Here is a 111,680-nt window from a genome sequence, read left to right as displayed (position 1 = left end):
AACCGCCCCTTCGCCACCAAGGAAGGTGCGGCCGCCGAGGGTGATCGCGTCACCATTGATTTCACCGGCTATGTGGACGGCGAGAAGTTCCAGGGCGGCGAAGGCCAGGACATCGACGTCCTCATCGGCTCCAAGGGCTTCATCCCCGGCTTCGAGGAGCAGCTCGTCGGCGCCACCGCCGGTGAGAACCGCACCCTGAGCGTCACCTTCCCGGAGGCCTACGCGGCCAAGGAACTGGCCGGCAAGGCCGCGACCTTCGAGGTGACCGTGAAGTCCGTCGACGCGCCCGGCGCGGTCACCATCGACGACGCGTTCGCCGCGACCCTCGGCCAGGAGAGCCTCGAGAAGCTCAAGGAGACCGTGAAGGAGCGGATTTCCCAGGAATACGCCGGCGCCGCCCGCCAGAAGGTGAAGCGCGCCCTCCTGGACGGACTCGATGCGACCCACAAGTTCGAGGTGCCGGAAGGCCTCGTGGAGCAGGAATTCTACGGCGTGTGGAGCCGGGTGAACGAGGATCTCGCCGCCCAGGGCCGCACCTTCGCGGATGAAGGCACGACCGAGGAAGAGGCCCGCCAGGATTACCGCCGCATCGCCGAGCGCCGCGTGCGCCTCGGCCTGGTGCTTGCGGAAATCGGGGAGCGCAACAATATCCAGGTTTCCGACGACGAGGTGACGCGCGCGGTGGTCGAACGGGCCCGCCAGTTCCCCGGCCAGGAGCAGCAGGTGTGGGACTATTACCGCCGCACCCCTGAAGCTCTGGCGTCCGTGCGCGCCCCCCTGTTCGAGGAGAAGGTTGTCGACTTCCTCCTGGAGCTCGCCAACGTGACCGAGAAGACGGTCACCAAGGAAGAGCTCTTCAAGGATGACGAGGACGAGAAGGCGGCCTGAGGCTCGGGTCGCGATCCGTCCTGCGACGAAATCGCGCGGCACGCCGGTGGCGGCGTGCCCTTACCCGCGCCCTCCCATGCGCCCCCCGGGGGATTTAAGATGCGTGATCCTGTCGATACTTACATGAATTACCTGATCCCCATGGTGGTCGAGCAGACCAACCGTGGCGAGCGGTCCTACGACATCTTTTCCCGCCTCCTGAAGGAGCGCATCCTTTTCCTGACCGGCCCGGTTGAGGACGGCATGTCCACCCTCGCGGTGGCGCAGCTGCTGTTCCTCGAGGCGGACAATCCGAAGAAGGAAATCTCGATGTACATCAACTCCCCCGGCGGAGTGGTGACGTCGGGCCTCGCCATCTACGACACCATGCAGTTCATCAAGCCGGCGGTGTCGACGCTCTGCATCGGCCAGGCGGCCTCCATGGGCTCGCTGCTGCTGACCGCGGGTGAGAAGGGGATGCGATTCGCGCTGCCGAACGCCCGAATCATGGTCCATCAGCCGTCCGGCGGCTTCCAGGGCCAGGTGACGGACATCATGCTCCACGCCCAGGAAATCCTCAGCCTCAAGAAGCGGCTGAATGAAATCTACGTGAAGCATACCGGCCAGCCCTTCGAGGCGATCGAGAATGCCCTCGAGCGCGACAACTTCATGACCTCCGAAGCCGCCAAGGAGTTCGGGCTCATCGATTCCGTGATCGACAAGCGCCCGACTGATGAGGCCGCCAAGGCCGCCTGAGGTCGAGCACGAGCTTGGCCGCAAGGCGGGGTAGGGCAATTGCGATAGTTGGGCAACAGGCCCGGCGTTCTCGCATTGCCCCACTTGCGTGCGGTGCAAGATCGCGCTTGCATGTCGTTAAGCCGGCATCGGATGCCGCGTTGTCGGCCCCCGCCTGATGGTGGGGGCCTTCGCGTTTCGGGGCCATGAACCGTCGGGGGCCGGACTTCGTACAGAGTTCCGGGTTCAGACTTGCGAAAGGTCGTGGACAGACGATCGGCGGACGGCGCGACCCCAGGGTCGGCGGCGGTGCATCCCTTGGTCTGGGGAATGTCGCCCGCCTGCCTTGATCGCGTCGCCTCAAGGTGGTTGGCTTTTGAAAAGTCGATCACCACATTCGGGCTTGGCGAGGTTTTTGCTTCGTACAAACCCCATATGAGGCCCTGACGAAATGGCCGGTCATATGTCCGGTTCGTGAGGGCGTTAGGAGACGTAAGATGAGCAAGACCGGCGGCAGCGACAGCAAGAACACGCTTTACTGCTCGTTCTGCGGCAAGAGCCAGCATGAGGTCAGGAAGCTCATCGCCGGACCCACCGTGTTCATCTGCGACGAGTGCGTCGAGTTGTGCATGGACATCATCCGGGAAGAGTCGAAGTCCTCTCTGGTGAAGTCGCGGGATGGCATCCCGACCCCGAAGGAGATCCGCAAGGTCCTCGATGACTATGTCATCGGCCAGGACCACGCGAAGAAGGTTCTCTCCGTGGCGGTGCACAACCACTACAAGCGTCTCAACCACGCCACCAAGCACGGCGACGTGGAACTCGCGAAGTCCAACATCCTGCTGATCGGGCCCACCGGCTCCGGCAAGACGCTGCTCGCGCAGACGCTGGCGCGCATCCTTGATGTGCCCTTCACCATGGCCGACGCCACCACGCTGACCGAAGCCGGTTACGTGGGCGAGGACGTGGAGAACATCATCCTCAAGCTGCTCCAGGCGGCCGACTACAATGTCGAGCGGGCGCAGCGCGGTATCGTCTACATCGACGAGATCGACAAGATCAGTCGCAAATCCGACAATCCGTCCATCACCCGTGACGTCTCGGGCGAGGGCGTGCAGCAGGCCTTGCTGAAGATCATGGAAGGCACGGTGGCGTCCGTTCCTCCCCAGGGCGGCCGCAAGCATCCTCAGCAGGAATTCCTGCAGGTGGACACCACCAACATCCTGTTCATCTGCGGCGGCGCGTTCGCCGGCCTCGACAAGATCATCTCGTCCCGCTCCAAGGGCTCCACCTCCATCGGCTTCCAGGCCAAGGTGGCGCCGCCCGAGGATCGCCGGCCCGGCGAGGTGTTCCGCGAGGTCGAGCCAGAGGATCTGCTGAAGTACGGCCTCATCCCCGAGTTCATCGGCCGCCTGCCCGTGCTGGCGACGCTGGGTGACCTCGACGAGGAGGCGCTGAAGAAGATCCTCTCCGAGCCGAAGAACGCCCTGGTCAAGCAGTACCAGCGGCTGTTCGAGATGGAGAGCGTGGACCTCACCATCCACGAGGAGGCCCTTGGCGCCATCGCCCGCAAGGCGATCGAGCGCAAGACCGGCGCCCGTGGCCTCAGGTCCATCATGGAAGGCATCCTGCTGGACACCATGTTCGACCTCCCCGGTCTGGAAGGGGTCGAAGAGGTGGTCATCAGCCGGGAAGTCGTCGAGCAGAATGCGCGCCCGCTCTACATCTACGCCGATCGCGTCGGCGACGCGGGCGCCAGTGCGTGACGTGTCGGGCCCCGCGCCTCTCCCCAGACCTCGCGGTTTCGGGAGAGGGCGGGACACGACCGGAGTTCAGCCGGCCCGGATCCGTTCCGACCGGCGGATGGTCCCGGTTCGGGTCAGGGCCCGGGGCATGAGGCGGGAGATGACGACCGGGGCCGATGCGCCGGTTCGCCCTCTTCTCGGGGGGCTCGCCCGCAAGGGACGATCCTCCAAAGAGGTCAATGGTGTGCCCTTGAAACGGGCAGGTTGCGTGTCCATCTACTTTTCGAAAGTTCCGGTCTCGGGGGTCGGACCTCGTGCCTCCTGCGGCGCAAGCCGCTTCAGCATTGAAAATCCACGCCCGTCTCCGGCCGCGTGCACGCGCGGCAACGCAGTTCTGCGCCCAAATCCAGCGCGTGCACTTCTTGAAAGGATTGCGTCATGACGAGCCAGAAGCCGCGCCCGCCGCTCGTTGCCGGAGTGTCCCAGACCTTCCCGGTCCTCCCGCTTCGCGACATCGTGGTGTTTCCCCACATGATCGTCCCCCTGTTCGTGGGGCGCGAAAAGTCCATTCGCGCCCTCGAAGAGGTCATGCGCGGCGATACCTATATCCTGCTCGCCACCCAGGAAAATGCGTCGGATGACGATCCCGCCCCCGAGGCCATTTTCCCGGTGGGCACGCTCGCGACCGTGCTGCAACTGCTGAAGCTGCCCGACGGCACCGTGAAGGTGCTGGTCGAAGGCGTCAGCCGCGCCCAGGTGACACGCTATACCGACCGGACCGACCTCTACGAGGCCGAGGCCATCACGCTCGACGACGAGGTCGGTGACCGCGTCGAGGGTGAGGCCCTCGCGCGCTCGGTGGTCACCGAGTTCGAGAACTATGTGAAGCTGAACAAGAAGGTGTCGCCCGAGGTGGTCGGCGTCGTCAGCCAGATCGACGACCACTCCAAGCTCGCCGACACCGTCGCCTCGCATCTCGCGGTGAAGATTCCCGAGAAGCAGGGCGTGCTGGAGACCCTGAAGGTGTCCGACCGCCTGGAGAAGGTGCTCGGCCTGATGGAGAGCGAGATCTCCGTGCTCCAGGTGGAAAAGCGCATCCGGACCCGCGTGAAGCGGCAGATGGAGAAGACCCAGCGCGAGTACTACCTGAACGAGCAGATGAAGGCGATCCAGAAGGAGCTGGGCGACGAGGACGGCAAGGACGACCTGCAGGAGCTGGAGGACCGCATCAAGCGGACCAAGCTCACCAAGGAAGCCCGCGAAAAGGCGACGCACGAGCTGAAGAAGCTCCGCCAGATGTCGCCCATGTCGGCCGAAGCCACAGTGGTGCGCAACTATCTGGACTGGCTGCTCTCCATCCCGTGGGGCGTGAAGAGCAAGGTCAAGAAGGATCTGAACTACGCGCAGGAGATCCTCGACAGCGATCACTACGGCCTCGACAAGGTCAAGGAGCGCATCGTCGAGTACCTGGCCGTGCAGAGCCGCGCCAACAAGCTCACCGGGCCCATCCTGTGCCTCGTCGGTCCTCCCGGCGTCGGCAAGACCTCGCTCGGCAAGTCCATCGCCAAGGCGACGGGCCGTGAGTTCGTGCGTGTCGCCCTCGGCGGTGTGCGCGACGAGGCGGAGATCCGTGGTCACCGGCGGACCTATATCGGCTCCATGCCGGGCAAGGTCATCCAGTCCATGCGCAAGGCGAAGAAGTCGAACCCGCTCTTCCTCCTGGACGAGATCGACAAGATGGGCGCCGATTTCCGCGGCGATCCGTCTTCGGCCCTGCTCGAGGTGCTGGACCCCGAGCAGAACCACACCTTCAACGACCACTATCTGGAGGTGGACTACGACCTCTCGAACGTCATGTTCGTGACCACGGCGAACACGCTGAACATCCCGCCGGCCCTTCTGGACCGCATGGAGGTGATTCGCATCGCCGGCTACACGGAAGACGAGAAGGTGGAGATCGCGCGCAAGCACCTGATCCCCAACTCGCTCCAGAAGCACGGCATGACCGAGAAGGAGTGGACCATCGACAACGAGGCCCTGCTCACCCTCATTCGCCGCTACACGCGGGAAGCGGGCGTGCGCAACCTCGAGCGTGAGATCTCCACCCTCGCCCGCAAGGCGGTGAAGGAGCTCATGCTCTCCAAGAAGAAGTCGGTGAAGGTCACGGGCAAGAATCTCGAGGACTTCCTCGGTGCCCCGCGCTTCCGCTACGGCGAGGTGGAGACCGAGGACCAGGTGGGCGTCGTCACCGGCCTCGCCTGGACCGAGGTGGGCGGCGAGTTGCTGACCATCGAAGGCCTCATGATGCCCGGCAAGGGCAAGATGACGGTCACGGGCAACCTGCGTGACGTGATGAAGGAGAGCATCTCCGCGGCGGCGTCCTACGTCCGCTCGCGGGCGGTGGACTTCGGCATCGAGCCGCCCCTGTTCGAGCGGCGCGACATCCACGTCCACGTTCCCGAGGGGGCGACCCCGAAGGACGGCCCGTCCGCCGGCGTCGCCATGGCCACGGCCATCGTGTCGGTCATCACCGGCATCCCCGTCCGTCGCGACGTGGCGATGACCGGCGAGATCACCCTGCGCGGCCGGGTGCTGCCCATCGGCGGCCTCAAGGAAAAGCTCCTTGCAGCGCTCCGCGGCGGCATCAAGAAGGTGCTGATCCCCGAGGAGAACGCCAAGGATCTGGCGGACATCCCGGCCAATGTGAAGAACGCGCTGGAGATCGTGCCGGTGTCGCGCATGGACGAGGTGCTGGCCAACGCGTTGGTTCGCCCGCCCGAGCCCATCACCTGGGAAGAGCGCCCGGTGAACAACCCGCCGGTCGCCGACGAGGACAACGCGGGCGTGGTCGCCCACTGACGCGAAAAACAGGCCGGATTGTCCGCAACCCGGCCTGTATCAACAGTTTCTGAACATTTCTTCGAGGGCGTGTCGCCGCCATCTCCGGGCTACCGGGGTGTGCAGGGCACGCCCTCAGTCTTTTCAAGAACTTAACGCCGCCTGTGCCGCTGCGCTGCGCATCCTCCGCGCCGCTCCCCTTCGCAGGCGCAAGGCGCAAAATCGTGCATTGGTGCGGGTTTGGCGCCAATCGCGCTTGCAAAAGCCTTATTTTCCGTGATGCTCGCGCCGTTCGTCAGGGCACGCCCTGCACGATTCGCGTTCTGACAACGGAAGGAAAGGTCAGATGACCACCAAGAACGAACTGATCGCCGCCGTGGCCGAAGAGGCGAAGCTGACGAAGACCGCTGCGGCTGCGGCTGTGGACGCGACCTTCGACATCATCGCCAAGGCGCTCAAGGATGGCGAGGAAGTCAAGCTGATCGGTTTCGGCAGCTTCTCCGTGGTGACGCGCGCTGCCCGTGAAGGCCGCAACCCGCGCACCGGCAAGCCGGTGAAGATCAAGGCTTCCAAGGCGCCGAAGTTCACCCCCGGCAAGGGCCTCAAGGAAGCCGTCAACGACTGATCCGGCCTGCGGCCCGGGCGCACGCTGCGCCGGCCGCTGTTGCCGTGTCATGTGCCTCTCCGGAATGCTTTCCGGGGGGCTATCCGGACGCTCCCGGCCCGGCCGTACCGGGCGGAGCGTCCCCGATCCGACTAAGCCCCCAGCGCCGCGTCGCATGACGCCTCAAGCGCTATGCGCGGAGCACGATGCCCGGGGCGATGACGTTCCCGCGCCCACCACAATTTCCTGATATTTTTCGATCTGGCGGGATGGACCAGCACGGAGTTCGCCTGTGTGCGCTCGCCGTTCCATCGGCGTTGACGCGCGCGCGCTCTTGCCGCTGCGGCCCGGGCGGACTATAGCGCCGAAAGGTCCTGCGACGACCGGGCGGTTAGCTCAGTTGGTAGAGCATCTCGTTTACACCGAGAGGGTCGGCGGTTCGAGCCCGTCACCGCCCACCATGTCCGGTTCCTGCGTTCCCCGCTTTGGCATCCGCGATTCCGCCCATGGCTCTCTTGCGCCGCTGGTGTCGCGCAGTGCCCGACGAAACCTCCCATTTCACGCCAGGGGCGCGACACGCGAGCTGCGCAGCAAGCCTCTGAAATCATTTGGTTTTGTCTGGGCTGTGGACAACTTCCTGGCAAAAAATGCGCGGCTTGCTTGACTTGGGCGGAGGGGTGCCGTACCACGCCGCTCTCCTCGGCGGTCGGCAAGACCTTCCGCCGGTCCGGGGGTGTAGCTCAGTTGGTTAGAGCGCCGGCCTGTCACGCCGGAGGTCGCGGGTTCGAGCCCCGTCACTCCCGCCATTTCAATATCCTCCCAAATATCGCCGAAGGACGTCCCGCGACTTGATCGTCGGGTTTCCCGCGCGTTGCGATGACAGGGGCGCGCAACCGCCCTATGGTCCGCCGTGTACTCATGTGGAGCGGCGATGTCGGACGTCAGGGTTCTGCTTCTTTATCCGCGGTTCGCCCAGGAGAGCTTCTGGCGCAATCTTGACCTTGCGCGGCTCAAGGGGGCCCGCTGCATGGCGCCGCCGCTCGGCCTCATCACCGTCGCCGCGCTGTTGCCGGCCCGATGGGAGGCGCGGCTCTGCGATCTGAACGCCCGCGCGCTGGACCCCGCCGATCTGGAATGGGCGGATGTGGTCTTCGTCAGCGGAATGCTGCCCCAGCGCCAGGAGGCGCTGGCCGCCGTCGCCGCCGTGCAGGCCGCCGGCAAGGTGGTGGTGGTCGGCGGGCCGGATGTGTCCTCCAGCCCCGAGGCCTATGCGGCTGCTGATTTCCGTGTCCTCGGCGAGGCCGAGGCGACCCTCGACGCGTTCGTCGCAGCCTGGGAGGGCGGTGCCCGGTCCGGCCTCATCACGGCTCCCGAGGAGCGGCCGGACGTGACCCGAACGCCGGTGCCGCGCTTCGATTTGCTCAACCTGCCGGATTATCTGTTCGTGGGCGTGCAGTTTTCCCGCGGCTGCCCCTTCACCTGCGAATTCTGCGACATCATCGAGCTTTACGGGCGGGTGCCACGCACCAAGACGACGGCGCAGATGCTGGCCGAACTGGAGGCCCTGTATGCGCTCGGCTACCGCGGCCATGTGGATTTCGTCGACGACAATCTCATCGGCAACAAGAAGGCGGTCAAAGCCTTCCTGCCGCACCTGATCGAATGGCAGCGGGCGCACGGTCACCCCTTCCATTTCTCCACTGAGGCGTCGCTCAACCTCGCCGATGATTCCGCGTTGCTCGATCTGATGGCGCAGGCCGGGTTCTATCTGGTGTTCGTGGGCATTGAGAGCCCCGATCCCGAGGTGCTGCGCTCGACCCAGAAGAAACAGAACACGAGGCGGGACATCGCAGCCAGCGTGCATCGGATCTATGCGGCCGGAATCGTGGTGATCGCCGGCTTCATCGTAGGCTTCGACAATGAGTCGCCCGACGCGGCGGACGCCATGGCGGAGCTGATCGAGGAGGCGGCCATCCCGGTGGTCTCGCTGGGCCTGCTCTATGCGCTCCCCGACACCCAGCTCTCCCGCAGGCTGGAGCGGGAAGGGCGCATGTTCCCGCTCAAGGAAGAGGACTTCCGCCACGGGGACCAGACCGGCGCGGGCCTCAATTTCGCGACCCTGGAGCCGCGCATCGACGTGCTGCGGCGCTACCGCGAGGTCTATGCCCGGGTCTATGCGCCGGGCGCCTTCTTCGGCCGCATCCGCCGGCTCTCGGAGCTGGTCGGGCGGCAGGCGGGGGACGCCGCCTCGAGCGAGCCGCCGGCCCCGCCAGCGCCCGTCGATGTCCGGCAGCTGGTTGCAGATCTCGCGCGGCTGTTCGGCGTGCTCGCCACCGTAGCGTGGCGCCATCCGCGCGTGGCGGTCCACATCTGGCTGGTGGCGCTGCGGGGGCTGAAGCGGCTGGACAGGCTGGAGCAGCTGCTTTCGCTGGCGCTGTTCTACATGCACCTCGGCCCCTTTTCCCGAAAGGTGGTGCGCGATGTCTCGCGGCAGATCGCCGAGATCGAGGCGGGCCGGTGGGTCGATCCTCGCCCTGAGGTCGCCGGGCCGGCGCAAGGCGGGGCATCGCCGTTGCGCGCGGCGGAGTGAGGCGCGGTCGCGCAGGGCGCCCGGCAGAGCTTTGCAGTTGACGCCGCGGACACCTTGGGTTCAATCCGGCCCGGTGCCCGCCGGCGGGCGCCGTCTCATCCGGATCGGTCCTTCCCCATGCGCTGCCTTCGCTTCCTTGCCATCCCGCTGCTCGCCGTTCTGGGCGGCGCCCTTGTCGCCGGCACGCCGAGCGCTGTCCTTGCCGCGGGCTGCACGGCGCGGCCCTCGCCGGCGTTGTCGATGCCTGCGGGGGCGCGGGCGCTCAGGGAGGGCCAGCCTCTGCGCATCCTCGCCATCGGCTCCTCCACCACGGCCGGCGTGGGCGCATCGAGTGGCGACACCAACTATCCGAGCCAGCTCGCCCGCCGCCTTACGGCTGCCCTGGGCGAGGGGCGGGTGGTCATGGTGAATGCCGGCGTCTCCGGCGAGACCGGGCCGTCCACGCTGGCGCGCCTGCAGTCGCTCGTGCAGACCCAGCCGGCGCCGCATCTGGTGCTGTGGCAGGTGGGGACGAACGACGTGATCTTCGGCGGCGATCCGGCCCGGCTGCGCGCGACTGTCGCCGATGGCCTCGCCGCCATCGCGGCGTCCGGCGCGGCGGTGGTGGTCATCGACCAGCAGTATTTCCCCGGCATCAACGATCTCGGCCGCTACGAGGCGTTCGTCGCGGCGGTGAATGCGGCGGCCTCGGCGCGCGGCGTGCCGCTGCTGCGCCGCTACGCGATGATGAAGCAGTGGGCCGCGGAAGACCCCAAGGGGTTCCGCGGCACCCTGTCGTGGGACAGCTTCCACATGAACGACGCCGGCTACACCTGCCTGGCCGATGCCCTGGCGCCGGCCATCATTGCGGCCGCGAAGCAGGGCGGTGGCGGCACGGCCTCGGCCAAGCCGGCGCGCTGAGCCTCAGGCCGCCGCGGCGCCCGTGCGCGCGAGAAAGTCGCGCATGGCCGTTATGTCGGTGGGCGTGAGGCCGTGGCCACCCGGCAGCACGCGGTGCTCCACGCGGGCGCCGCGCTCATTGAGCTGGGCGGCGAGGCGTGCCGCATTGGCGGCGGGCACGATGGGATCGGCGGCTCCCGAGAGCATCAGCACCGGCGTTCCCGGAAGCGTGCCTGTCGGCGGGTTCGCCATCGGCACCATGGCCCGCAGCAGGGCCGCGCCGGAGAGCACGTCCGGACGCAGCATCAGCATGGCCGCGGCGATGTTCGCGCCGTTGGAGAATCCCACCGCCACCGGGGCGGCAAGGCCATAGGCGCTGCGCGCTTCGCCGATGAAATCGGCCAGCTCGTGGGCGCGCCGCACCACATCCTCTTCATCGAAGATGCCTTCCGCCAGCCGGCGAAAGAAGCGCGGCATGCCGCCTTCACTGATCTTGCCACGGGGCGAAAGCAGGGCTGCGCCGGGCGAGAGCATCCGCCCGAGGGGGATGAGGTCGTTCTCGTCACCCCCGGTGCCGTGGAGCAGCAGCAGAGGCGCGGCGGCCGGATCGGTCGCCGGCACGAAGCGATGGGTGAAGGAGAGGGCGCCCTGCGCGGGGGCGGCAAGCGCATCAGGAACGGTGGTCATTGGGGCAGTTCCTTTCCGGCCCGGCCGCTGGCGCGGCCGGGCGATGATGGGGGTGTCGGGCCTGTCCGATCAGGCGACCTGCGGCAGGACCCGCTCGATCTCGGCGCGATGCGCCTCGTACTGGGCCGGCAGCTTCAGCGCCTCGCCGAGATGCTCGGGCGCCTCGTCCACAGCGAAGCCGGGATCGTCGGTGGCGATCTCGAACAGGACGCCGCCGGGCTCGCGGAAGTAGACGGAGCGGAAGTAGTTCCGGTCCCGCTGCTCGGTGACGTGGCGGCCGTGGCGTGCCGTCAGCTTCTCCACCATCTCGGCCTGGGCCGCGTCGTCGGCGGCGCGGAAGGCGATGTGGTGGACGCTGCCGCGCCCCTGCCGGCCGGAGAGGAAGCCGCCGGCCTCGCGGATGTCCACGATGCCGCCGACCGCAACACCCGGCGCCCGGTAGCGGATGCGGGTGCCCTCGCGGCCGGCCTCCTCGAAGCGGAACACGTCGGTGAGAATGTCCGCGGTGGCGCCGGCTTCCTTCAGAAGGAGGGTCACCGAGTGCATGCCGCGGATGGCGTGCGCCTCGGGCACCTCGCCGCCGGCCCAGGCCGGCTCGGCCTCGATGCCGGGGACGCCGACGAGGGCGATGCGCATCCCGTCCGGATCCTTGAAGGCGATAACGGTCTCACCGAAACGCTTCTCCGGCAGGTCAGGAGACAGGCCGGCGGTGACGAGGCGTTCGGTCCAGTAGCTCACCGCTGCCTCGGGGATGCGGAACGCAGTTTCCTGCGTCTCGCCTACGCCCGCCCGGCCGGTGCCGGCGGCTTCCCAGGGGAAGAAGGTGAGGATGGAGCCGGGCGAGCCGGCGGCGTCGCCGAAATAGAAATGATAGGTGCCGGGATCGTCGAAATTGACGGTCTTCTTCACCAGCCGCAGCCCGAGGGTGCAGGTGTAAAAGTCGAGATTGCGACGGGCCGGGCCGGCGATGGCGGTCACGTGGTGAAGTCCGATGCTGCGCATGGTCTGCTCCTTGATCCTCTGGGCGGCACCGCGGCCGCCGTTGGACATCAATCTATGCAAGCAATTTCGGATTGAAAGCTGGATTGAATTGCATGCATGCAATCCGAGAATGCGCGGGCGTCCGTCGCGTCCATCGCGTCTTCCGCAAATCGCGAGAGCAGCGATTGGCGGCGGTATGATCGTGGCGCGAGTCCTATGCGCCTGTGGCAAAAATGCTTTTGCCCTCCGGAAATGCGCATGAATCCTTAGCTTGGCGGGTGACGTGGAATCCCCTTCCGTCACACGCAATGGTAAGGATCGCTTCACGGGCAAGGGGCGGGGCCTTGCCAGCAAGAGCCGGATGGTCAGGCATGCTGGTAAAGCGGTACAATACTCGGGGTGCGGACCCGAGCCGGGATGGCTTGGGCGCGCGGGCGACCGTGCGCGGCGCGGTGCTGGCTGCAACTCTGTGCGCGATGATGGGGCCGGCGCTGGCGGCGCAACAGACCGCACTGGCGGACGCGGACCCGGAATTCAACGCCCTGTTCGATCAGTCGCTAAAGCGTCCGGCGGACGTGGATCTCGCTTTCCGCCTCGCCCGGCGCGCGGTGGAAGTCGGCGACTACGAAGCGGCCATCGGCGTCTACGAACGCATCCTTTTCTACAATCCCAAGCTGGTGCGCGTGCGCCTCGAACTGGCGCGGCTCTATTACCGGCTGGGCGCCTACGAATCCGCGCGGGCCTATTTCGAGCCCATCGCCCAGTCGCCGGAACTGACCGGCCAGGAGCGGGACAACATCGCCGCCTATCTGGTGGAGATCGACCGCCGTCTTTCCACCAATCAGTGGAGCGTCTACGGGCAGGTGGGCGTGCGCTACCAGTCCAACGCCAATTATGGCCCCTCCAGCCGCCTCGTGATCGGCCAGGACGTGGGCGCGCTGCTGCCGCCGAGCGCGGCCGCGCAGGCGGACGGCAACGCCTTCGCCCTCGCCTCCATCCGCCACGTCTACGACTTCGGCAACCAGCGCGGCGATGTCTGGGAAACCAACCTCAATCTCTATTATTCGCAGCAGTTCCAGCTGCAGCAGCTGAACCTCGGCTTCGCCGAGTTCAACACCGGCCCGCGCTTCGCGCTGGCGCCGGATGCGCTGCCGGGCTCGTCCATCCGCGCCTATGTGCTCGCCGGTGGTGTGGCGCTGGGCGGCTCGGGCTATCTCGGCACCTACGGCGCGGGCGTCTCGCTCTATCTGCCCTTCAGCGCCTGGTTCGGGCTGGAGCCCTTCGCAGAGATCCGCCAGCGCGACTACCAGTCGTCGCAGGACTATCCCACCGCCTCCTTCCAGAGCGGCGAGATGTGGACGGTGGGCGGCAACGCCTTCGGCCGCATCACCGACGACTGGCGCTGGCGCGCGCGGCTGTCCTACAACGACGCCTCGGGCGACCTGCCCTGGTATTCCTACAACACCTTCGCCGTTGACCTGGCGCTGCCCTACGAGTTCCAGGGGCCGTGGGGCGTGAAGCGCTGGATCGTCATCCCGAGCGTCGGCTACACGCGCTACAATTACGACGCGCCCAACCCGTTCATCACCAAATTCATCACCGAGCAGGACAACCAGTACCGGGTGGGCCTTGCGCTCGACATGCCGGTCTACGAGCAGTGGGGGCTGCTGACGCAGGTCCAGTACAGCTGGTCCACCTCGACCTTGCCGAACTATGCGTTCGACAATTTCAGCGTTTCCATCGGCCCGAACGTGCGGTTCTGAGGAGCAACGCATCATGCCCATCAGCACCCCCGCCCGTCTCCTGGCCCGTCTCCTGGCGTCCGTCGCCTCCCTCGCCATCGTGGCCGCCACCGGACCGGCCCTCGCGCAGAACAGCGTCGGCACGGCCGCCGCGGTCAATCCCCGCTCCACCGGCAATGCCGGCTCGGGCGTGCGGACGCTGGAACTCGGCTCCAGCATCATCCACCGCGAGCGCATTGAGACCAGTTCCGCCGGCAGCGTGCAGGTCCTGTTCGTGGACAAGACCACGCTGAACATCGGCCCCAACTCGAACCTCGTCATCGACGAGTTCGTCTACGATCCCAACGCCAAGGCCGGCTCCATGGCGCTCACCCTCACCAAGGGCGCGGCGCGGTTCGTGGGCGGCAATGCCAGCCACACCGGCGGGGCCGAGGTGAAGACGCCGGTGGCGACCATCGGCATCCGCGGCGGGGTGGCGGCCATCATCCACCGCGACGGCGAGACCCAGGCGATCCTGCAGTTCGGCACGCTCACCGTGGTGGGGCCGGGCGGGGAGACCATCGTCGTCCGCCGTCCGGGCTTCATGGTGACGGTGGGGCGGGGCGGCATGACGGGGCCGGTGCGCGTCTCGCAGGCGCAGATCGACGCGGTCATCGCCCAGACCCGTAGCCAGAGCGGCCAGACGGGCGGGCGGCGCGGCCCGGTCGCCGATATTACCGGCCTCGACCGGGGCTCGAGCCATCCGTGCGGCGTGCCGGTCCAGGGCCAGACCACCATGGACCTCGCGGCGGCCACCTGCCGGTCGGTGAACACCCAGCTCCAGGGCGAGGCGGACACCATCGCCCAGCAGGCCTCCCAGCAGAACCAGGGCAACCTCGTCATCCCCGTCACCCCGCCGCCCTATGGCTACGGTGGAGGTGGCGGCTTCCCCGGCGGCTATGGCGGCGGTGGCGGCTTCCCGAACTTCCCCAACCTCCCGACCTTCCCGAACATTCCCGGTTTCCCGGGCGGCGGGCCCATCGGCGGCGGTGGCGGCGGCGGGCCGATCGGCTACTGAGCGCTCCTAGAGGAGCGCGCGGCAGCGCTCCGTCAGCACGTCCAGCGGATCGCGGGCGGCGAGTTCCGCCCGGTGCATCCGGCCGGCCGCCGCCGCGATCATGGCCATGTCCCTGTCCTCCAGCGCGGCCAGAACCGGCTCCGTCGCCACCCGCGCATCGGGATGGAACAGGGGGAAGTTGCGGCTGAGTCCTGCGGCGGCGAGCGCTTCGCCGTTCAGCCAGTGTTCCACATGCACCGAGAAGGTGATCTGCGGCACGCCCGCCGCCAGCGCATCCGCCGCCACCCCGGCGCTGCCCTGATGGATCAGCAGGCGGCTGCGGGCCATGGCCTCGTCCATGGACACCGGCCGTCCATGGACGGTGGCCCCGGCGGCCGAGAGCGGCGCGAGCCACGCGGGATCGACGCCGGGCACGAAGATCTCCAGCCGTGGCGCCAGCGCCATCAGCACGGCGGCCACGTCCGGGCGCGAGGCCACGTCGGTGTGGATATAGGCAAAGACGGTGCGGGCGCCGGGCGATGCCTCGCGCATGGTCTCGGCCATCACCGGCCCTTCCGCCTGCCGGCTGCGCAGGTCGGCGTAAGGGTCGAGCAACTGGAAGCTGCGCACGAAGGCATCGTCGCCCGTGAAGAGGGCGCCGATGCGGTCGATGGGGGCAAGGCTGTTGTCCGCCAGTGCGGCATTCACCGCCGCCACCACCTCCGCATCGGTGTGCAGCGGCGGCACGAAATCGTGGAACACCGGCATGGTCTCTAGCTCGGCCGGTGGCAGGCAATAGGCCGTGCTCACCTGCATCACCGGGCAGCGACCGCGGGCCACAAGGCCAGCGAGGGGGGCATAGTCGCAGACCATCAGGTCCGGCCGCTCGGCATCGAGCAGATCCACCCACGCCTTCATCACAGGGCGCACGCTATCGGGGTCGCGCAGGCCGACGCGGGCGAGGCTGTCGGTCAGTGTCGCGGAGGCGGGGATGTGGTCGTTGGGGCGCGGGGCAGGGGCGGGCCATGGCGGCGCCTGGAGGAGGCGGATTCCCGCTTCGGCCAGCGGCCCGGCATTCTGAAAGTGGCGCACCGCGGCCACCACCTCAACGCCGGCATCAGCGAGCCGCCGGCCGAGGCGCGCCAGCTGGATGGTATGGCCGAAGCCTGCCCCCTGCTCCCAGGTGAGCAGCACCCGCCGCGTCATTGCCGCTCCTTCTGAAGGTCACCGATGGATGGCCCAAGCCGCCACGCCTGTCCAGCCGCGCGCGATGCTCACTGTCTAAGCAATCTGCCGATATTGAGGGCAGGCGCTGTCTGCCTCATCGTGCGGCAGTCGCCGATCCCCGCTGCTGCCGGCGCGCCCCGCCTGCCGCTACGGCGTGATGGGCCGCTGGCATGGCGGTTGCAGTCGTCGCAGCGAAACCGAGGAGCCTTTTCATGAGCCTGATGCGTTCCGTTTTCGCCGCGGTCCTCGCCACCCTGGCGGCGGCGCCGGCCTTGGCCGAGACCGACGTGAAATTCGCGCTCGACTGGAAGTTCGAGGGGCCGTCCGCGCCTTATTTCGTGGCGCTGGACAAGGGCTACTACAAGGCCGAGGGCCTCAACGTCACCATCGACAGCGGGCCCGGCTCGGTGGCCGGCATCGCGCGGGTGGCGGCGGGCACCTATCCCATCGGCTTCTTCGACATCAACTCGCTGATGAAGTTCCGCGACCAGAACCCCGACAAGGCGGTGAAGGGCGTGCTCATGGTCTATGACGAGCCGCCCTTCGCCATCGTCAGCCTGAAGAAGACCGGCATCACCAAGCCGAAGGACCTCGAAAGCAAGATCCTCGGCGCCCCCGCGCCGGACGGAGCCTTCGCCCAGTGGAAGGCCTTCGTGAAGGAGAACGGTATCGACGCTGAGAAGGTGAAGATCGAGAACATCGGCTTCCCCGTGCGCGAGCCCATGCTGGCCGACGGCAAGGTGGACGCCATCACCGGCTTCTCCTTCTCCTCCTTCTTCAACCTGCGCCAGAAGGGCGTGCCGGCGGACGACATCGTGGTGATGCTCATGTCCAAGTACGGCCTCGTGCTCTACGGCAACGCCATCATGGTCAATCCCGACTTCGCCAAGGCCCACCCCGAGGTGGTGAAGGGCTTCGTGAAGGCGACCATCAAGGGCATCATCGACACGGCCAAGGATCCCAAGGGCGCCATCAAGTCTGTCATGAAGCGCAATGAGACGGCCGACGAGGCCATCGAGCTGGCCCGCCTCGAAATGGCGCTGAAGGACAACATCATCACCGACTGGGTAAAGGCCAACGGAATCGGGGACGTGGACCCGGCGCGGCTGGCGAAGTCCATCGACCAGGTGGGCATCACCTACGACTTCAAGGCCAAGCCCACCGCCGCGGACATCTTCACCAGCGAATATCTGCCGCCGGCGAGCGACCGGAAGATGTGAGGTCATCTCGTACCCCGGACGCATGCAGCGCGAGCGGAATGCGAGCCGGGGTCCAGCGCAAGGGTGCGCCGGAGGCGACCTGACCTCAGGTTGCCGGGGCGATCGCCGGCTTCACCGACCTTTCTCCTGGACCCCGGATCAGCGCTCCACCTGCGGTGTCGCTTGTCCGGGGAACGGCCGACGCCGAACCGAAAGGCCTCCCGTGATCGTCCTCGACAACGTGACCCTCACCTATCCCGGCCGCACCGGGCCCGTGACGGCGCTCGCCGGCACCACGCTTCACGTGCGCAAGGGCGAGTTCGCGGCGGTGGTGGGACCGTCAGGCTGCGGCAAGTCCACTCTGATGAAGCTCGTCACCGGCCTCATCCGCCCCACGTCCGGCACCGTCTCCATCGATGGCAAGGAGGTGAAGGGGCCGGTGAAGGTGGCGGGCATGGCCTTCCAGCACGCCAACCTCCTGCCGTGGCGTACCGTGCTGCAGAACGTGATGCTGCCGCTGGAGATCGTCGAGCCCTACCGCCGCCGCTTCTCCCGCGACAAGGCCGAGTTCCAGGACAAGGCCATGGCGCTGCTCAATGTGGTGGGCCTCGGCGCCTTCGCCGACCGCTTTCCTTGGGAGATGTCCGGCGGCATGCAGCAGCGCGCCTCGCTCTGCCGCTCGCTCATCCACCAGCCGGCCTTGCTGATGCTGGACGAGCCTTTTGCCGCGCTCGACGCCTTCACCCGGGAAGAGCTGTGGTGCGTGCTGCGCGACCTCTGGCAGGAGTTCGGCTTCACCGTCATCCTCGTCACCCACGATCTGCGGGAGGCGGCCTTCCTTGCAGACACGATCCACGTCATGAGCGCGCGCCCCGGCCGCATCGTGGAGACGCGGCAAGTGCCCTTCCTGCGCCCGCGCGATCTCGATGTCTGCTACCGGCCCCAGTTCACCGAACTGGTCCACGAGCTGCGCAACAAGATCGCCGAAGTGCGGCAGGCGGCGTGACTTCGCGGCACCGCGCACGGCTCTCCCAATTGGCGCGCTTGGCCTGTGGCCAAGCTGTTGCCGATCGCTGCCAGTCGTCGTTTCATGGGCCTGCGCCGGGCTCGAGGAGGCCGCTGGGACGGCCTCTTTCGGCAGGGTTCCCGCGGCGGTTTCTCCCATCCATCCGGATGCAAGGGGGACCAATGAGCGAGCTTTCCCTCACCGACTATTTCAGCCGCATCGGCTACACCAGCACTCCGCGCGCAGACCTCGCAACCCTCGCCGAGCTTCAGGCCAGGCATGTGCGCGCCATACCCTTCGAAGGGCTCGACCCGTTGGTGGGGAGCCCGGTGAAGCTGGACCTTCCCGCCATCGAGGCGAAGCTGGTCGGCAGCCGGCGCGGGGGCTACTGCTTCGAGCACGGGGTGCTGTTCAAGGCCGTGCTCGAACGGATCGGTTTCCCGGTGACCGGCCTGACGGGGCGGGTCCGCTGGATGTCGTCTCCGGACAGCCCGCTCAGCCCGCGCGAGCATATGCTCCTGCGCGTGGAGGCAGACGGCGCGCCACGTCTGGTGGATGTGGGCTTCGGCGCCTGTCTCGTCGACGAGCCGCTCGGCTTCGTGACGGATATCGAGCAGCCGACGGCCATGGGCACGTTCCGCCTCACCGTGGCCGATGGCCTGTTCACCCTGGAGGCGCGCCAGCCGGCAGGGTGGCGGACCATGTATGTGTTCGACCTGGTGCCACAGATCCATGCCGATTACGAACTCGGCAACTGGTACACCTCCACAAGCCCGAATGTGCCGTTCGTCAACATCCTGATCCTTGAGCGCCTGTCGGCCGACCGTCGGCACAAGATCATCGCGGACCGCTACATCGTTGAAGGTCGTGAAGGCGCGCGGCTGGAAGAGCGGCCCATCGAGGACGCCGATCAACTGGCGCGGTTGCTAGACAACATCTTCGGCATTTCTCCGCCTGTGCCGGCGGCCGACCTGCTGGCCCGCGTCTCGCGCGCGACGCGCGGCTGACGGACATCAAGGAGCGAGGTGAAACCCCATGAAGCTTTCCCTTGAAGACCTCGCCCCGGTCTATTTCACCATCGCCTTGTTCGTGATCTGGGAGGCGGCGTGCCGCCTGTTCAGGATCGATACGTTCATCCTGCCGGCCCCCACCGAGATCTTCGCCGCCATGGCAAAATACTGGTGGCCGCTTTTGAAGAATTCCTTCGTCACGCTCTGGACCACCATGGCCGGCTTTGCCATCGCGGTGGTGTTCGGCATTGCGCTGGGGGTGGTGGTGGGCTGGTCGCGCACCATCTACCGCGGGCTCTATCCGGTGATGATCGGCTTCAATTCGGTGCCCAAGGTGGCCGTGGTGCCGATCCTCATCATGTGGTTCGGCATCGGCGAAGTGCCGGCCATCCTCACCGCCTTCCTCATCTCCTTCTTCCCCATCGTGGTGAATGTTGCCACCGGCCTTGCCACCACCGAGCCGGAGCTGGAGGACGTGCTGCGCGCGCTCGGCGCCTCCAAGCTCGACATCATGCGCAAGGTTGGCATTCCCCGCACCGGGCCCTATCTCTTCGGGGCGTTGAAGGTGGGCATCACGCTCGCCTTCGTGGGCGCGGTGGTGTCCGAGACCATCGGCGCCAATGCGGGGGTGGGCCATCTCATGGTGCAGGCGGGCTCCAACTTCCAGATGCCGCTGGTGTTCGCCGGCCTTATCTCCCTCGCGATCCAGGGCATCCTCATGTACGCGATCTTCGCCGTGTTCGAGCGGCGGATGGTCGCCTGGGCCTTCCGCTCGTCCCAGAGCGCGGGAGGCTGAGGGCGTGGCCATCGCCTTCCTCCTGAACGGCGAGCGGATCGAGGTGGCGGACGCCGCCCCCTCCATGACGGTGCTGGACTTCCTGCGCACGCGCCAGCGCCTCACCGGGACGAAGGAGGGCTGCGCGGAAGGCGATTGCGGCGCCTGCACCATTGCCATCGGCCGTCAGGAAAGCGAGGCGGCGCGCTGGCAGGTTGCCAATTCCTGCATCCTGCTTCTGTCCCAGATCGACGGCAGCGAGGTGAAGACGGTGGAGGGGCTCGCCGACGCGTCAGGCCTCCATCCCGTTCAGACGGTCCTGGCCGAGAGCGACGGCACCCAGTGCGGCTTCTGCACCCCAGGCATCGTCATGTCCCTGTACGCGCTCACGCATGGCCGTGCGGACGGTGGGCCGGTGAGCGATAGCGACATCCACGAGGCGCTGGCCGGCAACCTCTGCCGCTGCACCGGCTATCGCCCCATCGTCGATGCCGCCCGCGCGCTCTGCGCCGCACCGCCGGTCGCGGAGCCCGATCGTGTCCCCCCGGTTGCCGGCACCCGTATCGCGGGGCAGGGGGAGCTGCACCTCGTGCCGCAGACGCTCTCGGAATTGGTGGCGCTGCGCATCGCCTATCCCACCGCGACGCTGATCGCCGGCGCCACCGACCTTGGCCTCATCCCCGCGAAGAAGCGGCAGGGCTTCCCCCTCGCCATCTCCACCCGCCGCGTCGCCGAGCTGAAGCGGATTGGCTGGGAGGACGATGGGCTCGTCCTCGGCGCCGCCGTCACTTATGCGGAGGGGCGGGAGTCGGTCGAGGCGGCGTTTCCCGCCTTCGGCGTCCTCATCCGCCGCATCGGCTCGCGGCAGATCCGCACCATGGGCACCTTCGGTGGCAATCTCGGTACCGCCTCGCCGGTGGGCGACACGCTGCCGGTCCTGCTGGCGCTGGATGCGGAGGTGGACCTTGCCGGGCCATCGGGGATGCGGCGCATGAGGATCGCGGATTTCCTCACCGGCTATCGGAAGACCGCGCTCGCGCCCGACGAGGTGATCGCCGCGATCCGTCTGCCGCGCCTTGCGGAAGGAGAGCAACTCTTCGCGTGGAAGCTCTCGCGCCGCTTCGATCAGGACATCTCCACCTTGCTCGGCGCCTTTCGCGTGCGAGTGGAGGGCGGACGCCTTGCTGATCTGGCCGCAGCCTTCGGCGGCATGGCGGAGCGGGCGAAGCGCGCGCCGGCTCTGGAAGCGCTCCTTACGGGCGCGCCATCGACCGACGTTCCGCCCGAAGGCATCGAAGCGGCCCTGGCCGCTGACTTCTCTCCCCTCTCCGACCACCGCGCCAGCGCCGCCTACCGGCGTGCCGCCGCCGCCAACCTCGTGCGGCGCCTCCATTTCGCCACCACGCACCCCGGCGTGCCGCTGGAGCTGGAAGCGCTATGACCCGCGCCGTCCATGTCCCCGCCCGGCACGAGAGCGCCAACGCCCATGTGAGCGGCCGCGCCATCTATCTGGACGACATGCCGGAGCCGCCCGGCCTGCTCCATGCCGCGTTGGTGCTCAGCCCCCATGCCCGCGCCCGCATCGTCTCCATCGACCTTTCGGCCGCCCGCGCTCTGCCGGGCGTGGTGGCGGTGGCGGCGGGCGACATTCCCGGGGTCAACGACATCGCCCCCATCCGCACCAACGAGCCGCTGCTGGCGGCGGGCGAGGTGGACTATGTGGGCCACCCTGTCGCCGCCGTGGCCGCGCCGACCCTCGATGCCGCCCGCGCCGCCGCCGCTCTGGTGCGGGTGGAGTATGAGGCGCTGCCAGCGCTGCTCGATCTCGATGCTGCCTATGAGGCCGGCGCCCGCGTCGCGCCGGACCAGCAGGTGGGGCGGGGGGATGTGGCGTCTGCGCTGGCCACGGCGCCCTTGCACCTCTCCGGCGAGGTGCGCTGCGGCGGACAGGACCATTTCTATCTGGAAGGGCAGATCGCCATCGCCGTCCCCGGCGAGGACCGGGACATGCAGGTTTATTCCTCCACCCAGCACCCCACCGAGGCCCAGCACGGCGTCGCGCATGTGCTCGGCCTGCCGTTCGCGGCGGTGACGGTGGAGGTGCGCCGCATGGGTGGGGCGTTCGGGGGCAAGGAGAGCCAGGCCACCATCATCGCCGCTATCGCCGCGCTGCTCGCCTATCACGCCGGCAAGCCGGTGAAGCTGCGCCTGCCGCGCGAGGTGGACATGGAAGCCACCGGCAAGCGCCATCCCTTCCGCGTGCGCTGGGAGGCGGGGTTCGACGCGGAAGGCCGCATGGCCGGGCTCGACATGGAATTCGCCGCCGATTGCGGCAATGTGGCCGACCTGTCGCCCGCAGTTGTCTCCCGCGCCCTATGCCACGCGGACAATTGCTATTTCATTCCGGCCACGCGCTTCCGCGGCGTGCTGGTGAAGACCAACACCGTCTCCAACACCGCCTTCCGCGGCTTCGGCGCGCCGCAGGGTATGCTCGCCATCGAGACGGTGATGGACGAGATCGCTCGTCACCTCGGTAAGCCGATCGAGGTCGTGCGCGCCGCCAATCATTATGGCGACACCCCGCGCAACATCACGCCTTACGGGCAGGAGGTGGAGGACAGCCTCATCGAGGAGGCCATGGCCCTCCTCGACGCCAAGGCGAACCTCGCCGCCTGGCGCGCCGGGATCGACGCCTTCAATGCGCAGAGCCCGGTGATCCGCAAGGGCCTCGCCACCATGCCCATCAAGTTCGGCGTCTCCTTCAACCTGACGACGCTGAACCAGGCGGGGGCGCTGGTGCATGTCTATACGGATGGCTCCGTCCACCTGAACCACGGCGGCACGGAGATGGGGCAGGGGCTGTTCGTGAAGGTGGCGCAGGTGGTGGCCGACGCCTTCGGCATTCCGCTCGACCATGTGCGTGTCTCAGCCACCAGCACCGCCAAGGTGCCGAACACCTCGCCCACCGCCGCCTCGTCCGGCTCCGACCTCAACGGCATGGCGGCGCTGATCGCGGCGAAGGAGATCCGGGGCCGCATGGCGGGCGTGGTTGCGGCGCATTTCGATGCGACTGCCGAGGATGTGTTGTTTGCCGAGGGCCGCGTGGGCATCGGCAACCGCAGCCTCTCCTTCGGCGAGGCTGCGCACATGGCGTGGCAGCAGCGGGTGCCACTCTCCGCCACCGGCTTCTACAAGACGCCGAAGATCCACTTCGATATGGCGAAGTCGGAAGGGCGGCCCTTTTACTATTACACCTATGGCGCGGCTGCGGCCGAGGTGGCGGTGGATACGCTCTCCGGCGCGGTGCGAGTGCTGCGGGCCGAGATCGTGGGGGATTGCGGGCGCTCGCTGAACCCGGCCATCGACATCGGCCAGATCGAAGGCGCCTTCGTGCAGGGTATGGGCTGGCTTACCTGCGAGGAGCTGAGGTGGGACGCCGCCGGCCGCCTCGCCACGCGCGGCCCGTCGACCTACAAGATCCCCGGCTCGCGCGATGTGCCGCCGGTGCTCAACGTCCATCTCCTCGACAAGCCCAATGGGGAGGAAACGGTGCTGCGCTCCAAGGCGGTGGGCGAGCCGCCGCTGATGCTCGCCATTTCCGTATGGCTCGCCATCCGTGATGCCATCGCCGGCCTTCCGGGAGAGGGGCCGGTGCATCTGGATGCCCCTGCGACACCGGAGCGCGTGCTCGCCGCCGTCGTGGCGCGGCGAGAGGGCACCGCATCCGCGTGAACGCGCGGCCGGAGAATGGCATCTGGACACCGTGATCGTCCGCCTGTCCCCTTGCGAAGGGTACTGCGCGCGCCGTCTTCCCCAGTGTCAGCGTCGGCGGCCACCGCAATTTGCGTTGCCTGACGGGCCCGCTGTCGGATATGTCCCGCCAATGGCACCGCTGCGGGGCGCGGGTGCGATTGAGAGGACGTAAATGATGGCGCTTATCGGTCTCATCCCTTCCTTCCGTCTCTCGCTCCTGTCCGCTGTCTTTGCCGCCTCGGCCTTCGCCCTTCCCGCCGTCGCCCAGACGGCTGCCGCGCCGGCTCCGGCCGCTGCTCCTGCTGCTGTTGATCCCACCGAAACGCATTCGGTGCACGACGACTGGACCGTCCGCTGCAAGGGCAAGGACGACAAGCGCGGCTGCGAGGCGGTGCAGACCCTGCAGACGCCCGATCTCGCGCACATCCTCGCCCATGTGGCGGTGCGGGCCGAGAAGAGCGGCCCGGTGCGCCTCATCGTCCTCACCCCGCCCGGCGTGTGGCTGCCGTCCAACGTGTCTCTCAAGGTGCCCGGCGTCGCCGATGTGGTGTTGACCTTCAAGCGCTGCGGCCAGCATTGCGTGGCCTCCACCGAGCTGACGCAGGATCAGCTCGCGGCGCTCAAGGCCAGCTCCGGCAAGGGCGATATCGTGTTCGAGAACGGTTCGCGCCAGCCGGTCATCCTGCCGCTCTCGTTCAAGGGCCTCGGCGCCGCCATGCAGGCCAGCCTCAAGGGCTGATCCGTTAGGGACCGCACAGACATCAAAAGGCCGGCGCCAACGCGCCGGCCTTTTGATGTCTGCTGCCTGTCTCGGCTTCCTGGGAGGCGTTCAGTTCGCCGGAGGCTGCTGGGGGTCGGCCGCTGACGCGCCGCCATCCATCGCCCGCTCGGCTGCGGGCGCGTTGAGGCGGCCCTTCACTGCCTCCAGCAGCGGCAGGGCTGCGCCCGAGCGTTCGATGAGGCTGAGCGGATCGGCCATGATGCTTGGCTCGTCCCATGGCCCGCGGACGCTGAACGGCAGGTCGATCGCGCCCGTCTTCGCGCCCTTGGTCGCCGGCAGCGCGGCGTGGCCGGCGAGATCCAGCGCGCGCTGGGCGATGGAGAGCGAGCCGGTCATCTCGATCTGCGCGCGCGGCCCGCGCATGGCCAATTCCTCGATGGTGCCAACGCCGTCGTTGATGGCGATGCGGCCGTTGAGATCGGCGAAGGCGGTGCGGCCACCGCGCCAGTCGCTGGCGGCGGAGAGCGGCCGGCGCTCGATCCGCTGCAGCAACTGCGCAACGTCGAAGCCGTTGAGATAGCCGTTGGATGCCGTAAGAGCCGCGCTGCCCTGAAGGTTCGCGGCGATGTCCTGGATGCTGCGTCCCGCCCCCGTCACGTCGAGCTGGAGGGTGCCGGTGCCGTCGATACGGCGAAAGCCGCCGATGTCGTCGAGCGCGCGGGCGAGTTCCACGTCGGTCGCTTCCGCCTCGAGCCGCAGTTCCGCGCCCGGCCGTCGCGTGCGGGTGCCGGAAGCGTCCGCAGCCGCGGGTGCCAGCGTGAGGGAGGCGCGCAGCAGTCCGCCCCAGCCATGGGCCTCGCCGATGGCGAGCACGAGCCGGCCGGCCGAAAGGACGGCGCTGGCGGCGACGGTGGACAGCGCGGTGTCGCCCACGTCCACCCGCGCCGCGGAGAGTCTGAGATCGAGGTCGCAGGCGCCGAGGGCGGAGAGATCGACCGGCCCCCGGTCCCAGCCCTGCCGCTCGCCGCCGGTCAGGCGCATGGCGCCGTATGGAGCAAACGTGATGTGATCGGCGGCAAACGTGCCCTGGATGAGCGGGCGCGGGCCGGAGACCTTCACCAGAAGGCCGCCATCGCCGCGGTTGCCGTCAAGATCGACGCTTGCCTCGGTCAGGGCCACCTCGCCCTTCTCCAGCTTCAGGCGGGAGGAGAGGGAGAACGGCCCGAAGCCGCTGCGGGTCGGCGCTTCCATGCCGGCCCAGTCGAACAGGTCGCGCAGCGAATCGGCATCCGCCGTCACCGCGCCGTCCATGGTGGGCGCCTTGCCGAGCGCGGCGCGGCCGTGGAAGCGGGCCTTGGCGCCGTCCGTCGCGACGGAGGCGCGCATGGGCGCCGGGGTGCCGGCCATGAAGGCGGTGATGTCGTCGATGAACAGCGTCACATTCACCGGCTGCTCGCGCCAGTCGAACTGGATGGCGACGGCGACGCCTGCGCGGTCGAGCACCCGGTCGAGGCTGGCGGTGATGCCGCTCACCAGCTCGCGGGTCAGGCCGCTGCCGCTGCGCCACGCGATGGTGCCGTCGATGATGCGCAGCTCTGGCCGGTCGGTGGCGGCGAGCACCGGCGCGATGCCGAGCGCGGGCGCCATGCCTTCGCCGGTGAGGACGAGGGTGGGGTGCTCGACGATCACGTCGTTCACCGCCACCCGTCCGGCCGCGAGTTCGAGCAGGTCGAGCCGGGTTACCACGTTCTCGGCGTCGAGCGACTGGCCGGCGGGGAGCGGGAAGCTGACCTTTCCGAGCACGACGCGGGGCGAGGGGAAGAGGCGGATCGACGGCTCGCCGAGAATCTCCACCTTCTGGCCGGTCGAGCCGGCGAGCGCCTGCGCCGCGACCCGCCGCAGCTCCGCGGCGGGCACCAGGAAAGGCAGCACCGCCATGGCGACGAGCAGCAGCGCAGCGCCCGCGCCCAGCGCGGATGCAGCGATGAGCCCGGCCCGGCGGGTGTTCTGGCCGACACGCAGCATGAAGATACAGAGGTCTCCGAGGGAGCAGGCGGGGCGATGCGCGCGACGCCTGAGGCCACGTTGGATCGTGGCCGCACCTTTAGCGGGCTCTGTGTCGCTTTGATGGCTGGGGGGCGGACGGGACGGCCGGCTAGTCGCGGGGCGAAGCGCCGCTGCGTGCGCCGTCGGAAGAGGCCGCGAGGGCGGACGAGGTCATGCGGGCGAGGAGCATCACCGGCCCGAGTCCGATGAGCAGAATCACCAGCGCCGCCAGCGCCCCGTCCTCATAGGTGCCGCGCGCCGCCTCGCCATAGACGTGGGTCGCCAGCGTCTCGAGGCCGAGGGGGCGCAGCAGGAGGGTGGCCGGCAACTCCTTCATGGCATCGACGAAGACCAGTAGGGCGGCAGTGGCGAGGGCCGGCCGCAGCAGCGGCAGCAGCACCCGTCGCACGGTGCGCGGCTGCGACGAGCCGAGGCTTCGGGCCGCCATGTCGAGATGCGGGGAGAGCTTGGCGAAACCCGCTTCGATGCCGCCGACGGGAATGGCGAGGAAACGGATGGCGAGCGCCATCACCAGCGCCGCCCCCGAGCCCGACAGCAGGAGGCCGGTGGAGATGCCGAACGCCTGCCTCATCGCTCCATCCAGCATGTTGTCGAAGCCGGCGAGAGGGCTGAGCAGGCCCACGGCGAGCACCGTGCCCGGCACCGCATAGCCGAGGCTCGCCACCCGGGCGAAGCCGGAGGCGAGCGGCGCGCGCGTCAGCCGCTGCCCCAGCGCCACCACGAGGCCGAGGCCGAGGGCGAGGGTCACGGTGCCAGCGGCGAGGGCGGCGGTGGTCGCGGCTTCCCCAACGATTCGGGTGGGAAAGCCGGTCTCCGCCATCCGCCGCGCGGCCGAGATGGAGAGGTGCAGCAACGGCACGAGAAAGCCGAGCGTCACCGGCAGGGCGCAGAAGGCCGCGGCGGCGAAGCTCTGGAGCCCGGTCAGCCGCAGCGGTGCCTGCGGGCGGGCCGAACCGGTGGCGACGAACCGCCGGGCGCGCCGTGCCCATCGCTCCAGAAGAATCAGGCCCAGCACGAGGGCCAGCATCACGAGGGCGATCTGCGCCGCGCCGGGCAGGTTCGAGCGGTTCACCCAGGTGGAATAGATGGAGACGGTGAGGGTGCGCACGCCGAGGAATTCCGAGGCGCCGATATCGCCCAGCACCTCCAGCAGCACCAGCGTCAGCCCCGCCACGATGGCCGGGCGGGCCAGCGGCAGGCCGATGCGCAGGAAGGCACGCCAGCGGCTGGCACCCAGCGTGCGCGCCACTTCCAGCGCCGCCGCCGATTGCAGCACAAAGCTCGCCCGCGCGGAGAGGTAGACATAAGGGTAGAGCACCGCCGAGAGCACGAGAATGCAGCCGCCGGTGGAGCGCACATCCGGCAGGCGCAGGCCGCGCGGGCTGGCGATGCCGAGCATTGCGCGCAGCGCCTCCTGCACCGGCCCGAGGGGGTGCAACACATCGAGATAGGAGAAGGCGACGATGTAGCCCGGCACGGCCAGCGGCAGCAGCAGCGCCCATTCCAGCACCGAGCGGCCGGGAAAGGTGCAGGTGGCCACCAGCCACGCGCACGGCACGGCCACCACCAGCGTCACCACACCGACGCCGAGTACCAGCAGCCCGGTCTCGGCCAGCGCATCGGGTAGCACGGTGGCGATGAGGTGGGGCCACATGTCGCCGGACCCGCGCGCGGCGATGCCGGCGAGGGCGAGAAGCGGCAGCAGAACGAAAAGCGCCACCACTCCCGACGCCAAAAGGAGCGGGGAGAGGTGGCGGGGGAGGCGGAGCCGCGTCGCGCGCGGCTCGCCGGTCAGTGTGGTCTCAGCCATCGGCCGTCAGTTGTCGAAGCCCACCTTGTCGATGAGCTCGCTCGCGCGCTTGCGGTTCTTGGCGATGTCCACCAGCGGGATGGGATCGACCTTGAGCGGGCCCAGAGCCCCGATGATGGGATCGACCTCAGCGGAGGTGATGACGGGATATTCCATGTTCTGCTTGGCGTAGACCGCCTGCATCTCGGGCGAGATGGCGAATTCCAGCAGCTTCACGGCCGCGTCCTTGTGGGGCGCGTTCTTGGCCACGGCGGCGCCGGAGACGTTCACATGGGTACCGCCGCCCTGGAAGGTGGGGAGCAGCACGTTGATGCCGTCGCCCCACTTCTTCTGGTCCGCACCGCCCTTGCCCGAGCGCATCAGGCCCACATAATAGGAATTGCCCACGGCCAGATCGCAGATGCCGCCGAGGATGTCACGGGCGCCCTCGCGGTCGCCTCCGGCGGGCTTGCGGGCGAGGTTGGCCTTAAGGCTGCGCAGCCAGGCCTCGGCCTTCTCCTCACCGTGATGGACGATGTAGGCCGCCACCAGCCCCACGTTGTAGGGGTGCTGGCCGGAGCGGATGCAGACCTTGCCCTTCCATTTGGGGTCGGCCAGATCCTCGTAGGTGATGGCCGAGAGCTTCACCTCGTCCTTCGCCGTGTAGACGAGGCGGGCGCGCAGGGAGAGGGCGTACCAGTTGCCGGCCGGATCGCGCAGGTTGGCGGGGATGGCGGAGAGGGCAGGCGATGTCACTGGCTGGGTGACGCCGGCATCCACCACGTCGAGCAGGTTGCCCACGTCCACGGTCATCAGCACGTCCGCGGGGGAGGCGGCGCCCTCGGCCTTCACGCGCTCGGCGAGGCCGTCCTTGATGAAGACGCTCTTCACCTCGATGCCCGTCGCCTTGGTGAAGGCCTCGAACAGGGGGGCGGCAAGGCCGGGCTCGCGGGTGGTGTAGACGTTGACGACCTGCTGCGCGCTGGCGGCCTGCGCCGCGACAAGCAGTGCGCCACCGGCGAGAAGGCTGCGCAAGAGATGAAGGCGACCCATTGAAATCCCCACACGCGGGCTCGGAACGAGCACGACAAGACTGCGGAGAATTGGCTAGCCCGAGGCGTTACGAAGGGTCAATGAAGAAGGGTGTGAGGCCGGGAACATTGGAAATTATCTAATTCCGAAATGCTTTGGGGCTCGATCATCCAGTTTATACTTTCTCCAATCTAGTCGGAGATCGAAACAAAAAGCCCGGCACAAGGGCCGGGCTTCGTGTCTGTATCGGGCAGACGGACGAGGGATCAGTCCTCGTCCAGCTCTCCGATGTGATGCTGGGCGTAGAGCTGCAGGCCGAGCTTGGACACGAGGTCCAGCTGGGTCTCGAGGAAGTCGATGTGACCTTCCTCGTCCGCCATCAGCTCCTCGAAGAGGTCGCGGCTCGGATAGTCCTTCACCGAGTGGCAGTAGGTGGCCGCTTCCTGGTAGAGCGCGCGGGCGTCCAGCTCGGCGGCGAGATCGCAGTCGAGGATTTCCTTCACGTCCTGGCCGATTCGCAGGGGGTCGAGCACCTGCATGTTCGGGAAGCCGTCGAGGAACAGGATGCGGTCGGTGAACTTGTCGGCGTGCACCATCTCCTCGATGGACTCGGCCCGCCACTTCTTGGCCAGCGCCTTGTAGCCCCAATTGTCGAGCATCCGGTAATGCAGCCAATACTGATTGATGGCGGTCAGCTCAGAGCGCAGGCCCCGATTGAGGTATTCAATAACCTTCGGATCGCCCTTCATTATCAGCTCCTGGTACCGTAAGGACAGTTAGTTTGGATTAAGCGTTAGACTAATTCTAATGTGGTGGCAAGGTACCCAGCAGCAACGCCCGGCTGGTCACCGGGTGATTGGCCGTGCTCTTAGGAAGCTTATTCGGCCGCGACCATTCCGGTAAGTCCCGCGACGGGACATTCGTCGGCGCAGGCGCCGCAGTCGTGAGCCTGAACCTGATCCATCAGGGTGCGGATGGTCCGGGCGCAGCGTCCGCACTGGGGCGAACAGCCGAGGCAGCGATAAACTTCGCTGGGGGAGCGCAAAGGCGTGCCGGCAAGCGCATCAAGCACTTGGCGGTCTGAAAAGACGTTGCATGAACAAACGATCATGGCGCGGCTCGAAGCTAACTTGGAAGGCTTCTAAAAACTTGTTTCTATTACGTTTTTCGCAGAAGCTCGCCGGTTTCGTCAACTACGTACATATGCGACATGGTGCGTCGCATGCCGCCTGGACAGGCTTTTTCCTGCACAATGGAGTTGTTCCATTGTGCCGATACCACCCAATTGGTGGCCCAGCACCTTCAATGGGGTGGGTTCAGGCGGGCAATGTGAGCCGGGCGATCATTCCCCGGCGCCGGCCAAGGTCTTCGCCGGCCTGATTCATCCCGACCGGGTCGATCTTCAGCGCGCCTCCGAGGCTGCGCGCGGCCTCCGCCATGCGGGCAAGACGCAGGGGACGTCCCTCGGCGGCGAAGCGGTCGTCCGCCGTAAGCCCCGATAGCGGATCAAGTGCCGCCGCCGCTGCCGCAGCGTCGAGCCCCGCGCCGGCGTCGCTCAACTGCACGACGGCCCGCGGTCCCATGTCCCCATCGTCCACGGCGAAGACCGAGACCGCCACCGCCCCGCCCGCCGGCGTGGCCGCCACGGCCTCTTCCACCAGCATCGCCAAGAGTTCGGTAAGCGATTTTTCGGTGGCTTTGGCCGTGACGCCTCCAGCATCGTCGAGGCGCAGCGCAAGCCGTCGCCGCCGGGCGGTCGGAACGAGCGTGGCCACCGCGGCGCGCACCGCCGCCGACACGTCGCAGATAACCGCTTCCGCCGTCGATGGCTCGGACAGCGCGGTGAGGTCGTCGAGGGTGGCACTCAGCGACTTGAGGGCCTCCCGCAAAGGATCGCTTAGGCCCTCGGCCGGCGCCTCCCGCAGGATCGCCATGGGGCCTTCGATGCCCGCGCGCAGGCGGCCGGCGAGCCGTGGCAGGAGGTTCACATCGGGAACGGCTTCGGGCGGGGGCTCGGAGCGGGACGGCTCCGGGGCCGGTCCGATGACGACGCACAGAAGCTGGTCCTCGGCGCCGGCGCGGGTCACGGCCGCGAGCCCCGGCAGCACCTCGCCCTCGCGGTTGCGCAGCGCCAGCACCACCTGCGCGGAGGCGCCCTCGTCCCGCACGTGGTCCAGGGTTGCGACGGCCTCCGCACGATCGGTCGGGGCGATGGCGGTGGTGAAGGGCTCGCCGGCGAGGTCATGGGCCGGGAAGCCCAGCCGCTGCGCTGCCGCCAGGTTGGCGAGGCGGATGGTGCCGTCCATCTCCAGAAGGAAGACGGGCCAGGGCACCATATCGAGCGCCGCACGACGGGCACTCGCCCGGGCCTCGCGGTCGTCGCCGGCCTTATCGAGCGGGCGGATGACATGGATCAGCGCCGGCCGGCCGAGGAACGGCGCGGCGACGAGGCGAACCTCGATCGGCAGGCGCGTGCCTTCGGGCGTCAGCACATGAAGGGCACCGGATTCCCGGGTGAGGATCCGCTCCAGTCCGCCGGCCTCCGTGAGGGCGTCGAGCCCGGCCCAGCCGGTCAGCGCGAGAAAGGCGCGGTTGGCATGGACCAGCGCGCCCTCCTGCTGCACCAGAAGGCTCACCGGAAGCTTGTCCAGCAACTCCGCCTCGTCGCCGGAGGCGGACTGCGGCTGCGGCTCAGCCTGCGCCGCATCGAGATCGGCGGATGGTTCGGTGTCCGGCGGAATCCTCGGCCAGTCTTCGATGGCGGCGGCAAGGGTGCGGGCGATCTCGCGGAAGGCGGAGCTTTCCTGTGGCGACAGGCTGCCCTGTCTGAGCGGGACCACGTTCCGGCCGAAGGAGACCGCGGGTTCGGGCGCGCGGGGGACAGGATGGGGTGCGTGCGCGGACAGCGGAAGCGGCGCCTCTGCCGCCGTGACGATGCCGAAGCCGCGCACGCCCTTGAACCGACGCTCCGCATCGAACAGCGGGGCACCGCCGAGGCTGAGGTCGAGCGGGGATTCGACGCCCATCGCCGGAACCGTCGCCGTGCGCTCGGTGAAGCTTTCGCCGGAGGCCATGGCTTCCACCAGGGCGTCGGCGTCGACGACGTCGCCGGCGCGCTCCAGCTCTGCGAAGCTGGCGCCGAGGAAGGTGGCGGCGCGGCCGCCGAGTGCCGCCGCGAACAGGGGAGAGAGGGCGCGCAGCCTGCCGTCGGCATCGCTTTCCCACGTCACCCGCAGGGGCTGGGCGAGCAGGGGGCGCAGCGCCGCCGGCACGGCCGGCGCCGTGTCTGGGCGGCCGGCGGGGGACGCGGCAAGAGAAGGGGCGAACGCGGCCGGGTCCGCGAACAGGAGCGCCGGACCGGAGGGCAAAGCGAGCGCCGCGAAGCGCAGGGTGCGGGGCGAAAGATCGCCGGGCAGGCGCAGGCGGGCGATTCCGAAACCGGCGGCGGTGCGTCGCGCCAGGCGAGGGGCCGCCGCCATCACGGGCTCGGGTGCGGGTTTGCCCGGCTCGATGGCGATCCGCGCGGCGGCGGACGTTGCGGCCAGGACGCGGCCGGAGCCGGTGTCGAGGAGGAAGGAGACGAAGTCCTGCCGTGCCAGGGGCGCCAGCACCGCGTCGGCGCCGGGCAGCGTGGACGTGATGGCGTCCACGCCTTTCTCCGAGGCGGGAGGCGGGTCGTCCGGGCTGCCGTTGTGCTGCGTCATATTCTGCAGGATCGCACCTTGCGGTGGAGGAGTGAACCGTGGCGGGCTCAATCCCGCCGGCTCATATTCTCGTCCCTATTGATTAACGTCAGTGCAACTTCGCAGCGTTGGCCGCCATTCATATTGGCGAAGCGGCAGTACCGTAGACTAAGATCGGTCGCTTCGCGGTGGCTTGCGCCGCCCGACACCGGAGGAGAGACGGTCATGACGACAAAGTTCGGTCCGGAGCTGGAACTGCCCCCCGAAATGCGGGCCATTGCCGAGAAGAACGTGGCGCAGGCCCGGCAGGCGTTCGAAACCCTGTTTCAGAACGCGCGGGAAACGGTCGGCGAGAGCGAAGGTCATATCGAGGAAGTCCGCTCCAATATCAAGGACTTCCGCCAGAAGGCCATCGGCCTGATGGAAGCCAATGTCGAGGCGAGCTTCGATTTCCTGCACAAGCTGGTCGCGGCCAAGAGCCCGCAGGAAATGATGGGCCTGCAGGCCGAGTTCCTCACCAATCAGCTCAAGAATGTCTCCGAACAGGCGAAGGCCTTCGGCGACGACGCCAAGGCGCTGGGCGAGAACGCCGTGCGCACCATGGATGAGCACGCCCGCACCCTTGCCGAGCGGCTCAAGACCCTCGCCGCCTCCGCCGCCCAGAGCGCGCAGGCCGTGGCGCAGGATCTCAAGACGGTGGGCGAGACCGCGGTGCGCGAGGCCCAGGCCGCCGCGGCCAAGGCCACGGATCCCAACCAGCAGGGCTGACGGGATTACTCTACCAGTCCGGGCCGTACCGCTGTACGCACGGAAGCTTGACTTGTGCAGCGCAGAATTTCATTTTGCGCTGCACGTTTACTGCTGTATAACCCTAGCGTCGGGGTTAACACAGCTCATCTTTGAACGTCCAAAACGCAAGTCGTTGCACGGCGCTGCGCCTTGCGTCTCGTCAAAGGTGGCACTGCAGCAATGCACCTCGGCACGGATCGCCATGCCCCGTTTCCGAGGATGACATGAACGACACCTTCATCAAGGCTTATCAGGACCAGATCGAGGCGGCGAAAAAGGCGTTCTCGACCCATTCCGTGCCCGGCGTCGAAGTGCCGCCGGCGGTGCGTGAGATCGCCGAAAAGGGCCTCGCCGCCTATCGCGAGAACTACGGCAAGCTTAAGGCCGCGGCCGAGCAGGTGAATGCCGCCCTCGAAGACAGCGCCACCACCGCCTCCAAGGGCGTGGCCCAGTACAATGCGAAGGTGCTCGAGGCGGTTCAATCGAACGTGAACTCGGCGTTCGACTATTTCAATTCGCTGCTGACCGCCAAGACTGTCGCCGAAGCCGTGGAGCTTTCCACCGGCCACGCCCGCAAGCAGTTCGAGGCGCTGACCGGCCAGGCCAAGGATCTCTCCGCGCTCGCGCAGAAGGTCGCCGCCGACTCGTCCGAGCCGATCAAGTCGTCGGTCGAGAAGACGATCCGTCCGGCCGCCTGAGCTTCCGCTCCTCAACGACCGCCGCGTCCGGGCCAGCGTGCTTGACGCGGCGGGTCCGCCTTGTCATGACGCGGGGCGTTCCACCCCGCGAGTTTTCGCATGCGTGCCCTAGGTTCCGTTTCGCCGCTTCTGCTCGTCGGCCCGTCCTGGGTCGGCGACATGGTCATGGCGGCGAGCCTTGTGGACGTGCTGCGGCTGCGTGAGCCGGGCCGCCCCATCGATGTGCTGGCGCCGCCCGCCGCTCTTCCCGTCGCCCGCATGATCCCCGGCGTCCGCCGCACCATTCCGTTGGGGCTGGGCCATGGCGAACTCGGCCTCCTTGCCCGCTGGAAGGCGGGTCGTGCCCTGCGCAGCGAGGGCTACGGCAAGGCCATCATCCTGCCGCGGGCATTCAAGGCCGCCATCGTTCCGCTCGCCGCGGAAATTCCCGAGCGCGTGGGCTACCGCGCCGAGCTGCGTAGCGCGCTCCTCACCGATGCCCGCCCCGATCCCGACCGCAAGACCGCCCGCACGCTGGACCGCTTCGTCGCCCTTGGCCTGCCGCCCGGCTCCATCGCCCGCGCGCCGCGCCCGCGCCTGATGCTGCCGGACGGCGCCGTGGACGTGGCTGCCGCCAAATACCCGCTTGCGGGTGAGGGCCCGGTGATGGTGCTGTGCCCCGGGGCCGAATACGGACCCGCGAAGCGCTGGCCGGCCGCCAAATTCGCAGCCCTTGCCGCGCTGGCGGTGAAGGACGGCTACCGCATCCGCATCCTCGGCTCGCCCAAGGATGCCGAGGCGGCGAGCGCCATCGAGGCCTCGGCCGGCGTGCCGGTCGACAATCTGGTCGGCCGCACGACGCTCATCGAGGCCGCCGCCATCCTCGCCGGCGCGGACGTGGTGATCTCCAACGATTCCGGCCTCATGCATATCGCCGGCGCCTTCGACCGCCGGCTGGTGGTGATCTATGGCGCGTCGTCCGAAAAGATGACGCCTCCGGCCTCGCCCTTCGCCCGCGTGGTCTCGCGCGATCTGCCGTGCCGGCCCTGCCACAAGCGGGAATGCCCGCTCAAGACGCTGGCGTGCCTCGAAGGCATCGCCGCAGAGGAAGTCCTCGCCGCGGCCGAGCAAATGCGCCGATGAAGCTGCTGCTGGTGAAGCTGTCGTCGCTGGGGGATGTGGTCCACACTTTCCCCGCGCTGACGGATGCCGCCGCCCGCGTGCCCGGCCTCACGGTGGATTGGGCGGTGGAGGAGGCCTTCGCGCCGGTGGCCCGGCTCCATCCCGCCGTCCGCCGCACCATCACCGTTCCGCTCCGCCGCATGCTGCGCCGGCCGATGGCCGCGCTTTCCAATGGGGAGGCCGGACGGGTGAGGGCGGCGCTGGCGGCAGAGCCCTATGATCTCGTCATCGACGGGCAGGGGCTGATGAAGAGCGCGGCTGTGGCAGCCCTTGCCCGTGGCCCCCGCCACGGATTCGACCGGGCGAGCGCGCGGGAGGGGCTGGCCAGCCTGCTGTACGGCGCGCGTCACCATGTGCCCGAGGTGGAGCACATGGCCGTGCGCATCCGCAAGCTGTTCGCGGCATCGCTCGGCTACGGGCTTGAGGGCCTGTCCGCTGATACGGGGCTGCGTCCGGCGCCCGGCGGCGCGCCCTTTCTCGTCTTCCTGCATGGCACGACATGGCCGACGAAGACCTGGACCCTCGACGGCTGGCGCGCCCTGGCCGCGCTGGCGGGGGAAGCGGGCATGGAGGTGCGCCTGTTCGCCCACGGCGGCGAGGAACGTGCCCGCGCCGAAGCCATCGCTGAAGGGCAGGGGAATGTGCGCCTGCTGCCGCCGCAGGGGCTGGAGGGTCTTGCGCCCCAGATCGCCGGCGCCGCAGGCGTGGTGACGGTGGACACTGGCCTCGGTCATCTGGCTGCGGCCTATGGCGTGCCGACTGTCGGTCTTTACGGGCCGACCAACCCGGTCCTTACCGGCCTGTTCGGAGCCCGCGTCCGCGAACTGAAGGCGCGGCGGGAGTGCGCCCCCTGCGAGAAGGCCAGCTGCCGCATCGCCCCGGAGGTGCGGGAAGGGCCGCCCTGCCTCGCCGACATCTCCGCTGCCGACGTATGGCAAGCCTTGCAGAGGCTGAGCGCGGCGGCCTGAGCCGTCCGGTTGCGGGTGGGAGGGCAAGTCTTGCCCTGCGTCATGCCAACAATTGCGCCGGCTGATCCACGACACGGGTTTGATGCCTAGGCGAGCAAGCAGGTTGCGCGGCTTATGCGGCCAGTGAACCTTTTCCCCGGCGTAAGACCCTGCTCCGGGGAGACTCATGAGAGCGGAGAGGCGGCGCGCATTTCAAGTAGGGGAGGGGCAGAGAAGCCCGAAGCTGAAAGCAATAAGCCCGCCCGAGATTAGGACCTTAATCCTAACATTAAATTATCTATGTAAATCATATAGTTATATAAAATACATAAAGTCTTAATGCAGCACTTTAAGTGTGGTCGGTCCCGGAACCTGTGATGGGATACCGTGGTAATATTTTGGAAAATATAGCATTTCTGTCTTCCGAAATGGCGTCCTCCAAATTGCGCGTACCTCTTAAAGTTAAATATTAACCATAAGACATTGATAAACATATTGAATCATTCGTTTGTTAAAGCGGTTTGCCGCTCGTCGTCTTTGCCATGAGGTCGGTCGCAGCCTCCCTCGCCAGCAGACGAAACACCGAGTCGGCCGGAGCTGGGAGGTACCCCGCGCTCCTAGCCATGGTCGGCCCTGCCTTGCGGGCAGGAGGGCGGCCCCTATAGTCGCGCCTGGTCCGCTGCGCTGGGGTTGAGGGGAAACGGGATGAGGATGTGCCGGATCGGCCCCGCAGGCCGCCCCAGGTCCAGGGCGCTACGTACGCCGCCCGGTCCCCGCTCGGGAGCGTGCGTCTGATGGCGCTGGCGCCCCGCGGCGGTCTTCCCGACGCAAATTTCGTGCTGGTGCTCGGCGGTGCGCGCTCGGGCAAGAGCCGGTTCGCGGAAGGCGAGACCGTGCGGCACCCAGGTCCATGGATCTATGTCGCCACCGCCCAGCTCGGCTATGGCGGCCAGCCGGACCCGGAGATGGAGGCGCGCGTCGCCCTTCATCTCGCCCGTCGCGGTGCGGGGTGGGAGACGGTGGAGGCGCCATTCGATCTCGCCGCCGCCCTCGGCGCGCTCCCGCCGGATCGGCCGGTGCTGGTGGATTGCCTCACCCTCTGGCTCACCAACCACCTCCTCGCCGAGCATGACCTCGACGCCGAGGCGGCGGCGCTGGAGGCCGCCCTCGCCGCCCGGCCGGGGCCGACCTTCTGCGTCGCCAACGAGGTCGGCTTCGGCATCGTGCCCGACAATGCGCTGGCCCGCCGTTTCCGTGACGCCGCCGGCCTCCTCAACCAGCGCCTCGCCGCCCGCGCCCGCAAGGTGGTGCTGGTGGTGGCCGGGCTGCCCCTGACCGTGAAGGACGTAACCCCGTGAGCGATCCCGTCGCCCCGCCCCCCGTCGATGACGATGCCGCCGCCCGCCATCGCGCCAAGATGGAGAAGCGCAAGGCGGTGCAGGACAAGGAGGTGGCCGAAAAGACCATCGAGAAGGGCCTGCTGGTGGTCCACACCGGCCCCGGGAAGGGCAAAAGCACGGCAGCCTTCGGCCTCGCTTTGCGGATGCTGGGGCGTGGCGGACGCGTCGGCGTGGTGCAGTTCATCAAGGGGGCTTGGCAAACCGGCGAGCAGGAGGCCTTCCAGGCCTTCGGCGATCGCGTGAGCTGGCACACCATGGGCGAGGGCTTCACCTGGGAGACGCAGGACCTCGCCCGTGACAAGGCCGCTGCCGCCCGGGCCTTCGGCAAGGCGCGCGAGCTGATGGCGGACGAGACCATCGCCCTCCTCATCCTCGACGAATTGAACATCGCCCTGCGCTACGACTATCTCGACCTCGCCGACGTGGTCGCCACCCTCAAGGCACGGCGCCCTGGCCTGCATGTTGTCGTCACCGGGCGCAATGCGAAGCCCGAGCTTCTTGCCGCCGCCGATCTCGTGACGGAGATGGGACTGGTGAAGCACCATTTCGCCGCCGGAGTGAAAGCGCAGCCGGGCATCGAGTTCTGATGGCGCGCACGCTCATGTTCCAGGGCACCGGCTCTGATGTGGGCAAGTCCCTCATCGTCGCCGGCCTCGCCCGTGCCTTCACCCTGCGCGGCCTCGCGGTACGGCCATTCAAGCCGCAGAACATGTCCAACAATGCCGCCGTGACGGCGGACGGCGGTGAGATTGGTCGCGCGCAGGCGCTTCAGGCGCGGGCCGCGCGGGTGCGCGCGAGCGTGCACATGAATCCGGTGCTGCTAAAGCCGCAGGGCGAGACGGGCGCGCAGGTGGTGGTGCAGGGACAGGTCCACGGCACGGCCAAAGCCGCTGCCTACCAGTCCCTCAAGCCGACCCTCATGCCCGCCGTGCTAAACAGCTTCGCGCGCCTGAAGGCCGAGGCCGACCTCGTGCTGGTGGAGGGGGCGGGCAGCGCCTCCGAGGTCAATCTGCGCGCCGCCGACATCGCGAACATGGGCTTCGCGCGGGCGGCGGACGTGCCCGTAGTGCTCATCGGCGACATCGATCGCGGCGGTGTCATCGCCAGCCTCGCCGGGACGAAGGCGGTGATCGATCCGGCCGATGCGGCCATGATCCGGGGCTTCATCGTCAACCGCTTCCGCGGCGACCCGGCGCTGTTCGCCTCCGGCATGGACCTGATCGCGCGCCTCACCGGCTGGGACGCCTTCGGCCTCGTGCCGCACTTTCCCGGTGCGGCCCGCCTGCCGGCGGAGGATGCCCTTGCCCTGTCTGCACCGCCGCCGCCGAAGGCCGGGGCGCGGCTGCGCATCGCCGTGCCGATCCTGCCCCACGTCTCCAATTTCGACGATCTCGATCCACTCGACGCCGAGCCGGCCGTCGAGGTGCGGCGCATCCGTCCGCATGAGACCTTGCCACTCGATACCGATCTCGTGCTGCTGATCGGCTCCAAGGCGACCATCGCGGACCTTACGGCGCTGAGGTCCGGCGGCCTCCATCACGACATCCTCGCCTTCGCCCGGCGCGGCGGCGCGGTCCTTGGCCTGTGCGGCGGCTACCAGATGCTGGGCCAGACCATCGCCGATCCCCAGGGCGTGGAGGGCGAGGCGACAATCGCCCGCGGCCTCGGCCTGCTCGATGTCCATACGGTGCTGACCGGCGAAAAGCGGCTGGAGGAGGTGAGCGGGACCGCCGAGGGGGCACAATTCCACGGCTACGAGATGCACATGGGCGCGACCCACGGTGCCGATTGCGGCCGGCCCTACGGGCACCTCTCCGATGGGCGGCCGGAAGGCGCGCGCTCGGCTTCGGGCCGAGCCGCCGGCACTTATGTCCATGGGCTGTTCGCCTCCGATGCCTTCCGCGCGGCCGTGCTCGGCCGGCTGGGCGGGGAGGGAGGCGGCATCGCTTATGAGGACGGCGTGGAGGCGACGCTGGATGCTCTCGCGGCCCACCTCGCCGCGCACCTCGACCTCGACCGTCTGCTGGCGCTGGCGCGCTGAGCCATCAGATGAGCAGCGTCAAGCCCGCGCCGGCCAGCACCAGCAGGACCATCAGGGCGTCCGCGCGGCGGTAGACCTTGAGTGCCATGCGCACGTCCTGCGCCGTGGCCTCGCGCCGGCCGTCACCCATGTAGGCGTCCTGCGTGAGCACGCCCGCATAGACCTTCGGCCCGTTGAGCTGCAGTCCGAGCGCCCCCGCCATGGCCGCCTCCGGCCAGCCCGCATTGGGCGAACGGTGGCGCGGCGCGTCGCGCAGCATGGCCCGGTGGGCATGGCGCGGACGGGCGCCGGGCGTCAGCGCCGCTCCGGCAATGATGAGCATGCCCGCGAGGCGCGACGCGGGCAGGTTCACGTAATCGTCCGCCCGCGCTGCCGCCCAGCCGAAGGCGGCGTGACGCTCGGTGAGATGCCCGATCATGCTGTCGGCGGTGTTGAGCGCCTTGTAGGCCGCGCCCCCCGCAAGGCCGGCCACACTGAGCCAGAGGGTCGGCGCGACGATGCCATCGGAGAAATTCTCCGCAAGGCTCTCGATGGCGGCGCGGGCGACGCCCGAGGCGTCCAGCGTCTCAGGGTCGCGGCCGACGATATGGCCAACGGCTTCGCGCGCCGCAGTGAGGCTGCCGCCCTCCAGCGCCTCGGCCACCCGCGCCACGTGCCAGTGCAGCGAGCGCTGGGCGATGAGGCTCGACCCCGCGAGGCCGAGAATGATGATGCTGAAGGGCAGGGGGCGCAGAAGGACTTCCAGCGCGAGGGCCGGCAGGGCAGCCGCCGCGAGCACCAGCGCAACGGTCACGGCACCCATCAGGCGCCGCCGGCCGGGGGCAAATCCCGGCCTGTTGAGCCGGTGGTCCAGCACAAGGATGAGTCGGCCAATCCAGATCACGGGATGACCGATCCGCCGCACGAGGCCGGCCGGATAGCCAAGCAGGGCCTCAAAAAGGACCGACAGGGCCGCGACATCAAACGCCATTCTCTCCCCCGCTACCGCATTGCGGTAGAATGCTGCGCCGCTCACGCTTGTGTGTGTTGTTATTGTTGCGCTGCAACTAAAAGATCGCCAGAATCGAACTCGTGCGTTATATTAGGGACTTGCCAGTGGTTCGTGCGGGGGCATTGACACCAGCAGGGATGTTGCGGACATGACGATGCTGAAAATCCGCCCGAACAGCACCGTGACAGAACACTTCCACGATCCGGCCATCCCGCTCGTCCCGGACCACATGCGCATCTATGCCGTTGGGGACGTCCACGGCCGTCTCGACCTGCTCACGTCCCTCCAGGCCGCCATCGACGAGGACATGGCCGCTCATCCCGGTCCCGACTGCGTCGAGGTTTACCTCGGCGACTATGTGGACCGGGGCGCGCAATCGTCCGGCGTGCTGGATGCCCTGCTGCAGCGGAAGAACGACCACAAGGCGATCTGCATTTCCGGCAATCATGAAGCGGTGATGCTGGACTCCCTGTTGTCTCAGGACTCCTTCTCGCGCTGGCTGCGCATGGGCGGGCTCGAGACCGTCTATTCCTATATCCGTCCGGCGCCGGGCGCCGACGAGGCGCGGCTGTGGAATGAGTGGCGTGCCGCCGTTCCCGCCGAGCACATCTCGTTCCTGCGCCAGCTCTCCAGCTACTTCGTGTGTGGCGACTACGCTTTCGTCCACGCCGGCCTGCGCCCGGGCATTCCCCTGGAAGAGCAGAGCCGCGAAGACATGATGTGGATCCGGCGGGAGTTCCTTGACCATCCGGACTGGTTCGGCCACTGCGTCGTTCACGGCCATACGCCGATGAAGGATCCGGAGGTTCTCAGCAACCGGATCAACATCGATACCGGCGCCTATGCCACGGGGCATCTGACCTGCCTCGTGCTGGAAGGCGCGGACCGGTTCCTCATCGCAACCTGAATCGCTGCCGCACCGGCAGGCCGCCGCGGACCCTGAGTCGCGGCCTCGGCAAAGCTCGCAAAAAGCGAGACTATCGCTCCTCCGGCACCATTAACCTTTACCTCCGATCGCGGCGTTACCGAGGTACGGTTTTTCCTGTTGCCATTGAGCCACATGGGGTGTGAAACGGCGTCGTTGAGCCATTTCTGTGCTGCTCTGCAATATGCCCTCCCGGCCCATCGTGTTAGGTAGAAGCACGTATCCCACGGGGGTTCTGGCAGTGCTTTTTGCCACCGAAAATTGGCTTGGACGGTTCCGTCGCGCGACGGGGATGGCCGTATCGGTCGCCGTATCCGTCGCATTGGCCGGCTGCAATCTCCTTCCCGCATCCGGTCCGTATTCGGTCGAGGTGACCAATCCGGCGACGCAGGACACCGACGGCCTGAGCTACAAGCTCGTGCCGCTGACCGCCCAGGTGGTCAGCGTGCTCGCCACCATGGACTCCCAGGGCCTGATCGGCACCTTCCGCAACGATCGCCGCCCGGTCCCGGACATCAAGATCGGCGTCGGCGACATCGTCGGCGTGTCGATCTTCGAAGCCTCCTCGGGCGGTCTGTTCATCCCCGCCGAGGCCGCCTCGCGCGCCGGTAACTTCGTCGACATCCCCACCCAGACGGTGGACGTGAACGGCAACATCTCCGTGCCCTACGCCGGGCAGGTGCGGGCGGCCGGCCTGCAGCCCTCGCAGGTGGAGAAGGAAATCGTCGAGCGCCTGCGCAATCGCGCCATCGAGCCCCAGGCGGTGGTCTCGGTGAAGTCCCAGCGTTCCAACTCTGTCACGGTCATCGGCGAAGTCAGCGCGCCGGTGCGCTTCCCGCTCACCCCCACCGGAGAGCGCGTGCTCGATGCCGTCAGCCGTGGCGGCGCCACCTCCAGCAAGGGCTACGACCTGTTCGTGACCCTGCAGCGTGGCGGTCGCGAGGCGACGATCAGCTTCAACCGACTGGTGCGCGAACCCGCCAACAACATCTATCTGCAGCCGGAAGACACCATCTACATCTTCAGCCGCCCGCGGACCTTCCTGGCCTTCGGCGCGACCGGCAAGCAGGGCCAGTTCAACTTCGACAACGACGCGATCAGCCTCAGCGAGGCGGTGGCCAAGGCGTCGGGCCTGGTGGATGCGCAGGCGGACCCGCAGTCGGCCTTCCTGTTCCGCATCGAGAACCGCACCACGCTGGAGCGGATGGGCGTCGATGTCTCGCAGCTTCCGGAGAAGCGGATCGCCACCATCTATCAGGTGAACTTCCGCGAGCCGACGGGCTACCTTCTCTCGACGAAGGTTCCCATGCGGGACAAGGATATCCTCTACATCGGCAATGCCGGTTCGGTGGAACTCACCAAGTTCCTGAACCTCGTGCTCCTCGGCGCCTTGACCGTGGAAAGCATGACGAGCAGCAACAACAACCTCTTCGGCTACAACTGAGCACTTCCGCCGCCATCAGGGCGGCGGACCTCACCCGATCAGAAATGCCCCGGCCGGTGCCGGGGCATTTTCTTTTGGGCAGGCCGCCGCGGCAGGAGGCGCGTTTTGCGTCGGAGGGACCGGGCGCGCTATGCTTGCGATCCGTTCCCGGTTCGCCGGAGACACATGGCGTTGGAAGGACGAGGGCGGATGTTCATTGCCTTCTTCGAGGCGCTCAAGGCCGCGGGCGTGCCGGTCTCGGTGCGGGAATATCTCACCCTCATGGAGGCCATGGACCGCGACGTGGCCGGCCGGCAGGTGGACGCCTTCTATTATCTCGCCCGCGCGAGCCTCGTGAAGGACGAGCGCCACCTCGACCGTTTCGATCAGGTCTTCGGCCGCTGCTTCAAGGGGCTGGAGCAGGCGCTGGGGGAGGAGGGCCATTCCATCCCCGAGGAGTGGCTGCGCAAGCTGGCCGAGAAACACCTCACCGACGACGAGAAGGCCCAGATCGAGGCCATGGGCGGCCTCGACAAGCTCATGGAGACGCTCAAGAAGCGGCTCGAGGAGCAGAAGGGGCGGCACCAGGGCGGCTCCAAGTGGATCGGCACCGCCGGCACCTCGCCCTTCGGCGCCTATGGCTACAATCCCGAAGGCGTGCGCATCGGCCAGGACGGGAACCGCAACTTCCGCGCGGTGAAGGTCTGGGACAAGCGCGAGTTCAAGGACCTGGACGACGGGGTGGAACTCGGCACCCGCAACATAAAGGTGGCGCTGCGTCGCCTGCGCAAGTTCGCCCGCGTCGGCGCTCCGGACGAACTGGACCTCGACGGCACCATCCGGGAGACCGCTCGCCAGGGCTATCTCGACGTAAGGCTGCGGCCGGAGCGGCGCAATGCGGTGAAGGTGCTGCTATTCCTCGACGTGGGCGGCTCCATGGACTGGCATGTGGAGCAGGTGGAGGAGCTGTTCTCCGCCGCGCGCATGGAGTTCAAGCACCTCGAGCACTTCTATTTCCATAACTGCGTGTATGAGAGCGTGTGGAAATCCAATGCCCGCCGGGCTTCCGAGCGCATTCCGCTGTTCGACGTGCTGCACACCTATGGCCACGACTACAAGCTGATCTTCGTGGGCGATGCCTCCATGAGCCCTTACGAGATCACCTTCGCCAACGGCTCCGTGGAGCACAACAATGCAGAGCCGGGGAAACTGTGGCTCGAACGCCTGCTAACCACTTATCCCAAGGCCGTCTGGCTGAACCCGGTGCCGGAGCCCCACTGGGGCTATACGGAATCCATCCGCCTGATGCGCCACATTCTGGAAGGGCGCATGTTCCCCCTCACCGTGCAGGGCATCGACGCCGCCATGCGGGAGCTGACGTGACGGCCGCTTATCCTCCGGGAACGATCGCCTACTCCCATCTCCCCCGCCTCGGCGGCGCAGGCGTGCGGCTGGAACTGGTGCCCGAGGCGCTGCTCTGGAGCATCGGCCCACGCGAGGGGCGACTGGCGCTGGCGGATATCACAACTGTGCAATTGCGCTTCCAGCCGGCGAAGTTCGCCGCGCCGAGCTTCGAGATGGAGATTGCCGGGCGCGATGGCACGCGGCTCAAGGCGGGGTCCGCCTCGCGCATCTCCCTCACCGGCGTACGCGACCAAAGGGAGGATTACGCAGCCTTCGTGCGGGCGCTGCACCGGGCGCTCGCCGCTTCGGCCGTGGCACCCCGCTGCCGGGGCGGCTATGCCCCGCTGCGCTTCTGGATGATGGTCGCGGCCGGCCTCGCGGCGCTGGCGGGGCTGCTCGCGGTCTTCGGCTTCGCCATCCTCCAGCGGGAATGGGCCTTCGCCCTGTTCCTGGGCGCGCTGGGCGCCTTCGTGGTCTGGCCCACGGCCGAGATGATCTGGCGCAACCGTCCCGTCGCCTACACGCCCGACGCGCTGCCGCGGCACCTTCTACCGGCGTGAGGCGGCCGCTTCCTCTTCCTCCACCTTGCGCATCAGGCCGGTTGCCACGTCGGCGAGGCGCGGGGCGGGGAGGGCGGTGAAGGGCAGGGGCCGCGTCACCGCGATGGCGGCAAGGCCGAGCCGGGCGGTGAGCAGGCCGTTCACCACGCCTTCGCCCAGCCGGGCGGAGAGCCGCGCGGCAAGGCCCTGGCCGACGAGCTGCTGCACCAGCGTATCCCCCGCCGCCATGCCGCCGGTGACGGCGAGGTGCCCGAGCACATGGCGCACCAGCCGGAAGGTGCCGAGCGCGCCCGGACGTCCGCCGTAGAGATAGGCGAGGCGGCGCATCAGCGTCACGGCGCTGTAGAGCACGAAGGCGAGGTCCACCACCGCGCGCGGCGACACGGCGGTGACCACGGAAACGTTGCGGGCGGCATCCGACACCATCTGCCGCGCCTGCGCGTCGAGCGACGGCAGCAGCGTGCGCTCGGCGAGGCGCACAAGGTCGGCGCCGTCGATGATGCCGGAGAGATGGCCTTCCAGATCCATGCGCGCCCGCGCGAGGGTCGGTGCGTGGGAAGACAACTTCAGCACATCCCTGACCACGCCTTCGGCAAGCGGCCGGTCATCTTCGGCCAGCGCGCGCTCGGCGCGGTCGCGGATGTCGTCGAGGCGCGCCAGCCGCGACAGGCCGGCCACCTCGCGCGCCACGATCAGCACGGCGGCAATGACAAGCAGGGCGGTGACGCCGATGCCCACCCAGCCGAGCCACGGCGCGCGGGCATAGAGGTCTTCGATCAGCTTGCTCAGCCCCACATAGGCGGCAAGGCTCAGGACGCCGCCGAGGGCAGACCAGAACAGGCCCGCGAGCGACATGCCCCAGCCGCGCTTCGGCTTTGCCGGTACAGGGACGGGCAAGGCGGCTTCCACCTCCGCCATCTCGGGCGGAGCCAAAGTGATGTTCGCCTCGTCGAGGCGGAACACCTGCGGCCGCCGGGGGGAAGTGCGCTCGTCGCTCATGGTGCTGAAATGTCCTTCAATTGCGGCGTCCGCAAGGGCCGGCGCTGCGGGCCATGGGCGCAGGGCGCCGCTCACAAGCCGGCGAGCGCGGCGATGTGTGGCTTGCTCCGGCAGGCTGGGGGCGCCAATAGGAGCGCAAAGAGGGGCGTTCCCGTCCACCAGAAGAGAGCCGCGACCCAAGAATGGCCGACGTGACCCTGCCTGCCGCCTTCCTCGCCGGCCTTGCGAGCTTCGTTTCCCCCTGCGTCCTGCCCCTGGTGCCGCCCTACCTGTGCTTTCTCGGCGGCAGCACGCTGGAAGACCTCGCCGGTGCCGAGCCGGTGAAGGAGGTGGAGCGGCGCGCGCTGGTCGGGGCGGGGCTCTTCGTCTCGGGCTTCACGGTGGTGTTCGTGGCGCTGGGGGCGGGGGCATCGGCCATCGGCGACCTTCTGCGCGCCCATCTCGATGTGCTGTCCATCATCGCCGGGCTCGCCATCATCGTCATGGGGCTGAACTTCCTCGGCGTGTTCCGCATCCACCTCCTGCATCGCACCGCGCGGGCGCATGTGCATGAGCCGACGGGGCTGTGGGGCGCGTTCGTGATGGGCCTCGCCTTCGCCTTCGGCTGGACGCCGTGCCTCGGCCCGGTGCTCGGTGCCATCCTCGCGGTGGCGGGCTCGGAAGCGACGGTCTCCAAGGGGGCGGGGCTGCTGGCCATCTATTCGCTGGGCCTCGGCGTGCCCTTCCTCGCGGCGGCGTTCGCCGTGCGGCCGTTCCTGCGCAGCCTCGTCCACATGCGCAAGATGCTGCCGATGGTGGAGAAAGCCATGGGCGCGCTGCTGGTGCTCACCGGCATCGCCTTCATGTCCGGCTGGATCGCCCATGTGAGCTACTGGCTGATCGAGACGTTCCCCTCGCTGTCCACCATCGGCTGAGGAGATTGCGCGTTCGCGGGGCTTCCGGGATACTCCGCGCCCCGAACCCTTCCCCGCGCGCCGGCGCAACGCCGGACCGTCCCGCGCACGCATGAAGCCACCAGAGGCAATCCCATGAAGATCACCTGGTACGGCCACGCCGCCTTCCGGCTCGATTTCGCCGACAAGGCCGTCCTCATCGATCCCTTCTTCACCGGCAACCCCAGCTTCTGCTCCACCGTGGAGGAAGCCGCGCGCGGGGTGACGCACATCCTGCTCACCCACGGCCACGGCGACCATATCGGCGACACGCTCTCGTTGGTGGAGGATGCCGCCGATGCCAGCCAGACGCTCCCAGTCGTCGCCAATCCCGAGCTGTGCGCCTACCTCTCGGCCAAGGGCGCGGGCAATGCGCCGCAGATGATGAACACCGGCGGCAAGCTCGATCTCGGCGGCTTCACCGTCACCATGGTGCGGGCGGACCATTCCTCGGGCGGCCCTGCGGCGCCCTCCGAATATCTCGGCAACCCCACCGGCCTCATCGTGAAGGCGCCGGGCGAGCCGACCGTCTGGCATATGGCGGACACGGACATTTTCTCCGACATGGCGCTGCTGTGCGAGATCCATGCACCGAAGGTGGTGTTCATCCCCATCGGCGACCGCTTCACCATGGGGCCGGAAGTGGCTGCGCTGGCGGTGAAGCGCTTCCTGCCGGGCGTGGAGATCGTGGTGCCAATCCACTACGGCACCTTTCCCATCCTGGTGCCGGACGCCTCCGCCTTTGTCGAGGCGCTGAAGGGCCACCCGGTGAAGGTGGTCGTCCCCGAGAGCGGCGGTTCGTTCGAAGTCTGAGCGGGGAGGGGGCTTCCCCAGAGGAGGCTCGGCGGCCCCGCCCATTGCGTCCCGGCGCCCGCAAGGCTAGGCCTTGCGGGACGAGAACAGGCTGAAGACAGGCCGCATGAGCGAACATACCCTGCGCACCGCCATCTATGGCGGCTCCTTCGATCCGCTCACCAACGGCCATCTGGACGTGGTGCGCTCCGCCTGCCGCCTCGCCGACCGGCTGGTACTGGCGGTGGGCATCCATCCCGGCAAGGCGCCGCTGTTCACCGCCGAGGAGCGCCTCGCCATGCTGCGCGAGGTGTGCGGGCCGGTGGCGGCGGAGGAGCATGCGACGCTCGAGGCCGTCACGTTCGACAACCTCATCATCACGACCGCCCAGCAGCTCGGCGCCACGCTGCTCATCCGCGGCCTGCGCGACGGCACGGACCTCGATTACGAGATGCAGATGGCCGGCATGAACGGCACGCTGGCGCCCGGCATCCAGACGGTGTTCCTGCCGGCTTCGCCCCGCGTGCGCCCCATCACCGCCACTCTCGTGCGCCAGATCGCGTCCATGGGCGGGGACGTCTCCGCCTTCGTGCCGCCCGAAGTGCTGGCGCGGCTCGATGCCAAGTTCAAGCGATAGCGCCCTCATTCGCCGCCGCGCCCATGCGGCCAAACCGCCCCGAGGCCGGGGCTTTCCGGGAGAGACCCATATGACGCGCCTTCTCGGCCGTTTCCTCGCCGCAGCGTTCGTCGTGCTCGCCTTCGCGCTGCCGGCGGCGGCCCAGACCAAGCCCGACCCGCAGAACACGCTCTATCTCGATACGCCCTATGGCCGCGTCGTGATCGCGTTGCGCCCCGACCTCGCCCCGCAGCATGTGGAGCGGCTCAAGCTCCTGACCCGCGAGGGTTATTACAACAACGTGCCCTTCCACCGCGTCATCGACGGCTTCATGGCCCAGACCGGCGACGGCCAGTATGGCAACGGCACCGGCGGTTCCAAGTATCCCAACCTGCCGGCGGAATTTTCCAACGTGCCGTTCAAGCGCGGCATCGTCGGCATGGCCCGCGCCTCCTCGCCCAACAGCGCCAATTCCCAGTTCTTCATCATGTTCGACGAGACCCCGAGCCTGAACGGCCAGTACACGGTCGTCGGCCAGGTGGTGTCGGGCATGGAGTTCGTGGACAAGATCAAGAAGGGCTCCGGTGCCGGCGGCTCGGTGTCCAATCCCGACAAGATCGTGAAGATGCAGGTCGCCGCCGACGCCAAGTGAGCGCCGGCCAGAAGATGCCCCGCCGCGGCCGGCTCAGCCGCCGCAGCAAATTCCCCGATCGGCGCCGATGCGCTGCAAGTGAAGGAAGAGATTGATGAGCGATGAAGTCCTGATCCTCGAAACCACCAAGGGCCCGGTGACCATTGCGTTCCGCCCCGACCTCGCCCCCGGCCACGTCGCCCGCATCAAGGAGCTGGTCTCCCAGGGCTTCTACAACGGCGTGCCGTTCCACCGCGTGATCGAGGGCTTCATGGCTCAGACCGGCGATCCGACCGGCACCGGCATGGGCGGCTCGGGCAAGAAGCTGAAGGCGGAGTTCAACGCCCAGCCCCACGTCCGCGGCACCGTTTCCATGGCGCGCGCGCAGAACCCGGACTCGGGCGACAGCCAGTTCTTCATCTGCTTCACCGACGCCCGCTTCCTCGACCGCCAGTACACGGTGTGGGGCGAGGTGATCGACGGCATGGACAACATCGACCAGATCAAGCGCGGCGAGCCCGTGAAGGATCCGGACAAGATCGTCACCGCCAAGCTCGCCCCCAAGGCGGCCTGATCTGCGGTCTTTGGGTCCGTTGAAAACGAGAAGGGCGCCCGCTGGGGCGCCCTTTTTCGTTCCGCCGGGAAAGGCTTGAGCCTCAGACCTCGTTGACCACCCGCGGGCGACCGTTCTTGAGATAGGGCGGCTTGGGGATCGAGGCATGGGCGGAGCGCAGCGCGGCCGACCAGCGCTCGCGCAGATCGTGGAAATAGGGCTCGCCCGGCTCGATGCGATAGATCAGCTCGGACCGGAGCGCATCGGGCGTGACCACCATCACGTCGATGGGCAGGCCGACGCCGAGATTGGAGCGCATGGTCGAATCCATGGAGATGAGGCTGGATTTCAGCGCCTCGGAAATCTCCATGTCGTAGTTCACCGCGCGGTCCAGCACCGGCTTGCCGTACTTGTGCTCGCCGATCTGCAGGAAGGGCGTATCCTGCGTGCATTCGATGAAATTGCCGGCGGAATAGACCATGTAGAGCCGCAGGCTGTCGCCCGCGATCTGGCCGCCAAGCAGGAAGGACACGTCGAAGCTGACGTTCGACTGCTCCATGAAGGCGCCGTTGACCTTGTGGACCTGACGGATGGCGGTGCCCACGAGCTGGGCGGCCTGGAACATGGTCCGGCAGTCGCGCAACTGCCTGCGCTCCCCGATCTCGTGGTCCTCGACGCCCTCGTGCAGCATGCTGACGACAGATTGGGAGACGGAGAGATTGCCCGCGGTCGCAAGGCCGAGCACGTGGTGGCCCGGCTCCTCAAAGATGTGGAGCTTGCGGAAGGTGGAAATGTTGTCGAGGCCCGCATTGGTCCGGGTGTCGGCGATCAGCACCAGACCATCCCGAACCAGAACCCCACAGCAATACGTCATCGCCTGTCCCCAGATTGGCGGGGGGACTATAGCGACCCGCCCGTGAGCCGGGCAACCGGCGGATGATGTCGCTTGGGGAACCGATTGGACGAAAGCGGGATGCTGTCTGGGAGGCGCTTCAGTCCTGCTCGTCCTCGACACAGCGCCGGAAGGGGCCGAGCTCGGTCAGCACTGCCGAATCCTCCTCCACGTGGGTGCGCTCGCGCTCCAGATATTGCGCGACGGCACCGGCAAGGCCCTGGTGCACGATGTAGTGAGCGGAATAGGTGGCCTTGGGCAGATAGCCCCGCGCCAGCTTGTGCTCGCCTTGCGCTCCGGCCTCCACCACCTTGAGCCCGGTGGCGATCGCATAGTCGATGGCCTGGTGGTAGCAGACCTCGAAATGCAGGAAGGGGTGGTGCTCCACCGCGCCCCAGTAGCGGCCATAGAGCGTCTCGGCGCCGATGAAATTCAGGGCGCCGGCGATGTAGCGGCCGTCCCGGCGGGCCATCACCAGCAGGATCTGGTCGGCCATGCGCTCGGCGGCGCGCTGGAAGAACTGGCGGTTGAGATAGGGCGTGCCCCATTTGCGGCCGCCGGTGTCGAGATAGAACATGAAGAAGGCGTCGAAGGCTTCTTCCGTCAGGCTCTTGCCGGTGAGCCATTCGATGGAGATACCCTCCGAAATGGCTTCCCGCCGTTCCTTCTTCAGCGCCTTGCGCTTGCGCGAGGCGAGTTCGGCGAGGAAATCGTCGTAGGTGGCGTAGCCCGCATTGGTCCAGTGGAACTGCCGGTCAGTGCGCTTGAGGAAGCCGAGGGACGCCAGTTCCTCCCATTCCTCCTCGGTGGAAAAGGTCACATGGGCCGAGGAGGCGCCACGCAGCCGCACCAGCTGCTTGATGCCCGCGCCCAGCGCCAGCCGGCCCACCGGATCGGCCGGATCCTTCAGCAGCAGGCGCCGGCCGGTGACGGGGGTGAAGGGCACCGCCACCTGCACCTTGGGGTAATATTCGCCGCCGGCCCGCATATAGGCGTCGGCCCAGCCCTGGTCGAAGACATATTCCCCGCGCGAATGGGACTTCAGATAGGCGGGGCAAACCGCGGCGGCCTTGCCGTCCGGCCCGTCGAGCACGAGGTGCTGCGGGAGCCAGCCGGTGCGCGCGGCGGCGCAGCCGGATTCCTCCAAAGCGGAGAGGAAAGCGTGGCTCACAAACGGTTCGGGGCGGGTCGCCCCGCCCGCCGCGCAGGCGTCCCAGTCGGCCGCCTTGATCTCGGACAGGTTGGGCAGGATGCGGATGTGAGCGTCGGGCATCGAGCTTAAGTGTGCATTGCGGCAGAGGCTGACCACCGCGACAGGACGCCGCAGATTTACGCCCCTATCCCTGCGGCGTGAACCCCTCGAACACGATCTGGTCTGCCCCCGCCAGTGCGCGGGCGGCATCATTCGGGCTGCGGACCGTCCAGGCGGTGACGGGCACGCCGCGCCCGCGTGCCGCGATCAGCGCGGGATAGTCCAGATCGGTGAAGTGATAGGTGATGAAATCGTAGCCGCTGGAGGCGTGGTGATCCATGTCCGCCAGCATCCGCGCGCGCTCGGGGGTCATGCCTGGCCAATGGGCACCGTCATAGCGAGCCTGGGCGATGATGCCGCGCGGAATGCCCGGCGCCCGGGCCCTGGCCTCGGCCAGCATGGCCGGATCGAAGGAGATCAGCGCGACCTTGCCGCCGTAGCCTGCGAGCGCGTCCACCGCCCGCGCCGCGAGCCGCGTATCGCCGGAAAACGCGCTCTTTATCTCGATGAAGAGCGGCACCCGGCCGCCGACGCGGGCGAGGAAGTCGGCGAGGGCGGGGATCGTGTCCGGCGTGCCCGCCAGCCTCGTGCGCCCCAGCTCCGCCGCGCTCAGCGCCGAGACCGCGCCCTTGGCTGCCGTGAGGCGATCGAGGGTGAAATCGTGGAACACCATGGCCTCGCCATCGGCGCTGATCTGGATGTCCAGCTCGATGGGATAGCCCGCGACGGCCGCTGCCTCGGCGGCCGATAGGGAGTTCTCGATGCGGCCGCGCGCCTTGTCGTGCAGGCCGCGATGGGCGACCGGGCGGGCAGTGATCCAGCTCAGGTCGCCCATGGTCCTCTCCGCTCAGGCAATCTCGACGATGGCTTCCACCTCAACCGAGGCATCGAAGGGCAGGCCGGAAACGCCCACGGCGGAGCGGGCATGGCGGCCCTTGTCGCCCAGGGCCTCGACGAAGAAGTCCGAGCAGCCGTTGACGACCTTGGGGTGGTCGGTGAAGTCGCCGGTGGCATTGACGAAGCCCACGAGCTTCACGATCCGCACCACCTTGTCGAGATCGCCGATGGCCGCCTTTATCTGGGCGAGGATGTTGATGGCGCAGAGCTTTGCTGCAGCCTGGCCGGCCTCGATGCTGACCCCGGCACCGAGCTTGCCGGTGGCGATCTTGCCTTCACCGTCGATGGAAACCTGACCGGAAATAAACAGCAGGTTGCCGGTGCGCACCGCCGGCACATAATTGGCGATGGGCGGCTTGGGGCTCGGCAGGGTGATTCCGAGTTCGGCGAGCTTCTTTTCGACGGATGAAGTCATGATGGCCTCCTGCCATATGCAGCGCGCAATTAGGCCATCCTCTTCGCCGAAGAGCCGCGCCGGCGCAAGCAAGGCTCTTGGCGGGCGGCACGTATGGTTCTCTGGCGCCGGATGGCCGGAAGGAGTTGAGAGATGACGAAGCATTTGCGCCTCGCCGCGGCGACGGTGGCCGGCCTGTGGTGCTTCTCCGCGCTGCCGGCCGGCGCGGTGAGCCTGCTGCCGCACAAGGCGACCTACCGCCTTTCCCTCGACGGGTCCAAGCCCTCTGGCCAGCTTGAGGAGATGAACGGAGAGATTCGCTACGAGATCACCGGCGACGTCTGCGCCGGCTACACCACTGTCACCAGCCAGCAGAGCGCGGCCTCCACAGGGGGCGAACCGCTGCGCCAGACTGTCACCTCCAAGGCGTGGGAGGACGGCACCGGCAAGTCCTACCGTTTCCTCTCCACCACCACGGGTGGCGACGACGACGGCCTGGAGCTTGAGGCCAATGTCGAGCGGCAGGACCCGCCGGCCTTGAGGGTGATCGTCACCAAGCCCGAGTCGGCCACCTTCACGCTCAAGGGCGATATCCTGATGCCCACCGAGCATGTGAAGAAGGTGCTGGCCGCGGCCGCCGCAGGGGAAAGCGTCTATCAGGCCAAGGTGTACGACGGCGCGAGCGACCCCCAGAAGGTGTTTGACACGCTGGCCGTGATCGGCCGCCCGAGCACCGATGACAGCCGCATCGCTGCCCCGGCCAAGGCCGCGCTGGCCGGCCGGACCTTCTATCCCGTCACGATCAGCTATTTCGACGAGGGCGGGGTGGACCGCACGCCCGCCTATGTCATGAGCTTCGCGCTCTATGACAATGGCGTCGTGAACAGCCTCAAGATCGACTATGGCCGCTTCGCCCTGGTCGGCGCCATGGCGTCGTTCGAGGCGCTGACGCCGCCCGGCGCCTGCACGGAATAGGTGCCCATGCGCTATGTCCACGTGATGCTGCGCGGCCGGGTTCAGGGCGTCGGCTATCGCGCCTGGTGCGCGCGGGAGGCGGAGGGGCGCGGTCTCCTCGGCTTCGCGCGCAACCGCCGTTCCGGCGCGGTGGAAGCGGTTTTCGCTGGCCCGGCGGAGGTGGTGGAAGCCATGCTCACGGCCTGCCGCGCGGGCCCTCCAGGGAGCCGCGTCGACGAGATGCTGGTGCACGAGGTGTCCGACGCGGCGCTGGCTGCCGGCGGGCGCGACCGCTTCACCGTGCTCGAAACGCTCTAGTTTCGCTGATCGTTTCCGGCCGTTCCGGCATCGCTCGGCGCCGGAGCCCCGCGCCGCGCGCGGTGGCGCCGCGCCGTCGGCGCCGGTATAGAGGCGCGGATGAGGAGTGCCCCGTGACCGACACTTATCTCGACAGGGATGCGCCCGCGCCCGCCGCGACAGGCGCGCAGGGGGCCGTCCCCTTCTGGGCCCGGCCGGAAGGCGTCGCCTTCATCGTCGGCCTCTGGATGGTCCTGCATGCGGTGATCGCGGTGATGTTCGAGATCGCGGTGAACGCGGACGACGCCATCGAAAGCTACATGGTCCAGTCGCTGGAGCTGTCCTACGTTCCGCGCAATCCGCCGCTGTTCGACTGGCTGCTCTGGGGCCTGCAGCGGGTGCTCGGCGTCGGCACGCTGTCCTTCGCGGTGCTGCGCTACACGCTGCTGTTCGGCTGCGCCATGCTGGTCTACCGGGTGGCCCGTCGGGTGATCGCCGATCCCCGGCTGCAGGCGCTCGCCACGTTCTCGCTCTCGTTCATCTGGGTGATCGGCTATCACAGCCACCGAATCCTCACCCATTCAAACGTGATGATCGTCGCCATCGCCGGCGCCTTCCTCACGGTGATGGCGCTGAGCCGCCATCGCAGCCTCGGCCTCTACGCCGGGCTCGGCCTGTGGATCGCTGCCGGCGTGCTCGGCAAGTTCGGCTTTGTCGCATTCCTCGGCGTGCTGGTGGTGGCCTGCCTGCTGGAGCCGTCCTACCGGAAGGTGATCCTCGACCCGCGCCTTCTCGTCACGCTCGCGGTGGCGGGCGTGCCGCTCGGCATCTACGGCTTCGCGCTCTGGCGCTATGGCCAGAACGTGGCCGAGGCAACGGCCCAGACCATCGGTGCCACCGGTGCGGGATGGGACGCGGTGGTCTCCACCACGATCGGCGCCCTGTTCGGCTATGTGCTGCCTTTGGTGCTGGTCGTTGCGCTGGTGTTTCTCCCCTACAACCGGGGTGAGGGGGCCGTTCCCGACGACGCCGAGCGCGGGGCGCCGCGGCGCGTGCTCAGGTCCATCATTCTCATCGGCATCATCGCGACCCTGGCGGCGACGCTGGCCATGGGCACGTCCAGCCTGCGCGACCGCTATTTCCACGTCTTCCTGCTGCTGCTGCCGGTCTATCTGTTCGCGGAGCTGGAACGGCTCGGCGGCTGGCGCCAGAGGGTTTGGATCTATCTCACCCTGCTGGCGGTGGTCAGCGGCGGCATCATGCTCTCGCGCATGGTGGTGCCACTGTGGCCCGACCCGCGGCTGTGCGGGCGCTGCATCGCCGCCGAGCCGCTCTACAAGCTTCAGGTCGCCATCGCGAACAAGCTCGGCCCTGCACCAACCCTGGTCGCGGACGACCGCACGTCCGCCGGCCGTCTCAGGGCTGCGATTCCCGGCGCCCGGGTCGTGATCGTGCGCGAGAACCAGTACCGTCCGCCGTCGCGCCCCGCCACCGGCTGCGCCCGCGTCACCGGGATCTTCAACGGCCTGCCCAAGCTGCTCCTGCCGCCGGCCGATCAGAGCACCATCGAAGTGTCGGTGAAATGGTGGTCGCCCTGGATGAATCCCCACCGCTGGAGCGACTGGCAGATGACCATCCTCCCGCCCGACGATCCGCTGTGCCGGTGACGCCCGAGCCCGCGCCGCCTGCCGATCTCCTGATCCGCGAGGCCCGCCCCGGCGATCTTCCCGCACTGGTCGCGCTGTTTGCCGCCGACGCGCTCGGCGGTCATGGCGACACCACGGCGCCGGAGGCGGCCGACCGCTATCGCACCGCCTTCGCAGCCATCGCCGCCGATCCGCGGGCGCAGCTCTACGTTGCCGAGAAGGACCGGCGCGTGGTGGGCACTTTCCAGCTGGTGTTCGTGACCAGCCTGCCGGGCCGCGGGGCAAAGCGGGCGCTCATCGAGGCGGTGCAGGTGCATGAAAGCCTGCGCGGACAGCGCATCGGCGAGGCCATGGTGCGCTTCGCCATGGAGACGGCCGCTGCCGAAGGCGCAGCCACGCTCGCGCTCACCTCCAGCAAGCTGCGCGGTGATGCCCATCGATTCTATCGCCGGCTCGGGTTCTCGAACTCCCATGAGGGCTTCAAGATCGCCTTGGCCTAAAGGGGCCGGCGCCTTCGACGCCTCCCCCCTTGCCCCGGCACCGAGCGGTGTCTACGTCTTACCGAAGCGGCGGCACAGGCCGCAGGGAGGGCATGATGGCCGCAGTCGAAACGTCGCCGATCGAGCTTTATTATTGGCCCACGCCGAACGGCTACAAGATCAGCATCATGCTCGAGGAGTGCGGGCTTCCCTACACGGTGAAGCTCGTGAACATCGGCAAGGGCGACCAGTTCCAGCCCGACTTCCTCGCCATCTCCCCCAACAACAAGATGCCCGCCATCGTCGATCCCGACGGCCCCGGCGGGGCGCCGATCTCGGTGTTCGAGTCGGGCGCCATTCTCCAGTATCTCGGCCGTAAGACCGGGCAGTTCTATCCCTCCGACGAGCGCAAGCGGGTGGAGGTGGAGCAGTGGCTGTTCTGGCAGATGGGTGGCCTCGGCCCCATGGCGGGGCAGGCGCACCATTTCCGCATCTACGCGCCGGAAAAGATCCCCTACGCGGTCGAGCGCTACACCAACGAGGTCCATCGGCTCTACGGCGTCATGAACACGCGCCTGAAGGATCGCGAGTACCTGGCCGGCGACTATTCCATCGCCGACATCGCCTGCATCGGGTGGGCCAAGCTGTGGGAGCGGCAGGGCCAGCACATCGAGGAATTCCCGCACTTCAAGGCCTGGCTGGAGCGCGTGCTCGCCCGCCCGGCGGTGCAGCGGGGCCTTGCCGTGAACCAGGAGGAGCGCGCCAAGCACGATCTCTCCAAGGACAAGGAAGCCCAGAGCATCCTGTTCGGCCAGCGCGCCCGCACCTGACGGCAGTCCATATCCCGCGACCTCGCAGACCGACCACGCACGCCATTTGGGGGGCGCGATGCAGAAGGATTTTCGGGCCGATCTTGCCCGCGCCGGTGCACTGCATCGGGAGGGGCGCCTCGATCAGGCGATCCCCATCTATCGGGCAATCTTGCGCGAGGCCCCGAATTCCTTCGAGGTCGCCCGGCTGCTGACACTGGCGCTGCTCCAGTCCGGCCGGCCGAAGGAAGCCCACGCCGTCGCGCGCAAGGCGCGGGACGGCCACAAGACCAACCCACACGCCCAGCTCATCATGGGCGCGGTCTATCAGGCCGAGGAGAAGTGGGACCGCGCCCTCGCCGCATTCGAGAAGTCGGCGGAGCTCGACCCGGGCCTTGCCGAGGCCCAATACCTCGCCGCCAACACACTGGCGCGGCTGAACCGGCTGGAAGAGGCCGTGGCGCGCTATGACCGTGTGCTTGAAATCGATGGCAAGTCCGTCGAGGCGCGGGCGAACCGCTCGACGGCCTTGCTCCAGCTCGGCCGTCTGCAGGCTGCGCTTAGCGATATCGAATTGCTCATCACCCAGCGGCCGGGTGAAACGCGATTCTGGGCGGCCAAGGCGACCACGCTCTACGAGCTCAATCGTCCGGGTGAAGCCGTGAATGCGGCAGCTCAGGCGATCCGCCTCGCACCGCGATCAGCGGAGGGGTACATCATCAAGGGCCGAAGCCTCATGGCGAGCGGTCAACTCAAGGAGGCCCGAGACTGCTTCTTGGCCGGCCTTGAGCGCGACCCCGCGGACCTGAAGGCGCGCGAGGTGCTCATCATCGTGTTGCGGCATCTGGAGGAGTTCCCAGCCGCGCTTGCACAGTGCAACCTCGCTCTGGCCCAAGCCCCTGGTGCAGCCCTCTTCCTGCAGCATCGCGCCGAAGTCCGCCGGGCGGAGGGGGATTTCTCGGGGGCGCTGGCCGATGTGGAGGCCTGCCTCGCCGCCGATCCGGGGCTTGCCTCTGGCCATGTCACCCGTGCCCGCCTTCTCGGAGACCTCGGCCGCCCGGATGAGATGCGCCCGGCCCTGGATACGGCTCTTCGGTTTGACCCCCATGAGCCTAACGGCCGTTTCATGTCTGCCGCCGACGATCTGGCGCGGGCGCGCTGGGAGGTGGGATGGGCGGCCTACGAATCGCGCGATGGCCTTCTTCCGCCGCCCTTTCGACCGCTGGATTTCATCCGGTGGGATGGGCGCGAAAGGCCGGAACTGCTCGTGGTGGTTGGCGAGCAGGGAATTGGCGACGAGCTGTTGTTCTTCCGTCTGGCCCGGTCGCTCGCCGACGACGGCATCCGCACGGTGCTTCTGACGCGGCCTGGGCTCTTGCCGCTGCTGAAGAACCTCGATGCGCGCGTTGCTGTCACCGGGGACCTGTCCACCATCGACACCACACAGCCGGGTCTGCGCTGGGTTCCCGCTGGCAGCCTGCCGCTCCTGCTGCAGCCTGATCCGGCGAAATGGCCCGCCGCGCCCTATCTCACAGCCCCGCCGGAGCGCATCGCGAAGTGGCGCTGGGTGCGTGACGAGGGGAGCTTCAACGTCGGCATCAACTGGCAGGGCAACCCGTCCCGGAACGTCGATGTCGGCCGCTCCATTCCCTTGGCGGCATTCGCGCCGCTCGCGAACCTTCCCGGCGTCCGTCTCGTCAGCCTTCAGCATGGGCCGGGGACGGAGCAGCTCCGCGAGGTGGCATTCGCCAATTCCATCATCGAGCTTGGGGATGATTTCAATGCCGACGGCATCTTCATCGATACCGTCGGCATTCTCCATCACCTGGATCTCGTCGTATCGAGTGACACGGCACTGACGCACTTGTGTGGTGCACGGGCGCACCCGACGTTGGCGGCTCTGCGAGCGGTGCCGGACTGGCGCTGGGGATATTCCGGCGACCGAAGCATATTCTTTCCCAGCGTGCGTCTCTTCCGGCAGTCCGAACCGGGAGACTGGGGCGGGGTTTTCAACGAAATCGCCGCGGAAATCCGTGCCATGTCGGCAGCGCGCTGAGCTGGCCCGCGGCTGATTGGCGGTGTGAATTTCGATGCCGCAGAGCCGTTTGGCGGGGAGAAGCCGTCCACAGTACGGCTATCGCGCCTTGCAAAGGGCGCAGCGGTCCGGCATAGGAGGGAGCGTTGGAGACGTGGCCGAGAGGCTGAAGGCACTCGTTTGCTAAATGAGCAGACCCCCAAAAGGGTCTCGAGGGTTCGAATCCCTCCGTCTCCGCCACTCTTGTCCATCCGCATGGCGATTATCTTCGGCGCGGTGGCTACCGCAGCGCCGCCTTCAGGGCCGTAAGAACGCGCGGATCGCTCATTTGCGCCACGTTGAAGCGCAGGAAGGCCCCGGCGGTCTTGGCCACGCTGAACACATTGCCGGGGGCGAGGATCACCCCTTCTTCCCGGCAGCGTGCCGCGATCATTGCGGACTCAAGCCCCTCCGGCAGGCGGCACCACAGATAGAAGCCGCCCCGCGGCATCAGCCAGGGGACGATGCCGAGCCGGCCGAGCTGTTCGGCGGCCGCCAGCCGGGCGCGGGTCAGGCGATGGCGCACCTCCTCCATGTGCTTGCGATAGCCGCCACCGGTGAGGATGCCCGCAATCAATTCGCCCGCCACGGGACTGACGGCGCCGAAGCTGGTGGCGATCTGCAGGTCGCTCAACGCCTCGATCCACTCCGGCCGTGCCGCGATGTAGCCGCAGCGGATGGCCGAGGAGAGGGTCTTGGAGAAGCTGCCGATGCGGATCACCCGGCTCAGGCCATCGAGGATGGCGAGGCGGGGGGAGGGGGCCGGTTCGAAGTCGGCGAAGATGTCGTCCTCGACGATGGTGAGCCCATGCGCGTGTGCGAGCATGAGGACACGATGGGCCATCTGGGGGGAAATCGTCGCTCCGGTCGGATTCTGGAGCGCGGAATTGGTGATGTAGAGGCGCGGCGATTCCTGCGCGAGCACTTCCTCGAAGATGGCCGGATCCGGCCCTGACGGCGTCATCGGCACGCCGACGATGCGGACGGGATGGGCGCGCAACAGCGCCTGGAAATTGAAGTAGCAGGGGTCGTCGACCAGCACCGCATCGCCCGGACGCAGCAGCAGCCGGCAGATGAGATCGATGGCCTGGGTGCCCGAGCCGGTGAGCATCACCTGGTCGAGTGTTGCGCCGATGCCCTCTTCGGCGAACCGCCCCAGCAGCAGCCGGCGCAGCGCCACCGGGCCGCGTGTGCCGCCGTATTCCGTGAGCAGCGCGCCGTCTGCGCGGGCGAGCGTCCGCAGGCCCTTGCGCAGGGCGGCGACGGGCATCCAGTCGTCCGGGAGCCAGCCGCACCCGGGCTTGGGCACGGATGGCTCGGCATCGAGCGACTGCTTCGACACCCAGAAGGGGTCAATGTCCGGCGTGCGCGCCGCGCCTGCCTCGGCAAGCGCCATCCGCGGTGGATCGTGGGGCGAGAGGCCGGCGTTCGTCACGTAGAAGCCGGAGCCCCGCCGCCCCCGGATAACCCCTTCCGCCTCCAGCCGGTCATAGGCCTCCACCACCGTGGAAGGCGAGACGCCCATTGCCGCGGCGAAGCGGCGGACCGAGGGCAGCCGATCGCCGGGCGGCAGCGCTCCGCCTGCGATACGGCTCCGGATCTCCGCCATCAGGGCCTCGGTGCGTGTGGTGCCGGGCTTTGGCAATGCCACTGTGTGGCTCCGTGATCTAATACAGTTTGGCAGAATTGTATGTGAGTGTGGCTGTCTCCGCCACCAGCGCGGGCGTATCGCGGGCCGCGAAAGCGAGGCACCATGGAACGCAGTGCAGCTGGCTGGGGCAGTGGATTTCTGGGCGTGGTCATCTTCAGCGGGTCGTTGCCGGCGACGCGGCTTGCCGTCGTCGATTTCTCTCCGCTGTTTCTCACCTCGGCACGGGCGGTGATTGCCGCGCTCATCGCCGGGCTGTTCCTGGCGGCGCATCGGCAGGTGAGGCCGGCCGCGGGTGATCTCTTCTCGCTGGTGATCGTCGCCGTCGGCGTGGTGGTCGGGTTTCCGCTGCTCACCGGACTTGCGCTCCAACACATCACGGCGGCGCATTCCATCGTCTTCATCGGCCTGCTGCCCCTTTCGACCGCCATCTTCGGCGTGGTGCGTGGTGGCGAACGGCCGAAGCCGGCGTTCTGGCTGTTCTCCTGCCTTGGGGCGGCGACGGTGGCCGGGTTTGCGCTGGCGCGAAGTGCAGAGGGCGCGATCTCGGGAGATCTCCTGATGATCGGTGCGGTCGTGCTGTGCGGGCTCGGCTATGCGGAAGGGGCGACGCTCTCACGGCGCCTCGGCGGCTGGCAGGTCATCTCCTGGGCGCTGCTGCTGGCGCTGCCGTTCATGGCGGCCATCGCCCTGGCCGTTCGCCCCGACCACTGGACGGGAATCGGCCTGCCGGCCTGGGTGAGCCTCGGCTACGTCTCGGTGTTCAGCATGCTGGTGGGTTTCGTCTTCTGGTATCGCGGCCTTGCGTTGGGAGGAATCGCGGGCGTCGGCCAGTTGCAGCTGCTCCAGCCATTCCTTGGGCTGATGCTCGCCGCCGTCGTGCTCGGCGAGACCATCGCCTGGCCGATGCTCGCCGCCACCGGGGTGGTGGTGCTCTGCGTGGCCGGCGCACGGCATTTTGCCCGTCGCTGAGCCGCGGTGTCTCCGATTCGACGTGGCCCAGATGGGGAAACCCTTATGCCGTATGGTCGGGCGCGGAAAAATTGCCGTATTCGCGTCTGGCGCCGACTTCTCGTCCCGCCCTGGCAGATGGGAACGCAGGGGAAGGAAACCCCTGAGCCGGGCCAACAGCGGTATCCAGGTCGAGCCCTCATTTAAGGACGCTCGGTGCCCCCGAAAGTCGCGCTCCAGTCCGCATGAAAAGCCGGGTGTTGCAGAAATACACTATTTTTATCAGTCGCTTAACCATAGTCGGCCCAAATATGGCCCGAACATCCTCGTGGTACCAAGGTAGGCGATGACCCAGCGTGCCATTCCTGCAACACCTGCTGGAAAAGCAGCCTCTCGGGGCCGTGAACAGCGTGGTTTGGATTGAACACAGGTTGGCCTTTTGTATGTTGGCTTTGCGACGAAGGGGGGCAGTCCCCGGTCGACCGGTCCGCGCTCGGGGGGTCTGAGGGCGGAATGGGAATCGGGGCAAGAACCCTCTCGGGGTGCAGCCGCACCGGCGAAGCGGAACTCGCTCCCTCGGAACCAACTTGGAGGTCACGATGAAGATGGTGAAGAGCCTTCTCCTCGGCAGCGCGGCGGGTCTCGTCGCGGTCGCTGGAGCCCAGGCCGCCGACCTGCCTGTCAAGGCAAAGCCGGTTGAATACGTGAAGGTCTGCTCTGCCTACGGCGCGGGCTACTTCTACATCCCCGGCACCGACACCTGCATCAAGATCGGCGGCTATGCCCGCTTCGATACTTATGTGAACGCGGTCGGCACCTTTAACCCGGCCATCTCGTCGACCACCGGCACCTACTTCAACGGTCCCGGCGTTGGCGTGTTCGCCTATCCCTTCAAGGATGGTGACGATCCGGACTACCTGACCCGCGTCCGCGGCGTCATTGACATGGACGCCCGCACCCAGACCGATTACGGCACCCTCCGCTCCTACGTCCGCTTCGGCGCCGAGTGGAACTCGTCTTCGGGCGCTGGCGTCGGTCCGGCGAACAACCTGTACTTCGAGCGCGCGTTCATTCAGTTCTCGGGCTTCACCTTCGGTTACACCCAGTCGTTCTTCGACCCGGGCGTCGGCTACATGCTGACCACCCCGTATGCGGGTTCGAACCAGTGGAACACCGTGCTGGCCTACACGGCGCAGTTCGGCAACGGCTTCTCGGCGACGATCTCGCTTGAAGACGCGGCCAACCGCACCACCGGCACCCAGATGACCGGCTCCACCGCGCAGCCCGTCTTCAACGTGACCACGGGTGCTACCGGCCTGACCTACACCAACTACCAGGGTGGTCAGCAGGCTCCCGATATCGTCGCCAACCTGCGCTATGAAGGCGCTTGGGGCGCGGTGCAGCTGTCTGGTGCCCTGCATCAGGTCGTGACCACCCTCGCTCTGTACAACGGCTTCTACCCGGGCATGGGCACCACGAGCCAGTGGGGCTGGGCCATCGGCGGTAGCGCCGAGTTCAAGCTCCCGATGCTCGCCGCCGGCGACAGCCTGTTTATCCAGGCTGGCTACGAGCAGGGCGCGGTGTCCTACATCGGCCTGTCCGGTACCTCGCAGGGCCGCGCCAACTCGGTGGGTTCTGTCGATCTGACGCAGGTCGGCGGTTCGCTCATCGCGACGGGCGCCTTCTACACCGTGGCTGACGCCGTGGCCGACCTCTTCGGTCAGCCTTCGCTCACCACCGGCTGGGCCATCCAGGGTCAGTTCCGTCACTACTGGACCCCCGGCCTGCGCTCGGCGATCTACGCCGGCTACCTGTCCTACTCGGTGCCGACCAACATCGTCGCCGCCCAGGACTTCAACATGTGGCAGCTGGGCTTCAACACCATCTGGTCGCCGGTTAAGAACCTCGATATCGGCGCTGAAGTTCTTTACACCAAGGTTGACGGCTCTGTGCCGCTCGGCCAGTACGCTGCGGTCAACGCTGCGGGCGGCACGATCGGCTCGCTCGTGGGCGGCTCCACCGACATCTGGTCGGGCGGCATCCGCGTGCAGCGCAACTTCTGATCTTCGTGATCTGACGAGAAACCCCGGTGGGCAACCACCGGGGTTTTTCTTTGTCTGCGACCCTGGAACGGGTCAGGCTGTGGGCTCCGGTCCGTATGCGGGCAAGCCCGACCTCGGCGCCCGGCGGATCTTGGCATCGGGTCTTTCGGCGTCTTGCGTGCCGGCAGAAGCGGCGGATACTGGCGCTGCGCAGAGGTGCGGAGCGCGCCTCGGAAACGTCGGCGATCGAGGGGCCAATGCTGGTTTCGTCGGCAATCGGTATGTTTCGCCGGCGCTGTCTCACCCTGGCGCGGACAGCGGCATGTTTCGCGCCTTTTCTGGCTTCGGCCGCTATCGCCGCAGACCTTCCTTCGGCGGCGCCCGGCGATGGCCGCTTGCGAGCCTGCACCGCCCAAGGCCCTGGATTCATCTTCATCCCGGGAACGGATACATGCCTGCGGATCGGCGGATACCTTTGGGTTGAAGGCTATTACAATAGCTATACCGCCTACCCGCCGCAGAACGACAAAACCTATTCCATCGCCACCGGTGCGCTGATCGTCGACGCGCGCACTGACACCGATTACGGCACCGTTCGCAGCTATTTCGAAACGCGCTATCGGTGGCGCACGTCCGATCCGTGGTCGGATGGACCGAACACCCCGACCGGCTCGAAGCCTGCGCAGTTCGACCCGCACGACATCTTCGTGCAGTTCGCGGGCTTCACCGTCGGCCACACCCAGTCCTTCTTCGATTTCTACGGCAACGCCAACGTGCTCGGCACCGACCCCGCCACCGTCGGCGACGATACGCGGCTGAATCTCGTCGCCTACACCTACGAATTCTCCAGAAATCTCAGCACCACGCTGTCCCTCGAGGACTCGGCCGATCGCCAGAGCGGCATTCTCGCGCGCGATCCCGGCCTGTTTGGCGCGGCCGACTTCCAATCCGGAGTGAGGGCTCCGGACATGGTGGCGAACCTGAAGTATCAGGCCGCCTGGGGCACGCTCCAGTTGTCCGGCGCGCTGCATCAGGTCAACGCCACGGCGCTCGAGACGCCGCTCGCCACGGTCGGCGGCGGCTGGGGGTATTCGCTGCAGGCGGGCGTGATGTTCAATCTTTCGGCGCTCGGCGAGGGGGATACGCTCTATCTCCAGTCGGCCTGGACGGACGGAGCTACGTCTTATCTCGGCCTGCAGGACCCCTCCGGAGCCTATGATCCGCCGGATGCTTTCGTCGGTGGCGTCGGCGGCATCCGCAAGGTGTCAGGCTGGAACGTCACCGCCTCGCTCCTGCACAATTGGAACGAGCGATGGAGCTCTGCCCTGTTCGGCGGATATGCAGCGTATGACTTCAACAATACAGGTATTCAGGCGGCCTACGGTGCTTCCGGGGGCACGAACGTCAACGTCGGCGGCTATGTGGCCTTTGCGCCGGTGAAACAATTCACCATCGCCCTGCAATATGACTACAACAGCAACGCCGCGACGAACTACCGGCCTACGGCCTTCTCGCCGCAACTGGCTTCGGTGGGAGCGCAGCAGGTTCTGCTGTTCATTTCCCGCGATTTCTGAACGTCCGGGGACGGACCTCCGCGCCCCTCTGCCGCCGTCTTCTCTCGCGAGGCTTCCGGAGCGGCGGCGAATTATGCTCAAGTCCCTTTCGGCTGCCTGGGAGCGGGGCGGACAGCGGGGTGTGCGTGGTGCGGCAAGTCGAGGCAAATCGGGCGAGCGAGGGTGGCCTGAAGGTGGCCGGCCCACGCCGGGGCAAGGGCTGGCGGCGCCTGTGGCCGCTGCTCCTCGGCCTTGCAGCCCTCGGCGTGCTCACGGTCTTCGCCGTCCTTGGCGGTCGCGGCCCGATCGAGGCCGATCTCGATTCGGCCGCACGGGACGTTCTCGCCCGCACTGGCGAGTCCTGGGCTTCCGCGCATTTCAAGGGTCGCGATGCCACCATGGAGGGCGAGGCCCTGGCTGAGGAGGCCCGCGCCAAGGTGCGCGCCTCGTTGGAAGGTCTGTTTGGGGTTCGTGCGGTTCACGACGCAACCACCCTGCTGCCGGAACGGCATCCGTTCACCTTCAGCGCGGTCAAGGACGGCCGCACCATCGCCCTCGACGGATATGTACCCTCCGCCGACGCGCTCACGCGGATCGTGGCTGCGGCCCGCAGCGGCGGCGACCAGGTGACGGGCCAGAACCGGCTGGTGCGGGCGCGCGGCGCGCCGCCCGGCGATTTCGCATCCCTGGTCATTTTCGGTCTCGGGCAGCTGAAGCGCCTGCCCTCCGGCCGGCTCACGCTGTCCGACGGTGCGATCGCTCTGGAAGGGCGGGCCCGGGACCTCGCGAGCTATGACGAACTCGCCCAGACCCTGCACGGCCCGCTGCCCGGCGGCATGGTGCTGGCGCGGTTCGAGGTGCGCCCGCCGGTCGCCGCGCCGTTCCTGTGGTCGGCTGTGCGCGATGGCACGGTGCTGCGGCTCAGCGGCTACGTTCCCTCCGCCGACGCGCGGTCCGAGGTGGCAAAGGCCCTGTCCTCGACCGTGCCGGGCATCGGCATCAAGGACGACACGCTCCTTGCCGAGGGGGCGCCCAGCACCGAACTCTGGATGCGGGCGGTGCGGTTCGCCGGCGCGGCGCTGGCCCAGCTTCCGGAGGGGCGGGTGACGCTCTCCGATGCGACCATCTCGGTCGAGGGTGTGGCGCCGAGTTTCACCGCCTTCGATATCCTCCTCACGCTGCGGCGGCAGCCGCCGGAGGGCTTCCAGATCGTTCGCTTCGCGGTCGAGCCGCCCCGCGCGTCGCCGTTTACGTGGCAGATCGAGCGCAGCCCGGACCAGGTTCGCCTGTCCGGCTTCGCTCCGTCCGAGGATGCCCGCCGGCTGCTTCTGGATGCGGCACGCTCGGGCTTCCAGGGGATGCAGGTGGCGGACGACCTGCAACTCGCCTCCGGTGGGCCGGCGCCCGAGGTGTGGGCAAGCGCCGCCAGCTTCGCGGTCGTCCAGCTCGCCCGCATGCACGCCGGTTCGGCCGAGGTAACGGGCACGCAGATGGTGCTGTCCGGGGAGGCGGCCGATTCCGCCGGCTTCCTCGCCGTGATGCAGGCGGTGCGCGCGCCCCCGGCCGGCGTCAGGGTCGATGCCACGGGCGTGCGGCCGCCGTCCATCTCGCCCTATGTCTTCTCGGTGCGGCGGGAGGCGGGGGAACTTACGGTCTCCGGCTTCTACCCGGACGAGGCCGCGCACGGCGCGATCAAGGGGGCTCTGGAGCGCGACTTCCTGCGCGAAAAGGTCAACGACGTGTCGGCGGTCGGCGGCGGTGCGCCGCCCGGCTTCCGCGACGCGGTGCTTGCCGGGCTCGCGCAACTGTCCCGGCTGTCGTCGGGCGAACTCAGCATCGCGGACGCGCAGATGCGCCTGTCCGGAACTGTGCTGGACGCGAGCGTGGCAGGGGAGGTGGAGGCGGCACTGAAGCGTGCGGTCCGCGCGCCGTTCTCGGTCGAGGCCGCGCTTCAGATCGCCCCGCCGGCGCCACCGGTCAACGTGGCCGAGTGCGGCCGCCAGATTGGCGACCTGCTCTCGCGCGGCACCGTCCGCTTCGTCGGAGCCACGGCCGAAATCGATCCCCTGAGCCGCGGGCTGGTGGACCGGATTGCCGCGGTGCTGAAGCAGTGCCCGGGCGGGCTTGTCCGGGTGTCCGGCCATACGGACGGTGTCGGCGACCCAGCGGCCAACCTGCGCCTTTCCGAGGCGCGGGCGAAGACCGTGGCGGCGGCCCTGGTCACGGAGGGCATCGCCGCGGACCGGCTCGCTGCGGCCGGGCTCGGCTCCGGCCAGCCGGTTGCCCCGAACGACACCGAGGCGGGCAGGGCGCTCAACCGGCGCATCGAGATCGAGGTGAAGGAGCGCGCGCCATGATCTATCTCGCCATCGCTCTTTGGCCTTACGTCATCGGCGCGGCGGTGATCGGCCTCGCCACCGGCTATGCGCTCGGCCGGAACGCAGGGAGCCGGCCATGACTGCCTTTGCCGTCGAGGTGTCGCTGCTCCTGGCAATCGTCTTCGCGCTTGCGCTTGCGGTCGGCTACCGCATCGGACGCAATCGCCGTCCGCCGGAGCCAGTCCAGGCCGAGGCTCTGCCGCCTCCGGCCGCGTTGGAGCGGCAACCGGTCCCGGCGCCCCCGGTCCCGGAGCCGGAACCACCAATTCTGGTGGAGCCCGCGCCGACGCCTCAGCAGGACCTGTTCGCGCGGCTCGGCATCACCGACATGAATGCGGTCCCCCCTCTCGATGAAGAGGAGGAAGACGAGCCACCACCGCGGGCGGCGCCGGCATCGACGCGCCCCGCCCCACGCGCGCGGCGTCGTCCGCCGGAGAGCCTGCCCGGCATGCGCCCGCCCGCCCTCGATGCGCCGGAGGGGGAAGGGGCGGACGATCTCAAGCAATTGAAAGGCATCGGGCCGCAGAACGAGCTGCGGCTCAACGAGATCGGCATCTTCCATCTTCGGCAGATCGCCGCATGGACGCCGGAAGAAGCCGCCTGGGTCGGCAGCTATCTTGCCTTCCCCGGCCGCATCGAGCGCGAGGACTGGATGGGCCAGGCGAAGGCCATCATCGAGGGCGGAGCACCGCCGCCGCGCCGGCGGCGGTGAGAGCAATCAGCGTCCGCCGCGCAGGTCGGCTTCCATCTGCAGCTTGCTCGGGATGTTGAAGCGCACCTTGTAGACTTGGTAGTTCTCCATCACCCGCTGCACGTAATTGCGTGTCTCGGAGAAGGGGATGCACTCCACCCAGTCCACCACATCCACGTCCGGGTCGCGCGGGTCGCCATAGCGGGCGATCCACTTGGCGACGCTGCCGCGGCCGGCATTGTAGGCGGCGAAGGCCAGCACGTAGTTGCCGCCATATTGCGCCACCAGCTCGCCCAGCTCGGCGGCGCCGAACTGCACATTGTAGGACTGGTCGCTCATCAGCCGGCGTTCGTCATAGGCGACACCGGTGACCTTGGCGACCTGCCGTCCCGCCTCGGGCGTCACCTGCATCAGGCCCATGGCCTTGGCGCTGGAGACGATGGCGGGGTTGAACTGGCTTTCCTGACGGGCGATGGCATAGACCGCCGCCTTGTCCACGGGATCGCCGATGGGGCTGTAATTGGGCAGGCCGAAGGTCGGGAAAGCCTCGGCCTCCAGCGGGTGGCCCTCGGCCAGCCCCTCCTTGCCCACCACGAGCGCGCCGCGCGGATCGTTGTTGGATTCGGCGAGGGTCGCGAGCATGGCGAGCTGGCTCGAATCCTCCATCCGCCAGGCGAGGTCGTAATAGATAGTCAGCGGGATGTCGCGGGCGCCCACGGCATAGAGCAACCGGATTGCCTTCACCGGCTCCAGGCGGGCGAAGGTGTCGCGCGCGCCGAAGGACGGGGAGGGCGTGCCGCGCAGGACGACGGGCGCCATCCCGAGCTTGGTGCGCGAGAGCTGGCCGTAATATGTCGCCGGGAATTTCGCCGCCGCCTGATAGGCGGCATTCGCCCGACCGCGGTCGCCCATGGCCTCGGCCGCGCGCGCCTGCCAGTAGTAGGCGCGCGACAGCGTGATGGGGTGCTTCTGGTCGTCATCGACCTTGGCGAAATGCTGGGCCGCCCGGCTCGGATCCTTCAGGAAGCGTAGGGCGATCCAGCCGGAGGTCCATTGCTGCTCCGCCCGGTAATTGTCGGCCTGCGGCGGCACGCCAGTGGCCGCGACCTTGTAGGCGGTCTGGAAATCGCCGGCATCGAGCAACTCGCGCGCGACGAGGCGGCGCTCGATCCACCATTCGTCCGGGTCCGCCAGCACCTGATCGGAACTGGAGCCGGCGAGCAGGGCACGTGCTGCCTCCTGCGGCTTGTCGGCCCGGCGCAACAACTGCGACTTGGCGAAGAGATAGGCAGGATCGCTGGACAGGGTGAACGGCACGAGGCCGAGCAGCTTTTCGCCGTTCGCCTCCTTGCGCGCGATGGCCATGCGGGCCTTGGTGAGCGCGACGATGTCGCTGCCGGCGCGCGCGGCCGCCCGCAGGGCGCGGTCGGTATCCGGCTTGTAGCTGAAGTGGTCGGCGCGCAGCTTGTGATCGGCCCGGGTGAGGAAGCCCGAGAATTCGTCGATGATCTTGCTCTCGAACAGCTCGTTCAGCTCGTCATTGCGCCAGGCATCGCGCACCCATTCGGCCGCGTCCTGCCGCTTGCCGATGGAGACGAGATAGCGGGCGAGCGCCACCTTGCCCTCGCCGGAGAGCGGCGGTTGCTCGGCGAAGAAGGCCTGCGCCTTGGCCGGGTCCTTGTTCTCCTGGAACAGCACACGCTCGGCGCGACGGCGCAGGGTGGACTGGGTCGGCCAGCCGGGCTTCTCCTGGATGAATTCGTTGATGGCGTTGAAGCCCAGATCGTTCGGCGCATGGCGAATGACGAGCCACGTCACCAGCGTGCGCGCCACCGGATCGTCAAGCTGCTGGGCCGCCCCCATGGCCTCGGCGGCGCGCCCGTTGCGTGCGGCATTCACCGCCACCTTCAGCGCGGCGAGATCCCCGCCGGCAATGCTGGACGAGGTACCAACGGTCGGCGCGGCCTGGTGGACGGTGGGTGCGACGCGTGCTGCAGCGGGCTTGCCGGCTGCCGGCTTGGTGGTCGCGCTCTTGCTCGCCGCGGGCTTTGCGGCAGCGGCGGGCTTCGCCGGCGTGGACGCCTTCGCATCCTTGGACTTCGTATCCTTGGCCTTCGTGTCCTTGGCCTTGGCGTCCTTCGACTTGGAATCGGCCGTCTTGCTGTCCTTGGATTTCGCATCCTTCGACTTGGCTTCGGTCGACTTCGAATCCTTGGAGGCGGACGCGGACGGCTTGGCCGGGGGTGTCGGCGCGGATTCCGCGACCGCCGGCATCGCCCCGCTCCAGGCGAGGGCGAGCGCAAGCGCGCTCACGGACATCAGGCTCGAGACAGACGACATGAAGCTTCCTCGCGGGCGCGGACAATTGCGGCGTGTTCCCCCACCCGCATGTTCGGCCACCGGCGTTGACGAAACCCTAACCTCAATGAAGTCCAAAAACCGGGCGAAACCGCGGCTTTCGGGATCGCGGCGGTTGTGCCGGGGCAAATCTGCCGCAGGCTACCCCCGTGCGGCAGTTCGCTACCATTCCCGAAGGGCATTTTGCCAAGACGGAAAGGGTCGTGCGGCGCATCCCCCTTTCCGGCCGGGCGGCAAAAGGATAAGGGTCAAGGTCCGCACCCGCCGCTCTCCCGAGCCGGCGCGGCGCCGGGCCGGCCGTTCGCGGCCGGTCCCGGCCAACCACAAGCTCCCAGGAACCCAAGGCGTTCGCCATGTCGCCCATCCCGTCTGCGTCCCGTTTCCGCGGCTCGTTCACCGCCCTCGTCACCCCGTTCCGCGACGGCGCGCTGGACGAGAAGGCGTTCCGTGCCTTCGTGGATTGGCAGATATCCGAGGGCACGCACGGCCTCGTCCCGGTCGGCACCACCGGCGAGAGCCCCACCGTCTCCCATGACGAGCACAACCGCGTGGTGGAATGGACTGTGGAGCAGGCTGCCGGCCGCGTTCCGGTCATGGCCGGCGCCGGCTCCAACAACACGGCGGAGGCAGTCGCGCTGGCCGAGCACGCCCAGAAGGTCGGCGCCGACGCGCTCCTCGTGGTGACGCCCTATTACAACAAGCCCACGCAGGAAGGCCTCTATCGCCACTTCAAGGCGATCGCGGACGCCGTGGATCTGCCGATCTTCATCTACAACATCCCGAGCCGCTCGGTGATCGACATGTCGGTCGAGACCATGGCCCGGCTGTTCGAGATCAAGAACATCGCCGGCGTGAAGGATGCCACCGCGTCCATGACCCGCGTGTCGCTGCAGCGGCAGGTGCTGGGGCCGGACTTCATCCAGCTCTCGGGCGAGGATGCGACCGCCCTCGGCTTCATGGCCCATGGCGGCCATGGCTGCATCTCGGTTGCGTCCAACGTCGCGCCGCGCCTCTGCTCGGAGTTCCAGACCGCCTGCCTCGCCGGCGACTTCAAGGCGGCACTGGCGATCCAGGACAAGCTGATGCCGCTGCATACAGCGCTGTTCGTGGAGACCAACCCCGCGCCCACCAAGTATGCCCTCTCGCTCCTCGGCAAGATGAGCGAAGAGGCGCGCCTGCCCATGGTGCCGGTCTCCGAGACCACCCGCGCCGTGGTGCGCAGCGCCATGGTGCATGCCGGCCTCATCAACTGAGGCCGACGGATCGTGGGATCAGGCGACCCGCCGTCGCCTGGTGGTCCCTTCTCCTGCGCGCCGACCGACCTGACCCCTGGCGGCTTGCTTCGGCGGTGCGCTGCGACCACATTCCCCCATCATGACATCCAAGAAGACCGAAGCCCCCCGCAAGATCGCCGCCGACAACCGGCGCGCCCGCTTCGATTTCGAGCTGGGCGAGACGTTCGAGGCGGGCATCTCCCTCACCGGCACCGAGGTGAAGAGCCTGCGCAACGGCAAGGCGACCATCGGCGAGAGCTACGCCGCCCAGAAGGAGGGCGAGATGTGGCTCTACAACGCCTATATCCCGGAATATCTGGAAGCCAACCGCTTCAACCACGAAACCCGTCGGCCGCGGAAGCTGCTGCTGCACAAGCGGCAGATCGCCAAGCTCGGGCAGGCCGTGGAGCGCGAGGGCATGACGGTTGTGGCGACCAAGATCTATTTCAACGATCGCGGTCGCGCCAAGGTGGAGCTGGCGCTGGCCAAGGGCCGCAAGGCCCACGACAAGCGCGAGGCCTCCAAGGAGCGCGACTGGGCGCGCGACAAGGCGCGCCTGATGCGTGAGCGCGGGTGAGGGAGGGCGCTCCATGCCGGGCAAGATCGCCTTCGACCATTGCGTGGTGCATGTGAGCGATTTCGCCCGCTCCAACGCCTTTTATGCGTCGGTGCTCGGCGCCGAGGTGGTGGCGGCGGGCACTGGCTTCGCCTACCGTTTCGGTGACCGCCAATTGAACCTGCACGGGCCGGGCGTGGACCCGGTGCCGGTGGCGCGCCTGCCGGTGCAGCCGGGCAATTCCGATCTGTGCTTCCGCTGGGATGGACCTATTTCCGAGGCGATCGCTCACCTCGCCGCCCATGGAATCACACCCGAACTCGGCCCGGTGCGGCGCTTCGGTGCCCGCGGCCACGGGACCAGTGTCTATTTCCGCGATCCTGACGGGTCGCTGCTCGAATTCATCTCGTACGACACCTCTCAGGGGGACGCGTCATGAGCACTTCCGGCTACACAAGCCTGCCCGACGACCTTCCGTCGCCGGAAGACGACGGCCTCGCCGCGCACCTGCCGGGGCTGGAACTGCCCATCATCCGCCTTCCCGCCACTGACGGCCGGCACATCGATCTCTCGGGACTCGCGGGCCTGACGGTTGTCTATGCCTATCCGCGCACGGGCGTGCCCGGCCAGCCGCTGCCGGACGGCTGGAACGACATTCCAGGCGCGCGGGGCTGCACGCCCCAGTCCTGTGCCTTCCGCGACCATTTCGCCGACCTGCGGGCCGCTGGCGTGGAGCATGTGTTCGGCCTGTCGCTGCAGGACAGCGAGTATCAGCGGGAGGCGGCAGAACGTCTGCACCTGCCGTTTCCGCTCCTGTCCGATCACCAGCACGAGCTGACCCATGCCATCCGGCTGCCCACCTTCGAGGTGGAGGGCACGAAGCTGCTGAAGCGCATCACCCTCATCATCGAGGGCGGCGCCATCAGCCATGTGTTCTACCCGGTGTTCCCGCCGGACCGGAACGCGGCGGACGTGCTGGCGCACGTGCTTCGGCGGCAGGAGGACTGACCTCAGCCGAGGCTGGCGCGGACGGCTGAGAAAACCGAGCGGAACATATCGGGCGTCAGCACGCCGGTGTTCGTGTTGTAGCGCGAGCAATGGTAACTCGCGAACAGCCGCACGCTTCCCACCTCGTCCGAAACGCCGTGGCCGAACTTGAGCCGCGAGGCCTTCTGGCCGAGCGCGGCAAGGGTCGAATCGTGGGCGATCTTGCCCAGCGTGACGATGGCCTTCAGCGCCGGCATCTCGGCAATGGCGGCAGCGAGAAAGCGCCGGCAGGTGCGGATTTCCTCGGGCGTCGGCTTGTTCTGGGGCGGCACGCAGCGCACCGCGTTGACGATGCGCGCGCCGGTGAGGGTCAGGCCGTCTTCCGGGTGCGCCGCATAGGGACCGCGGGCGAAGCCGTATTCGATCAGAGTCGCGTAGAGCAGGTCGCCGGCATAGTCGCCCGTGAAGGGTCGCCCGGTGCGATTGGCGCCGCGCAGCCCCGGCGCGAGGCCGACGATGAGCAGTGGCGCATTGAGCGGCCCGAAGGCGGGCACGGGGGCGTTGTGCCACGCGGGTTCATTCGTGCGCCACTCCTCGCGGAATTCCACGAGGCGCGGGCACAGGGAGCAGTCGCGCCCCGGCTCGGATGCGGCGGTGGATGAAGCTTCAGGCCGGGCGGAAGCCGCCCCGGCAACGGTCCTTGGAGGCACGGGCGGCCGTCAGTCGTTGCCGTCGCCGGCCGCGGTCGTGGCGCCGCGCCGCTCCAGAAAGCGGGGCGTTTCCTGCATCCGCCCCTGCCGCTCGGACGGGTCGCGGCCGATCTTGGGCTGGAGGTCCACCAGATCGATGAAGACGTCGGCCTGGCGGCGCAGGTCGTCGGCGATGAGCGGGGGCTGAGTCGAGATAGTGGACACCACCGACACCCGCACGCCCTTGCGCTGCAACGCTTCCACCAGCGAGCGGAAGTCCCCGTCGCCGGAGAACAGCACGATGTGATCCACGTGCTCGGCCAGCTCCATGGCGTCCACGGCGATCTCGATGTCCATGTTGCCGCGCACGCGACGCCTGCCCTGCGCGTCCGTGAACTCGCGGGCGAGCTTGGTGACGACCGAGTAGCCGTTGTAGTCCAGCCAGTCGAGCAGGGGCCGGATGGAGGAATATTCCTGGTCCTCGATCAGCGTCGTGTAATAGAACGCGCGAAGGAGGTATCCACGGCTCTGGAACTCCTTGAGGAGCCGCTTGTAGTCGATGTCGAAGCCCAACGCCTTGGTCGCGGAATAAAGGTTGGCGCCATCAATCAGAAGAGCGATCTTTTCCTGGCCCTGCATACAAAGGTCCGCCGGTGGAATGGGAAGGGCAGAACGGGGAACGGCTGCAAACCACGTCGTCCTGTCGCCTTTCTCCGACGAAGAACCGTTCAAGGCAAGCGAAAAAGGCGCGACGCTTGGTCGGTGGGGTTGCCCCTTCGGCGGAATTGCTGTATCGACGCCCTCTTCTCAAGGCCTGTATTCTGTGCGCATCGCGCATAAGGGAGTGACGAGCCCATGGCCCGTGTCACCGTAGAAGACTGCATCGACAAGGTGGACAACCGGTTCGAGCTGGTTCTGCTCGCCGCCCACCGCGCGCGCATGATCTCGTCCGGCCAGCAGATCACCATCGACCGGGACAACGACAAGAACCCCGTCGTTGCCCTGCGCGAGATCGCCGACGAGACCGTGAGCCCCGAGGATCTCAAGGAAGACCTCATCCACTCGCTGCAGAAGTACACCGAGGTGGACGAGCCCGAGCCCGAGGCCGTCCCGCTCATCGCGTCCAGCGACAGCTCGGGCGGCGAGGACAGCGACGTCATGCTCGATCGCATGACCGAGGAAGAGCTGCTTGCCGGCCTCCAGGGCCTCGTGCCCCCCGAGCACAACGACGACGACGAGGGCTGATCGCCGCTTCGGCTTCGCCTCTGCGTTCTCGGCCGGGCTCTGCCCGGCCGTTTGCGTTCAGGCGCCGGGCACCGGCTTCTCGCGGCTAAAACGATTTGTCCCTCTGTTGACGCCTCTGTCCACGGAGCCTAACGTCCGCGCCATGCATTGTTCCGGATGCCATATGCCGGCCCCCCTTCCGGCCCTGCGGCGAATTCCTCGCCCGGTCGACGTTGTCGGCCGGGTAGAACTGCGCGCCTGAGGCCGAGAGGGCCGCGGCGCGATCCCTCGCCGGGGCAGGCCCTCGTCGTCCTTGCCCAGAGAATTGCGCGGCAGAGCCCGCATCAGTCCGGATCATCCCCCATGTCCAGCCGTGAAGCCGCCGTCCATTGCGACGGCTCGTCCCGCGTTCAGCCGCACCACGCCCTCCACCACCTCGCTGTTGTGGCCGGGCCGGAAACCAACCTTCTCCTGCGCCTGCTGGAGCCGTTCGTGATCCACGACGTTCTGCCCGGCCGGGTCGATTGCCGGACGGACGATGAAACGCTCACCGTCACGATCGAGTTCGCCGCGGAGGATGCCGTCGCCGTGCGCCTGGCGCAGCGGCTCGGTGTCATGGTCGGCGTCCGCAGGGCAGACCTGACGACCGCCGCCGCACAGATGCGGGCAGCCTGACGGAAACGACGATGCTGAACACGCTCGCCGACATATCCGTCATCGTCCTGCCGGTGTTCGGCATGGTGCTGGTGGGCTACATCTCCGCCCGGATCGGCCTCGTCAGCGAACGGGCGACGGATGGGCTGGCCGAGTTCGTGTTCAGCTTGTCGGTGCCTGTCCTCATCTTCAAGACGCTCAGCGAATCGAAGCTGCCGGAGGCGCAGCCCTGGGGCTATTGGATCGCCTATTTCGCCGGAGCCTTCTTCGTGTTCGCCATCGCCATGGTGGCGGCTGAGCGACTGTTTGGCAGGGGGCGGCAGGAGGCGGTCATCCACGGCTTCGCCGCCGGTCAGGCCAACACTGTGTTCGTCGGCGTGCCGTTGATCCTGAAGGCCTATGGCGAAGCGGGCGCGGTGCCTCTGTTTTTGCTCATCGCCATCCACCTCCCGGTGATGCTGGTGGCGGCCACCGTTCTGCTGGAGGGCAGCAACGGCTTCTCCCGCGCGACTATGATGCGGCTCGGCAAGGCGCTGGCCTTCAATCCCATCCTGCTCGGCATCTATGCCGGGGCGCTGGCCAAGGTGGTGGGCATCCAGGCCGTGGGCGTGCCGAAGCAGATGATCGACCTTCTCTCGGCCGCAGCGACGCCCTGCGCGCTCATCTCCCTCGGCTTGTCGCTGAAGCGCTACGGCATGGCAGGGGGCGATCTCCTGCCCTCGACGCTCATCAGCGTGCTGAAGCTCATCGTCCATCCGGCGGCGGTGTTCGCGCTCACCATGGTCTTCAGCATGCCGCCGGTGTGGGCCGGCGTGGCGGTGCTGTTCGCGGCGATGCCGAGCGGCGTCAACGGCTATCTGCTGGCGCAGCGCTATGGCGTGGGGGTGGCTACCTCGACCAGCGCGGTGTCGCTCTCCACCGGGCTGGCGGTCGTCACCGTGGCGTTCTGGCTCTACATCCTCGGGGTCGGCTGAGGCGGGGCGAGCCCCAGCCGCGCGCGGACGTCCTCCAGCGTCGCGCCGCATGTCCTGAGCGCGAGAAGGCTGGTGGCCGAATTGCTCTTCGAGAGCTTGTGGCCGCTGGTGTCCAGGATCAGCCGGTGGTGGTGATAGACGGGCGTCACAAGGCCCAGAAGTCGTTGCAGCAGCACATGGACCGAAGTGGCGTGGAACAGGTCCATGCCACGAATGACGCGGGTGATGCCCTGGAGAGCATCATCCACCACCACCGAGAGATGATAGGACGTCGGCACGTCCCGCCGCGCCAGGACCACGTCGCCCCATCGTGCCGGATCGGCCGTAACGGGCACCGCTGGCCCTTCCGGCAAGCCCTCGGCCTCCGGCCAGAAGAGCGGTCCGCTGCCGACGGCCTCCTGCGCCGTTGCCATGTCCAGCCGCAGCACATAAGGCTCGCCCGCCGCCCGCCGTTGCGCCCGCTCCGCGTCTGACAATGCCGAGCGCTGGAAGGGATAGAGCGGCGCGCCATCCGGATCGCGCGGCGCCGGGCGTCCCTGCTTCGCCTCGCTTTCGATCACTGCGCGCGCGATGTCGGAGCGGCTCTCGAAGGCGGGATAGACGAGGCCCATGCCCTCCAGCAGCGCCAGCGCTTCCGCATAATCCGCGAAGTGCTCGGACTGGCGCCGCGGCGGCGCGGCGGGCACGATGCCGAGCCAGGCGAGGTCGTCGAGGATCCCCCGTTCGAATTCGGGTCGACAGCGGGTGGTGTCGATGTCCTCCATGCGCAGCAGGAATGTGCCGCCCGTGCGGGCCGCCGCCTCGGCATTCACCAGCGCCGAGAAGGCGTGCCCGAGATGCAGCCTTCCGTTGGGGCTGGGCGCGAAGCGACAGACGAAGGGAAGGGGAGGCTCAGGCATGGCGTCGGCTATTAGAGCGATATCCCGTTGCGACAGACAAGCCTTCGGATTGGCGCCATGAAGGAGCCGCTGCTGACCGACCAGGGCGTGTTCGACCGTGCCTTCGCGCAATTGCTGGAGCTTGATGATCGCCTCGTTCCGGTGGCGGACGTGGCCGGTCGCCCCGCCCTGCGCCGTCGCCCGCCGGGATTCGCCGGCCTGTGCGCGGTGGTGATCGCGCAGCAATTGTCGGTCGCCTCGGCGCGGGCCATCTCCGCCCGGTTCGAAGCCGCGTTGGGCGGGACACCCACGGTGAAGGCCATGCTGGAGGCGTCAGTGGAGACATTGCGCGCCGCCGGCTTGTCCGCGCCCAAGATCCGCACCCTCACCGGCATCGCTCGTGCGCTCGCGGAAGGCGAGGTGGACCTCGAGGCCGTAGCCCGCATGGAGGCGGATGCGGCGGCCGAGGTGATGACGCGGCTGCCCGGCATCGGCCTGTGGACCGCCGACATCTACCTGCTGTTCTGTCTCGGCCGCGCCGACGCCTTCCCCCATGGCGATCTCGCGCTTCAGGTGGCCATGGGCGATGCGTTCGAGCTGGGCGGACGCTGCACGCCCCTCGGTCTGCGCGCCATCGCCGAGGACTGGCGGCCGCTGCGCGGCGTGGCGGCGCATCTGCTGTGGGCGTATTATGGTGCGCGGCGCGCCCGTCTCGGCGCCCCGGCCTGACACGAGCGTGCCCATGTCCTTTCCCCTCGACGGCGTTTCCCTCGACGAGCCCATCCTCGATGGCCCACGCCTGCGCCCGCGCCATGGCGGCGATCCCGACAGCCTCGTCGTGCTGCTGCATGGCTATGGGGCGGACGGGCGCGACCTCATCGACCTCGGCAATGCATGGGCCGACCTTTTGCCCGGCACGGCCTTCATTTCCCCCCATGCCCCCGACCCCTGTGGGGAGGCGCCGGTGGGCCGGCAGTGGTTTCCGCTCAGCTTCCGTGATCCCCACGAACTGGCCCGCGGCGCCGAGGCCGCGGCGCCCGTGCTGGCGGAATTTCTGGAGGTGGAACTGGCAAAATACGATCTGCCGCCGTCGCGGCTGGCGTTGGTCGGCTTCAGTCAGGGCGCGATGATGGCGTTGAAGATTGCCACCACGGCCGCCGTCGCACCGGCAGCCGTCGTCGCCTATTCGGGGTTGTGGGTGGAGGCGGCGGGAGGCGTGCCGCGCGACCTGCAATTGCGTACCCGCCCGCCCGTCCTGCTGGTTCATGGGACCGAGGACGAAGTGATTCCCGCCCAGGCCCTGTTCGCCTCCGCCCGTGGCCTCGCCGATGCTGGGGTTCCGGTGGAATGGCACCTGAGCCAGGGCCTCGGGCACGGCATCGACGACGGTGGCCTCGCCCATGGCGGGGCCTTCCTCGCCGAATTCCTCGCGCCGCCGAGGCGGTGAGGGCGGTATTTGAGGGCGGGGCCTCCATTCCGGTCAGTAAAGGACGGAGCCGCGCCGTGGTTTGGCCTCGGCTTCACAACAGTGACACGGAGCATATAGAGTATCCGCCGCGAACCGGGATCGCCACGCGCGATTCGGGTGCGCAGACGAGGAGGTCGGTCCTTGACCACTGCTTTGTCACCAGGTGCCTGGCCAGCGCTCGTGCTCAACGCGGACTACCGCCCGTTGAGTTATTACCCGCTGTCGGTCTGGAGCTGGCAGGACGCCATCAAGGCAGTCTTTCTCGACCGGGTGAACATCGTCGAATATTACGACAAGGCTGTGCGAAGTCCGGGCTTTGAAATCCGGTTGCCGAGCGTCGTTTCACTCCGCACCTTCGTGAAGCCCACCCGGCAGCCTGCCTTCACCCGCTTCAACGTCTTCCTGCGTGACCGCTTCTCCTGCCAGTATTGTGGCTCGCGCGAGGATCTCACCTTCGACCATGTGATTCCGCGCTCCAAGGGCGGCCAGACGACCTGGGAAAATGTGGTCGCGGCCTGCTCTCCCTGCAATCTGCGCAAGGGCGGCCATATGCCGGTGGATGCAGGAATGTGGCCCGCCCAGACGCCCTTCCAGCCCTCCGTTCACGACCTGCACCAGAACGGCAGGCATTTCCCGCCGAACTATCTGCACCAGAGCTGGATGGACTATCTCTACTGGGATACCGAACTCGATCCCTGAGCCCTATTAGGCCTTGCGACCGGTGGTCGCGCCGGCGAACCCGACCGCCGCAAGCCCCAGCGCGATCAGCGCATTCCACCCAGCCATCGACAGTCCGAACATGCGCCACGCTGCCTCGTCACAGCGCGGCACCCGCGCACCCTTGAGGGCGGAGAGCACGTTGCTGGTCGCCACCGGTGCACCGGTGCAGGCGGTCGGTCCGGTCCAGAACTGCCACTCGATCCCGGCGTGATAGATGGCGAGGCCGGCATTCGCCAGCATGGCCACGCCCAGCACGGCGAGCAGCACCCGCGCCGGGCCGGACCGGTCGTTCCGTGCGAGGAAGAAGGCGATCAGCCCCAGCGGGATGGCGGCGTAATAGGCGATGCGCTGTTCGAGGCAGAGGGGGCAGGGCGCGAGGCCCACCACGAGCTGGAAATACCAGGCTGCCGAGAGAGCCAACAGGGAGCCTGCCACCAGCAGCAGGGACGCGGTTTCCTTCGTGCTCGGATACAAGGCAGGCTCCGTTTGCGATTGGCGGCGCAGCCCCGCCGATAGCTTGGCCAGGCCGTCATTGTCCATGCTCGGGGCGTTGATTGACGTGCATGTGACTTGAGATGCCGTAGGGTTCGATGGTGCGACCCTACCTTGGAAGTGTTCTTACTCAGGCCCTGCCGTATGGCGCTGCTGTGCAGCATGGGGTATAAATTTGCTAGTCGTCTTCGGAGGCATTCGCATTGCGTTTCCCTCGGCGGCGCATATTTTGGTTTTAGCTACGAAGATTGCAGCCGAAATGACCGAGATGCCCCGCGCCCGAACCACCTTCAGCACCTCCTTCTCCCAAGGCGGTGAGATGCAGGTTGAACCGGTTCTCCCCGTTGCCCAGCTTCGGGATGTGAATACGACGCGCCGCACCGGCTGCCCCTTCCACGACGTTCGCGAGATGCTGAAAGAGGTTGGCCTGCGGCCCACGCGCCAGCGCCTCGCCCTCGGCTGGCTGCTGTTCGCCAAGGGCGACCGGCATGTCACGGCCGAGATCCTGCACGAGGAAGCCATCAAGGCGCGCTTCCCGGTTTCGCTGGCCACCGTCTACAACACGCTGCACCAGTTCACGGAAGTGAGCCTTCTGCGCGAAGTGGCGGTGGACGGGTCGAAGACCTATTTCGATACCAACGCCTCCGACCACCACCACTTCTTCGTCGAGGGCCAGAACGATTTGGTGGACATTCCGGCTGCCGATGTGGCCGTCAATCTCCTCCCCGAGCCGCCGGAAGGCTACGAGGTGGCCCGCGTGGACGTGGTCGTCCGCCTGCGCCGGAAGGGCTCGAATCGCAGCTGATTCGATCACAAGTTCAGTGTGATAGGCCGGGCATGTCCCGGCCTTTTTTGCATCCGGACGCAGCCTCAGATGGTGCGCAGGGGCTTCTCCAGAACCGCCAGCACGCGGGGCAGCTCATGGCCGCGCTTCAGGATGAGGCCAGTCTGGGAGACGACGCTGTAGATGCCCTGCTTCCGGGCGAGGCGCGGGTCCTTCTCGATGCGGTAGAGAGGGACGTCCATGGCCCGGCGAAAGATGCTGAACACGGCCTTTTCCCGTTGAAAGTCAATGGCGTAGTCGCGCCATTCCCCCTGCGCGACCATGCGGCCGTAAAGATCGAGGATGCGGTCCAGCTCGCGGCGGTCGAAGGTGACGCGAAGGGGGGCGGGGGACGGCGTGGAAGGCTGGACCGGGGCGGCACCGCGCCGGGGCAGGACTATGGGTTCGATGTCTCCCATCGGGCCTCCTTGTCCTTTGCTGGCGTCGTTTTCCGGCGGATCTGCCGAAGGTCGGACGCGGGTGGCGACCATGATCCCTCCACCGGCCAACCCTTTCAAGGGCAATCCGTAGCCGGCTGCTACTCAGGGCGGACTGGCATCCCAATACCCATCACGCCAACGTCAATGGAATCACAGTGTCGCCGGAATTCGGCCAATCGCGTGCCGCGGCGGGGCGCGATCTTTCTTCGCGTAGCAGGGCCGGTTCGTGAGGCGCTCCGGTCTATCCCAGCCCCCCAGCCCCCCGGGGTGCATCCGAACCGGCCACTGCTGCGCACCGACTTCAGACCCCCGATGTTGGCCATCCCCTGCGGATGGCCTTTTTTTTGGCGGCGCGCGGCTGGCGCCCCCGAGCTGAATCGGCACGCGAGTCGGTGACGATTCGGTGGGGTCAAACGGACGGTTCAGGCGGGTTCTGCGGCCGTTCGGTCGAATGCCGGTTCAGTCGAGCGGGAAGAGGGTCGCGCCGACGATCTGTCCGGGGGCGGCCGGGGTGCCGGTCTGCACCATCACCGCGACCGCATCCATGCCGTCCCGGTGGATATCCTTCAGAGGCACCCGGAAGGTGCGCGTGTCCCCCTGCCAGCGGGCGACGCGGGTCCAGCCGCGGACGACATTGGCATAGGTGACGTTGCGTCCGCCATTCTCGCCACGGCCGATGGAGACGGTCTGGGCGCGGGCGACGGGGCAGGCCCAGAGTTCGGCGCCGTCCTCGATGGCGAGGGGCTGGGGCAGGGTGATCTCAAGGGCATCGCCGTCCCGCTTCACCTCAACCGGGAGGGAGAGGCCGCCGGAAGCGCGGGCGGTCATGACGGCGCGCTGCACCGCGGCACGGTCGCTGCCCTTGGCGACGATCTGGCCGTCGATGACCATCTGGGGGGTGTAGATCTTCTTGTCCGCGCGCTGCTCGGCATAGGCCTTCTGGCGCAGGGAATGTCCGTGGAGGGCGAGGGTGTCCTTCCAGCCCACATAGTCCCAGTAGTCCACCGAGAGGGTGAGCGCGAGCACCTGCGGATCCTTGGCGAGATCGTTCAGCAGCGCGTCGGCGGGGGGGCAGGAGGCGCAGCCCTGGCTCGTGAACAGCTCCACCACCACCTTCGGCTGGGTCTGCGCCAGTGCCGGCGAGGCGGCGAGGGCGAGGACGAGCGCAAGGGCGGAGCGGTTCAACATCATGGAGCGCAATGGGGTTGTTGGAATGTGTCCCCGAGATAGCGGACTGACGCAGCGCACTCCAGTCACAAAGGGGTGTCGCGGCGGTATCTTTTACCCGCTCCGCACATGAAAACGCCGGCCCGACGGGCATCGGGCCGGCGTTCATCACGGTTCCGTCAGCGCCCCGTGGGGCGCCAAAAGATCAGGCTGCCAGCGAGCGCAGCACGTAGGGCAGGATGCCGCCGTTGCGGAAGTAGTCGAGCTCATCCAGCGTATCGATACGGCAGATCAGCTCCACATTCTTCACGGTGCCGTCGGCGAACTTGATTTCGGCGGTCAGCGTCTGGCGGGGCTTGAGGTCGCCCTCGATGCCCTTGAGGGTGACGATCTCGTCGCCCTTGATGCCGAGGCTCTGCCAGCTCTCGCCGTCCTTGAACACCAGCGGCACGATGCCCATGCCGACCAGGTTCGAGCGGTGGATGCGCTCGAAGGACTGGGCCACCACGGCGCGCACGCCGAGCAGCTTGGTGCCCTTCGCCGCCCAGTCGCGGGACGAGCCGGTGCCGTATTCCTTGCCGGCGAACACCACCAGCGGCACGCCCTCGGCCCGGTACTGCATGGCCGCGTCGTAGATGGGCAGCTGGGCGCCGTCCGGATAGTGGATGGTCACGCCGCCTTCCACGCCCGGCACCATCTGGTTCTTGATGCGGATGTTGGCGAAGGTGCCGCGCATCATCACTTCATGGTTGCCGCGGCGGGTCCCGTACTGGTTGAAGTCCACCGGGCGCACCTGATGCTCGATCAGGTACTGGCCCGCCGGGGACGCCTGCTTGATGGAGCCGGCCGGCGAGATGTGGTCGGTGGTGATGGAGTCCAGGAACAGGCCCATGATCCGGGCATCGATGATGTCCTTGACCGGCTCCGGCTCCTTCTGCATCCCGACGAAATAGGGCGGGTTCTGCACGTAGGTGGAGGTGTCCTGCCAGGCATAGGTCTGGCCGGTGGGCACGGCGATCTTCTGCCAGTGCTCGTCGCCCTTGAAGACGTCGGAATACTTTTCCTTGAACATCTTCTTGGTGACGTTCTCGCGGATGTACTGGGCCACTTCCTTGTTGGAGGGCCAGATGTCCTTGAGATAGACGGGGTTGCCGTCCTTGTCCGTGCCGAGGGGCTCGGTGGTCAGGTCCACCTGCAGCGAGCCGGCCAGCGCGTAGGCGACGACGAGGGGCGGGGAGGCGAGGTAGTTCGCCTTCACGTCCGGGTTCACGCGGCCTTCAAAGTTGCGGTTGCCGGAGATCACGGCGCCGGCCACGAGGTCGTTGGTGTTGATGGCCTCGGAGATGGCTTCCGGCAGCGGGCCGGAATTGCCGATGCAGGTGGTGCAGCCGAAGCCGACCAGGTTGAAGCCGAGCGCGTCGAGGTCGTCCTGCAGGTCGGCGGCCTTGAGATAGCCTTCCACCACCTGCGAGCCGGGCGCCAGCGAGGTCTTCACCCACGGCTTGGACTTGAGGCCCTTCTTCACAGCCGCCTTGGCGAGGAGGCCGGCGGCGATGAGCACCGAGGGGTTGGAGGTGTTGGTGCAGGAGGTGATGGCGGCGATCACCACGTCGCCGTGGCCCACCGTGTAGTCGGTGCCGGAGACGGGGACGCGCTTGGCGGCCTCACCGGGCTTCTTGAACTCGCCTTCGAGCGCGGCCAGGAAGCCGGCCTTGGACTCGGAAAGCAGCACGCGGTCCTGCGGGCGCTTGGGGCCGGCCATGGAGGGCAGAACGGTGTCGAGGTCGAGGTCCAGCGTGTCGGTGAACACCGGATCCGGCGTTTCCTTCTTGCGCCACATGCCCTGGGCCTTGGAGTACTTCTCCACCAGCTCCACGCGGCTGTCCTTGCGGCCGGTCTCTTCCAGATAGTCGATGGTCTCGCGGTCCACCGGGAAGAAGCCGCAGGTGGCGCCGTATTCCGGGGCCATGTTGGCGATCGTGGCGCGGTCGGCGAGGGAGAGGTGCTCCAGGCCGGGGCCGTAGAACTCCACGAACTTGCCCACCACGCCCTTCTTGCGGAGCATCTGGGTGACGGTGAGCACGAGGTCGGTGGCGGTGATGCCCTCGCGCAGCTTGCCGGAGAGCTTGAAGCCGATCACCTCGGGGATGAGCATGGAGATGGGCTGGCCGAGCATGGCCGCCTCAGCCTCGATGCCGCCCACGCCCCAGCCGAGCACGCCGAGGCCGTTCACCATGGTGGTGTGCGAGTCGGTGCCCACCAGCGTGTCGGGATAGGCCACCTCGACCTTCTTGCCGTCGATCTCTTCCTTGCGGGTCCAGACGGTCTGGGCGAGGTATTCGAGGTTCACCTGATGGCAGATGCCGGTGCCGGGCGGGACGACGCGGAAGTTGTCGAACGCGTTCTGGCCCCACTTCAGGAAGCGATAGCGCTCCTGGTTCTGCTTGTATTCTTCCTCGACGTTCTTGCCGAACGCCTTGTTGTCACCGAAGAAGTTCACGATCACTGAGTGATCGATGACGAGATCAACGGGAACCAGCGGGTTGATGCGCTCGGGATCGCCGCCGAGGGCCACCATGGCGTCGCGCATGGCGGCGAGGTCCACCACCGCGGGAACGCCGGTGAAGTCCTGCATCAGCACGCGCGCGGGGCGGTAGGCGATTTCCTTCTCGGCCTTGCCGCGGTTGTTCAGCCAGTCCGCGACGGAGATGACGTCTTCCTTGGTGACGGAGCGGCCATCCTCGAAGCGCAGCAGGTTTTCGAGCAGCACCTTCATGGAGAAGGGGAGCGCGGAAATGCCCGGAAGGCCATTCTTCTCCGCCAGCTCAAGATCGTAATAGACGTACTCTTTGTCGTCTACCGTCAGGGTTGTGCGGCACTTGAAGCTGTCGAGGGAGGTCACGGCTGGAAAACTCCGGTTCGATGATCGACCGAAACAGCACCTCCTTCGACGGTGGAGGTCTTTTCTCCACCACCTTGGACGGCGCGGCTGCGGGCTTTATAGAGCCATTTCAAAGCGCGGTCATGCGATAACAGCGTTGAATGTGCAATGCACCAAAAGGCAGGGGTCGGCAACGCATGACTGTCAAGGCGCTGGTAGGGGATAACCTTTCCTGCCGCAGAGGATTCCGGCTCCTGTTCGAGGGGCTCGCCGTGTCGGCGCAGGCCGGCCGCGCGCTGGTGGTGGTCGGGCCGAACGGCGCCGGCAAATCCTCGCTGCTGCGCATCCTCGCCGGCCTGCTCGCGCCCACCGCCGGCACCGTGCGGCTGGATGACGGGTCCCCGGGAGGCGGCGAGGGCTTGGGCGAGCATCTGCATTATCTCGGGCATGAGGATGCGGTGAAGGGCGCGCTCACCGTCGCTGCCAACCTCGTCTTCTGGCGCACCGTGCTCGGTGGCGGCGGCCTCGCCGTGGAGGAGGCGCTGGAGGAGGTGGGCCTCGGCGGTCTCGGCCAGTTGCGCGCGCAGGTGCTCTCCGCCGGACAGAAGCGCCGCCTCGCCATCGCCCGGCTTCTGGTGGCGAAGCGCGCCGTGTGGGTGCTGGACGAGCCGACCACCGCGCTGGACGTTAAGGCGCAGGCCCGTTTCGCCGCCTTCGGCCGCGCGCACCTCGCTGAAGGCGGCCTCCTCATCGCCGCCACCCACGCGCCGCTCGACCTCGGCGAGACGGACGAACTGCGGCTGGGAGGGGTTGGAGCATGATCGCCGCCTTCCTTGCCATCGTGCGCCGGGATCTGGCGCTGTCGCTTGGGTCCGGCGGGGGCGCGGGGCTGGGGGTGGTGTTCTTCCTCTCCGTGGTGACGGTGGTGCCGTTCGCGGTGGGGCCGGACCTCGTGCTGCTGGCGCGCATCGGCCCGGCCATCCTGTGGATCGGCGCGCTACTGGCGAGCCTCATCGGGCTGGAGCGCCTGTTCGCCGCCGATGTGGAGGACGGCTCCCTCGATGCCCTCACCCTGTCTGCGCTGCCGCTGGAACTGACCGCCGCCGCCAAGGGCCTCGCCCACTGGCTCGCCACCGGCCTGCCGCTGGTGCTCGCCGCCCCGGTGCTGGCGCTGATGCTGAATCTGGAACCCGCCGCCATCGGCGCGGTGGTGCTGACGTTGCTGGTGGGCACGCCGGCCGTAACCTTCCTCGGCCTCATCGGCGCGGCCTTCGCCGGGGCGTTCCGTCGGGGTGGGCTCCTGATCGCGGTTCTGGTGATTCCGCTCACCATCCCCGTGCTGATCTTCGCCGTGTCGGCGACTCAGGCGGCGGTGGTGGGCCCGGTGCCCTTCGGCACGCCGTTTCGCGTGCTGGCGGGGCTCGCTCTGTTCGCGCTGGTGCTGGGGCCGGTGGCGGCGGCCGCGGCGCTGCGGGCGGCACGGAGCTAGCGCGGGCTTGAGAGACCCTATTCCGCGGCGGTGGTGAGCGGGGCCAGCTCCGCCTCCAGCTCCGCGACGGCCGCGCGGGTGGCGGCATCGGCCGCCGTCTGGATGGCGCGATAGTTCGCGACGACCGACTGGCCGAGCGCCGTCAGCGCCGTGCCGCCGCCATGCTTGCCGCCGGAGCGGGCCGAGACGAGGGGGGAGGGGAACAGCGCGTTCAGCTCCTCCACCAGCTCCCACGCGCGGCGATAGGACATGTCCATCTCCCGCCCCGCCGCGGAGATGGAGCCAAGCGCGTCGATCTTCTCCAGCAACTCGATCTTGCCGGGGCCGAGCCGGCCTCCCGGAGCAAGATCGATTCGCACGCTCAGCGCCGCCATGGAACCTCGAATCGGGACTTTGAAGCGGAGCCTCGGATCGGAGGCGCCCCTGTGAATCCAATGCCCGCAGCTTATCAAACCGCCGGGTGCCTTGTCGTTATTCCCTTCGGAATATAAGATTGGTTCGCAGGAACCAGGAAGGGCACACACATGTTCATGCGCCAGCTCGAATATCTCGTGGCGGTGGCCCGCGAGGGGCATTTCGGGCGGGCGGCGGAGGCCTGCCGGGTGTCGCAGCCGGGGCTGTCGGCGGGCATCCGCAAGCTGGAGGAGGAACTGGGGCTGCCGCTGGTCATCCGCTCCCACCGCTTCCTCGGGCTCACGCTGGAGGGCGAGCGGGTGCTGGCCTGGGCGCAGCGCATGGTGGCCGACTACAACGGCATGCGGCAGGACCTCTCGGACGCCGCCACCGGCCTCTCCGGCACCTTGCGCATCGGCGCCATTCCCGCCGCCATCCCCGCGCTGCCGGCGCTGGTGAACGGCTTCTGCGCCCGCTATCCGAACGTGCGGGTGCAACTGCTCTCGCTCGCCTCCACCGCCATCCAGCGCGGGCTAGACACGCTCGATATCGACGCCGGCGTCACCTATTTCGAGAACGAGCCGCTGGCGCGGGTGCGCTCCATCGCGCTCTATGACGAGACCTACGTGTTCGTCACCGCCGCCGGCGCTTTCTCCGGGCGCAACGCCATCGGCTGGTCGGAGGCGGCGGCGCATCCTTTGTGCCTGCTCACCAGCGACATGCAGAACCGGCGCATCGTGGACCGCATCCTCGCCGAGGCGGGGGTGGCCTCCAATCCGCGCATCGAGGCCAACAGCTTCCTGGGCGTGTGGTCGCTGGTGCGCTCCGGCGCATGGTCCGGCATCGTGCCCCACACCTATCTCGAAACCTTCGAGGCGCCGGACCATCTCGTCGCCGTGCCGCTGGTGGACCCGGTGCACAGCCAGAGCGTCGGCGTCGTGACCTCGGACCGCGACCCGCAGTCGCCGCTGGCGGGCGCCTTCATGCGCCATGCGGCGCGCCGGCTGGGCGAGAGTGTCACCCGCCCGCCGGCCCTTACCGCCTGCGCCTGAGGGGGGCTTATCGCAGGCGGCTATCAATCGTTGCCGCCAAACGATTGGACCGGCCGCCGCCCCCGCTCTTAACTCGCAGAAGCCGGACGCGACCTGCGCCGGCCTCAAGATGGAAGCGCGGCGCGGTGGCCTCAGGCTGCCCCGCGGATCGTCCCAAATGCGTCCCGTTCCGACCGGCGCCGGTGCCCATCCGGCGATCGCGGACGCGCGCCTCCATCGCCCCAAAGGAGGAAGCCATGGCCAAGGTTCTCTGCGTTCTCTACGACGATCCCATCGGCGGCCTGCCGAAGACCTATGCCCGCGACGACCTGCCGAAGATCGACCATTATCCCGGCGGCCAGACCTTGCCGACGCCCAAGGCCATCGACTTCATCCCCGGCACCATGCTCGGCAGCGTCTCCGGCGAGCTGGGCCTGCGCAAATATCTGGAAGCCAACGGCCATACGCTGGTCGTCACCTCCGACAAGGATGGCCCGGATTCGGTCTTCGAGCGGGAGCTGGTGGATGCGGACATCGTCATCTCCCAGCCCTTCTGGCCGGCCTATCTGACGCCCGAGCGCTTCGCCAAGGCGAAGAACCTCAAGCTCGCGCTCACGGCCGGCATCGGCTCGGACCATGTGGATCTGCAGTCCGCCATCGACCGGGGCGTCACCGTCGCGGAGGTGACCTATTGCAATTCGATCAGCGTCGCCGAGCACGTGGTGATGATGATCCTCGGCCTCGTGCGCAACTATCTCCCGGCCCATGACTGGGCGCGGAAAGGCGGCTGGAACATCGCCGATTGCGTGCAGCACTCCTATGACCTCGAGGCGATGAGCGTCGGCACCGTGGCCGCCGGCCGCATCGGCCTCGCCGTGCTGCGCCGCCTCGCGCCGTTCGACGTGAAGCTCCATTACACGGACCGCCACCGCCTCCCGGAAGCCGTCGAAAAAGAGCTGAACCTCACCTTCCACGCCACCCGCGAGGAGATGTATCCCCATTGCGATGTGGTAACGCTGAACTGCCCGCTGCACCCCGAAACCGAGCACATGGTGAATGACGAGACGCTGAAGCTGTTCAAGCGCGGCGCCTACATCGTCAACACCGCGCGCGGCAAGCTGTGCGACCGCGACGCCATCGCCCGCGCGCTGGAGAGCGGCCGGCTCGCGGGATATGCGGGCGACGTGTGGTTCCCGCAGCCCGCGCCGGCCGATCACCCCTGGCGCACCATGGCGTGGAACGGCATGACCCCGCACATGTCCGGCACCTCGCTCACCGCGCAGGCCCGCTATGCGGCCGGCACGCGGGAAATCCTCGAATGCTTCTTCGAGGGGCGGCCCATCCGCGATGAATATCTGATCGTGCAGGGCGGCAATCTCGCCGGCGTCGGCGCGCATTCCTATTCCAAGGGCAATGCCACCGGAGGCTCCGAGGAGGCCGCGAAGTTCAAGAAGGCGGTCTGATCCGCAAGCGCGGCGGCGGCTCTTCGGGACCCCGTCGCGCGTTCCCGCCTGTCTTCCCGTTTCTTGGTGCCTTTCCCCATGAAGTTCCTGCTTTTCGGGTCAGCAGTCCCCGGCCGGGGGGTGCCGCTGGCCCGGCGCGCGTTCGAGGCCGGCCTTGCCGGGTTCGGCGCCTTTCTCGCCATTCTCATCCTCGGCCTCGCGCAGGACGGGTCCGGCGTGCTGCTGCTGATCGCGCCGTTTGGCGCAAGCTGCGTGCTCGTGTTCGCCATCCCCCAAAGCCCGCTGGCGCTGCCGCGCAATGTCATTGGCGGGCACGTGCTCTCCACGGCCGTCGGGGTTGCGGTGCTCCACTCTTGCGGCGGGGCGCCCTGGGCGGTGGCCGTGGGGGTGGGGCTGGCCATCGCCGTGATGCTGCTGACGGACACGCTGCATCCGCCGGCAGGGGCCGATCCGATCGTCGCCATTCTCACGGGAGCGCCCTGGACGTTCGCTTTGATACCCGTCGCCGCCGGCGCCGTGACCATCGTCCTGCTGGCAGCCGCCTTCCACCGCTACGTCACGCGCCGGCCCTATCCGGTCCGCTGACGCACAAAAAAATTGGCACCGGGGGCCTTTCGGCTCCCGGTGCCTCCGTTGCGAGATGCCACACGAGAGATCAGGACGCGTTCCGGGGAAATGGCGACCGGTCGGCGTGAAATCGCGTTGTCTTGAGGAAAATCGAACGGATGAGTTGGGTCGTCGCTCGGGAAAAACAGGTGCAATTCAGTTGAATACGGGCGCGGTCTCGCTCGGCCGGCCGATGCTGTCGTGGGCGGCGGCCAGCGTCTGGAGCTGGCGGCCACCGAGGGCGAAGGAGACTTCGAAGCCGTCGGGCGTCGCGAGGGTGAGGATCAGCGTGGAGGGCTCGGACGCCTGCTCCACCCGCACCATGTGCGCCGGATAGACGAGGCGCAGGCTCTCGTCCTTGTACTGGGCGCGCAGTACCTCGGCCATCATCTTGGGCAGCGTCATCACCAGCGCGCGCAGGCAGTCCGAGGGCAGGTTCAGCGAGGCGCTGGAGCCGTCCGGCTGGCTGAAGCTCATGCGGAAGCGGCTGCCGTCCACCGCGACGTCGAACGACAGGAGATCCTGCCCGATCATGTCGTCCTGCTGGAGGCTCTCGTTCGTCATGGCCATGATCCAAAACCGCTTCGGCAATGAAGCTATATTCATTCAGATATAGCGTGTGTCAAGGGACAAGGGCGCTGACGTTTTTGGTGGGCCTGATAGCGGTTCTCTTTGGCCCGAACCGGAAGACTCCCTCTCCCCTGGCGGGAGAGGGCTGGGGTGAGGGGTGTGGCGCCGAAGGAAGCAGGGGTGGGCATGGGCGGAAAGGCCCCCTCACCCCCGGCTCCTCTCCCCTCTCCCGCGAGGGGAGAGGGGAGAGGGGAGAGGGGAGAGGGGAGTCTGGGAGCCGTCATTCCCCGGACGAGCCGGGGGGATGACGGACGGCTGAGGCCGGGTTCGCCGGAGACAACCAGCTCCGCCCCGCGCTCACCCTTCCTTTACGATGGCGCGGTCACAATCTCGCCTGCGCCATTGAGGATAAGCCATGGCACACGCTGCCATTGAGAGTTCCGCCGTGACCTCCCTCGCCGCCCCGCTGCCCGCGCCCCTCGTCCATGCCGGCGACGCGCCGACCATTCTCGTGTTCGATTCGGGGGTGGGTGGCCTGTCCGTCTTCCGCGAGGTGGCGAAGGCCCGGCCGGATGCGCGGCTGGTCTATGCGGCGGATGATGCGGCCTTCCCTTATGGCGCGCTGACCGACGACGTGATGCTGGAGCGGGTCGGCCATGTGGTGGACCGGCTGATCGCGGACGTTTCGCCCGATCTGGTGGTCATCGCCTGCAACACCATTTCCACGCTGGCGCTGCCGAGCCTGCGCGCGCGCCATCAGTTGCCATTCATCGGCACCGTGCCGGCCATCAAGCCGGCCTGCATCGCCTCCCGCACGAAGCGCGTCAGCGTGCTCGCCACTCCGGGCACCGTGCGGCGGGACTATACGGCCGGGCTCGTGCGCGAGTTCGCGCAGGGCTGCGACGTGGCCCTCGTGCCCAGCGACCGGCTCGCCGGCCTCGCCGAGGCGGCCATATCAGGCGATCCGGTGGACGATGCGGACATCGCCGCCGAGATCGCGCCCTGCTTCGTCTCCGCCGACGGCCGGCGGACCGACACGGTGGTGCTCGCCTGCACCCATTATCCGCTGCTGGTGGACCGCTTCGAGCGCCTCGCGCCGTGGCCCGTCACCTGGATCGATCCCGCGCCCGCCATCGCCCGGCGGGTGACGCAGCTCATCGGCCCGGCCGTGGCGCCGCCCGATACGGCGCCGGTGCGCCTCATCTCCACGCTCAGGCCGTTCGAGCCGGAGCGTGTCACCGCCATCGTCGGCCGCACCGTGGCCGATCCCGAGGTGCTGGCCTCCGCCCGTCCCTTCACCTCCTCTAGCTGACCTGACCGGAGAGACATGACCGACGACCGATCGCGCCTCCTCATCGGCCGCCGCGCCTTCACCCTCTCTCTCGCGGGGAGCGCCTTTCTCGCCGGCTCGGGCCTCCTCGCTCCGCCCGTCTTCGCCCAGCAGGCGGCGCAGCCTTTTCCGAAATGGGTCGAGACCTTCCGCGCCCGGGCCCGCGCCCGCGGCGTCTCGGATGCCACCTACAACAAGGTGTTCAGCGGCCTGAAGCCGGACACCTCGGTCTATGCGCAGGACCGCAACCAGGAAGAGTTCACCGAGCAGTCCTGGCAGTATCTCAACCGCCGCGTCTCCGACTGGCGCATCGCCACCGGCAAGCAGAAGGCGAAGCAATATTCCGGTCTGTTCGATCGCATCGAGCAGGCGTTCGGCGTCGATCGCCGGGTGATGCTCGGCTATTGGGGCATGGAAAGCGCCTATGGGGAGGTGCTCTCCAACCCCGCCCACATGAAGCCCATCTTCAATTCGCTGGCGGCGCTGGCCTGGGGCGACGCGCGGCGGCGGAAATACTGGGAGGCGGAGCTTCTCAATGCCCTCGTCATCGTCGAGCGGGGCTGGGGCACGCCTCAGGAGATGACCGGCTCGTGGGCCGGCGCCATGGGCCACACCCAGTGGATGCCCGAGGTGTGGCTCAACATGGGCGTGGACTTCGACGGCGACGGCCGCATCTCGCCCTTCGGCAAGCCGGACGATGCGCTCGCCGGCACCGCCAACTATCTGGTGAAGCGCGGCAAGTACCGGCGCGGCGAGCCGTGGGGCTTCGAGGCCAAGCTGCCGGGCACTTTCAACACCGACCTCGCCGACAACAAGACGCGCCGGCCGCTCTCCCAGTGGGGCGAACTCGGCCTCACCACCATCGAGGGGCAGTCGCTCTCGGCCTATGACGAGCCGGCGCGGCTCTGGCTGCCGGGCGGTCCCGGCGGGCCGGCGCTGCTGCTGCTCCACAATTTCTATGCGGTGCGGTCCTACAACCCCTCGTCCAACTACGCGCTGGCGGTGGTGCATCTCGGCGACCGGGTGATGGGTGAGGGGCCGTTCGTCGCCTCCTGGCCCGGCGGCGAGCGGGCGTTGACGCTGGCGGAGATCCAGGAGGTGCAGCAGCGCCTCACCGCGGCCGGCTTCAGCACCGGCGGCACGGACGGCCGCGTGGGCGCCGACACCATGCGGGCGGTGCGCGCCTTCCAGCAGAAGGCGGGAATCACCCCGGCGGACGGCTATGCCTCCATCGCCGTGCTCAATGCGCTGCGGCAGGGGCGGTAAGGGGAATCACCGGTCCCCCGACCGGCCAAAAGAAAAGGGCACCCGGAGGGTGCCCTGTCCAGTCACGATGAACCTGAGATTGTAGGCCGCGCGGCGCCGTTGTCCAGCGCCGCAGCGGAATCACTTGATCCAGCTCACTTGATCTTGGTCTCGCGGAACTCGACGTGCTTGCGCACCACCGGGTCGTACTTCTTGAGCACGATCTTGTCGGTCTTGGTGCGGGAATTCTTCTTGGTGACGTAGAACACGCCCGTGTCCGCCGAGGACAGGAGCTTGATCTTGATGGTAGCAGCCTTGGCCATGTCTTGATCCCTGGGTGCCGCGTGCGGCGTGCGACCGTCTGGTTTTTGCAAACCGTGAGGTGGCGAAAAGAAGAACGGACGCGCTGCCGGTCTCCGGCGGCTCGTGGGCGCGGAACCTCTCTCAATGCGCCCGCAATGTCAAGCGCGAGCGCATTGAGACGGCCTCACGTCTCCCGCCGGCCCCGTGTCATCAGCCGCCCGGCGACGATGGCCGCGTAGACGGCGAGCATGGTGGAGATGACGAAAGCGAAGCCGTAGGGGTTGTAGAGGTCCATGCCGGCGCCGGCGAGGGGCGGACCGGCGATCAGGCCCACGGAATAGAGCATCACGAACGCCGCATTGGCTGCCGCGAGGTCCGCGCCATGGAATCGCTCGCCAAGATGGGCGAGGCCGACCGTGTAGAGCGAGCCCACCACGCCGGTGGCGAGGAAGATCATGGCGAGGAACCACGGGCTCGACACCGGCACGAAGGGCAGGGTGAAGGCCCCCGCCGCGCCCGCCAGCGAGCAGCAGAACAGCAGCACCCGCCGGTCCACCTTGTCGCTGATGAGGCCGATGGGGATCTGGAAGGCGACGTTGCCCAAGACCGCCGCCGTCAGCAGCAGGGCCGCGCTGGTCTCGGAGAGGCCGAGCCGCAGGCCGTAGAGCGGCAGGAAGGTCATCACCGCCGTCTCGATGGCACCGAACACCAGCGCCGCCAGCACCGCCGAGGGCGAGCGGCGCACGAAGGTGAGCACCCCGTGGTGGCTGTCGTCATGGATGCGGGGGGTGATTCCCCGCGCCAGCAGGATCGGGATCGCGCCCAGCAGCAGCACCACCGCGCCGGCGAGATAGGGCTCCCAGCCGGAGGCGCCGAGCACGCTGAGGATGGTCGGCCCCAGCGCCGCGCCCAGCGAGAGCGCGGTGGCGTAGATGCCCATGATGAGCCCGCGCCGGTTGGGCGGGGCGAGGGCGTTGATCCAGAATTCGGAGACCGCGAACAGGATGCACAGCGCCGCGCCGAAGGCGAAGCGCAGCGGGAACCACATGAGGAAGGACGGCGCCGCCTTGAATCCTACCAGGCTCGCGGCGGCGAGCACGATGGCCCCCACCAGCAGCGCCCGCAGCCCCATCTTGCGCACCAGCAGCGGCACGAAGGGCGCGGTGAAGATGGTGGCGATGCCGGCCACCGCCGTGTTGATGCCGATCCACTTGCTGGTGATGCCGCGCGATTCCAGCTCCAGAGCCAGCAGGGGAATGGACAGGCTGATGCCGACGCCCACCACCGTGATGGCGGAGATGGCGGCCGCGATGGAGGCCGTCCGGCTCATGTGGCCGAGGGACCCGTGGGGAGCATGCATCGCGTTCGGCTTCAATCCAGAAGGGTGCGGACGAAGCGTCCGCGGACCATGGCGTAGGAGGGCACCGGCAGGCGCGGGCCGAAGCCGGCGTCGATGCGGGCGGCCAGTTCCTCGAGCACCACGCGGGTGATGGTGGGAAGCTCCTGCTTCTCCGTCTCCGCGAAGGTAAGCCATGCGAGGTCGATGAGTTCCGACTCCTCGCCCACGAGGCCCTTCACCTCGTCGCACACCGCCGCCGCGTCGGCGACGAAGAAGCGGGTGTCGAAGCGGCGGGGGCGGCGGGGCGGGGTGATGGCGCGGGCCACGAAGGTGAGGGCGCTCAGATCGGGGAACACCCCGCGCTCCTCGAAGGCGCGCCAGTCGTCGCCGGGGGATTCGGGCGCGCCGCAGTCCTTGGTGCCCACGAGGAGGCCGGTTTCCTCATACATCTCGCGGATGGCGGCGGCGGCGAGGCCCCGGGCGCGGCCGAGGCTCGGGCGCTGCACATGGGACATGAGGCGGCGCTCGCTGTCCGGATCGAGGCAGCCATAGACCGGCATGGCCTTGTCGGCCTTCTCCAGCCGGCCGCCGGGAAACACGAAGACCCCGGGCAGGAACTTGAGCTTGGGGTGCCGCCGGCCCATGAGCACGCGGGGCTTCCTGCCCTTGCGGTCGATGAGGATGAGGGTCGCGGCGTCGCTCGGGCGCACGTTGGGAGAAGCCTGAAGACGCTCGGCTTCGGTCAGGCGGGTGGCGAAATCGTTCATGGGTCTCAACGGGTCGGGCGGACGGCACGAATGACGGGGCGGATGGCGCCCTCGGGCGGCGCCTCCCGTTCGTCGCTACCGGAATCGAAGCCGTGCATGCGCAGGGCCCATTGCAGGTTCACCAGCATGCCCTTGAGCGGCGGCAGCAGCACGAGGCACAGCACCAGCGTCAGCGGCAGCCAGAGGGAGAGGTGAACCCACACCTCCGGCCGGTACAATTCCTCCACCAGCACCATGAGCGGGACCACGATGTGGCCCACCACGAAGATCACCGCATAGGGCGGCGCATCGTCGGCGCGGTGGTGGTACAGCTCCTCGCCGCAGGTGGCGCAGAAGGGCGACACCTTGAGATATTTGCTGAACATGCTTCCCGCACCGCAGGCGGGGCAGAGGCCGCGGGCGCCGCGCATCAGCGCGCCGGGCACCTCGCGGCGGGGCGGGGGAAGCTCGAAGGCGCCACCGGCAGGAGGCGCGCCCGCAGCATTGGCGGTCGCCTCTTCGGGGGCCGCCAGCTTCTGGGTCACGGTCATGCCGGTCGGCGTGGTCACGGTCCTGAACCTCTCGGTCGCTCCTGAGGAGCGCGCTTCTCCAATGTCTTGCCGCCGGACGCCTCAGCGCCTGCCGCGTCCCGGCTTGGCCTTGCCGGGGCCTGACCCGGAACCCGCCTTACCCGTTTTCGCCCGGCCCGGCATTGATTTGCCCGGCCGACCGACGAAACCGGACGGCGCGCCGCGGCGCTGCGGGCCGCCGCGCGGACCCTTTACATAGGAGCCTTCGCTCAGAAGCTCAAACCGGAGCGCTCCGGCGACCGGCGCCGCCTCCACCAGCTTGACCTCTACCCGGTCGCCGATGCGGTGCATTTCGCCGGTGCGGTCTCCCACCAGCGCCTGCCGCACTTCGTCGTAACGGTAATAGTCCTGGCCCAGGGTTGAGGCGGGAATGAAGCCGTCGGCCCCGGTGATGTCGAGCGCGACGAAGAGTCCCGCCTTGGTCGCCCCGGTGATGCGGGCGTTGAAGGTCGCGCCGATCTGATCCGCCAGATGATGGGCGATGAGCCGGTCCACCGTCTCCCGCTCCGCCGCCATGGCACGACGTTCAGTGACGGAAATGGCTGCCGCCACCTCGCCGAGGCTTTCGACGGTGGCATCGTCCGGCAGGCCGTCCTTGCCCACCCCCAGCGCCCGCACGAGGCCGCGATGGACGATGAGGTCCGCATAGCGGCGGATGGGCGAGGTGAAATGCGCGTAGCGGCGCAGGTTCAGGCCGAAATGGCCGTAATTCTCGGAGGCGTACTCCGCCTGGCTCTGGCTGCGCAGGATCACCTGGTTCACCAGCGGGGCGGCGTCCGTGTCCTTCACCTCTTCCAGAATGCGGTTGAAGTGGGAGGGGCGCACCTGGTCGGTCTTCGGCAGGCCGATGTCCAGCGTCTTCAGGAAGTCGCGCAGGGCCGAGAGCTTGGCGAGCGTCGGGCCGTCATGGACGCGGTAGATGAGGGGGGTCTTCTTCTCCTCCAGCGTCTCGGCGGCGGCGACGTTGGCGAGGATCATGAATTCCTCGATCAGCCGGTGGGCATCGAGGCGCTCGGGCACGATCACCCGGTCCACCGTGCCGTCGGGCTTCAGGATGATCTTGCGCTCGGGCAGATCGAGGTCGAGGGGCTGGCGGGCGTCGCGGGCCTTCTTCACGCAGGCATAGGCGGCATAGAGCGGCTTGAGCACGCCCTCCACCAGCGGATCGGTGATGTCGTCGGTGCGCCCTTCGATGGCGTTCTGCGCCTGCGCATAGGCAAGCTTGCCGGCCGAGCGCATGAGGATGCGGTGGAAGCTGTGGCTACGCTTCCTACCGTCCGGGCCGATGACGAGCCGCACCGCCAGCGCCGGCCGGTCCTCGTCCGGGCGTAGGGAGCACAGGTCGTTGGAGATGCGCTCCGGCAGCATGGGCACGACGCGATCGGGGAAATAGACCGAATTGCCCCGGATCAGCGCCTCGCGATCCAGCGCCGTGCCGGGCCGCACATAGGCGGACACGTCGGCGATGGCGACGGTGACGATATAGCCGCCATCCTCATCGGCCATGGCATGCACGGCGTCGTCATGGTCCTTGGCGTCGGGCGGGTCGATGGTGACGAGGGGCAGGTCGCGCCAATCCTCGCGGCCGCGCACGGTGATCTTCTTAGCGGCCTCGGCCTCCTTCAGCACCACGTCCGGGAAGGCGTTGGGGATGCCGTGGGCGTGGATGGCGATGAGGCTCACCGCCTTCTCGGACTTCAGCGAGCCGAGCTTTTCCTTCACCCGCGCGGTGGGCAGGCCGAACACCCGCTGGCGCATCAATTCGACGGTGACGAGATCGCCGTCTTCCGCCTCATGCTCGGCGCCGGGCGGCACCTGCAATTCGCGGCCGAGTTGCTTCTTGTCGATGGGGATGATGCGTCCGCCGCCGCCTTGAGGGGCGGCGCGGAAGATGCCCATGGTCTGCTTGCGGGCCTTCTCCAGCACCTTGATGACGCGGCCCACGTGCGGGATGGCGTGCTCGATGGAGCCTTCCACGATGCGCAGCAGCACCCGGTCCGACAGTCCCGGGGCCGGTCCCGACGCGCGGCGCGGCACCTGGACGAGGATGTGCGGGGCCTCGCCCTGAGCTTCCGAGTCCCACTCCACGGGGACGGCGACCAGTTCGCCGTCCCCGTCGCGGGACACGATGTCGGCCAGCACCACCGCCGGCAGGGCGCCCGGCACATGCAGCCGCCGCCGCTCGCGGCTCACGGTGCCTTCCTCGGAGAGGTCGCGCAGGAGCTGCTTCAGCTCCACCTTCTGCGCCGCCGACAGCCCGAAGGCGCGGGCGATCTCGCGCTTGCCCACCTCGCCGTTCTGGGAGGCGATGAAGGCCAACACCTGCGCCTTGGTCGGCATCTCCCCCGTCGCCAGCGGCGCCACGGCCAGCGCCGCCGCCTCGTGCGCGGCGGCCGCCTGCTTGCGGGCGGCGCGGGATTTGGTCGCGCGCAATGGTTTGGCGGCGTAGCCGTCCTTGCTGGAATGGCGGGTGGGCGGCTTGGTGGGACGCTTGGTGGGTGGCTTGGGCAATGGGTGTTTCCGGTTTCCTCCGGACGCTACCCGGAACAAGCGCCTGCCGCCAGTGGCGGTTCTTCGCGCCGCCGTCGCCCTCCGGCGTGACCGGAGGGCCCATCGCTGGGCTGGAGCGGGCGTCCGAACATTGGGCAAACGGCGAAATGGGTCCTCCGATCAAGTCGGAGGACGACGGTGGCAGGGGCCGACGGACCGACGCCCGACAAGGGTTCCCTTGGATACCGGCAGAGGCTAGAAAGCCCTGTGTCCCGCGCGATGCCTCTTTTCCCCGCAAGATCCCGCCCATGAGCCCCGGCTTCCTGCTCGCGTGGCTCGGCCGGCGCAGCGCGCCGGCGGTGGCGGTGAGCGTGTTCATCGGGCTGGCGCTGCCGCCCTTCGCGGCGCTGGCGAAGCCGCTGGTGGTGCCCACCATCCTCGCACTGCTGGTGCTCGCCTTCGTGCGCACCTCCATGGCCGGTGCCTTCACCGTGCGGCGCGCGGGCATCGCGGTGCTGGCCTGTGGCTGGGTCATGCTGGTGCTGCCGCTCGTCATGGGGCTGGCGACGCGGCTTCTGGGCGAGCCCAACGCCATCGTCCTTGCCCTCATCATGCAGGCCTCGGCGCCGCCCATCATGTCCGCGCCGGCCTTCGCGGCGCTGCTGGGGCTCGATGCGCGGCTGGTGCTGGTGACCATGCTCGGCGGCATGGCGCTGACGCCGCTCACCGCGCCGGGGCTGGTGTTCCACTTCTCCGGCGGGGCGCTGGCGCTCGATCCGCTGGCGCTGGCGCTGCGGCTCGCGGCGGTGGTGGGCGGCACCATGGGCACCGGCCTCCTGATCCGCCGGCTGATGGGATTGAGGCGCGTGGAGGCCATCTCCGCCCATCTCGACGGGCTGAACGTGGTGCTCCTCGGTCTTCTCGCGGTGGGGCTGATGGATGGGGTGACCTATGCCTTCCTCGATCAGCCCGGCTTCATGGCGGGGCTGGTGGCGCTGGCCTTCCTCGTCTCCCTGCTGGGTTTCGGGGCGACCGCGCTCGTCTTCCGCGCCGTCGATCCCGGTGATGCGATGATGCTCGGCTTCTGCGGCGGCCATCGCAACATGGCGGTGGTGATCGCCGCCACCGGAGCCGTCCTGCCGCACGAGACGTGGCTTTACGTAGCGGCAGCGCAATTCCCCATCTACCTCCTGCCAGTGGTGATGCTGCCGCTGGCGCGCCGCGTGAGCGCCGCCGCCCGCCGCAAGGCGTGAGCCGCGCCGCTACCCCCCGCCGCCGTCATCTGCTAGACGAGCCGCCTGCCTGACATTTTGACGAGCATCGACCCATGATCCCGCGTTACAGCCGGCCGGAAATGGCCTCCATCTGGTCCCCCGAGGCCCGCTTCCGCATCTGGTTCGAGATCGAGGCCCATGCTGCCGACGCCATGGCCGAGCTTGGCATCGTCCCGAAAGAGGCCGCCGCCAAGATCTGGGAGCTGGGCGGCAAGGCCGAGTTCGACGTGGAGCGCATCGACGCCATCGAGCGCGAGGTGAAGCACGACGTCATCGCCTTCCTCACCCACCTCGCCGAGTTCGTGGGGCCGGAGGCGCGCTTCGTCCATCAGGGCATGACCTCCTCGGACGTGCTGGACACCTGCCTCGCCGTGCAGCTCGCGCGCGCCGCCGATCTGCTCATCGCCGACGTGGACAAGCTCCTTGCGGTTCTTGAACGCCGGGCGTTCGAGTTCAAGCTCACCCCCACCGTGGGCCGTTCCCACGGCATCCATGCCGAGCCCACCACCTTCGGCGTGAAGCTCGCCATCGCCGCCGCCGAGTTCCAGCGCTCGCGCGCCCGCCTCGTCGCGGCGAAGGAGGAGATCGCCACCTGCGCCATCTCCGGCGCGGTGGGCACCTTCGCCCATATCGATCCGGCGGTTGAGGCCCATGTGGCGGAGAAAATGGGGCTGAAGGTGGAGACCGTCTCCACCCAGGTCATCCCGCGCGACCGGCACGCCATGTTCTTCGCCGTGCTCGGCGTGGTGGCCTCGTCGGTCGAGCGGCTCGCCACCGAGGTGCGGCATCTCCAGCGCACCGAGGTGCTGGAGGCGGAGGAGTATTTCTCCCCCGAGCAGAAGGGCTCCTCGGCCATGCCCCACAAGCGCAACCCGGTTCTCACCGAGAACCTCACCGGCCTCGCCCGCATGGTGCGCGCCTATGTGACCCCGGCGCTGGAGAACGTCGCTTTGTGGCACGAGCGGGACATCTCCCACTCCTCCGTCGAGCGCATGATCGGCCCCGATTCCACGGTGACGCTGGACTTCGCCTTGTCGCGCCTCACCGGCGTGATGGACAAGCTCGTCGTCCATACCGACAACATGCAGAAGAACATGGACAAGCTGGGTGGCCTCATCCACTCCCAGCGCGTCCTCCTCGCCCTCACCCAGAAGGGTGCCAGCCGCGAGGACAGCTACCGCCTCGTGCAGCGCAACGCCATGCGCGTCTGGCGCGGCGAGGGCGACTTCCGCACCTTCCTTCTGGAAGACGCGGACGTGCGCAAGTACCTGTCCGAGGAGGACATCAACGAGAAGTTCGACCTCGGCTACCACTTCAAGAACGTGGACAACATCTTCAAGCGGGTGTTCGGCCGGGCGTGAGGGAGCGCGCGACTCTCCATAGACTCGCATCACCGTCGTGGTCCGGCTTGACCGGACCACCCATCCCGCCATTTGTCCCTCGCCGCCGGAGGCTTATCCCGGCGGAGCAATAGGCCCTCCGGTCGAGCCGGAGGGCGACGGCAGTAAGGTGGCGCTAAGGCCTCCTACCAGTCCGCGCCACCCGCTCCCAGCCTTTGCACCGGCAGCCCTTCACCCTCCAGCGCCTTCTGGATCAGCTCCGCGTGCGCCTGGTCGCGCGTCTCCACCGTGAGGTCGAGGCGGGTGCCCTTGGCGGGGACATCGAGGAAGGTGCGGCGATGGTGGACTTCCAGGATGTTGGCGCCGAGCTTGCCGAGCAGGGTGGCGATGCGGCCCAGCATCCCCGGCCGGTCGAGGATGGTGAGACGGAAGGAGACGATGCGCTCTTCCCGCTCCAGCTCGCGCAGCAGGATGCCGGCGATCATGCGCGGGTCGATGTTGCCGCCTGAGACGACGAGGCCCACCGTCTTGCCCCGGAAGCGCTCCGGCTCGGCGATGAGGGCGGCAAGGCCCGCGGCGCCGGCGCCTTCGGCCAGGGTCTTCTGATGCATGAGGAAGGCGTTCACCGCCCGCTCCAGCGCCGTCTCGTCCACCAGCACCACATGGGGCACGAGGCGCCGCACGATCTGGGAGGTGATCTCGCCCACGTTGCGCACGGCGATGCCTTCCGCCAGCGTGGGGCCGCCGCAGGGGCGGGCCTCGCCGGTCATGGCGGTCCACATGGCGGGGTAGAGCTGGGTCTCGACGCCCACCACCTGCGTGGCGGGCGAGCGGCCGGCGAAGGCCACCGCCATGCCGGCGATGAGCCCGCCGCCGCCGATGGGCACCAGCACGGCGTCGAAGGCCGGCCCGTCCTCGATCATCTCCAGCGCCACCGAGCCCTGGCCGGCGATCACGTCCACATCGTCATAGGGATGGACGAAGACGCGGCCCTGCGCCTTCGAGATTCGTTCGGCCTCCTCATAGGCGTCGGCCACCGTCTCGCCGAACAGCACCACCTCGGCGCCGAAGGCCTCTGTGGCGGCCACCTTCACCTGCGGCGTCGTCTCCGGCATCACGATGAGGGTGGAGATGCCGAGCCGCGTGCCGTGATAGGCCACCGCCTGCGCATGGTTGCCGGCCGACATGGCGACAACGCCGCGCCGGGCTTCGTCCGGCGTGAGGCGCGAGAGCTTCACCAGCGCGCCGCGCTCCTTGAAGGAGGCGGTGGCCTGAAGGTTCTCGTACTTCACATAGACATCGGCGCCGGTGAAGGCGGAGAGGCGCGGGGCGCGCAGGGTCGGTGTGCGCAGCACGGAGGCGCGAACGAGAGGCCACGCCGCCTCCACGTCCGCGAGGGTGACGGGCAGGTCTCTTCCGGTGTCGTGGTCCAGCGCCGTCGCGGGCACGGTCATCAGTCTTCTCCCGCGAGGAGCCTCAGCCCCGTTCGGCCAGGGCCTGCGCCACGCGCGGCGCGAAATAGGTGAGGATGCCGTCGGCGCCGGCGCGCTTGAAGGCGAGCAGGCTCTCCGGGACGATGCGGTCGCCGTCCACCCAGCCGTTGCGGATGGCGCCCTCAATCATCGCGTACTCGCCGGACACCTGATAGGCGAAGGTCGGCAGGCCGAACGCCTCCTTCAGCCGCCATACGATGTCGAGATAGGGCAGGCCGGGCTTCACCATGAGCATGTCCGCGCCTTCCTCCACGTCGAGGGCGGCCTCGCGGATGGCTTCAAGGCCATTGCCGGGGTCCATCTGGTAGGTGCGCTTGTCGCCCGAGAGGGTCTTGGCGGTGCCGATGGCGTCGCGGAACGGGCCGTAGAAGGCGGAGGCGTATTTCGCGGCATAGGACATGATCTGCACGTCCTCGAAGCCGTTGGCATCGAGCCCGGCGCGGATGGCGCCGACGCGGCCGTCCATCATGTCCGAGGGGGCGATGACGTCGGCTCCGGCCTCGGCCTGCACCAGCGCCTGACGCACGAGGAGTTCCACCGTCTCGTCATTGAGGATGCGGCCATCCTCCAGGAGGCCGTCATGGCCGTGGCTGGTGAAGGGGTCGAGCGCCACGTCGGTGATGAGGCCGAGGTTGGGGATCTCGGCCTTGATGGCGCGCAGGGTCTGGCAGACGAGATTGTTGTCGTTCAGCGCCTCGCTGCCGGTGGGATCGCGGCGGGAGGGGTCGATGTAGGGGAAGATGGCGAGGGCCGGGATCTTCAGCTTTGCCGCGCTCTCGGCGGCGCGCACCGCCTCGTCCACCGTCAGGCGCTCGACGCCGGGCATGGAGGGGATGGGGGTGCGGGTGGCCTGGCCGTTCATGACGAAGATCGGCCAGATCAAATCGTCGACCGTCAGCGTCGCCTCGCGCACCAGCCGGCGCGCCCAGTCCGTCTTCCGGTTCCGCCGGGGGCGGTGGACGAGGCCGAGCCGGCTGGCCGTGGCCTCGGCTTCGGAAACGGCATGCAGGCGGGGCTTGGAGAGGGGCATGATGCGCTCGTTCTTGATCCGCCCGCGGACGGGCGCCAATTGGCCCTTATAGACCCGCCGCCCTCCGCCCGCGAGTGGCGCGCGGCACAGGGTCACGGCAAGTTCAGCGTGTGCGCGGACGCACGGCCAAGGTGCGCTGGCCCGCGTTGACGCTCCCGGTGGCCACGTCTAACCCTGCCGGCAAGGACCGTCGCTCAGCGGCGGGGGCGCGAATGGGGAGGGATGAATGACCACGGAGCCTGAAGTCCTGCTGGAGGTGAAGGGCGAAGCCGGCGTCATCACCCTCAACCGGCCGAAGGCGCTCAACGCGCTCAACCTCTCCATGGTCCGCGAAATCCTGCCGCGCCTGCGGCAATGGGCGCGCGACCCGGCCGTCACCCGCGTGGTCATCAAGGCGGCGGGCGAGAAGGCGTTCTGCGCCGGTGGCGACGTGCGCAGCCTCTACGACCTCGGCCGCGCCGGCGACACCGCCGAATCGCTGGCCTTCTGGCGTGAGGAATATGTCCTCAACGACTATATCGGCAGCTTTCCCAAGCCCTATGTGGCGCTGATCGACGGCATCTGCATGGGCGGCGGCTTCGGCCTCTCGGCCCATGGCGCGCATCGGGTGGCGGGCGACAAATATCTGTTCGCCATGCCGGAGGTGAACATCGGCCTGTTCCCGGACGTGGGCGGCACCCATGTGCTGCCGCGCCTGCCCGGTGCGTTCGGCGTGTTCCTGGCGCTCACCGGCACGCGCATCCGCGCCGCGGAGGCGTTCGCCTGCGGCCTCGCCACCGACGTGGTGCCGAGCGCCGCCTTCCCGGCGCTGGAAGCGGCGCTGTGTGCCGGCGGCGACGTGGAGCGCACCATTTCCGACCACCGCATCGAGCCCGGGCCCGGCGCCTTCGCTGACCGTGCGGACTTCATCGCGGACGCCTTCGGGCGGGGGCATCTTGCCGGCATCCTCGGCGCGCTGCAGGCGGCGGCGGAGGGGGAGGGACCCCACGCGGCGTTCGCCACTACGCTTCTCACCGACATCGCCGGCAAGTCGCCCACCAGCCTCGCCATCGCCATGGAGCAGATGCGCCGAGGGCCGGACTTGGAATTGGGCGACTGCCTGAAGCTGGAATTCCGGGTGGTGAACCGCGTCGTTGCGGGGCATGATTTCTACGAGGGCGTGCGTGCGGTCCTCGTCGATCGCGACAACGCGCCTCAATGGCAGCCGGCGACCCTCGCGGAGGTGGACCCGGCCGTCATCGCGGCGCATTTCGATCCCATACCCGACGAACTGGAACTTCTGGCCCCCGGCACATGAGTCATTACGATCCCATCGACGCCAGCGCCCGCGCCCAATGGGAGAATCTCTCGCCCTGGCGGCGGCGGCTGTTCCTGTTCCTGCGCGGCGTCGCCGCCTTCCTGCTGCTGGAGGGCATCATCCACTGGGCGGTCATCCTCGGCATCGGCGACGGGGCGGCGAGCCGCTTCGAGGCCATGCCCATGGCGGCGCAGGCGGCGGTCATCTGGGCGGCGATCATCGATCCCATCGCCGGGGTCGGCCTGTGGCTGCGCGCCGGCTGGGCTGTGGTGCTGTGGCTGCTGGCGACGCTGACGCAGGTGATTCTCGCCGTCTGGGCGCCGGCCGGAATGACGCGGCTGATGCTCTTCACGCTGGTGGAGCTTGCGCTGGTGGTGGCCTATGCCGTGCTCTCCATCCGCGCGGCGCGGGAGAGCGACCAGGGTTGAGCAGGCGGCGTGAGCGCCGCCTGACGTAAAACCTTCACGCGGCCGGTATTCCTTGCGCGCGACTGCAGCGACGGAGGCGGGAATGGACGCGACGCTCTGGACCGAGATGGACGACTTCATCGGCGAGAAGCTGGTGCCGGCGGACCCGGTGCTCGACGATGTGCAGGCGGCGTGCGAGCGGGCCAGCCTTCCGGCAATCAGCGTCTCCCTGCCACAGGGCCAGATGCTGCACATCTTCGCCCGAATGATGGGCGCCAGGCGCATCCTCGAGATCGGCACGCTGGGCGGTTACAGCACCATCTTCCTCGCCCGCGCCCTGCCCGAGGGCGGGAAAGTCGTGACGCTGGAGGCGGTCGCCCTTCACGCCGAGGTCGCGCGCGCCAACTTTGTCCGCGCGGGCCTCGCCGATCGCATCGACCTGCGCCTCGCCCCAGCCATCGAGACGCTGCCGCTGCTGGAAAAGGAAGGCGCGGGGCCGTTCGACCTGATCTTCATCGACGCCGACAAGCCCAGCAATCCCGCCTATCTCGACTGGGCGCTGCGCCTGTCGCGGCCGGGCACGCTGATCGTCTGCGATAATGTGGTCCGTGGAGGGCAGGTGCTGGATGCGCAGAGCGCGGACGCCTCCGTCATCGGCATCCGCCGCACCTACGACATGGCCGGCGCCAACCCGCACCTCACCGCCACGGCGGTGCAGACGGTGGGCGCGAAGGGCTATGACGGCTTCGCGCTGCTGCTGGTGGAGTGAGGGGAGGGGCGCTTAGCCGCTGTCTTTGCCGTCGCCCTCCGCGGGGCTCAGCCTGCCGCGGCCAGTGCAAATGGCGCCATGGGTGGTCCGGTCAAGCCGGACCACGACGTCGGCGTCACGACCAGCTGCCGAGATACGCCAGTGTTGCGATGACGAGGATGATCGCCACGATGATCCAGTGGCGGGCGGCAAAATTGTGCAGGATCATGGGTCTCGTCAGTCGTCGTTGGAGGCGTTGAGGTCTTCGGCGCGGATGCCCTCGTCGCGGGACACGATCTCCACGCCCATGCCGCCGCCGTTGAGGAAGTTGATGCCTTCCCCCGACAGCGTGGCGCACAGGCGCGCGCGTGTGGAGGCGAGGGCGTCCAGCGTGACGTCATCCTGCTCCACCACCTTCACGGTGTCGGCGGTCACGCCCGCGCGCTCGGCCAGATCCTTGCGCGACCAGCCGAGCAGGGCGCGGCCGGCCTTGATCTGGCGGCCGTTGACCATGGAATGCGGCACGAAATCCTCCCGTCGTTGGGACCGGAAGATGGCACGCCGCCCCGCCCGCCACAATGCACGGGCGGCGGCAGGCTTAACGCCAACCCGTCGCGACAACGCGCCTCAGAACTTCTCCACCCACGGCCGAAGCTCCAGCTCCGAGGTCCAGGCCGAGCGGTGCTGGCGGTGGATGGACAGATAGGTCTCGGCGATGGCGTCGGGGTCGAGCCACTTGTCCGCCGGCCCCGGCTCCCCCGCCGTCGCCCAGGACGAGGCGATGCCGCCGTCGAGGATGAAGTGCGCCACATGGATCCCGCGCGGGCCGAGTTCCCGGGCGAGGCCCTGCGCCAGCGCGCGCAAAGCGAACTTGGCCATGGCGAACGGCACCGAATGGGGCATGGCCTTCACGCTGGCGGTGGCGCCGGTGAAGAAGAGCGAGCCCTTGCCCCGCGCCAGCATGCGCCGCGCCGCCGCCTGGGCGGTGAGGAATCCGGCGAAGGCGCCAACGGCATAGGCATCCATCACGTCGGCCGGATCGAGCACTTCCACCGGCCCGCGATAGCGCATGGCGGCGTTGAACACCACGAGGTCGGGCGGGCCGAACGCCTTGTCCACCTCGGCGAACACGCCCTCGATGGCGACCGGGTTCTGGGCATCGGCGGCGTAGGCGCGGGCGCCGGTCTCGGCGACGAGCGGGGCGAGCTTGTCCACGTCGCGCGCCACGAGAGCGATGCGGAACCCCTCGCGGGCGAGGCGCCGGGCGAGGGCGGCGGACAGCCCCTTGCCGGCGCCGACGATGATGGCGGTCTGGACTTCGGTCTCATCTGTCACGGGTCGAACTCCGGCTGTGGCCGCGCGCCGGCTTCAACCGCGCACAGCGCCTCGACTCATCATGCGGATCGGCTGCGGCGCTCTCAGGGCGCGGCGAACAGGGGCTCTATGCCTTCCGTGTCGATATAGACGACGCCATCCTCCACCTTCACCGGATATTCCGCGAGCGCGCTTTCCTGCGGCTCGACGGGGGCGCCGGAATTCAGGTCCCAGGTCCAGTGGTGGAGCGGGCAGGTGAGGACGGTGCCGTCGAATTCCGCCTCGTTGAGCGGCGTGTTGGAATGGGGACAGACGCCCTGGAAGGCGCGGATCTCCCCATTGTCGGGCCAGGCGAGGACGATGAGGTGGCTGTCGGCGATCACCAGCCGCATGCCGCCTTCGGCAACGGTTTCCGCTTTGCAGACGCGCGTGAACATCTTCAAAAACTCGATCGGCTAAGAATGGACGGATCATCGCGCGTTGCGGCGCAATAGGGAAGCGCCAAAGCCACGCTCCCCAATGCCGCGGCGCGAAAGCGGCATGGCCAAACGGCGCGAAATCTGTGAAGCTGGAGGTGCTTATTCATCGGGAGCGTTTGGCTCCGTTCGCTTGCACGCCTCCTTTGCCTTTGGACGTTCTTTCATGATCCTGCCCGAAAACAGCCGGCTGAAGCCGTTCCTCCTCCAGCGCCGAGACCAGCTCGGCAAGGCCAAGGCCCGCCGCTCGCTGGGCCAGATCCAGGGCAAGGTGGGCGAGATGCCCATGACGCGCGGCTTCCACGGGGCGCTCGCCGCCGCCTTCCGCGCCACCGGCACGCCCGGCATCGTCTGCGAACTCAAGGGCGGTTCGCCGTTCGAGCCGGCGTTGAAGACCATGGTGCCCTACAAGGCGCTGGCCGAGGATTTCGAGGCGGTGGGCGCGGCGGCGCTCTCGGTTGCGGTGGAGCGGCAAGCCTTCCGCGGCTCCTATTCCGACCTTGCCACCGTGCGCGGCGCGGTGGACCTCACCATCCTCGCCCAGGACATCATCTACGACGTCTACCAGATCCTCGAGGCGCGGCTCGCCGGGGCGGATGCGGTGATGCTCTCGGCGGCATTGCTGGGGCCGGACCTTGCCGCCTATCGCGAGCGCGCATCCTCCATCGCCCTCGACGTTCTGGTGCAGGTGCACACCCGGCAGGACGTGGAAACGGCGCTGGCGGCGGGGGCGGATTTCATCTGCGTCACCAACCGCAACATCCACACCTTCGAGCTTGTGCCGGGCACCTGCGAGGCGCTGATCCCGCTCATCCCGCCGGACAAGGCGTTCGTGGTGGCGGAAGGCGGTCTCGGCACCGCAGAGGACCGCGCACGGCTCGGCGCGGCGGGCGCCAAGGCGCTTCTCATGGGCACAGCCCTGATGCGGGATGAAGACCCCGCCGGGGTGCTGGAGAAGGTGCTCGGCATCGAGACGGTGGGCTGAGCGCCTCCCGGCCATCTGGCCCACTTCCTGCTTGGGAGAAGGCGGCGCGCGCTCCGGGCGACGGTGGCAGCGCGGCGCCGTAGCACGTCGGCAGCGGCTTGCGCGTGTTCCTTCAGGGACTTGCGCCGGAAGCGCGGACGTGCCCCCGGAACAGGACAGGAGGCTCGGCGTGCCGCTCTACAATTTCCATTGTCCCGATTGCGACAAGGAGTTCGAACTCCTCATCTCGGCGTCCGACACGCCCGTCTGCCCCTCGTGCGGCAGCACCCGGCCGGAGCAGATGGTGTCGCGCATCGCGCCCGACCAGAAGCTGAAGGCGGTGGCCAAGGCCTGGCGCGCCCAGGCGACCAAGGAAGGCCACACCAGCAATTTCAGCGCCAGCGAACGCAAGAGCTGAGGCGAAGGCGGGCCGGCAAGCGGCAGGGCGGCCCCGGCGACGCGGCCGGGGCACGTTAAATGCTTGGGGTCTGCCTGTCTGGATTGTTGGCCGAAATCCGCCGGGACCGAGAGCGGCCGGAAGGCGATCCATGCTCTCGCCCCGGAGCCTCCCATGACAGCCAAGCCGTCTGCACAGCCGTTCGCGCTCTCCCTTGATGCCGATGCGGACTACGTCTCCCCCGCCTATCTGCGGACCCCGTTCCGCTCCTTCCTCGTTAGCAACGACCGCGGGGCCTACTGGCTCCGCATGCCGGCCGGTGCCGGCAAGACCCAGTTTGTGCGCGGCATCGTCGCCCGGCGCACGGGCAAAGATGGCAGCCCCGAAGGCATCGACAGTGCCATTTCCAGCGGTGCCCGGGCCATCGCCGTGGCCCTCGCGGGGCCAGCTGGTCCCGAGGCGCTGGTCGAGGCGCTGAAGGCGGCGTTCGAGGCGGAATTCGCCATCGCTGCGCCGGACCCTGCGGGCGCATCCGGCAGCGCGGACGCCTTCGCCGGCTGGCTCGCGGCCCTCGCGGGAGCCGCGGCGGGGCAGGGGGCGAAGCGCCTCCTCGTCTGCATCGACCGGCTGGAAGCCGCCGACGCGGCGGCCCTCGCCCTGCTCCCCGGCCCTGCCGCCATCCCGCCCGGTGTCATCCTGCTTTTCACCTCCCGGCCGGCCGCGGATTGGGCGGCCGAGGGCTATGACGCGGCTACGGCCAAATTCGCCCCCGGCCCCGGCGTGGCCGGACACGAGGTCGGCCTCGCCGATCCCGAACATGTGGACGCGCTGCGCAAGCTGTTCGTGGAGCGCCTGCGCCCCCTCCTGCGCAGCCGGGCCAACGCGCTGCTGCTCTCCCTCATGGAAACCCGCGCCACCTACGAGCGCGGCGGGCGCGATGCGCGCCTCACCGCCGACCCGGTTCTGCGCGATGCG

At 68.1% G+C, this 111,680-nt stretch carries 105 protein-coding genes and 3 tRNA genes (2 of these 108 cut by a window edge); 72 read left to right on the top strand and 36 right to left on the bottom strand.

Translation table 11 applies throughout. From position 1 onward, the window contains the following. From tig to ACT54R_RS00775, 9 genes are all read left to right on the top strand, one after another. Nucleotides 1-888, top strand: the 3' portion of a protein-coding gene (tig, locus tag ACT54R_RS00815; RefSeq protein WP_476322448.1) for a trigger factor. It extends 465 nt beyond the left edge of the window; the window shows 888 of its 1,353 coding nt (coding positions 466-1,353); its start codon lies beyond the left edge, outside the window; its stop codon occupies nt 886-888. A 99-nt stretch (nt 889-987) separates the two neighbouring features. After that, on the top strand, nt 988-1,623 hold the full coding sequence (locus tag ACT54R_RS00810) for an ATP-dependent Clp protease proteolytic subunit (protein WP_168458101.1): 636 nt from the start codon (nt 988-990) through the stop codon (nt 1,621-1,623). Between the two features lie 476 nt (nt 1,624-2,099). Continuing rightward, nucleotides 2,100-3,368: an ATP-dependent Clp protease ATP-binding subunit ClpX gene (gene clpX / locus ACT54R_RS00805; protein WP_024278720.1), complete on the top strand. Its 1,269-nt coding sequence runs from the start codon at nt 2,100-2,102 to the stop codon at nt 3,366-3,368. A 417-nt stretch (nt 3,369-3,785) separates the two neighbouring features. Beyond that, complete coding sequence (gene lon, locus ACT54R_RS00800; RefSeq protein WP_168458100.1) at nt 3,786-6,206, top strand: endopeptidase La; 2,421 nt, start codon at nt 3,786-3,788, stop codon at nt 6,204-6,206. Between the two features lie 325 nt (nt 6,207-6,531). Then, nucleotides 6,532-6,810, top strand: a complete 279-nt coding sequence (locus ACT54R_RS00795) for an HU family DNA-binding protein (protein ID WP_024278722.1) — start codon at nt 6,532-6,534, stop codon at nt 6,808-6,810. Nucleotides 6,811-7,174: 364 nt separating this feature from the next. Beyond that, nucleotides 7,175-7,250: transfer RNA gene (locus ACT54R_RS00790), tRNA-Val, on the top strand. 268 nt (nt 7,251-7,518) lie between these two features. Next, nucleotides 7,519-7,595, top strand: a tRNA-Asp gene (locus tag ACT54R_RS00785). 125 nt (nt 7,596-7,720) lie between these two features. Then, nucleotides 7,721-9,379, top strand: coding sequence for a B12-binding domain-containing radical SAM protein (locus ACT54R_RS00780; protein WP_476322443.1), 1,659 nt, complete (start codon nt 7,721-7,723; stop codon nt 9,377-9,379). Between the two features lie 117 nt (nt 9,380-9,496). After that, entirely contained in the window at nt 9,497-10,279 is a 783-nt protein-coding gene (locus tag ACT54R_RS00775; RefSeq protein WP_476322440.1) for an SGNH/GDSL hydrolase family protein, read from the top strand. Between the two features lie 3 nt (nt 10,280-10,282). On the opposite strand, the gene ACT54R_RS00770 is transcribed toward ACT54R_RS00775, so the two are convergent. Further along, entirely contained in the window at nt 10,283-10,945 is a 663-nt protein-coding gene (locus tag ACT54R_RS00770) for an alpha/beta hydrolase (protein WP_476322437.1), read from the bottom strand. A 69-nt stretch (nt 10,946-11,014) separates the two neighbouring features. Continuing rightward, nucleotides 11,015-11,947 (bottom strand): ring-cleaving dioxygenase, encoded by a 933-nt coding sequence (locus tag ACT54R_RS00765; RefSeq protein ID WP_476322434.1) that lies wholly within the window; start codon nt 11,945-11,947, stop codon nt 11,015-11,017. A 350-nt stretch (nt 11,948-12,297) separates the two neighbouring features. Here ACT54R_RS00765 and ACT54R_RS00760 point away from each other — a divergent pair, with 350 nt between their 5' ends. Further along, the gene (locus tag ACT54R_RS00760) at nt 12,298-13,689 is read left to right on the top strand and encodes a tetratricopeptide repeat protein (RefSeq protein WP_476322431.1); all 1,392 of its coding nucleotides are present in this window, start codon (nt 12,298-12,300) and stop codon (nt 13,687-13,689) included. A 13-nt stretch (nt 13,690-13,702) separates the two neighbouring features. After that, nucleotides 13,703-14,725: a FecR family protein gene (locus ACT54R_RS00755; RefSeq protein WP_476322428.1), complete on the top strand. Its 1,023-nt coding sequence runs from the start codon at nt 13,703-13,705 to the stop codon at nt 14,723-14,725. A 6-nt stretch (nt 14,726-14,731) separates the two neighbouring features. On the opposite strand, the gene ACT54R_RS00750 is transcribed toward ACT54R_RS00755, so the two are convergent. Further along, nucleotides 14,732-15,910, bottom strand: a complete 1,179-nt coding sequence (locus tag ACT54R_RS00750) for a hypothetical protein (RefSeq protein ID WP_476322425.1) — start codon at nt 15,908-15,910, stop codon at nt 14,732-14,734. A gap of 233 nt (nt 15,911-16,143) precedes the next feature. On the opposite strand from ACT54R_RS00750, the gene ACT54R_RS00745 reads away from it, so the two are divergent. The 7 genes from ACT54R_RS00745 (at nt 16,144) to ACT54R_RS00715 (ending at nt 24,413) form a co-directional block, all read left to right on the top strand. Further along, complete coding sequence (locus ACT54R_RS00745) at nt 16,144-17,151, top strand: ABC transporter substrate-binding protein (protein WP_476322422.1); 1,008 nt, start codon at nt 16,144-16,146, stop codon at nt 17,149-17,151. A gap of 202 nt (nt 17,152-17,353) precedes the next feature. Next, a complete protein-coding gene (locus tag ACT54R_RS00740; protein WP_476322419.1) occupies nt 17,354-18,136 on the top strand; it encodes an ABC transporter ATP-binding protein in 783 nt (260 codons plus the stop codon). 182 nt (nt 18,137-18,318) lie between these two features. Next, the gene (locus tag ACT54R_RS00735) at nt 18,319-19,143 is read left to right on the top strand and encodes an arylamine N-acetyltransferase family protein (protein ID WP_476322416.1); all 825 of its coding nucleotides are present in this window, start codon (nt 18,319-18,321) and stop codon (nt 19,141-19,143) included. 28 nt (nt 19,144-19,171) lie between these two features. Next, nucleotides 19,172-19,942: an ABC transporter permease gene (locus ACT54R_RS00730; RefSeq protein WP_476322413.1), complete on the top strand. Its 771-nt coding sequence runs from the start codon at nt 19,172-19,174 to the stop codon at nt 19,940-19,942. A gap of 4 nt (nt 19,943-19,946) precedes the next feature. Continuing rightward, nucleotides 19,947-21,362 carry a xanthine dehydrogenase small subunit gene (gene xdhA, locus ACT54R_RS00725; RefSeq protein ID WP_476322410.1) on the top strand — a complete coding sequence of 472 codons (1,416 nt, stop codon included), beginning with the start codon at nt 19,947-19,949 and terminating at the stop codon, nt 21,360-21,362. After that, nucleotides 21,359-23,653, top strand: a complete 2,295-nt coding sequence (gene xdhB / locus ACT54R_RS00720; protein WP_476322407.1) for a xanthine dehydrogenase molybdopterin binding subunit — start codon at nt 21,359-21,361, stop codon at nt 23,651-23,653. Before xdhA ends, xdhB begins: the two co-directional genes overlap by 4 nt. Before the next feature lie 193 nt (nt 23,654-23,846). Beyond that, a complete protein-coding gene (locus ACT54R_RS00715) occupies nt 23,847-24,413 on the top strand; it encodes an invasion associated locus B family protein (RefSeq protein ID WP_476322404.1) in 567 nt (188 codons plus the stop codon). 90 nt (nt 24,414-24,503) lie between these two features. On the opposite strand, the gene ACT54R_RS00710 is transcribed toward ACT54R_RS00715, so the two are convergent. From ACT54R_RS00710 to ACT54R_RS00685, 6 genes are all read right to left on the bottom strand, one after another. Further along, entirely contained in the window at nt 24,504-26,420 is a 1,917-nt protein-coding gene (locus ACT54R_RS00710) for an AsmA family protein (RefSeq protein WP_476322401.1), read from the bottom strand. A 130-nt stretch (nt 26,421-26,550) separates the two neighbouring features. Then, nucleotides 26,551-28,272 (bottom strand): ABC transporter permease, encoded by a 1,722-nt coding sequence (locus tag ACT54R_RS00705; protein WP_476322398.1) that lies wholly within the window; start codon nt 28,270-28,272, stop codon nt 26,551-26,553. A gap of 6 nt (nt 28,273-28,278) precedes the next feature. Then, nucleotides 28,279-29,304 carry an extracellular solute-binding protein gene (locus tag ACT54R_RS00700; RefSeq protein WP_476322395.1) on the bottom strand — a complete coding sequence of 342 codons (1,026 nt, stop codon included), beginning with the start codon at nt 29,302-29,304 and terminating at the stop codon, nt 28,279-28,281. A gap of 245 nt (nt 29,305-29,549) precedes the next feature. Further along, on the bottom strand, nt 29,550-30,032 hold the full coding sequence (gene bfr, locus ACT54R_RS00695; protein WP_168458085.1) for a bacterioferritin: 483 nt from the start codon (nt 30,030-30,032) through the stop codon (nt 29,550-29,552). A 128-nt stretch (nt 30,033-30,160) separates the two neighbouring features. Next, nucleotides 30,161-30,394 carry a (2Fe-2S)-binding protein gene (locus tag ACT54R_RS00690; protein ID WP_081762651.1) on the bottom strand — a complete coding sequence of 78 codons (234 nt, stop codon included), beginning with the start codon at nt 30,392-30,394 and terminating at the stop codon, nt 30,161-30,163. Between the two features lie 205 nt (nt 30,395-30,599). Then, entirely contained in the window at nt 30,600-32,933 is a 2,334-nt protein-coding gene (locus ACT54R_RS00685; protein WP_476322391.1) for a PAS domain-containing protein, read from the bottom strand. Between the two features lie 258 nt (nt 32,934-33,191). Here ACT54R_RS00685 and ACT54R_RS00680 point away from each other — a divergent pair, with 258 nt between their 5' ends. The 7 genes from ACT54R_RS00680 (at nt 33,192) to ACT54R_RS00650 (ending at nt 40,002) form a co-directional block, all read left to right on the top strand. Continuing rightward, nucleotides 33,192-33,734 (top strand): phasin family protein, encoded by a 543-nt coding sequence (locus tag ACT54R_RS00680; protein ID WP_168458083.1) that lies wholly within the window; start codon nt 33,192-33,194, stop codon nt 33,732-33,734. A gap of 245 nt (nt 33,735-33,979) precedes the next feature. Then, complete coding sequence (locus ACT54R_RS00675) at nt 33,980-34,453, top strand: phasin (RefSeq protein WP_168458082.1); 474 nt, start codon at nt 33,980-33,982, stop codon at nt 34,451-34,453. 99 nt (nt 34,454-34,552) lie between these two features. After that, the gene (gene waaF / locus ACT54R_RS00670) at nt 34,553-35,575 is read left to right on the top strand and encodes a lipopolysaccharide heptosyltransferase II (RefSeq protein WP_476322388.1); all 1,023 of its coding nucleotides are present in this window, start codon (nt 34,553-34,555) and stop codon (nt 35,573-35,575) included. Continuing rightward, entirely contained in the window at nt 35,572-36,582 is a 1,011-nt protein-coding gene (gene waaC, locus ACT54R_RS00665) for a lipopolysaccharide heptosyltransferase I (protein ID WP_476322385.1), read from the top strand. Before waaF ends, waaC begins: the two co-directional genes overlap by 4 nt. A gap of 773 nt (nt 36,583-37,355) precedes the next feature. Beyond that, entirely contained in the window at nt 37,356-37,919 is a 564-nt protein-coding gene (cobU, locus tag ACT54R_RS00660) for a bifunctional adenosylcobinamide kinase/adenosylcobinamide-phosphate guanylyltransferase (RefSeq protein WP_476322382.1), read from the top strand. Then, nucleotides 37,916-38,548 (top strand): cob(I)yrinic acid a,c-diamide adenosyltransferase, encoded by a 633-nt coding sequence (gene cobO / locus ACT54R_RS00655; RefSeq protein WP_476322379.1) that lies wholly within the window; start codon nt 37,916-37,918, stop codon nt 38,546-38,548. The genes cobU and cobO overlap by 4 nt, the downstream gene beginning before the upstream one ends. Then, nucleotides 38,548-40,002 carry a cobyric acid synthase gene (locus ACT54R_RS00650; RefSeq protein ID WP_476322376.1) on the top strand — a complete coding sequence of 485 codons (1,455 nt, stop codon included), beginning with the start codon at nt 38,548-38,550 and terminating at the stop codon, nt 40,000-40,002. The genes cobO and ACT54R_RS00650 overlap by 1 nt, the downstream gene beginning before the upstream one ends. Before the next feature lie 4 nt (nt 40,003-40,006). On the opposite strand, the gene cbiB is transcribed toward ACT54R_RS00650, so the two are convergent. Continuing rightward, entirely contained in the window at nt 40,007-40,972 is a 966-nt protein-coding gene (gene cbiB / locus ACT54R_RS00645; protein WP_476322373.1) for an adenosylcobinamide-phosphate synthase CbiB, read from the bottom strand. Nucleotides 40,973-41,147: 175 nt separating this feature from the next. On the opposite strand from cbiB, the gene ACT54R_RS00640 reads away from it, so the two are divergent. The 4 genes from ACT54R_RS00640 (at nt 41,148) to ACT54R_RS00625 (ending at nt 45,305) form a co-directional block, all read left to right on the top strand. Further along, on the top strand, nt 41,148-41,900 hold the full coding sequence (locus ACT54R_RS00640; protein WP_476322370.1) for a metallophosphoesterase: 753 nt from the start codon (nt 41,148-41,150) through the stop codon (nt 41,898-41,900). A 310-nt stretch (nt 41,901-42,210) separates the two neighbouring features. Beyond that, nucleotides 42,211-43,362 carry a polysaccharide biosynthesis/export family protein gene (locus ACT54R_RS00635; protein ID WP_476322367.1) on the top strand — a complete coding sequence of 384 codons (1,152 nt, stop codon included), beginning with the start codon at nt 42,211-42,213 and terminating at the stop codon, nt 43,360-43,362. Between the two features lie 189 nt (nt 43,363-43,551). Next, nucleotides 43,552-44,724, top strand: coding sequence for a vWA domain-containing protein (locus tag ACT54R_RS00630; protein ID WP_476322364.1), 1,173 nt, complete (start codon nt 43,552-43,554; stop codon nt 44,722-44,724). Beyond that, on the top strand, nt 44,721-45,305 hold the full coding sequence (locus ACT54R_RS00625; RefSeq protein ID WP_476322361.1) for a hypothetical protein: 585 nt from the start codon (nt 44,721-44,723) through the stop codon (nt 45,303-45,305). The genes ACT54R_RS00630 and ACT54R_RS00625 overlap by 4 nt, the downstream gene beginning before the upstream one ends. Here ACT54R_RS00625 and ACT54R_RS00620 read toward each other — a convergent pair. Continuing rightward, complete coding sequence (locus tag ACT54R_RS00620; protein ID WP_168458073.1) at nt 45,294-46,304, bottom strand: YcjF family protein; 1,011 nt, start codon at nt 46,302-46,304, stop codon at nt 45,294-45,296. The two genes, ACT54R_RS00625 and ACT54R_RS00620, sit on opposite strands and share 12 nt — an antisense overlap. Before the next feature lie 182 nt (nt 46,305-46,486). On the opposite strand from ACT54R_RS00620, the gene ACT54R_RS00615 reads away from it, so the two are divergent. The 5 genes from ACT54R_RS00615 (at nt 46,487) to ACT54R_RS00595 (ending at nt 49,849) form a co-directional block, all read left to right on the top strand. Further along, on the top strand, nt 46,487-47,218 hold the full coding sequence (locus ACT54R_RS00615; RefSeq protein ID WP_476322357.1) for a cytochrome c biogenesis CcdA family protein: 732 nt from the start codon (nt 46,487-46,489) through the stop codon (nt 47,216-47,218). A gap of 114 nt (nt 47,219-47,332) precedes the next feature. After that, nucleotides 47,333-48,049, top strand: a complete 717-nt coding sequence (locus tag ACT54R_RS00610; RefSeq protein ID WP_476322354.1) for a metal-dependent hydrolase — start codon at nt 47,333-47,335, stop codon at nt 48,047-48,049. 106 nt (nt 48,050-48,155) lie between these two features. Further along, nucleotides 48,156-48,665, top strand: a complete 510-nt coding sequence (gene coaD / locus ACT54R_RS00605; protein ID WP_476322351.1) for a pantetheine-phosphate adenylyltransferase — start codon at nt 48,156-48,158, stop codon at nt 48,663-48,665. Between the two features lie 70 nt (nt 48,666-48,735). Further along, on the top strand, nt 48,736-49,296 hold the full coding sequence (locus ACT54R_RS00600) for a peptidylprolyl isomerase (RefSeq protein ID WP_476322348.1): 561 nt from the start codon (nt 48,736-48,738) through the stop codon (nt 49,294-49,296). A 94-nt stretch (nt 49,297-49,390) separates the two neighbouring features. Beyond that, nucleotides 49,391-49,849 (top strand): peptidylprolyl isomerase, encoded by a 459-nt coding sequence (locus tag ACT54R_RS00595; protein ID WP_476322345.1) that lies wholly within the window; start codon nt 49,391-49,393, stop codon nt 49,847-49,849. An 82-nt stretch (nt 49,850-49,931) separates the two neighbouring features. Here ACT54R_RS00595 and ACT54R_RS00590 read toward each other — a convergent pair whose 3' ends face one another. From ACT54R_RS00590 to ACT54R_RS00575, 4 genes are all read right to left on the bottom strand, one after another. Then, nucleotides 49,932-50,702 carry a proteasome-type protease gene (locus ACT54R_RS00590; RefSeq protein ID WP_168458067.1) on the bottom strand — a complete coding sequence of 257 codons (771 nt, stop codon included), beginning with the start codon at nt 50,700-50,702 and terminating at the stop codon, nt 49,932-49,934. Between the two features lie 118 nt (nt 50,703-50,820). Then, nucleotides 50,821-51,993 carry a GNAT family N-acetyltransferase gene (locus tag ACT54R_RS00585; RefSeq protein WP_476322341.1) on the bottom strand — a complete coding sequence of 391 codons (1,173 nt, stop codon included), beginning with the start codon at nt 51,991-51,993 and terminating at the stop codon, nt 50,821-50,823. 64 nt (nt 51,994-52,057) lie between these two features. After that, complete coding sequence (locus ACT54R_RS00580; protein WP_476322338.1) at nt 52,058-52,807, bottom strand: glycerophosphodiester phosphodiesterase family protein; 750 nt, start codon at nt 52,805-52,807, stop codon at nt 52,058-52,060. Nucleotides 52,808-52,819: 12 nt separating this feature from the next. Then, nucleotides 52,820-53,284 carry a RidA family protein gene (locus ACT54R_RS00575; RefSeq protein WP_476322335.1) on the bottom strand — a complete coding sequence of 155 codons (465 nt, stop codon included), beginning with the start codon at nt 53,282-53,284 and terminating at the stop codon, nt 52,820-52,822. A gap of 132 nt (nt 53,285-53,416) precedes the next feature. On the opposite strand from ACT54R_RS00575, the gene ACT54R_RS00570 reads away from it, so the two are divergent. The 7 genes from ACT54R_RS00570 (at nt 53,417) to ACT54R_RS00540 (ending at nt 59,723) form a co-directional block, all read left to right on the top strand. Next, a complete protein-coding gene (locus ACT54R_RS00570; protein ID WP_476322333.1) occupies nt 53,417-54,238 on the top strand; it encodes an EipB family protein in 822 nt (273 codons plus the stop codon). 6 nt (nt 54,239-54,244) lie between these two features. Continuing rightward, a complete protein-coding gene (locus tag ACT54R_RS00565) occupies nt 54,245-54,535 on the top strand; it encodes an acylphosphatase (protein WP_476322330.1) in 291 nt (96 codons plus the stop codon). Nucleotides 54,536-54,648: 113 nt separating this feature from the next. Next, the gene (locus ACT54R_RS00560; RefSeq protein WP_476322328.1) at nt 54,649-56,181 is read left to right on the top strand and encodes an ArnT family glycosyltransferase; all 1,533 of its coding nucleotides are present in this window, start codon (nt 54,649-54,651) and stop codon (nt 56,179-56,181) included. Next, nucleotides 56,178-56,660: a GNAT family N-acetyltransferase gene (locus ACT54R_RS00555; protein WP_476322325.1), complete on the top strand. Its 483-nt coding sequence runs from the start codon at nt 56,178-56,180 to the stop codon at nt 56,658-56,660. The genes ACT54R_RS00560 and ACT54R_RS00555 overlap by 4 nt, the downstream gene beginning before the upstream one ends. 95 nt (nt 56,661-56,755) lie before the next feature. After that, a complete protein-coding gene (locus ACT54R_RS00550) occupies nt 56,756-57,469 on the top strand; it encodes a glutathione S-transferase N-terminal domain-containing protein (protein ID WP_476322322.1) in 714 nt (237 codons plus the stop codon). A 58-nt stretch (nt 57,470-57,527) separates the two neighbouring features. Further along, nucleotides 57,528-59,504, top strand: coding sequence for a tetratricopeptide repeat protein (locus ACT54R_RS00545; protein WP_476322319.1), 1,977 nt, complete (start codon nt 57,528-57,530; stop codon nt 59,502-59,504). Between the two features lie 127 nt (nt 59,505-59,631). Next, nucleotides 59,632-59,723: transfer RNA gene (locus tag ACT54R_RS00540), tRNA-Ser, on the top strand. Between the two features lie 40 nt (nt 59,724-59,763). Here ACT54R_RS00540 and ACT54R_RS00535 read toward each other — a convergent pair. Then, nucleotides 59,764-61,131: an aminotransferase-like domain-containing protein gene (locus ACT54R_RS00535; protein ID WP_476326324.1), complete on the bottom strand. Its 1,368-nt coding sequence runs from the start codon at nt 61,129-61,131 to the stop codon at nt 59,764-59,766. A 144-nt stretch (nt 61,132-61,275) separates the two neighbouring features. Between ACT54R_RS00535 and ACT54R_RS00530 the strand changes: the two genes are divergently transcribed. The 5 genes from ACT54R_RS00530 (at nt 61,276) to ACT54R_RS00510 (ending at nt 68,806) form a co-directional block, all read left to right on the top strand. Further along, nucleotides 61,276-62,142 (top strand): DMT family transporter, encoded by an 867-nt coding sequence (locus tag ACT54R_RS00530; protein WP_476322316.1) that lies wholly within the window; start codon nt 61,276-61,278, stop codon nt 62,140-62,142. Nucleotides 62,143-62,720: 578 nt separating this feature from the next. Beyond that, on the top strand, nt 62,721-64,184 hold the full coding sequence (locus tag ACT54R_RS00525) for a porin (RefSeq protein WP_476322313.1): 1,464 nt from the start codon (nt 62,721-62,723) through the stop codon (nt 64,182-64,184). Between the two features lie 236 nt (nt 64,185-64,420). Beyond that, entirely contained in the window at nt 64,421-65,737 is a 1,317-nt protein-coding gene (locus tag ACT54R_RS00520) for a porin (RefSeq protein WP_476322310.1), read from the top strand. Nucleotides 65,738-65,865: 128 nt separating this feature from the next. Then, the gene (locus tag ACT54R_RS00515) at nt 65,866-68,073 is read left to right on the top strand and encodes an OmpA family protein (protein ID WP_476322307.1); all 2,208 of its coding nucleotides are present in this window, start codon (nt 65,866-65,868) and stop codon (nt 68,071-68,073) included. Between the two features lie 97 nt (nt 68,074-68,170). After that, nucleotides 68,171-68,806, top strand: a complete 636-nt coding sequence (locus ACT54R_RS00510) for a hypothetical protein (RefSeq protein ID WP_476322304.1) — start codon at nt 68,171-68,173, stop codon at nt 68,804-68,806. A gap of 6 nt (nt 68,807-68,812) precedes the next feature. Here ACT54R_RS00510 and ACT54R_RS00505 read toward each other — a convergent pair whose 3' ends face one another. Next, entirely contained in the window at nt 68,813-71,125 is a 2,313-nt protein-coding gene (locus ACT54R_RS00505) for a transglycosylase SLT domain-containing protein (protein WP_476322301.1), read from the bottom strand. A 371-nt stretch (nt 71,126-71,496) separates the two neighbouring features. Between ACT54R_RS00505 and dapA the strand changes: the two genes are divergently transcribed. The 4 genes from dapA to ACT54R_RS00485 all read left to right on the top strand — a co-directional run bounded on the left by dapA (nt 71,497) and on the right by ACT54R_RS00485 (nt 73,981). Next, nucleotides 71,497-72,396 (top strand): 4-hydroxy-tetrahydrodipicolinate synthase, encoded by a 900-nt coding sequence (gene dapA, locus ACT54R_RS00500; RefSeq protein WP_476322298.1) that lies wholly within the window; start codon nt 71,497-71,499, stop codon nt 72,394-72,396. Between the two features lie 121 nt (nt 72,397-72,517). Beyond that, entirely contained in the window at nt 72,518-72,994 is a 477-nt protein-coding gene (smpB, locus tag ACT54R_RS00495) for an SsrA-binding protein SmpB (RefSeq protein ID WP_024279430.1), read from the top strand. A gap of 13 nt (nt 72,995-73,007) precedes the next feature. Continuing rightward, nucleotides 73,008-73,412 (top strand): VOC family protein, encoded by a 405-nt coding sequence (locus ACT54R_RS00490; RefSeq protein WP_476322295.1) that lies wholly within the window; start codon nt 73,008-73,010, stop codon nt 73,410-73,412. Further along, entirely contained in the window at nt 73,409-73,981 is a 573-nt protein-coding gene (locus tag ACT54R_RS00485) for a peroxiredoxin (protein ID WP_476322292.1), read from the top strand. The genes ACT54R_RS00490 and ACT54R_RS00485 overlap by 4 nt, the downstream gene beginning before the upstream one ends. A gap of 2 nt (nt 73,982-73,983) precedes the next feature. On the opposite strand, the gene ACT54R_RS00480 is transcribed toward ACT54R_RS00485, so the two are convergent. Both ACT54R_RS00480 and ACT54R_RS00475 read right to left on the bottom strand, forming a co-directional pair. Further along, nucleotides 73,984-74,670, bottom strand: a complete 687-nt coding sequence (locus ACT54R_RS00480; protein ID WP_476322289.1) for a uracil-DNA glycosylase — start codon at nt 74,668-74,670, stop codon at nt 73,984-73,986. 9 nt (nt 74,671-74,679) lie between these two features. Beyond that, complete coding sequence (locus tag ACT54R_RS00475) at nt 74,680-75,288, bottom strand: LabA-like NYN domain-containing protein (protein ID WP_168458049.1); 609 nt, start codon at nt 75,286-75,288, stop codon at nt 74,680-74,682. Between the two features lie 216 nt (nt 75,289-75,504). On the opposite strand from ACT54R_RS00475, the gene rpoZ reads away from it, so the two are divergent. The 3 genes from rpoZ to ACT54R_RS00460 all read left to right on the top strand — a co-directional run bounded on the left by rpoZ (nt 75,505) and on the right by ACT54R_RS00460 (nt 77,501). Then, complete coding sequence (gene rpoZ, locus ACT54R_RS00470; RefSeq protein WP_024279425.1) at nt 75,505-75,894, top strand: DNA-directed RNA polymerase subunit omega; 390 nt, start codon at nt 75,505-75,507, stop codon at nt 75,892-75,894. Between the two features lie 342 nt (nt 75,895-76,236). Continuing rightward, nucleotides 76,237-76,548, top strand: a complete 312-nt coding sequence (locus tag ACT54R_RS00465; RefSeq protein WP_476322285.1) for a hypothetical protein — start codon at nt 76,237-76,239, stop codon at nt 76,546-76,548. Nucleotides 76,549-76,559: 11 nt separating this feature from the next. Further along, the gene (locus ACT54R_RS00460) at nt 76,560-77,501 is read left to right on the top strand and encodes an AEC family transporter (protein WP_476322282.1); all 942 of its coding nucleotides are present in this window, start codon (nt 76,560-76,562) and stop codon (nt 77,499-77,501) included. Here the strand turns inward: ACT54R_RS00460 and gluQRS are convergent. Then, the gene (gene gluQRS / locus ACT54R_RS00455; RefSeq protein ID WP_476322279.1) at nt 77,480-78,400 is read right to left on the bottom strand and encodes a tRNA glutamyl-Q(34) synthetase GluQRS; all 921 of its coding nucleotides are present in this window, start codon (nt 78,398-78,400) and stop codon (nt 77,480-77,482) included. The genes ACT54R_RS00460 and gluQRS overlap by 22 nt on opposite strands. Nucleotides 78,401-78,457: 57 nt before the next feature. Here gluQRS and ACT54R_RS00450 point away from each other — a divergent pair, with 57 nt between their 5' ends. The 3 genes from ACT54R_RS00450 (at nt 78,458) to ACT54R_RS00440 (ending at nt 80,546) form a co-directional block, all read left to right on the top strand. Continuing rightward, nucleotides 78,458-79,108, top strand: coding sequence for a DNA-3-methyladenine glycosylase family protein (locus ACT54R_RS00450; protein WP_476322276.1), 651 nt, complete (start codon nt 78,458-78,460; stop codon nt 79,106-79,108). Nucleotides 79,109-79,121: 13 nt separating this feature from the next. Continuing rightward, nucleotides 79,122-79,826, top strand: a complete 705-nt coding sequence (locus ACT54R_RS00445) for an alpha/beta hydrolase (RefSeq protein ID WP_476322273.1) — start codon at nt 79,122-79,124, stop codon at nt 79,824-79,826. A 162-nt stretch (nt 79,827-79,988) separates the two neighbouring features. Then, the gene (locus ACT54R_RS00440; protein WP_168458043.1) at nt 79,989-80,546 is read left to right on the top strand and encodes an HNH endonuclease; all 558 of its coding nucleotides are present in this window, start codon (nt 79,989-79,991) and stop codon (nt 80,544-80,546) included. Between the two features lie 6 nt (nt 80,547-80,552). Here ACT54R_RS00440 and ACT54R_RS00435 read toward each other — a convergent pair whose 3' ends face one another. Beyond that, nucleotides 80,553-81,041 carry a disulfide bond formation protein B gene (locus ACT54R_RS00435; protein WP_476322269.1) on the bottom strand — a complete coding sequence of 163 codons (489 nt, stop codon included), beginning with the start codon at nt 81,039-81,041 and terminating at the stop codon, nt 80,553-80,555. Between the two features lie 337 nt (nt 81,042-81,378). On the opposite strand from ACT54R_RS00435, the gene irrA reads away from it, so the two are divergent. After that, a complete protein-coding gene (gene irrA / locus ACT54R_RS00430; RefSeq protein ID WP_168458290.1) occupies nt 81,379-81,864 on the top strand; it encodes an iron response transcriptional regulator IrrA in 486 nt (161 codons plus the stop codon). Between the two features lie 65 nt (nt 81,865-81,929). Here irrA and ACT54R_RS00425 read toward each other — a convergent pair whose 3' ends face one another. The 3 genes from ACT54R_RS00425 to acnA form a co-directional block, all read right to left on the bottom strand. Beyond that, nucleotides 81,930-82,301 (bottom strand): DUF2794 domain-containing protein, encoded by a 372-nt coding sequence (locus ACT54R_RS00425; protein ID WP_168458041.1) that lies wholly within the window; start codon nt 82,299-82,301, stop codon nt 81,930-81,932. 480 nt (nt 82,302-82,781) lie between these two features. Continuing rightward, complete coding sequence (locus tag ACT54R_RS00420; RefSeq protein ID WP_476322266.1) at nt 82,782-83,513, bottom strand: DUF1223 domain-containing protein; 732 nt, start codon at nt 83,511-83,513, stop codon at nt 82,782-82,784. 181 nt (nt 83,514-83,694) lie between these two features. Then, a complete protein-coding gene (acnA, locus tag ACT54R_RS00415; RefSeq protein ID WP_168458040.1) occupies nt 83,695-86,391 on the bottom strand; it encodes an aconitate hydratase AcnA in 2,697 nt (898 codons plus the stop codon). A 176-nt stretch (nt 86,392-86,567) separates the two neighbouring features. Here acnA and ccmA point away from each other — a divergent pair, with 176 nt between their 5' ends. Further along, nucleotides 86,568-87,191: a heme ABC exporter ATP-binding protein CcmA gene (ccmA, locus tag ACT54R_RS00410; protein ID WP_476322262.1), complete on the top strand. Its 624-nt coding sequence runs from the start codon at nt 86,568-86,570 to the stop codon at nt 87,189-87,191. After that, nucleotides 87,191-87,859, top strand: a complete 669-nt coding sequence (gene ccmB / locus ACT54R_RS00405; protein ID WP_476326321.1) for a heme exporter protein CcmB — start codon at nt 87,191-87,193, stop codon at nt 87,857-87,859. The genes ccmA and ccmB overlap by 1 nt, the downstream gene beginning before the upstream one ends. Before the next feature lie 17 nt (nt 87,860-87,876). On the opposite strand, the gene ACT54R_RS00400 is transcribed toward ccmB, so the two are convergent. Next, the gene (locus ACT54R_RS00400; RefSeq protein WP_476322259.1) at nt 87,877-88,233 is read right to left on the bottom strand and encodes a winged helix-turn-helix domain-containing protein; all 357 of its coding nucleotides are present in this window, start codon (nt 88,231-88,233) and stop codon (nt 87,877-87,879) included. A 150-nt stretch (nt 88,234-88,383) separates the two neighbouring features. Here ACT54R_RS00400 and ACT54R_RS00395 point away from each other — a divergent pair, with 150 nt between their 5' ends. From ACT54R_RS00395 to ACT54R_RS00385, 3 genes are all read left to right on the top strand, one after another. Then, complete coding sequence (locus ACT54R_RS00395; protein ID WP_476322256.1) at nt 88,384-89,304, top strand: LysR family transcriptional regulator; 921 nt, start codon at nt 88,384-88,386, stop codon at nt 89,302-89,304. Nucleotides 89,305-89,540: 236 nt separating this feature from the next. Continuing rightward, the gene (locus ACT54R_RS00390; RefSeq protein ID WP_476322253.1) at nt 89,541-90,746 is read left to right on the top strand and encodes an NAD-dependent formate dehydrogenase; all 1,206 of its coding nucleotides are present in this window, start codon (nt 89,541-89,543) and stop codon (nt 90,744-90,746) included. 78 nt (nt 90,747-90,824) lie between these two features. Then, complete coding sequence (locus tag ACT54R_RS00385) at nt 90,825-91,331, top strand: HPP family protein (RefSeq protein WP_476322250.1); 507 nt, start codon at nt 90,825-90,827, stop codon at nt 91,329-91,331. A gap of 177 nt (nt 91,332-91,508) precedes the next feature. Here the strand turns inward: ACT54R_RS00385 and ACT54R_RS00380 are convergent, their stop codons facing one another. After that, nucleotides 91,509-91,916 carry a hypothetical protein gene (locus ACT54R_RS00380; protein WP_476322247.1) on the bottom strand — a complete coding sequence of 136 codons (408 nt, stop codon included), beginning with the start codon at nt 91,914-91,916 and terminating at the stop codon, nt 91,509-91,511. 421 nt (nt 91,917-92,337) lie between these two features. Here ACT54R_RS00380 and murI point away from each other — a divergent pair, with 421 nt between their 5' ends. Beyond that, the gene (murI, locus tag ACT54R_RS00375) at nt 92,338-93,234 is read left to right on the top strand and encodes a glutamate racemase (protein WP_476322244.1); all 897 of its coding nucleotides are present in this window, start codon (nt 92,338-92,340) and stop codon (nt 93,232-93,234) included. 15 nt (nt 93,235-93,249) lie between these two features. After that, entirely contained in the window at nt 93,250-94,518 is a 1,269-nt protein-coding gene (locus ACT54R_RS00370) for a lytic murein transglycosylase (RefSeq protein WP_476322241.1), read from the top strand. A gap of 134 nt (nt 94,519-94,652) precedes the next feature. Here the strand turns inward: ACT54R_RS00370 and rpmG are convergent, their stop codons facing one another. From rpmG to rnr, 5 genes are all read right to left on the bottom strand, one after another. Continuing rightward, nucleotides 94,653-94,820, bottom strand: a complete 168-nt coding sequence (rpmG, locus tag ACT54R_RS00365; RefSeq protein ID WP_012115832.1) for a 50S ribosomal protein L33 — start codon at nt 94,818-94,820, stop codon at nt 94,653-94,655. A 164-nt stretch (nt 94,821-94,984) separates the two neighbouring features. Next, on the bottom strand, nt 94,985-96,160 hold the full coding sequence (locus ACT54R_RS00360) for an MFS transporter (protein ID WP_476322238.1): 1,176 nt from the start codon (nt 96,158-96,160) through the stop codon (nt 94,985-94,987). 11 nt (nt 96,161-96,171) lie between these two features. Continuing rightward, complete coding sequence (locus ACT54R_RS00355) at nt 96,172-96,906, bottom strand: NUDIX hydrolase (RefSeq protein ID WP_476322235.1); 735 nt, start codon at nt 96,904-96,906, stop codon at nt 96,172-96,174. Between the two features lie 5 nt (nt 96,907-96,911). Beyond that, nucleotides 96,912-97,454, bottom strand: a complete 543-nt coding sequence (locus ACT54R_RS00350; protein ID WP_476322232.1) for a DUF983 domain-containing protein — start codon at nt 97,452-97,454, stop codon at nt 96,912-96,914. Nucleotides 97,455-97,517: 63 nt separating this feature from the next. Further along, complete coding sequence (gene rnr / locus ACT54R_RS00345; protein ID WP_476326319.1) at nt 97,518-99,815, bottom strand: ribonuclease R; 2,298 nt, start codon at nt 99,813-99,815, stop codon at nt 97,518-97,520. 458 nt (nt 99,816-100,273) lie between these two features. Between rnr and ACT54R_RS00340 the strand changes: the two genes are divergently transcribed. Both ACT54R_RS00340 and purB read left to right on the top strand, forming a co-directional pair. Beyond that, nucleotides 100,274-101,218 carry a hypothetical protein gene (locus ACT54R_RS00340; RefSeq protein WP_476322229.1) on the top strand — a complete coding sequence of 315 codons (945 nt, stop codon included), beginning with the start codon at nt 100,274-100,276 and terminating at the stop codon, nt 101,216-101,218. A 74-nt stretch (nt 101,219-101,292) separates the two neighbouring features. Further along, nucleotides 101,293-102,600 carry an adenylosuccinate lyase gene (purB, locus tag ACT54R_RS00335; RefSeq protein WP_476322226.1) on the top strand — a complete coding sequence of 436 codons (1,308 nt, stop codon included), beginning with the start codon at nt 101,293-101,295 and terminating at the stop codon, nt 102,598-102,600. Nucleotides 102,601-102,764: 164 nt separating this feature from the next. Here purB and ACT54R_RS00330 read toward each other — a convergent pair whose 3' ends face one another. Together ACT54R_RS00330 and hemB are read right to left on the bottom strand one after the other, a co-directional pair. Further along, nucleotides 102,765-104,033 (bottom strand): threonine ammonia-lyase, encoded by a 1,269-nt coding sequence (locus ACT54R_RS00330; protein ID WP_476322223.1) that lies wholly within the window; start codon nt 104,031-104,033, stop codon nt 102,765-102,767. 22 nt (nt 104,034-104,055) lie between these two features. Next, on the bottom strand, nt 104,056-105,102 hold the full coding sequence (gene hemB / locus ACT54R_RS00325; protein ID WP_476322220.1) for a porphobilinogen synthase: 1,047 nt from the start codon (nt 105,100-105,102) through the stop codon (nt 104,056-104,058). Nucleotides 105,103-105,328: 226 nt separating this feature from the next. Between hemB and ACT54R_RS00320 the strand changes: the two genes are divergently transcribed. The 3 genes from ACT54R_RS00320 to ACT54R_RS00310 all read left to right on the top strand — a co-directional run bounded on the left by ACT54R_RS00320 (nt 105,329) and on the right by ACT54R_RS00310 (nt 107,575). After that, the gene (locus ACT54R_RS00320) at nt 105,329-106,399 is read left to right on the top strand and encodes an enoyl-CoA hydratase/isomerase family protein (protein WP_476322218.1); all 1,071 of its coding nucleotides are present in this window, start codon (nt 105,329-105,331) and stop codon (nt 106,397-106,399) included. Continuing rightward, nucleotides 106,396-106,827: a DUF6163 family protein gene (locus ACT54R_RS00315; RefSeq protein WP_168458023.1), complete on the top strand. Its 432-nt coding sequence runs from the start codon at nt 106,396-106,398 to the stop codon at nt 106,825-106,827. Before ACT54R_RS00320 ends, ACT54R_RS00315 begins: the two co-directional genes overlap by 4 nt. An 82-nt stretch (nt 106,828-106,909) precedes the next feature. Beyond that, complete coding sequence (locus ACT54R_RS00310) at nt 106,910-107,575, top strand: O-methyltransferase (protein WP_476322215.1); 666 nt, start codon at nt 106,910-106,912, stop codon at nt 107,573-107,575. Nucleotides 107,576-107,791: 216 nt separating this feature from the next. Here the strand turns inward: ACT54R_RS00310 and ACT54R_RS00305 are convergent, their stop codons facing one another. The 3 genes from ACT54R_RS00305 to ACT54R_RS00295 all read right to left on the bottom strand — a co-directional run bounded on the left by ACT54R_RS00305 (nt 107,792) and on the right by ACT54R_RS00295 (nt 109,305). After that, a complete protein-coding gene (locus ACT54R_RS00305; protein WP_476322213.1) occupies nt 107,792-108,079 on the bottom strand; it encodes a helix-turn-helix domain-containing protein in 288 nt (95 codons plus the stop codon). Nucleotides 108,080-108,181: 102 nt separating this feature from the next. Continuing rightward, nucleotides 108,182-108,889, bottom strand: a complete 708-nt coding sequence (locus ACT54R_RS00300; protein WP_476322211.1) for an SDR family NAD(P)-dependent oxidoreductase — start codon at nt 108,887-108,889, stop codon at nt 108,182-108,184. Between the two features lie 83 nt (nt 108,890-108,972). Then, nucleotides 108,973-109,305, bottom strand: a complete 333-nt coding sequence (locus tag ACT54R_RS00295) for a monooxygenase system ferredoxin subunit (protein WP_024278800.1) — start codon at nt 109,303-109,305, stop codon at nt 108,973-108,975. Nucleotides 109,306-109,510: 205 nt separating this feature from the next. On the opposite strand from ACT54R_RS00295, the gene ACT54R_RS00290 reads away from it, so the two are divergent. The 3 genes from ACT54R_RS00290 to ACT54R_RS00280 form a co-directional block, all read left to right on the top strand. Beyond that, nucleotides 109,511-110,329 carry an indole-3-glycerol phosphate synthase TrpC gene (locus tag ACT54R_RS00290; protein WP_476322208.1) on the top strand — a complete coding sequence of 273 codons (819 nt, stop codon included), beginning with the start codon at nt 109,511-109,513 and terminating at the stop codon, nt 110,327-110,329. 139 nt (nt 110,330-110,468) lie between these two features. Beyond that, on the top strand, nt 110,469-110,726 hold the full coding sequence (locus ACT54R_RS00285) for an FmdB family zinc ribbon protein (RefSeq protein WP_476322205.1): 258 nt from the start codon (nt 110,469-110,471) through the stop codon (nt 110,724-110,726). A gap of 153 nt (nt 110,727-110,879) precedes the next feature. Next, nucleotides 110,880-111,680 carry the 5' portion of a hypothetical protein gene (locus ACT54R_RS00280; RefSeq protein ID WP_476322202.1) on the top strand. Its footprint extends 255 nt past the window's final position, so only the first 801 of its 1,056 coding nucleotides appear in the window; the start codon lies at nt 110,880-110,882; the stop codon falls past the right edge of the window.

This window comes from Xanthobacter sp. DMC47 (genome assembly GCF_056313845.1).
Note: the sequence above shows the minus strand (reverse complement) of the source record. Positions and strands in the feature narration are given on the sequence as shown.

What these genes read in the sequence shown, in the direction of transcription:
- ACT54R_RS00810 (WP_168458101.1), top strand. Translation starts at nt 988, where the DNA reads ATGCGTGATCCTGTCGATACTTACATGAATTACCTGATCCCCATGGTG.
- clpX (WP_024278720.1), top strand. Translation starts at nt 2,100, where the DNA reads ATGAGCAAGACCGGCGGCAGCGACAGCAAGAACACGCTTTACTGCTCG.
- lon (WP_168458100.1), top strand. Translation starts at nt 3,786, where the DNA reads ATGACGAGCCAGAAGCCGCGCCCGCCGCTCGTTGCCGGAGTGTCCCAG.
- ACT54R_RS00795 (WP_024278722.1), top strand. Translation starts at nt 6,532, where the DNA reads ATGACCACCAAGAACGAACTGATCGCCGCCGTGGCCGAAGAGGCGAAG.
- ACT54R_RS00780 (WP_476322443.1), top strand. Translation starts at nt 7,721, where the DNA reads ATGTCGGACGTCAGGGTTCTGCTTCTTTATCCGCGGTTCGCCCAGGAG.
- ACT54R_RS00775 (WP_476322440.1), top strand. Translation starts at nt 9,497, where the DNA reads ATGCGCTGCCTTCGCTTCCTTGCCATCCCGCTGCTCGCCGTTCTGGGC.
- ACT54R_RS00770 (WP_476322437.1), bottom strand. Translation starts at nt 10,945, where the DNA reads ATGACCACCGTTCCTGATGCGCTTGCCGCCCCCGCGCAGGGCGCCCTC.
- ACT54R_RS00765 (WP_476322434.1), bottom strand. Translation starts at nt 11,947, where the DNA reads ATGCGCAGCATCGGACTTCACCACGTGACCGCCATCGCCGGCCCGGCC.
- ACT54R_RS00760 (WP_476322431.1), top strand. Translation starts at nt 12,298, where the DNA reads ATGCTGGTAAAGCGGTACAATACTCGGGGTGCGGACCCGAGCCGGGAT.
- ACT54R_RS00755 (WP_476322428.1), top strand. Translation starts at nt 13,703, where the DNA reads ATGCCCATCAGCACCCCCGCCCGTCTCCTGGCCCGTCTCCTGGCGTCC.
- ACT54R_RS00750 (WP_476322425.1), bottom strand. Translation starts at nt 15,910, where the DNA reads ATGACGCGGCGGGTGCTGCTCACCTGGGAGCAGGGGGCAGGCTTCGGC.
- ACT54R_RS00745 (WP_476322422.1), top strand. Translation starts at nt 16,144, where the DNA reads ATGAGCCTGATGCGTTCCGTTTTCGCCGCGGTCCTCGCCACCCTGGCG.
- ACT54R_RS00735 (WP_476322416.1), top strand. Translation starts at nt 18,319, where the DNA reads ATGAGCGAGCTTTCCCTCACCGACTATTTCAGCCGCATCGGCTACACC.
- ACT54R_RS00730 (WP_476322413.1), top strand. Translation starts at nt 19,172, where the DNA reads ATGAAGCTTTCCCTTGAAGACCTCGCCCCGGTCTATTTCACCATCGCC.
- xdhB (WP_476322407.1), top strand. Translation starts at nt 21,359, where the DNA reads ATGACCCGCGCCGTCCATGTCCCCGCCCGGCACGAGAGCGCCAACGCC.
- ACT54R_RS00715 (WP_476322404.1), top strand. Translation starts at nt 23,847, where the DNA reads ATGATGGCGCTTATCGGTCTCATCCCTTCCTTCCGTCTCTCGCTCCTG.
- ACT54R_RS00710 (WP_476322401.1), bottom strand. Translation starts at nt 26,420, where the DNA reads ATGCTGCGTGTCGGCCAGAACACCCGCCGGGCCGGGCTCATCGCTGCA.
- ACT54R_RS00705 (WP_476322398.1), bottom strand. Translation starts at nt 28,272, where the DNA reads ATGGCTGAGACCACACTGACCGGCGAGCCGCGCGCGACGCGGCTCCGC.
- ACT54R_RS00700 (WP_476322395.1), bottom strand. Translation starts at nt 29,304, where the DNA reads ATGGGTCGCCTTCATCTCTTGCGCAGCCTTCTCGCCGGTGGCGCACTG.
- bfr (WP_168458085.1), bottom strand. Translation starts at nt 30,032, where the DNA reads ATGAAGGGCGATCCGAAGGTTATTGAATACCTCAATCGGGGCCTGCGC.
- ACT54R_RS00690 (WP_081762651.1), bottom strand. Translation starts at nt 30,394, where the DNA reads ATGATCGTTTGTTCATGCAACGTCTTTTCAGACCGCCAAGTGCTTGAT.
- ACT54R_RS00680 (WP_168458083.1), top strand. Translation starts at nt 33,192, where the DNA reads ATGACGACAAAGTTCGGTCCGGAGCTGGAACTGCCCCCCGAAATGCGG.
- ACT54R_RS00675 (WP_168458082.1), top strand. Translation starts at nt 33,980, where the DNA reads ATGAACGACACCTTCATCAAGGCTTATCAGGACCAGATCGAGGCGGCG.
- waaF (WP_476322388.1), top strand. Translation starts at nt 34,553, where the DNA reads ATGCGTGCCCTAGGTTCCGTTTCGCCGCTTCTGCTCGTCGGCCCGTCC.
- waaC (WP_476322385.1), top strand. Translation starts at nt 35,572, where the DNA reads ATGAAGCTGCTGCTGGTGAAGCTGTCGTCGCTGGGGGATGTGGTCCAC.
- cobU (WP_476322382.1), top strand. Translation starts at nt 37,356, where the DNA reads ATGGCGCTGGCGCCCCGCGGCGGTCTTCCCGACGCAAATTTCGTGCTG.
- ACT54R_RS00650 (WP_476322376.1), top strand. Translation starts at nt 38,548, where the DNA reads ATGGCGCGCACGCTCATGTTCCAGGGCACCGGCTCTGATGTGGGCAAG.
- cbiB (WP_476322373.1), bottom strand. Translation starts at nt 40,972, where the DNA reads ATGGCGTTTGATGTCGCGGCCCTGTCGGTCCTTTTTGAGGCCCTGCTT.
- ACT54R_RS00640 (WP_476322370.1), top strand. Translation starts at nt 41,148, where the DNA reads ATGCTGAAAATCCGCCCGAACAGCACCGTGACAGAACACTTCCACGAT.
- ACT54R_RS00635 (WP_476322367.1), top strand. Translation starts at nt 42,211, where the DNA reads ATGGCCGTATCGGTCGCCGTATCCGTCGCATTGGCCGGCTGCAATCTC.
- ACT54R_RS00630 (WP_476322364.1), top strand. Translation starts at nt 43,552, where the DNA reads ATGTTCATTGCCTTCTTCGAGGCGCTCAAGGCCGCGGGCGTGCCGGTC.
- ACT54R_RS00620 (WP_168458073.1), bottom strand. Translation starts at nt 46,304, where the DNA reads ATGAGCGACGAGCGCACTTCCCCCCGGCGGCCGCAGGTGTTCCGCCTC.
- ACT54R_RS00615 (WP_476322357.1), top strand. Translation starts at nt 46,487, where the DNA reads ATGGCCGACGTGACCCTGCCTGCCGCCTTCCTCGCCGGCCTTGCGAGC.
- ACT54R_RS00610 (WP_476322354.1), top strand. Translation starts at nt 47,333, where the DNA reads ATGAAGATCACCTGGTACGGCCACGCCGCCTTCCGGCTCGATTTCGCC.
- coaD (WP_476322351.1), top strand. Translation starts at nt 48,156, where the DNA reads ATGAGCGAACATACCCTGCGCACCGCCATCTATGGCGGCTCCTTCGAT.
- ACT54R_RS00600 (WP_476322348.1), top strand. Translation starts at nt 48,736, where the DNA reads ATGACGCGCCTTCTCGGCCGTTTCCTCGCCGCAGCGTTCGTCGTGCTC.
- ACT54R_RS00595 (WP_476322345.1), top strand. Translation starts at nt 49,391, where the DNA reads ATGAGCGATGAAGTCCTGATCCTCGAAACCACCAAGGGCCCGGTGACC.
- ACT54R_RS00590 (WP_168458067.1), bottom strand. Translation starts at nt 50,702, where the DNA reads ATGACGTATTGCTGTGGGGTTCTGGTTCGGGATGGTCTGGTGCTGATC.
- ACT54R_RS00585 (WP_476322341.1), bottom strand. Translation starts at nt 51,993, where the DNA reads ATGCCCGACGCTCACATCCGCATCCTGCCCAACCTGTCCGAGATCAAG.
- ACT54R_RS00580 (WP_476322338.1), bottom strand. Translation starts at nt 52,807, where the DNA reads ATGGGCGACCTGAGCTGGATCACTGCCCGCCCGGTCGCCCATCGCGGC.
- ACT54R_RS00575 (WP_476322335.1), bottom strand. Translation starts at nt 53,284, where the DNA reads ATGACTTCATCCGTCGAAAAGAAGCTCGCCGAACTCGGAATCACCCTG.
- ACT54R_RS00570 (WP_476322333.1), top strand. Translation starts at nt 53,417, where the DNA reads ATGACGAAGCATTTGCGCCTCGCCGCGGCGACGGTGGCCGGCCTGTGG.
- ACT54R_RS00565 (WP_476322330.1), top strand. Translation starts at nt 54,245, where the DNA reads ATGCGCTATGTCCACGTGATGCTGCGCGGCCGGGTTCAGGGCGTCGGC.
- ACT54R_RS00550 (WP_476322322.1), top strand. Translation starts at nt 56,756, where the DNA reads ATGGCCGCAGTCGAAACGTCGCCGATCGAGCTTTATTATTGGCCCACG.
- ACT54R_RS00545 (WP_476322319.1), top strand. Translation starts at nt 57,528, where the DNA reads ATGCAGAAGGATTTTCGGGCCGATCTTGCCCGCGCCGGTGCACTGCAT.
- ACT54R_RS00535 (WP_476326324.1), bottom strand. Translation starts at nt 61,131, where the DNA reads ATGGCGGAGATCCGGAGCCGTATCGCAGGCGGAGCGCTGCCGCCCGGC.
- ACT54R_RS00530 (WP_476322316.1), top strand. Translation starts at nt 61,276, where the DNA reads ATGGAACGCAGTGCAGCTGGCTGGGGCAGTGGATTTCTGGGCGTGGTC.
- ACT54R_RS00525 (WP_476322313.1), top strand. Translation starts at nt 62,721, where the DNA reads ATGAAGATGGTGAAGAGCCTTCTCCTCGGCAGCGCGGCGGGTCTCGTC.
- ACT54R_RS00520 (WP_476322310.1), top strand. Translation starts at nt 64,421, where the DNA reads ATGCTGGTTTCGTCGGCAATCGGTATGTTTCGCCGGCGCTGTCTCACC.
- ACT54R_RS00510 (WP_476322304.1), top strand. Translation starts at nt 68,171, where the DNA reads ATGACTGCCTTTGCCGTCGAGGTGTCGCTGCTCCTGGCAATCGTCTTC.
- ACT54R_RS00505 (WP_476322301.1), bottom strand. Translation starts at nt 71,125, where the DNA reads ATGTCGTCTGTCTCGAGCCTGATGTCCGTGAGCGCGCTTGCGCTCGCC.
- dapA (WP_476322298.1), top strand. Translation starts at nt 71,497, where the DNA reads ATGTCGCCCATCCCGTCTGCGTCCCGTTTCCGCGGCTCGTTCACCGCC.
- smpB (WP_024279430.1), top strand. Translation starts at nt 72,518, where the DNA reads ATGACATCCAAGAAGACCGAAGCCCCCCGCAAGATCGCCGCCGACAAC.
- ACT54R_RS00490 (WP_476322295.1), top strand. Translation starts at nt 73,008, where the DNA reads ATGCCGGGCAAGATCGCCTTCGACCATTGCGTGGTGCATGTGAGCGAT.
- ACT54R_RS00485 (WP_476322292.1), top strand. Translation starts at nt 73,409, where the DNA reads ATGAGCACTTCCGGCTACACAAGCCTGCCCGACGACCTTCCGTCGCCG.
- ACT54R_RS00475 (WP_168458049.1), bottom strand. Translation starts at nt 75,288, where the DNA reads ATGCAGGGCCAGGAAAAGATCGCTCTTCTGATTGATGGCGCCAACCTT.
- rpoZ (WP_024279425.1), top strand. Translation starts at nt 75,505, where the DNA reads ATGGCCCGTGTCACCGTAGAAGACTGCATCGACAAGGTGGACAACCGG.
- ACT54R_RS00465 (WP_476322285.1), top strand. Translation starts at nt 76,237, where the DNA reads ATGTCCAGCCGTGAAGCCGCCGTCCATTGCGACGGCTCGTCCCGCGTT.
- ACT54R_RS00460 (WP_476322282.1), top strand. Translation starts at nt 76,560, where the DNA reads ATGCTGAACACGCTCGCCGACATATCCGTCATCGTCCTGCCGGTGTTC.
- gluQRS (WP_476322279.1), bottom strand. Translation starts at nt 78,400, where the DNA reads ATGCCTGAGCCTCCCCTTCCCTTCGTCTGTCGCTTCGCGCCCAGCCCC.
- ACT54R_RS00450 (WP_476322276.1), top strand. Translation starts at nt 78,458, where the DNA reads ATGAAGGAGCCGCTGCTGACCGACCAGGGCGTGTTCGACCGTGCCTTC.
- ACT54R_RS00445 (WP_476322273.1), top strand. Translation starts at nt 79,122, where the DNA reads ATGTCCTTTCCCCTCGACGGCGTTTCCCTCGACGAGCCCATCCTCGAT.
- irrA (WP_168458290.1), top strand. Translation starts at nt 81,379, where the DNA reads ATGCAGGTTGAACCGGTTCTCCCCGTTGCCCAGCTTCGGGATGTGAAT.
- ACT54R_RS00425 (WP_168458041.1), bottom strand. Translation starts at nt 82,301, where the DNA reads ATGGGAGACATCGAACCCATAGTCCTGCCCCGGCGCGGTGCCGCCCCG.
- ACT54R_RS00420 (WP_476322266.1), bottom strand. Translation starts at nt 83,513, where the DNA reads ATGATGTTGAACCGCTCCGCCCTTGCGCTCGTCCTCGCCCTCGCCGCC.
- ccmA (WP_476322262.1), top strand. Translation starts at nt 86,568, where the DNA reads ATGACTGTCAAGGCGCTGGTAGGGGATAACCTTTCCTGCCGCAGAGGA.
- ACT54R_RS00400 (WP_476322259.1), bottom strand. Translation starts at nt 88,233, where the DNA reads ATGGCGGCGCTGAGCGTGCGAATCGATCTTGCTCCGGGAGGCCGGCTC.
- ACT54R_RS00395 (WP_476322256.1), top strand. Translation starts at nt 88,384, where the DNA reads ATGTTCATGCGCCAGCTCGAATATCTCGTGGCGGTGGCCCGCGAGGGG.
- ACT54R_RS00390 (WP_476322253.1), top strand. Translation starts at nt 89,541, where the DNA reads ATGGCCAAGGTTCTCTGCGTTCTCTACGACGATCCCATCGGCGGCCTG.
- ACT54R_RS00385 (WP_476322250.1), top strand. Translation starts at nt 90,825, where the DNA reads ATGAAGTTCCTGCTTTTCGGGTCAGCAGTCCCCGGCCGGGGGGTGCCG.
- ACT54R_RS00380 (WP_476322247.1), bottom strand. Translation starts at nt 91,916, where the DNA reads ATGACGAACGAGAGCCTCCAGCAGGACGACATGATCGGGCAGGATCTC.
- murI (WP_476322244.1), top strand. Translation starts at nt 92,338, where the DNA reads ATGGCACACGCTGCCATTGAGAGTTCCGCCGTGACCTCCCTCGCCGCC.
- ACT54R_RS00370 (WP_476322241.1), top strand. Translation starts at nt 93,250, where the DNA reads ATGACCGACGACCGATCGCGCCTCCTCATCGGCCGCCGCGCCTTCACC.
- rpmG (WP_012115832.1), bottom strand. Translation starts at nt 94,820, where the DNA reads ATGGCCAAGGCTGCTACCATCAAGATCAAGCTCCTGTCCTCGGCGGAC.
- ACT54R_RS00360 (WP_476322238.1), bottom strand. Translation starts at nt 96,160, where the DNA reads ATGCATGCTCCCCACGGGTCCCTCGGCCACATGAGCCGGACGGCCTCC.
- ACT54R_RS00355 (WP_476322235.1), bottom strand. Translation starts at nt 96,906, where the DNA reads ATGAACGATTTCGCCACCCGCCTGACCGAAGCCGAGCGTCTTCAGGCT.
- rnr (WP_476326319.1), bottom strand. Translation starts at nt 99,815, where the DNA reads ATGCCGACCAAGGCGCAGGTGTTGGCCTTCATCGCCTCCCAGAACGGC.
- ACT54R_RS00340 (WP_476322229.1), top strand. Translation starts at nt 100,274, where the DNA reads ATGAGCCCCGGCTTCCTGCTCGCGTGGCTCGGCCGGCGCAGCGCGCCG.
- purB (WP_476322226.1), top strand. Translation starts at nt 101,293, where the DNA reads ATGATCCCGCGTTACAGCCGGCCGGAAATGGCCTCCATCTGGTCCCCC.
- ACT54R_RS00330 (WP_476322223.1), bottom strand. Translation starts at nt 104,033, where the DNA reads ATGACCGTGCCCGCGACGGCGCTGGACCACGACACCGGAAGAGACCTG.
- hemB (WP_476322220.1), bottom strand. Translation starts at nt 105,102, where the DNA reads ATGCCCCTCTCCAAGCCCCGCCTGCATGCCGTTTCCGAAGCCGAGGCC.
- ACT54R_RS00320 (WP_476322218.1), top strand. Translation starts at nt 105,329, where the DNA reads ATGACCACGGAGCCTGAAGTCCTGCTGGAGGTGAAGGGCGAAGCCGGC.
- ACT54R_RS00315 (WP_168458023.1), top strand. Translation starts at nt 106,396, where the DNA reads ATGAGTCATTACGATCCCATCGACGCCAGCGCCCGCGCCCAATGGGAG.
- ACT54R_RS00310 (WP_476322215.1), top strand. Translation starts at nt 106,910, where the DNA reads ATGGACGCGACGCTCTGGACCGAGATGGACGACTTCATCGGCGAGAAG.
- ACT54R_RS00295 (WP_024278800.1), bottom strand. Translation starts at nt 109,305, where the DNA reads ATGTTCACGCGCGTCTGCAAAGCGGAAACCGTTGCCGAAGGCGGCATG.
- ACT54R_RS00290 (WP_476322208.1), top strand. Translation starts at nt 109,511, where the DNA reads ATGATCCTGCCCGAAAACAGCCGGCTGAAGCCGTTCCTCCTCCAGCGC.